Here is a 115343-nt window from a genome sequence, read left to right on the forward strand (position 1 = left end):
GTAAAATCTATGGATTATTTAGGGGCTGCCGCATCCCAGTCTGCTTGAGATTTCTGCGCAAGCTCCAAAGGCGTTTTTAACGGACCGGCAGGCGCCAAAAATTCCGCATGTACACTGGCTTCCTTAATGTACTGTCCAACATTCTTACGATTGATAAACAGCTGATCCCAAGAGAGCTTGAAGTTTTCCAGTGAAGGCTGGATTTCATTAACGAAATCGCTGCTTATCTTCACATCAGACTGTGTTGGCAAAAATCCAGCAGCGTTCACAAAATCCGTGTAGTTCTGCTTTTCAGAGAGCATTTCAAGCCATTTGATCGCATACTCCTTGTTTGGTGACTTTTCTAGTACCATCCAGGTCATATCATACTTGCCTGCCAGGTTTTTATTTTTGGCGGGGTCGTTACTGCCCGGAATCGGGAAATAACCAAATTTCAGCTCTGGATTGGCTGTCTGAATCGTAGTTGCATCCCACGTACCATCCGCAATCATCGCTACACGCCCGGAAGCAAATAAGCTTGGCAAGGTTCCATAGTCAATTCCCATAAATCCACCAATGGCGTTGTTCATCAAAATTTGTGTTTTTTCCAGCACCTCAAGCTGGACAGGATCAGTCAGTTTGGTCTTGCCTGTCCACAGCCCTTTGATATATTCCAGCTGATCATCATGGATAGAGGCTTGAAGTCCTTGGACTGCAAGATTAATAGGCCATACATCCTTACCGCCGAAACCAATCGGTTCTACACCGTTATCCTTGAGCACCTTCATAACATTCACCAGTTCGTCCCATGTCGTGGGCACAGCAAGATTATATTTTTCAAAAATCTCTTTGTTGTAAAACAGACCTGTCAGTGCTACCTTACCCATGTTTACACCGTATACCTTGTCGTTATAGGTCATGGCATTTTTGACATCTGTAGGATTATAGTTTTTGATAAAAGCTTGATCTGACAGATCTGCAATGAGTCCTCCCTCGATCCACTGCTTCCACATCGGATCAGCAGCTCCCTTAGACCATTCCTGCGGTGCGCCTACGAAGCTGAATTTCAGAGGAATAATGTCTGCATCACCGGTTGAACCCGCATTCATACGCGTTTGCATCAGTTGATCATAAGTGGAATCAGCAGGAACCGTCGTATACTCCACCTGAACATCAGGATACTTCTCTTCAAACTTTTTATTAAATCCCTTTATATAGTTATTAATATTCTCCTGCTGCCAATGAATAATTTTTAACGTGACCTTTTTATTCCCGTTCTGCCCAGCTTCGTTACCTTTACCGCAAGCGGCTAATACCACGATTAAAGCGGTTACAACAAGTAAAGAAAAACACTTTTTCAGCATTGCAAAATTCCCCCTGTAATCTTAGAATAAATGCACTCACTCTTACGAAATCGGTTTAGTTAATTACAGCTACTATTATGTATCGAATAGCCTGTATTTGTAAATAGCAATTTGTAAATTATCAAAAAATCATTAACTATCGTTAAATCGAACTTAATTCTCCATAATATATTAAGATTTATCCTTTAATAGCACGGTTGACTCTCTTCTATGAGGTAGCATAGAATACGAGTAATCATTAATTTTAGAATGCAAGGTCAAATGAACTAAATCAGTTTAGTTGCGGAGGATTCCATGAATATAAAAACAATAGCTAGCATGGCAGGCGTTTCAGTAGCAACGGTTTCGAAGATCATAAACAATTACACAGATATCAGTGAGGAAACCCGGCAGCGAGTACTCAAAATTATGGAGGAAACAGGCTATAGACCTTCCTCCTCGGCTAAAACGCTTGCTACCAAAAAATCTAATCTGGTAGGCGTTATATTCGCTGGCAAGCTGAATGTCGATTTTAGTCATCCTTTTTTTGTAGACATTATTAATGTTTTCAAAAAGCAGATTGGCTTGCTCGGTTACGACCTGCTGTTTTTTTCGAATGAGAAATTTCTGGATAATGGAGAGGACTATTTGGCTCGCTCAAAATATTTCTCAGTGGACGGGTGCATTATTATTGCCGGAGACGAAGTGGAGAAGAGTGTTTTTGATCTCGATGCCAGCCCTATCCCCTGCATCGGTGTTGATATCGAATTAACCGGAGCCAGTTCCTGCTACATCATGTCCGACAATCAGAAGATTTCAATGAAAGTTGTTGAGCACTTTTACATGAATGGATACCGTGAAATGGGTTTTATAGGCATAGAACGCCCCTCCTTGGTTATTAAAGAGAGAGAGGATGCGTTTATCGCCTCACTAAAGCGGTTTAGCCTTGACGTCAGACCGGAATGGATCGTGTATGGCAAGGACTATGCAGCAGAGGATGGATACCAGATCGCAAAGGCGTGGATACAGCAAGGAGATTTACCAAGAGCTATTTTTGCCGCTACCGACCTGCTTGCCTTTGGTGCCATCCGTGCTTTCAAGGAGAGCGGCTTGAGGGTACCCGAGGATATTGCCGTAGTAGGATGTGATGATATTGAAGCCTGTCGTTATACCGATCCTCCACTGACGACTGTGAAACAAGATAAACAAAAAATAGGCCGTCTAGCCGCGATGGTACTGTTTGACCTGATGAATAAACAAATGGATACAAAATGTATTAAAGTAGAGCCCGAACTAGTTATTCGTACCTCCTGCGGAGCCCGGCAACATTGGAACCATACGAGGGTGGAGGGATAGCACATATTTAAAAAAGGTGACTCCTGTCGAATCAGAAGTCACCTTTTTGCAGTTATATAACAAGAGCCCTTTCGTTTAAGCCATTATTTGTAGGCCATCGTCGCATTCACAGCCTTTTTCCAGCCTTCATACAGGCTGTCACGTGTTGTCTCATCCATCGTAGGGGTAAAAGAAGTTTCCACCCTCACCCGCTTACGAAGATCATCCATACTCTTCCAATACCCAACAGCCAAACCTGCTAGGCATGCAGCACCCAATGCCGTTGTCTCATGGATAACCGGCCGTTCCACCGTCGCATCCAGAATATCACTCTGGAATTGCATCAGGAAATTGTTCAACACGGCTCCCCCATCTACCCGCAACGTCTTCACCGCGATACCTGAATCAATCTCCATGGCTGTGAGCACATCCTTGGTCTGATAAGCGAGGGACTCCAAGGTGGCACGAATAAAATGCTCCTTCGTGGTCCCACGTGTCAGACCGAACATTGCTCCGCGCACCTCGCTATCCCAGTAGGGGCTGCCCAGGCCGACAAAAGCAGGTACAAGATACACGCCTTCTGTGGAGGAAACACGGGCGGCATAAGGCTCACTGTCCTTCGCTTCACGGAACATGCGCAGCCCATCTCGCAGCCACTGGATCGCAGACCCTGCAACAAACACACTCCCCTCAAGCGCATATTGCACTTTGCCTTTCTCTAGTCCCCAAGCGATGGTCGTAATCAGGCCATGCTTGGATTCAACCGGCTGATCCCCCGTATTCATCAGCATGAAGCAGCCTGTGCCGTAAGTGTTTTTGATCATTCCCTTTTCGTAACAAGCCTGACCGAACAAGGCTGCCTGCTGGTCACCCGCTGCACCAGCGATCGGTACATTCTGACCAAAGAAATGATAATCCACGGTGTGCGCATATACCTCGGAAGAGGGCCTTACCTCAGGCAGCATGATTTTCGGTACTCCCAGAATATCCAGCAGCTCTTCATCCCACTTTAGCTCATAAATATTGTACATCAGCGTTCTGGCCGCATTGGAGTAGTCTGTTACATGGGCCTTTCCGCCGGATAGTTTCCAGATTAGCCACGAGTCAATCGTACCAAATAATAAGTCACCTCGTTCCGCTTTTTCCCGCGCTCCTTCTACATGATCCAGTACCCACTTTACTTTAGTGCCTGAAAAATATGGATCGATCAATAGCCCTGTTTTGCTGTGAAACAACTCCTCATGTCCTTGCCGCTTCAATTCTTCGCAAATATCCGAGGTTTGACGTGATTGCCATACGAGAACGTTATACACGGGTAACCCTGTATTTTTGTCCCACACGACCACCGATTCTCGCTGATTGGTAATGCCGATAGCAGCAATTTGTTTTGCTTTTACACCGGATTCAGAAAGACAGGAGGCAATAACACCCAGAATAGAACTCCAGATTTCATTCGCATTTTGCTCTACCCAGCCGGGGTGAGGAAAATATTGCGGAAATTCCCGCTGGGCCGAGTACACCACATTTCCTTCGCTATTGAACAAAATCGCTCTTGAACTTGTCGTTCCCTGGTCTAGTGACAAAATATATTTTCCCATGTTCATCTCTCCCTGTGTAAATCCATCGTTTTTACGCTGTAAGCTTGTGATCCATTTTATGATTTTTATAAGTACGACTGATACGGAAGGTAATCAAGAGTACAACCACGATGATCCCTAATAAAATCCAGAAGGCCTGAGTCACACTCCCCTTAAAAACGGCCTGATAAAATGGACCTGCGAAAGATCCCCCCAATAGCGGTCCTACAATGGGCACCCATGCATATTTCCAGTTGGATGCTCCCTTACCGGGAATCGGTAGTAAATAATGCATCAGACGCGGTCCAAAATCCCTCGCTGGATTGATGGCATAGCCCGTTGTGCCTCCAAGGGATAAACCGATACTGACAACCAAAAAACCAACAATCAGCGGTTTCAGACCGTCTGTAAATGAATTGGCACCGAACGACAGTAAAGCAAGAACAAAGATAAAAGTACCTATCATTTCACTAAGCACGTTACCAAACGGATGATCAATAGCTGGTCCTGTCGCAAATACACTGAGTTTGGCTGCTGTGTCCTCCGTCTCTTTCCAGTGAGGCCAATAATGCAAAATGACAATCACTGCACCCGCCATGGCTCCAAGAAGCTGAGCCACAATATAACCGGGAACATCCTGCCATGGAAAACTACCCTGAAATGCCAACGCGAGTGTAACTGCGGGATTCAAATGCGCTCCGCTGATTTGGCCCACCGCATACACCCCAATAGCTACCGCGAGCCCCCACCCCATTCCGACCACAATCCAGCCAGAAGCGTGGGCAAAAGACTTTTTCAGGGACACCCCTGCGCACACTCCGCCACCTAGGGCAATAAGAATCATTGTCCCTATGAATTCGGCTGCGTATGGCGACATACAACCAACCTCCTCAATAGATCATCCGATTTTGATCGTTTTCATCGCGCAAAAAAAAGAAAAGCCATCACAAACCAACCCTGTGCTGTAACATGGGATGTCTGCGTGGCTCTCTTGTCTCCGTCACGATTATTAACTTAAATTTGATATTATATAAGCATGTAAGCGATGTCAACTGCGGATTTACGTCTTCTGATATCCTAAAATAATCGTTGACCATGTTAGATTGCCCGATTTATGATGTAAAAAAATGGCTGAATGTAAGGGTTTCAGGATGAATACGACACTCCCCAACTTGATGATGAAGGGAAGAATGTTATGCTGAAATTTCTACAAAAAATCGGCAAGTCGTTAATGCTTCCAGTAGCTACTTTACCCGCCGCAGGGATTTTGCAAGGGCTAGCTCTCATTAATTATGAAACGGACATTCCGCTTGGTCCTGGAGTTGGTGGATTTCTGAATCATTATGTAACTCCTTTTTTGAACGAAGGGGCGGGTGCCATCTTCGGCAACCTGGCGCTCATTTTCTCCATCGGTGTTGCTATTGGTCTGGCAGGCGACGCGGTAGCCGCACTTTCGGCAGTCATTGCCTATTTGGTGCTGACCCGTATTTTGGCGGCCGTACCGGGTATATTTGCGTATATTCCAGACGACGTTAAGCTGGACATGGGCGTATTGGGCGGTATTTTTATCGGTGGATGGTCTGCTTATCTGTTCAAGAAATATCACAATATTCAGCTTCCAGATTGGCTCGGCTTTTTTTCGGGCAAACGTTTTGTCCCCATGATTACAGCCTTCACGACCATGATTTTAGCCATTCTGCTCGGCATGATCTGGAGTCCGATACAAGATGGCATTGCAGCCTTCGGCAACTGGATTGTTGGCTTTGGCGGAATCGGCTCAATGGTGTTCATGATTGCCAATCGACTGCTGATCCCGCTCGGTTTGCATCATGTGTTGAACTCGATCGCATGGTTTCAAATTGGGGACTATACCAATGCTGCAGGCGAAGTTGTTCATGGTGACCTGACGCGTTTTTTCGCAGGCGATACATCGGCGGGGATGTTCATGTCCGGCTTCTTCCCCATTATGATGTTCGCTCTGCCGGCGGCGGCTCTTGCATTCATCCATACGGCCAAGCCGGAAAAACGTAAAGCTATCGCTTCCATCTTTATCGGCTCTGCACTAGCGTCGTTCCTGACCGGAATTACCGAACCCCTCGAATTTTCTTTTATGTTCATTGCACCTCTGCTTTACGGCGTTCATGCTCTGCTAACAGGTCTGAGCGGCCTAGTCGTATACCTACTGGATGTCAAACTCGGCTTTTCCTTTTCAGCAGGACTCATTGACTATCTGGTCAATATGAAGCTCTCCACCCATCCATTGCGAATGATCCCGATTGGGCTTGTCTTCGCCCTCATCTATTATTTTCTGTTCCGCTTCATCATCCTCAGATTCAATCTGAAGACTCCCGGGCGCGAAGATGATATAGATGACAATCTTCTGTCTGAGGCGAATGAATCCGTACCCGTTGGAAAGGCAAGCGCCTCATCTGGCACTCAGCCCAGTCAGGCAAGCAAAGTCCTAAGCTATCTCGGCGGTTCAGACAATATTCAAAGCATTGATGCCTGCATCACTCGGCTGCGTCTTGTTGTCAAGGACGACAAAGCGGTTAACGATCAAGCTCTTAAGCAGCTCGGAGCGTCGGGAATCATCAGGCTTGGGAACGGTACCCTGCAGGTTATTTTCGGAACTCGGTCCGAAACTCTGAAAGATGAGATACAACGATTAATGTTATGAGCTAAACCCCTGACTTAAACACGTGCGATCTTCCTATAACAGACGCACGTGCTTTTTTTTATGGATAAATGTTTCAAATTTTTTGTTTTTGGTTAAGGCAATGCACATAAATGGGTAATAGCTTCATATGATGGAGCTAAACCATTTACAACTTGTTTAGCAGGCAGATTATTCAGACAGCAAGGAGGGAAATGATGTGAAGACAGTACGATGGCTGGTATTATGTCTTGCTTTTCTCACTATGATTAGTGGTTGTAGTGGGTCCCTGTCCTCTAAAGGTCAATCATCTGAAGCTAATTTGTCAAACAACAAAAAGATAACGCTTACATTATGGTACTGGAACCGTTCTATTGACGATGAGTTGCTCGCCCAGGCCGAAAAACAGTTTCCCAACATTGAATTAAAAACTCAAAAAATAGGCGGTGACTTTAAAGCCAAACTGAAGACAACGCTCGCAGCTCGTTCCGGTGAACCGGATATCGTAGCTCTGAACGACTGGATGGTGGAGCTGTTCCCCAGTGCAGATCGTTTTTATGATTTAAGGGAACTCGGAGCAGACCGCCTGAAAGATCAATATTTGGAATGGAAATGGAATCAGGGCATCACCCCTGAAGGTAAAATGATTGCATTTCCCATGGATACTGGGCCTACCGCCCTCTTCTATCGTAGCGACCTGTTTGAACAGGCAGGCTTGCCTAGTGATCCTGAGCGAGTCAGTGCCTCGATCCGCACATGGGATGATTACATGGCAGCCGGAGAACAACTTCAGCAGAAATTCGGAACCCGTTCGTTTTTAGCCGATAATATTGTAAACGTTTACAATCAAGTGCTCGCTCAACATACAAACCTGTACTTCAAGCCGGATGGAAGTTATATCGGCAATCAATCTCCTGACATCCGCCTAGGCTGGAAAACCGCGGTGGATTTCCACAGGAAGCATCTGCTCGCCAATGCGGATGGCTGGACTCCTGAATGGAACGCTTCGGTCAATAACGGTAAAATCGCCTCGTTCGTAGGGGCAATCTGGATGAAGCAAGTTCTCACAGAAGCCGCACCGGATACAGCGGGCAAATGGAGAGTCGCCCGGGCTCCTGGAGGAGACGGCAATCTGGGAGGGTCTTTCATCTCTATCCTCAAATCCAGCCAACACCCCAAAGAAGCCTTTAAAGTTCTGACCTGGCTGCAAAACCCGGAACACCAACTGGAAGCCTACCATAAAATCGGGCTGTTCCCATCCACTCCCGGCGTCTATGACGATCCCGTGATGAAGACACCCGAATCCTTCTTTGGTGGTCAGGCCACTGGCCTCATTTTTGCCGCCTCCGCACGTCATGTGAAAAATAGCTATTTCGGCGAGCGCTATCCTGTCATCCACGGCATTGTGACCCGTCGTCTTGCCAATGTGGCCAAACAAAATGCCGATCCCGACTCATTATGGACGGAAACAATGCAACGAATTGAACGGGAATTACAGCGGTAAAAAACAAAACTTCAAAAAAGGCGTGTGGACAATATGCTGAGAGAAATCTGGAAGCACCGGGCCGTTTATGCTGCGATCTCTCCATTTTATTTGCTGTTTGGCATCTTTGGCTTGTTTCCGATTGGCTTTTCATTGTACCTGGCGTTTCACAAATGGGACGGGATCGGAGACATGACCTACAACGGCTGGGGCAACTTTCGTTACCTTGTGACAGACAACGAATTTTGGCAGGCTGTAGGTAATACGTTTGTGATCTGGGTGTACGCCACGATTCCAATGCTATTTCTAGCACTCATTGTTGCCTTTCTGCTTTATGCCCCTTTTGTGAAAATGCGCACCTTATGGCGAGTTGGATTCTTCCTGCCCAATGTGACATCTATTGTTGCTGTGGCCATCATCTTTGGCGCCTTATTTGCCAACAATTTTGGCTTTCTCAACTACCTTTTGCAGCTCTTGGGACTACCTATGATCCAATGGCTGAATGTGCCATGGGGTATCCAAATCGCCATTTCTTCCATGGTCGTCTGGAGATGGATGGGCTACAACGCCATTATCTATCTGGCTGGGCTCCAGAGTATCCCACATGTGCTGTATGAGGCCGCCAAAATAGACGGGGCAACCGGAGCGCAAGCTTTTTTCCGCATCACCATTCCCATGCTGCGCCCAGTCATTTTGTTTACGGTCATTACGTCCACCATCGGTGGCATGCAGCTGTTCACCGAGCCACAGGTCCTGGTCGGTAATGACGGCGGTGCCGGGGCAAGTGGCATGACCATCGTTTTATACCTGTACCGCGAGTCGTTCATTAACAACTATTTTGGATATGGCGCTGCTGTCGGATGGGGCATGTTTCTCATTATTGCTCTATTCTCCATCATCAATTGGAAACTCGTTCAAGGTAAAAAATAACGATGGAAGGAGCTTTACCACATGATGCAGACACGTGCAAGATCCATTGTTTTATATGCCGGGCTGTTGGTAGGTATCATCCTGTCGATGTTTCCATTTTACTGGCTGATTGTTATGGCAACCCGTACGACCTCAGACATCTATCATTTTCCGCCACAATTGTGGTTCGGCAGCCACTTCCTGGATAACATCACGAGAGTACTGCAGCAGATTGATTTTACCGGCGCCTTTTTTAATACCCTTTTTGTAGCCACTTCTGTTACCATATTGGTGCTGTTTTTTGATTCACTGGCCGGTTTTGCATTCGCAAAGTTTGATTTTCCGGGCAAAAAGGTGCTATTCGTCATTCTGCTAGGAACAATGATGGTCCCTTCACAACTTTCGCTCGTTCCCTCCTTTGTCATGATGGCTTCCTTTGGATGGGTAGGTACGTTCAAAGCGCTCATCATCCCGGGTATGGTAAATGCCTTCGGCATTTTCTGGATTCGCCAGTATGCAGAAGAATCCATTCCCAAGGAGCTGCTGGATGCGGGACGTATGGACGGGTGCAGCTTTTTTCGGCTGTACTGGAATGTAGCACTGCCAATTTTACGCCCTGCGTTCGCTTTTCTCGGCGCATTTACCTTTATAGGAACTTGGAATGATTACTTATGGCCGTTAATCGTTTTAACGGATGAGCGCAAATTCACACTCCAGATTGCATTGTCTCAATTGAACGGGATTTACAATACGGACTATGCGATGGTCATTGCTGGCACCCTGCTGGCTGTACTCCCGCTTATTATTTTGTTTCTTTTCATCAGCCGCCAATTTATTTCCGATCTTGCCGCTGGAGCGATCAAAGATTAGCTTCACTTGATTCCCCTTATTCTTTTCTTGTATAATGGTTAATCGTCATTTCAAATAGCTTACATGGCCAAGTCAGATATTTAATGGGCTAGTCAAGATAAGAGATTACCATGTGATTGAAACGGCACCTAAGCTGCTGGAGGATTTGCACAACTATGAGCATCGCGAAACGATATTATATGCTGGGACGATTGCCCTGAACGGTACGCTGCAAATGGGCTACTTCGGGGATTGGGCTTCGCATACCATTGAACATGCACTATCTGCTGTATATGATATTCCTCATGCTGGCGGTCTAGCGATTCTGTTTCCCAACTGGATGAGACATACAGTGGATCAGGATGCTGCACGCATGAAGCGGCTGATGCTCAGTATGTTCGACTTGGACACTGTAGGTAAAACTGACAGAGAAATTGCCTTGGAAGGTATTGACCGTCTAAGTGCGTTCTGGACAAGTCTTGGTGCCCCTTCTACCCTGGCCGATTACAACATTAATGATGAACAATTGGAAAACATCGCAAGCATTGCGGCCCGTGAAATGGAGCACGGAGGTTTCGGTAATTATCAAAAGCTGAAACAGGAAGATATTTTAGCTATTTTGCGTGCATCGTTATAACAATTAAAAGGGAGTGTCCTCAAGCCTGTGATGGCTGAGAACACTCCCTTTTAGTATTTATGAATTCACCGTTTGTCCTTTTTCTTCTACTTGGATAGCCGCCCCTACATTGGCACCTGCAAGAATACCCTTGTCCTTATTAGGATACAAAGAATTCATATAGGTTCGGGTTTCTGCAACGACAATTCCCGACAAGCCGAGCAGTGCAATTAGGTTTGGAAAAGCCATCATTGCGTTAAAAATATCCGCCAGCAGCCAAATCGCATCCAGTTTAATGAACGCGCCCCCGCCAACCAGTACAATGAACAAATAACGATAAGGCTTGATCCACTTAACCCCAAGCAAGTATTCAACACAGCGTTCCCCGTAATAGTTCCAGCCGAGCATGGTGGTGAATGCGAACATAATCAGGATGATGGTGAGCAGCTCTGCTCCCAGCGGAAATGCACTGGAAAAGGCTTGCTGAGTCATCAAGCCTGCATCGGTAGGCCCGCTCCACACCCCGCTAACCAGTAACGTCAACCCGGTCATCACACAAATAACCATCGTATCAATAAATACGCCTGTCATGGAAATCAGCCCTTGTTCTGCAGGCCATTTGGTTTTGGCAGCCGCGGCTGCAATCGGTGCGCTGCCCAATCCAGCCTCATTGGCAAAAATACCTCTGGCTACCCCGCTGCGCATCGCCAGCATAATCGTAGCTCCTGCAAATCCACCCGTTGCCGATGTAGTTGAAAATGCCGAATGAAGCACAAGCGCGATGGCAGCAGGAAGCTGGTCAGCAAACCGAATCAGTACAATAATACAAATCAGTACATATAGTCCTGTTTTAAAAGGAACAACCTTCGTCGATACCTTGGCAATGCTTTTGAGTCCTCCAATGGTCACAAGAGCTGTAAGGACAGCAATAGTCAATGCTGTTACAATCGGCGGAACGCCAAAACTATTTTCAGTCGAAGATACAATCGCCTTGACCTGAGGAAATGTTCCAATTCCGAACAACGCTACCAGCATTCCCGAAAAAGCAAACAACATTGCCAATGGTTTAAAACGGCGTCCAAGGCCTTTTTCAATATAATACATCGGACCGCCGGAGAATTGTCCATTCCGATCCTTCACCCGGTATTTTACCGCAAGTACACCTTCTGCGTATTTCGTCGCCATCCCAAAAAAGGCTGCAACGACCATCCAGAACAAGGCCCCTGGCCCGCCCAGCTTAATGGCTGTTGCTACACCGACAATACTTCCTGTACCGACGGTAGCCGCCAGAGCCGTACTCAAAGCCGCAAAGCTGCTTACATCCCCGCTACCTTCGTTCGGTGCCTTACCGATGAGCTTGATCGCCAGGGGCAGGCGGAATACCTGCAACATTTTTAGACGTATGGTCAGCCATAACCCCGTTCCCATCACAAGGATGATGAGAGGCGCCCCCCATATCCAACTGCTAATCGTTTCTAACACATGTACCAAATTCATTTCAACCCGCTCCTCCAGCATATTAGAAAACAAAAAAGAGTCAAATCTGTTGATTCGACTCCTGGAGAGGTTAAAGGCACGAAAAATACAACCATCTTGTGCAGGATTCACCTCTAAAAGCTCATAAAAAGCCTAGGGCACTCCCTGTCACAGGTTATTCGCGTCTCTGTCCTTTTGCCTGAGAGTTTAAGCAGATGTGATCTGCGGTGCACCTTCGGCGCCCAATTAAGGGTCTCTCCAGAGTTCTGTCCGTTTACGGTCCCTGCTCGTTGCTGTAAATCAGCCTAAGCACCTGAGAGTTTTGCCCCTTCGGTTGGAACTTTCATTCCATCTCCCGCAAACATCAACCAGACATATGAAATTTTTATTCATTATACAGAAAAATTTCAGTTTATTACAAGTGAAAAATTTGTGAAGCCCTCTGAAAGAATCGATAGGGTATCTATACAAAAAGCGGGTACAGCAGATTGCATCCTGAGGATTTTCTCTGCTGTACCCGTCAAAACGATATGGAATTACAATTCTTCACCGTTGGTTGCTATCACATTTTTATACCAGTTAAATGAGTCCTTTTTGGAGCGTTGAAGCGTTCCGTTACCGTCATCATCCAGATCAACGTAAATAAATCCGTAGCGCTTGGACATTTCGGACGTAGACATGCTCACAAGGTCGATAGGACCCCAGCTGGTGTAACCAATTAGATCAACACCGTCAGCAATCGCTTCCTTCATTTGGGCAATATGCTGACGCAAGTAATCAATGCGATATGTGTCATGCACAGAGCCGTCTTCTTCTACCTTATCATACGCACCCAGGCCATTTTCTACGATGAACAGCGGCTTTTGATACCGATCATAAAACGTATTTAGTGTAACACGCAGGCCGATCGGATCGATCTGCCATCCCCAGTCGGAAGACTGCAAATATGGATTTTTCACACCGCCAATCAGGTTCCCCGCTGCCTTCTCTCCTTCTGGACCTGCCGATACGGTCAAGGTCATGTAGTAGCTAAATGAGATAAAATCGACCGTGTTATTTTTCAAAATTTCGGCATCGCCGGATTCTGTTTGGATCACAATATTATTCTCTTCAAAATAACGGTTCATATAGTTGGGATATTCCCCACGTGCATGCACATCCGTAAAGAACAGGTTCATTTGATTTTCATGCTGTGCTTTCAGGATATCCTCTGGGTTACACGTATGTGGGTAGCTTTCAATGCGTGCCAGCATACAGCCGATCTGAGCGCCCGGAATGATTTCATGTCCCCGTTTGGTGGCCAATGCACTTGCTACAAATTGATGGTGCAATGCTTGATATATCGCTTGTTGCTTGTTTTCTACACGGTCAATAACCACACCGCCGCCTGTAAACGGGCTCATGGTCATGACATTGATTTCGTTAAAGGTCAGCCAGTATTTTACTTTGTCTTTATAACGTGTAAATACCGTTTCGGCATATTTTACATAATGATCTACGACTTCGCGTCCCAACCAGCCATTATACTTCTGTGTCAGACCTAGCGGTGTTTCATAATGTGACAATGTTACCAAGGGCTCAATACCATGTTTGCGCAGCTCATCGAATACATTGTCGTAAAATTGCAATCCTGCTTCATTCGGCTCGTCATCATAGCCATTCGGGAAAATCCGCGACCAGTGGATGGACATCCGGAATACTTTAAAGCCCATTTCTGCAAACAAGGCAATATCCTCTTTGTAGCGGTGGTAAAAGTCCACACCTTCACGCTTTGGAAAACGGGCGTTTACCTTCCCTGCCAAGATGTCCTCCAATCGTTCGGACGAAATTTCTATAGCATGATCGTTCTTACGTTCTGATTTAGGTACATAGGCTATCATGTCTGCGCTGGACAGGCCTTTTCCATCTACGTCAAAAGCACCTTCCAATTGGTTGGCTGCAGTTGCCCCACCCCAGAGGAAGTTTTTTGGGAATCCTTTTAGTGTCTTTGTCATGGTATGAAAACCTCTTTTCTTAATTAATGTTTTCACTTTAGTCAATAACCCATCAGGTGCTGCAATGCGAATCCATAACTAACGGTAACCGTTCTCCTTTGAAATGCATCAATAGATGCTTTAAAATAGACGTAATGCCCTCATAAGCATCCTAATTGTTGTAACGCGTTTCATGTCAAGTATTTTTTCTTAGGTGAGGAGAAGCATCATGTCGAATCTGGATCAAATTGCAAAACTGGCGGGCTTTTCCAAAGCTACGGTATCCAGAGTGCTAAATCAGTCCCCCCATGTAAGCCAAGAAACCAGAGCTAAAATTTTAAAAATCATGCAGGAATTGGATTATGTTCCTAATCGGAATGCGATTTCTTTATCCAAGGGCCAAACGCTTCAGATTGGTATCATCACATCAACTATTAATGAAATTGTTCTGGCATTTCTGGACAGTTTTGTAGAAATCGCAGGACAATATGAATTTCAAACCATTATTTATACTTCGGGAGAAGACAAAAAGAAAGAGCTTCAAGCTTTCGAGGATTTAAAAAGAAAAAGAGTCGATGCGCTGGTCATCATTTCCTGCGTGAATGACACTGATTTTTTAAGTACTTATTGCAAATATGGACCGATCGTGGCATGGCAACGTATGGAGCATACCGATATTCGCTCCGTCGCTATGGATCAATATGAAGGATACATGTTAGCGCTCAAACATTTGATACAAAAAGGCTATACACGTATAGCCAATGCTTTTGGTCGTCCAAGCAGCATCAATACTCACAGCAGACAACGAGCCTATGAGCAGATCATGAGTGAACACAATCTGCCGGTGCTACCGCACTGGAACTATTCTTCTATTTATAACATTCGTGATGGCGAACAGGTCGTGCGCAATTTGTTACAGCATCGTGAGGAATTTCCGGAGGCTATCTTGTGTGCTAACGATTATGTAGCAGTAGGCATTCTCTGCGAAGCGCGCAGACAATTGCTGAAGGTACCGGAAGATCTGGCGATTGTTGGGTTTGATAACACGGAGCTGGCGCACACCATGGGGATTACAACGGTTCAAAATCCCATTATGGCTCAGGCGGAGAATGCTTTTTTCATGCTTTCCCCTCAGCTGATTGGACGCCAAATGGAGCTTCATCCGCTAGAATACAGACTCATTGAGCGTACGACCACTTAAGGGTACAGTTGACTTGCAAATTAGGCAAATGGGCCTTGATATGAAATATTTTTTTGTCGAAAGAGAATAAAATATGTTGAAATCGCTTTTTTTTGTGCTACAATAGCACTATATCGAAGGATTGTGACCGGTGATGCGGGCAATGCCTGAGTTCAATTGAGTGCTATTGCTAACAATAGTATTGAATTGTGCTTGGGCATTTTTTATTGGTAAAGGATGGGAGGGGGAACTTCAATGATTATTGAGAAGGTGCTCAATAACAACGTCCTGTTGACTAAAAACGATAAAGGCAAAGAGGTCATTGTCATGGGAAGAGGTATTTCCTTCAAAAAGGTGGCTGGCGACCAAGTCGATGATCATAAAATAGATAAGATTTTCATGTTAAATGAAAACGAGTTCACGGCCAGATTAACTGAGCTGCTAAACGATATTCCTGTATCTCATCTGGAGGTCGTGAATGAAATCGTGACCCATGCAGCAGAAGTGCTGGATACGGAGTTAAGTGATAACATTTATTTAACATTGACCGACCATATTCATTTTGCCATACAGCGGGAAGAAAAAGGGTTGGCACTCAAAAACGCGATGCTGTATGAAATTAAACGCTTTTATAAAAAAGAATTTGCAGTTGGACTGGATGCTCTGCAAAAAATTGAAAATACGCTCGGTGTAAAATTGGGCGAAGACGAAGCGGGATTTATTGCACTGCATATGGTGAATGCACGGATCGATGGTAACGAGATGAAGGCTACACTGAAAATGACCGAGATTGTCCAACACATATTGAACATTATTACGTATCATTACGGGATTGTGCTGGATGAGTCTTCTTTTAGCTATTCGAGATTTTTGACACATTTGCAATATTTTGCAATGCGAGTGATTCGCAAAGAGGTTATTCACAGTGGTGAAGAATTTTTGTACAACCAGGTAAAGCAAACATATACCGAAGCTTTTGCTTGTGCCCAAAAAATTAATGAGTATCTGGAAAAAACATATGATCAATATTTAAGCAAAGATGAATATGTATATCTAACGATTCACATTCATCGGGTAACTGAGCGTAATAACATATCAGGCTAAAAACTTCATATCCTCATCGTTCATGGATTGTGACTGGTAAGGCAGGCAAAACCTAAACTGATGGTGAAATCGACGTTCCCTCATAGGAGGAGTGCGCAGTTTTCACCACGAGTTTAGGTTTTTCTTGTTTACAAGGTTAAAAAGATGCACGCCGGCGCATCTCAGCAACAAATGTAAACGGTAAATCCTATCAGTAGCAAGAATAACACTTAAGGAGTTCTGAACATGAGTGATAAAGAGCTATCCAAAAAAATAGTGACTCTCGTTGGCGGCGAAGAGAATGTCAATTCGGTATTCCATTGCGCTACACGCTTGAGATTTAAATTAAAAGATCGCACAAAAGCAGACAAAGCTGCACTGGAAGCAACACCTGGTGTCATTACAGTGGTGGAAAGCAGCGGCCAGTTCCAAGTGGTCATTGGTAACAATGTAGGTCAGGTCTTTGAGCATATGATGGCAGAAACAAATCTGCAGGATGCAGATAATCCAAATGCGAAAAAAGAAGAATCTTCCGAAAAAACAAATGTTCTCGGCAAAGCGGTCGATATTATTTCCAGCATTTTCTCACCTCTCTTGGGTGCTCTTGCCGGAGCTGGTTTGCTCAAAGGGATTATGGCCTTAATTGCGTCGCTCCATTGGATTGATACTGCAAGCGGTACGTATCTCATTCTGAACGCTGCTTCGGACAGCGTGTTTTATTTCTTGCCTATATTCCTGGCTATTACATCGTCCCGTAAATTTAAGACAAATGCTTTTGTATCGGTCGCAGTTGCTGGAGCACTCGTCTACCCGGATGTTATTGCAGCGGTGGACCATCCAGCAAAACTGGCTTTTCTCGGCATTCCAATCATTCTGATAAAATATAGTTCCAGCGTAATCCCAATTATTCTCGCGGTATGGGTACAGTCCTATGTGGAACGTTGGTTTAATTCCTTTGTTCATCAATCGGTTAAAAACATTATCGTCCCTATGCTATCACTGCTAGTTGTTGTTCCGTTGACGTTTCTGGCCTTTGGTCCAGTCGGTAACCTGATCAGTCAAGGCTTGGCGAACGGTTTTACATGGGTGTACAATTTAAGCCCATTGATTGCCGGAGCTGTTGCCGGGGCGTTTTGGCAAGTATTTGTTATTTTCGGCGTACATTGGGGCTTTGTTCCAATCATGCTGTCCAACATTGCAACATTGGGTTATGATACGATGCTTCCAATGCTTACAGCAGCCGTACTTTCTCAAGCGGGTGCAACACTGGGGGTATTCCTGAAATCACGAAATACTCAAATGAAAGCTTTGGCTGGTTCTTCTACACTGGCAGCTGTATTCGGGATTACCGAGCCTACAATTTATGGTGTAACTTTGAAATTGAAAAAGCCTTTCATTTACGCTTGTATTTCTGGTGGTATCGGGGGCGCGATTATCGCTTCCGGCGGAGCAACTGCAAAAGCCTTCTCCCTGCCTAGTTTACTGGCGTTGCCAACTTATTTTGGAGCTGGGTTCTTGTGGGTTGTTATCGGCTTACTGGTTGCCTTTGTACTCGCAGTTGTATTGGTTATGATTTTGGGCTTTGATGATCCAAAAGAAGAAGCTGCAAAAACAGAAACAGCATCCGTAAAAAAAGAAGCAACAATTGAAAAGGAAATTCTCGTAAGTCCGCTACAAGGTAAAGTGCTGCCATTGGAACAATCTTCTGATGTTGCTTTTGCTTCAGGCGCTATGGGAAAAGGGATCTTGATCGATCCTACAGAGGGTGTGCTAACATCTCCGGTTAACGGAACGATTACGACCGTATTCCCGACCGGACATGCCATCGGTATTACTTCCAATGATGGAGCAGAAATTCTGATTCACGTTGGTGTTAATACGGTGAAGCTGAAAGGACAATTCTTTGACAAGCGCGTCAAAGAGGGGGATGTGGTGAAGCAAGGGCAATTGTTGCTTGAATTTGATATCGAACAAATTAAGGCGGCAGGCTATACAACGACTACGCCGATCATCGTAACCAATTCCGCTCAATACCTGGATGTACTGAACACCATGGAAACTGAAGTGAAACGTGACGATTACTTGTTGACTGTTGTAGTCTAATGTTTAACTTTCAGACTAAAAGGAGCTTTCCAAATGGAAAGCTTCTTTTTTATACATTATGAGACAAGTGTTACAGCGAAAAATGGAAATATCATATATTGTAAGTTTGAGATTGTAAAAAAAGGAGGATTTCTGTGAAAAAAGGATATATCGCCGGGTTAAGTGTCATTGTGCTGCTTATCATTGGTATCGCTATTTCAGCTGTAGTTAAATTTCAAGACCTGGAGCAGGTAGTTCAGCAGAAAGATAAAGAGATCCAGGCGAGCAAAAGCAATTACCCCGAAATATATGACCACTTGAATGCGGTTACAATGGATGGTTTTAAACAATTGATTCAGCAGGATCAAAGTGTATTTGTCTATGTGGGCAGACCCAGTTGTGGCGACTGCAATCGGTTTGAGCCTAACTTTAACAAGATGATCGAACAGTATAATCTAGACTCCAAAATTACTTTTTTGAACGTCCACAAAATTCATAAGGACAAAGCCCAATGGAATAAGTTCAAAGCCGATTACAACGTAAAATATACCCCTACGATTGCAGAATTCAAAAACGGCAAGCTGGTGGATAAAATAGAATGGACGCCGAAAAGAGATCTCAGTACAGATGCCGTAAAAGAATGGCTGACCTCCAAAAAACTCATTTTATAAGCCTCTTTTCTATCCAATTCATTGAGAACAATACGAGTTGTTCATGCAAAAAAAGGTATTCAAGCGAGCAACGCATGAATACCTTTTATTAATAATGTCGAAATCATTAAACTTGATTAAAAAATAGTTCCTAGCGCTCTTCACTGGCTTCGGATGTACCTCGTTTTTCCCCGTTCATTCCTATATTCTGAGCCCCTTATACAATGCGAGCATCCATCGAATCAGGAAATTCATATCGGATAATATCTGTTTCGGATACGATATGTCCGATTTGTGACTCAATGAATTCCAAATCTCCCTCTACTGCACCTATAAAATGCTTGGTACCAGGTTCTACAACGATGACCATACCAGGGCTGACTGTCTGTGTCATCCCATTGATACAGACGCTTCCGGTTCCTGAAACGATGGTCCAAACTTCTTTTCGAAACTGATGCTCATGATAGCTGATAAATCTCCCGTTCGAAATGACAACACGTTTGGTGATTGTTTGTAACCCGCTTCCCGTTTGTTGATGGGATAAGACCGTTTGCTTCCCCCAAAAGCGCTCCTCAAAACGCGGGCCAATTTCAATTTCTGCCACCATATCCTTAATCCCCGTTGACGATTGTCGATCCGTAACCAGCACGCCATCCGGCCCAGCAACAACAATAATGTTTGGGACATTCCAGATGCTAACCGGAATCTCCAGTTCATTGATGATATGCGAGTCGTGTGATGCTTCCGAAATATACCCGGGGCCACTCAGTTTTGAACTTACTTCCCGCACCAACGAATCCCACGTCCCCAAGTCCCTCCACTCACCATGATATGGAAGCACGGAGAGCTTACGAGTGTGCTCTACTACTGCGATATCAAAGCTGGTTTTAGGCAAGTCTGCGTAATTTGTCGAAAGTGATTCATAATCGGCTGGTAACCCCATTTGCGCCAACACATCTAATAAAAAGCCGAGGCTAAAGGCAAACACCCCACAATTCCATAGGGCTCCTTCACGGATTAAGGCTTCGGATCGGATCAGATCAGGCTTTTCTACAAATGAACTCACTCTATAATATTCCTGGTCAAGTAAAGGAGCTGAAGGCACAATATATCCATACTTATCCGAGGGCTCAGTTGGAACAGCCCCCATCAATGCGATATGGCTTCCTGATTGCTCTAATATCGAAGGCAGCCTGCTCAGATGCTCGAAAAATTCATCCCCCGTATAGCCATCCACTGGCATGACCCCCACGATCTCGTCACGTGATGCACCTGCAATGTCATGCAAGTAAGCTGTAGCCAGGGAAATGGCCGGGAAGGTATCCCGCTGAGTCGGCTCCTCAATCACTACAGCGTCTCCGCCAATTTGCCCCTGAATCAGCTCAACCTGAGTTCCACTCGTAGAGAAATAGGCTTGATCTGCCAAATTCGCCTCATCTAACTGCCTCCATATCCGTTGCAGCATGCTTTCCGGCCGCTCGTCATGACGTAGGATGGAGAGAAACTGCTTGGGGCGGTTGACATTGGATAAGGGCCATAGACGTTTACCCGAACCTCCGGATAATAAAATCATTCGCAAAGATGCAACCTTCTTCCTTTAAATTCATATTTTTCTTACATAATTGGACTGTTTGCTTTTCGTGCTTTTGCCGAATACTTAAGTATGTATCATCGTAGAAAATACATAGTTATGCCATGTTAATGGTATCTTTGTCCGTACAGGAGATGTCAGTCATGCCTATAAAAATACTCATCATCGAAGATCAAAAAAGTTTGGCTGATATGATTGCTCTTCATCTTCAGGAGGAAGGCTATCATACTGAACTAATTTATGATTGTAAAATCGCAATTCCTACATTAATGCACTTTAAGCCGGACATTATTGTGACCGCGCTAATGTTTTCCGGTAAAGTCGAATCTGAGCTGATCAGTCACATCCGTCAATTTACCACGGTTCCTGTGCTCGTCATCTCTAATAACACCCTGCTGAATATAAGAATAAAGGCTCTGGACGATGGAGCAGATGACTTTTTATGCAAGCCCTTCAGTCTGAGGGAGCTAAATGCCCGGATCAAAGCCTTGCTGCGCCGCAGTGGCAGCAACATGCTCACTGAATCACAAACGATAACCCAAAAACTTAAAAAGGTAAGAGTATGGGTCAATGATTACCGTCATAGCCTGTTGGTTGATGACCAGGAAATCGAAGTTACTCACATCGAATTTTCTATTATAAAAGAAATGTCCTGCAATCCAGGGAAAGTTTTTACCCGTAGCGAGCTGATGGATCGGGTCAAAGGCGGAGATGGTGCTTATCTGGACCGTACCATCGACGTACATATCTCCAGCCTCCGCAAAAAAATTGAACGTGATCCTAAAAACCCTCAGCATATCCGCACCGTTTGGGGCAGAGGCTACAAATACGAGATGTAGTCATATAGTGGCGCCTGTTTCCCTCCGGGCAGCTTGCTTCTTATGGAATTTTCCGCTTATTCCATCGCCGATAAGGAAGAAAGCAAGCTGCTCCACCCCCTATCCCTATGACAAACAATACCCAGCCAAAACGGTAGGCTGTAGCCAGAATAATGACAACCTTACCGTTTCCGCTGCCATTCGTTATGAATCCGGTAGTTACCCCATTCACAGACAGACGCGCTCGCTGATTTTCGCTACCCAGCCTGAACTCCCATAGTGGATTGGGTGATTCTGTCTCCCGAATCAGCACCTGCTGATGCATTGGATTATATAGCGTAAAACTACGTTCCATGGAATTTTCACGAGTAGCCTGAATGCTTTCCGCAACGTGTGGTGCCATAAAAAAGGTATCCATATCCGTTCCCTCAAACAGCGTAAATTGATCCACTGTAATCATCGCTTGATAAGGGATGATAGAATATTGCTTCATTTGAAAAAAGCCCGGCTGCTTCTTGTGCGCATGCGCCAAAATCTGAAACTGCATCATGGCAGTTCCTGCCGGAGCCTTCACAATCTGATCATAATGACTCCATTGCTCCTTATCTCTCTCCTCCACCTCATCAATATAGGAGGTTTGAAGAACCTGGGACGCTTTATTTAAGAAAATGACCTTCATGTGCCGACTTCCAATTTGTTCTGACCGTGCATCCAACTGCACAGCATACTCTTGTAGGGGTTCCGCCTTCATTTTTTGGGACGCATAAATATTCCAGTCACAGGAATAGCTAGGCGCGTAATGAATAGATAGTTCTTTGTCCTTGATGGACAAATCCGTCTGGCCAGGTCGAATATCTGCTACACATCCGACATCCGTGCTCAATGATTCCTTCGTGTCCTGCTCAGGTATTACGGTCACTTCCTGCCCGCCCATTCGATGAATATCTGCAAAACGGCTCAATGACGGCACCTGACTGTCCAGTACAAGGGTTAAGCGATATTTTCCCTTGGTTAAGAACAGATTCCTAAATTCGACCCGGCCATAGTCGTTCAGCAGACCGGGAATTTGTATGATTTTCTTGGCAAAACCATCCTGATTAGGCACCGTTTCAATAACCTGATTTTCGGATAATGAGGTAGCGGGTAACTGCTTATACGACTCACCCGTACGAATCGTTCTGTTCAGTACTTTTCCAGTTTCTTCATTCGTCCATTTCATGGTTAATGATCCTTTGTAGCCGGCAGGTAGATTAGCCAAAATTGCTGTGCTAAAGGTTCCTGTTTTGGCGATTTCCACCTCTCTGCTTAACGTCCCTTTTTGATAGCTGATTCCCCGCCCCATACTAAGTCTCGGTAATGCACGTTCCGTCTGCACATTCCCTTGGGCGTTAAAATCGTTCTCTGCCTCCAAGGTGAAAAAGAGCTTGCCCCTCTTCAATGCCTGCTCCACCGGAAAAGATAACCGATCCAGTTGATCCACAGGAACAATCGCAAATTGATTAACCGCATTAAAGCCTTGCAGGTTATTAACCGTGACGGGGTTATCTCCTTTTGCAAAAACATGTTCTCCCAAATCAACCCATTGAAATTGGTTTAATCCCTCATCACGGGTCTTGATGTTAGCCACTCCATCCGGCAATGTGACTTGTAATTTCCCGCCTGCCTTATTCATGAACACTCTAGCATATACATGCGAGGTTTGAAGCTGATCCATCTTTTTATGCATCGTAAACGTGTTGGGCTTGCTGTATTTCCCCAAATCACGCAGCTGAATATCGTGAATCCACCAGTAATTTTTTTGCTGCGGACGCTGGAGGGTTAACAAATCCATTCGCATCCAATAGCTGCCAGGCGGCGAGACGTATTCCCCGTAAAATTTTACACTGTCAAAATTATATCCCTCTGAAGGCGCCACGACATAGCTAACCCCCAGCTCACGCATTTGCTTATCATAAAACCTCATTTTTACATGCATTTTGTTCGTCCCACGACCAGAAACGGTGATATGGAACTGATATGGATTATTTTCCTTGGCTTCTAGCAATCCCGATCTAGCAACCTGCCATATATTACTCGGATCTCCCTTCATAATCTCACCATGCAGAGTCGGCACGTCGTTCGATTCCTCTCGGGGGTTAGCCTGCACACTGAACAACTGTGGATTATCAGGCTTGAAAAAGGTTTCCGTTCTCAGCATAGAGTCAAAATCAAGCACCGTTTTGCCTTCAATACTGCTCATCTGATAGGGTGCCACATCCAGCTTCTTACTGGCAAAGGTGACCGCAATCCCTGCATCCATTTCCATATCAAACGGAAAGTTCCGTATATTTTGGGAGGATAAATACCACAGCCAATCGTTGGTTGAAGCAAAGGTTTTGGACCATTTTAAGAATGCATTACCATCCTCAATGGCATCAAAAGGACGCAAGTAATCCTCTGCCGGGAGCTGTGACAACAGCAAGTCATTAAAGGAGGCAGCCTCCACATAATCCCCTTTGTTGACCGTTTGAATGGTGTTTAACTCAGGCTTCAGCGCGCTGAACAGCACGCCAAAACGGCTGAAATCAAAACCAGGCAGATGACTGTAGCTCTCCAGTCGGCTAAATCCGTAAGGTGTCACAATTTTACTTGCAAGGATATTCATATAGGGCGGTGCCTGATCAAGATTGAATATGGAAAACAAGTCGTTCTTGTACGTGCGTTTCAGCCCGGTCTGACCTTCCAATTGAGACAGGTGAAAATCCTGTCGTTTCTCCTGTCCCTCATATTCGTCATGGTAAACCAACTGGTTGACCCCAAAAGTAGAGAACAACCAGCCTAATCGCGAGCTTAATCCGTTGTCCATGACATACTGCAGAAAATTCATATAGTATGTGATACCGGGATCATTGCCTTCATGATGAAAGATCGTATTTTTAGGAGAAGAGTATACCTGAAAATCTCCAGTTGCCTTCTCGGTGGCCGTCTTGCCTTTATTCCATTTGGGCGTCGCTACTCCGTTATAGCTTTGAATCATATTATCGGCAATTGGAAAATACAGTGCCTTGCTGTCAAAACGATCTGGGTCAGTCAGCTTTTCAGCCATTTGACTATAAGCCTCCGGCACTTGTACCGGCTTGTAGTACCCCTCAATGAACTGGGTACGCAAGGAAGCAAAATATACGCCCAGGCACAAAACGACGATAACAACCGCCAGCTTTTTATACACACGCTGTAGCGGCGATGATCCAAACCATTCCATACATTGAATGACGCCAAAGGTCAGCAACACACCGAAATTAAGGGAAAGCAGACCAATAAATTTGTTAGGATCACGGAAAACCGAACCAATCACAGGGGTTTTCGTAACCAGAATAACAAACCACTTGGCAATGGACGGAAACGTCGTTCCAGTCGCTGCAACCATAAATAACAGCGTAAGGAGCGAGAAGATCAGAATGATCGGATTTTTATGTGAACGTGTCACCATCGCGTACCCGATCAATAGCAATAAGAATCCCCCACCTACATAAAACATCGCAGGCAGTGAGGAAAAGGAGAACATGGGCCACCAATAGCTCAGTAAATAACCCACATTATATAAACTGCTGTTACGGCTGAACAGAGACAACGTATCCACAACGTTGATATTATGCTGAGACGCTTGGGCGTCCATCAACATGCTGCCTACATACAGGGACAACCAATAAAAACTAAGCAGTCCGAAAAACACGCCAAAAATCATGCCTTTACGCAAAAAATTACTGTATAAGGGCTGTAAATAGGCGCGCCCGGCCTTACGATGGGTCCAGGTCAGTTTGAGCAGGAGCAACATGGTGAACAATCCCAAATAAATCATCCCGAAGAAAAAATAATGAATGGCCGCAGCACTAACCGTGAATACCGCAGCCAGCAGGAACAGGTCAATCCAGTTCCGCTGATACAACTTATGGGGATGATAGTTTTTAATTTGTTGAATTTGAAACTTGGGGTCCACCGCACTGAAAAAGAATCGCAGCATTAACGGAAACAAACTATACCCACAGAGCAAATAAATATGCTGGATGCGAAAAATAACCCATGGATTCAGCGCATAAAACAACGAGCCAACCATGATGGCAAAAATACGGGTTTTCGTAAAGCTTGGTGAATAATACACGCTGACCAGTCGCTTGGCAAAGGCATACATCGAAAATGCCGAAACAAATAACAAGCCTGTGATAAACGACTTGAGCAAGACCGGGCCGCTTTCGTCAAATAATAGTGAAAGTCCATAGAAGGGCAAGATGTACAGGATACGTGGAGCATTGAACAAGGTCGAGGTAGACCATCGTTCGTTCCATACCCCGGTTATTTCCTCCAGATACCGATGAGAGGTGGCTCCAAAGGCAATGTCACTGAATACGATTTGTCCTAATCCATAGATGGGGGCAAGATATGCGACAATCGCAGCCAGCATCAATAGGATTGCCGCCATATCGTAACGGTAGCGAAATATCCACTTTTTCATGCTTTTCCCCCTCTCTTGAACCTCTTGTATCTGTTGGTTATCTCGGGCCTATCTATCTTCTCAAATGAACGATGGCCTGCAATCCCTGATCGGTGTTACGCAGCTTTAAGCGACCACCTATAGTCTTCAGATATGCATCCATGTGATACAGGCTGAACGTATGCTCCTGTGCGTTTTGGGAATAGTCTGGCTGGAAATAGCTCCAACGCATCTTGTCATCAATTCCGCCGCCTGTGTCTTCAATGATAATCACAATTTCAGCTTCTTCCAGCCGCGAGCTAACCTTAAGCATGTGAGATTGCCGCTTGGACCGCAGACCCGTTCGGCCCCGTTCCTGATCTCCCAGCTGCTCTCCATCTTGGTTCATGGCCTGCACGGCATTTTCCAGCAGCCCCTGAATTGTTTTGTACAGCATGGGTGCTTGTGCTACAATGGATGGAACTGGCTCTTGCCGCAAGATTACTTGAATGTGCTTCATATTTAGTGAACGGTTCGCCCATTTCAGCGATTCGGACAATACCTCATTCATATCGGTGAAGCTAATTCCGCTATTATCATGCATTTTCTCTTCCAGCTCATCACGCAAGCTACGAACGCCTGTCAGTAACTCTCCTAGTGAGGATTCTTGTCTGAGACGACCCTGGATGAAATTTTCATTCAGCTCGCGGAAATACTCCAATTCCTCATGAGATGCTCCTTTTCCCTGACTGGAAGACACTTCAAAGCGGTTGGCCAGATCTTGATAAAATCCCAACAGCTTTAAATCATCGCCGCCTGTGAGACGGATAGTCTGTTCTTGCAGCTCTTGCAACTGCTGCTCAATCGTCTGCATTAACGGCAAATAATACGTGTCCTGCTGCTGTCGCATATCTTCATCCCGCCGTTGGTCACGCACTTGATTGTTCACGATGGCATCTTTCACAATCCGTTTGCGGAACTGTAAGAGCATAGCCCACAGAATCATGAGTATTAGAGCCATCACCATCCACAACTGTTTGCGAAAGGCGCTAATACGCTGGGCAGTGTCCTGACTGATATCCTTAACCGATATGTAAAGGGCCTCTTCCCCAATGCGGCTGAATCCTATTCCGTATTTCTCTCCACGATCTTCAACGATACCCGTATTACCCTCCAGCAGCCTACGGGTTACACTCGTGATGTCCGTCCGGTTGATATCCCGAATATTTCGGGAAGCCACGATCTTGAATTGACCGTTATAAAATAAAGTCTCATGCTGATTCACCGGCTTACTTTTTACAATTCCACTAAGCATTTCAGCGTCAACTGTACGCACCATAAAACCGCCCGTCTTCGCCGCTTGAATCCTGCACGCTATGTACTGGACAGGCTGATGATCCTCAGTCACAAAAGAGCTTACTGCACAACCATTTTGCAGCCATTTAATCTGCTGGACTGCACTCTTCATCTCACGATTGTCACGTCCGACCATCACATGATACTGTTCATCCAGCACATAAAAAGACTCGCTCTCACGCTTAAACCCCTCAGCATACTGGCGTGTTCCCTGATTCAGCATCTCTCTGCCCAAACTGGACGACAGCTCTTTCAGCTCGGCCTGCCATGCGGCATAACGCTCCGTTATGCTGCCAGACAGTTCCTGCACCTCATACTGGAGCTGCTCGTTCTGAATCTCCGCCAAGTGACCGCTGAATTGCCGCATGACAAACCATTGTAGTAAAGCGGCCAAGAACACTGTCACACACAAAACCATCAGGTACAGGATCAGCTTTTGCCAACTTGGTTTCAACAAAGCCCATTGCTTCATGCCCTGCCCCCTCCATTTTGTTCAAGACGGCTCAAAATCGCTTGCATCAGGCATTCCAGCTCGTAGCTGACCAGCGGTAGCCGTGCGCACAGTAGTCGGGGAGTGCGGCGCTGGAGTGCGGCAAACCTCACAGCGGTTTCCGTTGCCCCGTCCGTCAGCAAAATCAACTCGCATGTTTTTGCGATATATAGACGATCCAACTCTTCCTCGCTGTATGCTCTCAGATCAACAACGTAAATATCATGACGATCGTCCATATGCTGAAGTGCGCTGGAGACAGCCAGGGTCACCCCTGTATGCCGCACAGCATGATATTGGTGAAGAAGACGCATCCCTTTTTCCCAGAGCGCATGTTCAGCCGAATCAAATCGTTCACAAAAAAGACGTAACGCCCGTTCTGTACTGACATCTTTTAAAAATGCCAAAACGCTGATATTATACATGTAGTTCCTCATTTCTTACTTCCTGATTGGAGTTGCGCAGTTCTTATGACACCCCAAAACATTCTATTTGTTGACGACAGTCCTATGGTTCTGTCCCTGCTTGAACGGACATTGACGCAAGAAACATTCACCTTACATACCGCTCACACGCCTAAAGAAGCTCTGCAAGTGCTGGAAAAGTACCCGATTGATGTAGTCGTTTCCGATCTGCTTATGCCTGGTTTGGACGGAATTACGTTCCTTCGTATGATTAAGAAGGATTATCCGCACATTGTACGCATCATTTTGTCTGGTCACCTGCATACACAGTCTATTTTATCGGCAATTAATCAAGTCGGCGTGTTCCGTTTTTTGACGAAACCGCTTGAGCTGGATGATGATACGCTAAAAAAGATACTGTATGAGGCGCTTGATCAGGCCCGACTCAATCGAAACAGCCTGTATGCAGACCAGAACGTCGCGTCCGACCTATCGGAATTTATAAACAGCATTTTGAATGCTCCGTACCGACCGTATGTACTGCTGAATGAACAAGATGTCGTAACCGCCGTACACATTGCACTTGCTGAGCTGTATCCTGTCGGCTGCTCACTGCGTCATCCTGATGGTGAAGGTATTCAGTTAACTCCGCATTCATTATATATACCGTATGAGGAGCCGGAATCTTCCGATCCCGACCTGTACTCGTTGGATACACTAACCCTCGGACATTCATCGTTACGCCTTATCCGCCTTAGCGAGATCGCCTGAGTGGCGGGTGCCGCCCTTTAACACGGCGGCTACCCCAATCACAGTCAGGCAGGTATACATCCACAACATCCCCGCCGTCAGCAGCGGATGGCGGATGTAATTTTTCACATTCCCCCATGTATACAACACCGGTCGGAAGAAGTACCAACGTTCCAGCGCCTTTCGCAATCCACCCTCTTCAGATGACATCGTACGATCCATCACCGAGAAATAGTAAGCTTTTTTACGTAATACATCCTGCAGATATACCTGCTTTTCATCATGATATACCCGTGTAAATACCGCCCGGCGAATGACTCCGCCAGACTCTATATAGCGCAAGGTCGGCTGTATTTCCTCAAAAGCAATCTGCTCCGCATTAAATCCGCCTGTTGATTCGTAAGCGCTCATTCGCCAGAAGCGTGCAGCTTCAATGGAGCGTTTTCCCAAGGTTTCTCCCGCGTTGTTGATTACATTACGCTCGAAAACCTTCACTTTGGAGAAAAAATTATTTGCTTCCGAATATGCCTCCTCCGGAACAACCAAGGCGCCAATATCCTGATGATCGTCAAAAAAGTCTATACTCTGCTGAATCAGATGTTCGGCTAAAATCATATCGGAATCCAATACAAATATGTATTCGGCCCCCAAGTGTTTCGCTTCCTCGACTGCCCTGACTCTCGCAACTCCCCGCTCTCCATGAGGAAGCTCTAGCACTGTTACGGGGACCGAACTTCCTGCTGACAGCATATGAATCGTCTCAACCGTCCGGTCATTGGAGCCATCATCGGCAATTACAATATGCAGATCCTTGTAATTTTGCCCTATACAGCTTCGCAAACAAGGCTCTATCGTACGTTCATTGTTGTACGTGGAGAAGAGAATGACCACTTTGTCCACTCTGTTCCGCCTCCTCTGTCCAATTCTCCATCAACTGCCCAAACGCGGCAGCTGTATGATCAAAATGGAATCCAAGCGCATATTGATACGCTCGTTCACGGATAGCCATATAATCTTCGCCACCCTTTGCTGCTCTTTCCATTTGTTCGGATAATCCCCGAATATCGCCGTGAAAGCATAAATATCCGCTTTTTCCGAAATCCGTCGCATCCACCAGACCGGGAGAATTGCTGACAATGCTGGGTGTTCCAACGGCTGCCGCTTCGGTAATTGTCAACCCCCAGCCTTCACGCAGGGAAGGAAATACGAGTGCATGGGCACGGCTCATCAGCTCCAGCTTATACTCTGCTGAAACAAATCCGTAAAAGGTAATATCGACTTGCGATTGTCCCTGTTCATCCGGTTCTCCGTATGTCAATCCATACCGTTCTATAATCGGCAATAATTGTTCTGTCACATAGGTTTTATCGGTTTTTCCGGCAATCCATAGCATAGCCTGAGGGAACTTTTCCTTGAGCCGCCCAAAGGCTTCAACGACCAGATCAATGCCCTTATATTTAACAAAGCGTCCGGCATACATAAAGGTCGGGTTAGACTCCTTCGTCAAAAATTGTTCACGCGGCCAATGATCAAACTCAATGCCTTCCGGTAAAAGATGAACACGATCCGGATGAAATCCCAGCTTAAGCAGATCATACCGGGTAGACGGGGATACGGTGAGCGTCCGATCCTTCCGTGCCAGCTTAAGCATGAGGGGCTCCATATGAAATCCAATCATATTTAGCGGAAACCTGGCATTTTCATACCATATTTCTCTTGTTAGCTGATGTATGAAAAAAATTCGCTTGGATGCCTCCACCCAAAATCGGGTAAAAAACTGATGCGTATTCGCTTGATTAATTACATAGGCAATCTGCTGCCGATGACGACGGTAATAGCGCATCGCATAATAAATAACACTGTATATGTTTCCTTTTCGAATATACGTAATACCGTCAATGACTTCATGCTCAGGCATCCCCTCAAATTGGGGTGAGAAATGAATGAACTGAAAACGGCCTTGCTGTGAGCGTTTAAGCATTTCATGGGTGAAAATTTCTGCTCCCCCGCTTTTCGGAGAACGAATGTCACGCCAGGAAAGCAATAGAACTACGATTTTATCGTCCTGTTCAAGTATGGTATTCATGGGGTGATTCCTCCCCTTATCTTTATTTTGAACAAATACATATAGGCATCTACCACAAAGTAGAGAGACATAGCACCGTACACAATGAACTCCGATAGCAAAAAATCGATCGGGTCTGTGTGAGCCATATGAAAGGCTACTAATAAAGCTGCGGCTCCCGCCATCAGACTGAACATAAAGGTGCGTCTGCCCACCAATACGTGCACATGCACAAAAAACAGCACGATGGAAAAAAGCCAATACACCCAGCCTCCCCATGGAATATAGGCCTCAGCCGCCTGGTAAGAGACCCCAAATAATGCGGGAATAGAGGGTGGGAATATATAGGTCGTGCCCACATATACACACAGCGCGGCTACAGCCATTAACCCAGCATAGATTGCAATTAACTTGCCCAGAGCCTGGCGGTCATGTCCCTGCGCACCGATTTTGGGAATAAAGGCAGCAATCAGGCTGTACGAAACGTAATAGACTAATTGGCTGTACTTCAGTGCAATGGCATAGCTGCTGGCCTGCTTAGGAAAGTAATGCTGCACATACAACATGTCGATGGAAATACAAAACAGAATGAATAAATTCGTCATAAGGCTATCGGTGAAATCCTGACCGAGTGACTTCCATAGCCCAGCAGGGATACGTTCTCCACCGTATGTGAAAAAGGACAAGCCTCGGACGGAAACGATCCAGCCATGAAGCAATGACAGCAGCATTCCCCCACAGCTCGCTAATAGTAGGGCTTCCAGCTTTAACCCTAGTGCAGCCAGGACAAAAAACAGGCTTAGCTTCCCTAATACCTCAATGTAATAATTCACATTGAGCGCCAGCATGCGTTCCCTCCCCTGTAAATCTCCACGGCACGAACTCACCAGAATATGCAATCCGATCAAGGCATACAGCATGAACAGCGGACCGGACTCAACGCCCAATAGCGAGCGCAGCAACGGATGAAAGCAAAGTAAAATGATCATGGCAAGCAAAGTTAGCACTAGAGGTGCTTTTAGTAATAGGGAACCGAGCGGTAGGCTGCGTAGCGGAAGCTTCTGGTCACCCTTGGATACCAGCTTGGCGGTTAATAGTTGGATGGATAAGCCCAATACGGACAACAGTGCAAAGAGCGCCAACAGCGCGTTCGCTTGACCATAGGCTTGTCCGGTAAGATACCAGCTCGCTGCAATGTGGAAGAAAAAATTAAATCCGTTAAGCAGCACATTAAAGAGGGGAAACATCAACGAACGCAATCGGTTGTTCACGTGGTTATCTCACCCGCCGATCCAGTCGCCAAATCTCAATGATAGAGCGCAAAAAACGAATGGAATCCTTCCAGACATGAATGTGCGAGCCATCTCGGTCAATGCATTTGACTGGTAATTGCAGCACACGAAGCTGAAGTCGCTTGGCAATAAACATCATCTCCAGATCCAGCGCTAGTCCGAGTTGCTCCTTCAAATGTGGAAACATCCGCTTCACGGCAACCGAGCTCATCACTTTAAGACCCGTCTGGGAATCTACCACACCTGTTGGTAAAAAGGGGCGAGAAACGATCCGTTTGCCAAAGCTGACGATAGATCGCAATAAAGAACGATTCTCGGCGGTCATATCTTTGGTTCCGATCACAACATCATAGTAGCCCTGCTGAACAACATTAATCATTCTGGCAATGTCCTCAATAAAAAAGGAATCGTCCGCATCCACAAATACGTAGTAATCCGCACCGATGGTCCGCATTCCTTCCAGATACGTCCCTGCCTTGCGCGTATTGCGTCCCAATTCCCTTGTTTGAAGCAGTGGACTCAGGTTCTGGTTAATCCGGTTTACGGACAAGTCCGTTGCTGACTCCAGCGCTTTAATCAAGGCATTCGTGCCATCATGGCTGCCATCATCAATGAGATAAATCGAACCCTCTATAATATGGCTGCGGATAAAGACTTGCAGTCGCTCAGCAAAGGTTTTGACATGAACAAAACGTTTCTCTTCGTTGTATACAGACAAGATGAATGCAACATGTTGGCTTTTGGTCGAATACTCGGGATAGAGCAAGCTTTGTATTTCAGAAAGTATTTCTTCGGTATCATTAGCTTGCCAAAATAGCAGACGCAATCGGCCTACTCCGATAATTTGCACCATATGCTGATCACTGAACGGAAAGGTTACATCCGTCACTAATAGCAATGGCATTTGCGGAAATTGGCTACGGATCTGATTAGCTTTCCGCACGGCTTGTCCCGGCTCCCTATAATCTATCAGGCAGCAACTTGCGCCCTCGTAGACTGAAGCTGCCTCCGTGTCTTCACACTGTATATACTGGTAAAAACAAATCACATTGGGATAATCAATAGCCCTGTTGTTATCGCTAAAAATGGCTATAGGTCCCTGCACACAAACCTCTCCTTTTCCTCCGAATAATTCTATTTTGTTGAAAAAGAATTAAAAATGTTTGCTTAGTAAGATTAAATTAATGTCCAAATACTTCATATTTTCTTAACAAAATAGCTCACATCCCTTGATATCTAAGCATTCAAGAGAGGAAAAACTAATTTTCATATTTGATAAAAACAGAGTATTTAGACCTGATTCATTAAGACTATAACTGTGCGAATTACGAGGTTAATTCGAAACCAAAATTAGTTCTATAGGATTAATAAAAAGATACACATATGGTCATTTTGTCATAGATTGAAAGACGAATAAAACCAATTTGTACGTCCATACTATGGTCAACATGTCATCTTTCATCATGAATAATCATTAAAAACATAGAGAAAGAAGGTCTTTTTATGGAAGCATTTCATGTCAATCGTGATGGGTCATTATCTACTCCCTTACGAGGAAAGGACGTGCTAGCAAACCCTCTATTGAACAAAGGTGTGGCATTTACAGAAGAAGAACGCAGAGAACTGGGCTTGGAAGGAATTCTTCCTCCCACCGTCCTTTCATTGGAGAAACAGAGCGTTCGGGCATATCAGCAATTCCTGGCACAGCCCACCATGCTGCGTAAAAATGCTTCACTTAACGACCTTCACAATCGAAATGTCGTACTCTACTATCGACTGCTAACCGACCATCTGAGTGAAATGCTGCCTGTAGTCTACACACCGACTGTAGGAACCGCCATTCAAGAATACAGCCATGAGTACAACCGCCCTGGGGGCGTATATTTATCAATAGATAATCCGAACGGAATTGGACAGGCGTTCTATAATTCCGGCTTGCGTAGTGAGGATGTTGACCTGATCGTCGTGACGGATTCAGAAAGTATTTTGGGAATTGGTGACTGGGGTGTCGGGGGAATTAACATTGCTATTGGCAAACTTGCTGTATATACAGCTGCGGCAGGCATTCATCCCGGGCGGGTGCTGCCCATTGTACTGGATGTCGGCACGAATAACGAGAAGCTGCTGAATGATCCGCTATACATCGGAAACCGCCATAAACGAGTTCGCGGAGAAGCCTATCATCAATTTATTGATACCTTTATTAGTAAAACGTTAACCCAATTCCCGAAGGCGCTTTTGCATTGGGAGGATGTGGGCAGCGTGAACGCACGACACATTATAGGGAAATACGGTCAGAACATTCTCACCTTCAATGATGACATCCAAGGCACAGGAGCAGTGACATTGGCTGCGATTGTTTCGGCGGTAGGTGTCACCAAAACTCCGCTGCGTGAACAAAAAATACTTGTCTTTGGTCCAGGGGCAGCAGGAATCGGTAACGCCGACCAAATACGGAGCGCTATGATCGAGGACGGGCTTCCTGAAGAAGATTCATTCAGGTCGTTTTGGGCCTTTGATTATCGTGGGCTATTAACGGACGATATGGAAGATGTACTGGATTATCAGAAACCATATGTGCGTAGAAAGGAAGAAATCAGCTCATGGTCCCGTTCGGAAGACGATAAAATACCGTTGCTGGAGGTCATCCGTCAGGTAAAACCTACAATTTTGATTGGGACTTCCGGTGTAGCGGGTGCCTTTTCTGAAGAGATTATCAAGGAAATGGCAAAGCATGTGGAACGCCCGATCATTATGCCCATGTCCAATCCTACCAACCTTGCTGAAGCGGTACCCGAGGATTTGATACGATGGACTGATGGCAAAGCATTGATTGCTACGGGAAGTCCCTTTGAGCCCGTTACCTATAACGGTACGAAATTTGAAATTGGACAGGCGAACAATGCCTTTATTTTCCCGGGACTGGGTCTGGGTGCGATTGTGGTCAAGGCTAAAAGAATCACTCCTTCCATGTTTACCGCAGCTGCTGATGCCGTTGCCAATGCCGTAGATTCAAATGAACTTGGCGGTGCACTGCTGCCCCATATCCGAAAATTACGTGATGTCTCGTTCGCGGTTGCGGTTGCGGTAGCAAAGGCCGCAATTCAGGATCAGGTAGCTCAGGCACACCTTCCAAATATTGAACAAGCCATTCGGGATGCGATGTGGAAACCGGAATATGTGAAGGTCAAAGCCGTGGAAAGTATAGTCCATCACCCTCACTAATTCTTCACCCGAATCAAAAGCGGTTTGACATAACATAGGGAACGAATGTACAGTATTAGTCAAAAGAATAGGAAAGTCCACTAGGGGAGCCACTATGGCTGAGACAAGAATGAATCTTGGACCCTTTGAACCTGATCTAGTTCGTACTAGCGTAGGAAAGTGGAGCCTTCGTATATAAGGTTTCAAGCGTTTTTGCGCATTGAACCTATATTGAAGCCGCTCCAGTTTTCGGGGCGGCTTTTTGGCGTTGTTCCGAGAATTGTATCTTACGGGACTTCTTGTTCTCCATTTTTGTTGGAGGTGGGGAAATGAGCTTTTCGCAAGAGCTCCGTCGGCAGGCGGATGGCATTTTTCAAGCCATTTATGAGCATCCCTTTGTGAGAGGTATTGCTGAAGGAAATTTAACAAGGGAACAGCTGATTCACTATGTAAAACAAGACTTTGAATATTTGAACGCCTACATGCGGATTTACGGCATCGCGATCTCCAAAAGCACGAGCCGGGAGGATATGGCTGTATTTAACGAACAGATCTCTTTTATTCTCCACAGCGAGGTCCATCCGCATCAAAATTTTTGTGCTATCGCAGGTGTCACTTATGAAGAGATGCAGGGATATCCACTTGCCCCGTCCGCTCATCATTATATCCGCCATATGCTGACAGTCGCACATGAGGGTAGTCTTGGGGAAATCATGGCCGTGCTGCTGCCATGTCCATGGACATATCTTGAAATTGGACGCAGGCTAATGGATGAGGTAAGGCCAGACGAGTCTCATCCGTTCTATGAGTGGATTCGCTTCTATGGTAACCAGATTGAAGACGTAACTTCCAAATATCGAGAGCGTGTGGACGCTTGGGCGAAAGTCGCCACGGCTGCCGAGCGAGAGCGGATGATTGAGCATTTTATGCTAAGCTGCCAGCTGGAATATATGTTCTGGGATATGGCTTATAAGCAGGAACAATGGCCCGTCCAAATGCACGCTACGGTCTTGGAATAATCAGTATAGATGAGAGAGGATAAACATAATGAATATATGGGAACAAAGTTATTCGGAGCTCCTGACAAAGGTACAAAACAGCAACCCCCTCGTTCATAATATAACCAACGTGGTAGTCACCAACTTTACAGCCAACGGCCTGTATGCGCTGGGCGCTTCCCCGGTGATGGCTTATGCGCCCGAGGAAGTAGCAGATATGGCAAAAATAGCGGGCGCCGTCGTGTTAAATATCGGTACGCTAAACCGTGAGCTGGTGGATGCCATGATCATGGCTGGACAATCGGCGAATGCTCATGGTGTTCCAGTTCTGCTCGATCCGGTCGGTGCGGGAGCGACTAGCTTTAGAACCGAGTCAGCACTGCGGATCCTAAAAGAAGTTAAAATCTCACTAGTCCGGGGCAATGCAGCCGAAGTCGCCCATCTAATCGGAGAAGCCCGTGAGATTAAGGGGGTAGATGCAGGCGGCAGTGCTGACAGCAGTAATGTCGATCTGGCAGTTCGGGCTGCGCAAACGCTCCATACCATGGTTGCCATCACTGGAAAAGAGGACGTCATCACCGATGGGGTTGAAGTACGATTGATTAGTGGCGGAGACGCGCTGCTTACGAAGGTAACCGGAACAGGCTGCCTGCTGACCTCTGTGTTGGGCGCCTTTGCAGCAGTTGAACCCAACCTGCTGCTCGCAGGTACAGCAGGTTTGGCATTTTACGGTGCAGCGGCTTCCCGAGCCGCAGAGCATACCGCAAAGCTAGGGCCGGGCAGCTTCCAGATTGCCTTTCTCGACGAGCTTGCCAAACTACATACTGGTTCGCTGGAGGGGCATGTCACGATCCGTAAAGCCGGAACGACTACAGCAGGTGGTGCGCGATGAAAGACGTGCATGTACCGAGAGCGCTGACGATTGCCGGTTCAGACAGCGGCGGCGGGGCTGGAATTCAAGCCGATCTCAAAACCTTTCAGGAGCTTGGCGTATACGGTATGTCGGCTATTACGGCCATAACGGTACAAAATACTTTGGGAGTTCACGGTGTATATCCGCTGCCACAGGAAGCAACAGCGCAACAGATCGAAGCTGTAGGGTCAGATCTTGGAGTCGACGCCCTAAAGACTGGCATGCTGTTTGATGCAGGCATCATCCGTCTTGTGGCCGAGCAGATTCGAAAGTTCGGCTGGGAAAAGGTTGTCGTCGATCCTGTAATGATTGCCAAAGGGGGCGCAAAGCTGCTGCAACCCGAGGCGGTGCAGGCTTTGAACGACGACCTGCTCCCCTTGGCTCTGGTCGTCACACCAAATATCCCGGAAGCGGAGGCCTTAACCGGGATAAGCGTACGTACGATGGAGGATCGCCGCGAAGCTGCGAGACATATTAGCAGCCTGGGCCCCAAGTTCGTTGTGATCAAGGGCGGCCACGATGAGGAGAGCGAGAATAGCGGTCAGGTCATTGATCTCCTCTTTGACGGAACAGCCTTTACAGAGCTGGGCGGCAAGCGGGTGCGGACTGTCCATACACACGGAACAGGATGCACGTTTTCAGCAGCGATTACCGCTGAATTAGGGAAAGGCATATCTGTACCGGAAGCTATTTTGAATGGAAGAGCCTTTATTCAGGCAGCGATTGAGGATACGTTGTATTTGGGACAGGGACACGGTCCAACCAATCATTGGGCCTACCGCCGTCGTCAGGAGATCCTTCAATGAGCGGCCGGATATTACCTGAGATGATGCGGCGACATTTACAGATGTATCTGGTTCTCGGAAGCATGAACTGCCTTACGGAACCAAGTCGGGTCGTGCAGGAGGCTCTATCTGGTGGCACAACCATGATCCAGTTCCGGGAAAAGGGCCGCGGCGCGTTAACAGGGAGTCCTATGTTCAAACTTGCGCGTCAGCTACAAGATCTGTGCCGCCACGCTGGTATCCCCTTTATCGTCAATGACGATGTGGAGCTGGCTCTTGAGCTCAATGCCGACGGCGTCCACATCGGTCAGGACGATGAATCGGCTGATTCTGTACGCGCGCGAATTGGAAACCGAATTCTGGGCGTCTCCGCGCATACGATTGAGGAAGCACGTCGAGCCATTCTGCAAGGTGCGGACTATCTCGGCGTCGGGCCCATCTATCCCACCATCTCAAAGGACGATGCTCACGCCGTGCGGGGTCCAGCCATTTTGCATGAGATACGCAAAGCGGGAATTGACCTTCCGATCGTCGGGATCGGTGGCATTACGGTAGACCGTGTGGAGGAAGTGGTAGGTGCGGGTGCCGATGGTGTAGCGGTGATTTCGGCTGTGACGCAGGCAAAACAGATTCGAGCTGCTGCAGAGGAATTAAAACAAAAGGTATTGCTAAGCATCAACCATCCGGGGATGTCCCCAAAACTATAGAAATGCTATATACCTTCCTTCACCCTTGTCACTTCTATAATTCACGCAAGAGCCTCATTTCCACTAATAAAGTAGGAATGAGGCTCTGTGTTGTAACAAATTAATCTTTAACAACTTGAATTCTTGTGTTCTTTTTCTCAGCAATAAGTAATCCTAGCAAAATGTACCCCCTATACAATATCCCCATGAACAGAACAATACCAACGATTGAAACAAGAATAAGTAGAATATTCGCTATAAATAAAATAATCGCCATAGTCAAAAATATCCCCCCCAAAAGATACTGATTTTTAAGCTTTCTATCCCCAGTACACTTGAGCTTGTTGAATACCTGATTAACTATAAATATATGTCAATCGTCTTTTCTAATATTCGTATAGCATTCGAGAACAATTAGAAAACGATATTTAATTATATTGGTTTTGGGTTCCCCACTCACATAACCCTTCCAAAACAGGCAATAGTGTTTCCGCTTTTTCTGTGAGGCTGTACTCGACTTTAGGGGGAACTTGCGGATACTCTTTCCGATTCACCAATCCATCCGCTTCCAATTCCTTTAGCTGTGAACTCAGCGTTTTATATGTAATAGCTCCGATTTGTCTTTTTAGATCATTAAAGCGAACCACTTGGTTTTCGGCCAGAAGATAAATAATAACCATTTTCCATTTACCACCAATAACAGACAATGTATAACCAAAAGGTGTATCTTGAATATTTTTAACTTTACCTTTAAATTCAGCCATACTCATATTCACACTATCCTTTCGGGTAGTACCTATCAAATTAGTGCGTACTACGTTTTTATTTGCGTTCAGTTTATACTAACCGTAATTTGAAGTAAAGGAGAGAAAATATGACTAAAACAATACGCCTGTTAATGCCGCAATGGCAAGGAGGAAACAATCCTAACTACTCTTTTGGAGCTGAACTGCTGGCTTGGCTAGCCCCAGACAATGCTCAACCCCTTATTCATGTTCCAGTTCAAGCTTATGATGGAACTCCGCTTGCCAACGAGAACGGTATGTATGGGAGAAAACAGCTACTTGAACAATTAGAGGCTGCTCAACATATCATTGACGCTCATAAGCCAGATCGCATAGTAATGTTTGGTGGTGACTGCTTAGTCGAGCAAGCCCCATTTGCCTATTTAAACGAACGATACGGCGGAGAATTAGGATTAATTTGGATTGATGCTCACAGTGATTTAGTTAGATATGTGGGCTATGATAACGGACATACATTACCGCTTGGGAACCTTTTGGGAGAAGGAGATGAGGAGTTCGCAAAACATGTGAAAATTCCTCTTAAACCTGAAAATGTCTTTATCGCTGGATTAGCAGCTCCTACAGAAGAAGAAACAAAAGAATTTTCAGAGACATTTCAAAAGCTAGGTGTTACCACTACAGAAACAGATACTGAAGTAATTCAAAGATTAGGGATTCGAACTGCTGGGACCCAAGAGTTAACGACCAGTACCGCATCTATAAAAGAATGGATTAAAGAAAGCGGCATCAAGCACCTGGCGATTCACCTTGATTTAGATGTACTTGATCCAAAAGTATTTCGTTCTTTAATATTCGCCAACCCTGAAGCTCCCTATAATCTTTCTCCTGCGGGAACAATGCAAATACCTCAACTACTTCATCTGATTAAAGAACTATCTGAAGAAACCGATGTAGTTGGGTTAGGTATAACCGAACATATGCCGTGGGATTCCATTAACTTGAAGAATCTGCTTGGGGAAATACCTATTTTAAATAATTAATTTTACTCATAATCTGTACATGTAATTTGACTTAATTTTCGTAATGGAATTATTAGAAATTCGTTTGAATTAGAGTATTGTGTAAAGAAAGGACTCCTGGGGATTTATGCTGTTATGGAGTCCTTTTTTATTTTTTATTTTCATTTATTAATTTTAGTACTGGATTAAGGAACTCTTCAAAAAAGAAGTTGGACGTGCAAAGCAAAGAATCTACATAAAATAACACCTCAATTATGTGACTTGAATAGCTCAGTACCGAATAAAAAGGAATAATCAGGAGGTCAAGTAGTCGCTCGCTCTACTAATTTGAATTCCAAAGGATGTAATTCTTCATGAAGCCCCTCTAGGGCATTTCGAATCATGATGAATCCATTTTCCGCTTGCTTGTCAATCGGGTAATGGATGGTGGTTAAATCAAGCAAATGTGAAATTTCGGTGTTATCAAAGCCCACCACTGCAACCTCACTCGGTACAGAAACACCGAGCCTGCGTACTTCGGTCAACAGCCCTGCAGCCAAATAGTCGGTAGAACATGCGAAGGCATCAGGCTTGTTGGGCTGTTCACCCCACCAGTGGGCAATTTGTTCACCCGCTTCGATTGAATTTAAACCATAAAAATGAGTGAAGGCATCGGCGTCCAAATCATATTTTTGGCAAAAATCATGATAAGCTCGTATGCGCTCCTTCGTATTCAGCCCCCTCATATTCCCATATACATTCACAATGTTGCGATAGCCTTTGGCATACAGATGCTCCAGCGCAAGCATGTACCCCTGATACTGATCCATAAATACAGACGGAATTGCCTCAATCTTCACACGCTGCCACGTCACAATTGGACCATATTTGGTGTAGTGTTCAATCACACTCCACTCATTGACGCGAATCATACAGACCAAGGCGTCCAGTTGCTTTCTCCGCAACATTTCCAGTGCTTCAAGCTCCCGTTCCTTTTCCCCATTCGTAATAAACAACGTTATATTAAAACCATGCTCCTGAGCATAGGTTGTAAATCCACGCACAAATAAACCCAAAGAATCATTAAAAGAAATCGAAATAATTCCTATGAGCTTGGTCATGCCCTTTTTTAATGAAACCGCATTCAAATTAGGAACATAATCCAGTTGGTCTATGACCTCCTGCACACGCTGCCTTGTCGGTTCACTTACGTATGGATGGTTATTAATGACACGGGACACCGTTGCCGAGGATACGCCCGCCAGCTTTGCAATTTCATGAATATTCGCCACATATCTCACCTCGTTCTTTCTATTTTAGCATGTTCGGGTTAAGCGTGTTCATGGTCACGTCCTATAGTTGTCACCCTCCGAAAATAGGTTTTTTAAAAGCGCTTGACCTGTAATGCATTACAGGGATTACAGTGAACTTGTGCTTAAGAAAACGGTTTAAAAAACATACTTAGGAGGCACTAACTATGAAAAAAGGCATAAAAATTGCAACCATTGGTGGAGGCTCCAGCTATACACCAGAATTAGTAGAAGGCTTTATCAAACGCTATGCAGAGCTTCCCATTCGGGAATTATGGCTGGTAGATATTGAGGCAGGACGTGAAAAGCTGGAGATCGTGGGAGCCATGGCTCAACGGATGGTGAAGGCCGCTGGCATTGATTGTGAGGTACACTTGACGCTGGATCGCCGGGAAGCCTTGAAAGATGCCGATTTTGTCACGACTCAATTTCGGGTAGGCTTGCTGGAAGCCCGGATTAAAGATGAAAGCATTCCTTTAAAACACGGCATGATCGGTCAGGAAACCAATGGGGCCGGGGGCATGTTCAAAGCTTTTCGCACCATCCCCGTTATCCTCAGCATCGTTGAAGATATGAAAGAACTGTGTCCCAATGCATGGTTGATTAATTTCACCAACCCTGCGGGTATGGTTACTGAAGCGGTGCTTCGTTATGGTCAGTGGGATAAAGTTATCGGATTATGCAATGTTCCCATCGGCGCGATCAAGAGTGCATCAGCGGTGCTGGACAAACCGGAAGAAGAACTGTTCTTTAAGTTTGCAGGGATTAACCACCTGCATTGGCACAAAGTTTATGACAAAACCGGAGCCGAATTAACAGAGCAGGTCATAGAAGGACTGTATGCGCCTGGCGCAAAACCGGAGAAGGTCGTTGAGAATATTAAGAACATGTACTTCCTGTATGATCAGGTTCGTCACTTGAAAATGCTGCCTTGTCCTTACCATCGGTATTACTACATGACCGATAACATGCTTAAGGAAGAATTAGAGGAAGCCAAAAACGAAGGAACTCGGGGACAAGTGGTCAAACGTCTGGAAGAAAGTCTGTTTGAATTGTACAAAGATCCAAATCTGGATTACAAACCAGAGGAATTATCCAAACGCGGCGGTGCGCATTACAGCGATGCTGCCTGTGAAATCATTAATTCCATTTATAACAACAAAGGCACATTGATGGTAGTTAGTACGCGTAACAATGGTGCGATTGATGATGTCCCTTATGATAGCGCCATCGAAGTAACTAGTGTCATTCGCGCCCATGGTGCGGAGCCCGTTAACTTCGGCAAATTCCCTCCAGCACAACGAGGCCTGCTGCAAGTTATGAAGGCAATGGAAGAACTGACAATTGAAGCGGCGGTCACCGGTGACTATGCAACAGCACTGCAAGCCTTCACCCTGAATCCGCTCGTACCAAGCGGGGACATTGCTCAAACCGTGCTGGATGAATTGCTGGAAGCACACAAAGAGCATTTGCCTCAATTCTTTGCTCATAAGGAGAAGGAGAAGGCGACGGCGACGGTATAAAGCTAGCAGCAATCATCCTGCTGGAACACAAAAAAGCTTCCTACATGCATGTAGGAAGCTTTTTGCTATACGTCCCAGGAGTACTTGCTAGGACGTTGGTGTTATTGGGTTTGTCAAATTTATATGTAGAGGATGTGTAGATTACCTTAATTTTATAATTCCACATTTAAAGCCACCTAGTGTTACTAATATCATAAAACCTTATTATTTCAACATTAATAGGCTTTTTGACTGTTAAAGATGCTCTTATAAATAAAGGTTCAATCTTTATTGGGAACAGTAGCTTCAAACCCTGCTACGATTTGCCAAGAGCTCCGCCGGAATAATGGGTCAGGGGGGTCTTACCGTGCTGAGACATCTCAGAAGAGTTATGTCCAGCGACGTCGGACTTCAATTCCTGTAGGCAAATGGACGCCAGAGCTTGCTGGCATCATCGAAGACAAGCTTCAAGCGACCTGGTCTCCTGAGCAAATCACAGAACGACACCGTCAAGAAGGACAGGAGTTCGTGTGCTTTAAAACGATCTATCGCTGGCTGTTCTCAGGCACAAAGGCAAGCGTCAGAAGCCCTCTGAGACACGGGGGAAGTATGGTGTGGGCAAGTCGATTTTCCAGCATCCGAAAGAAGTACGTTCACGTAAGTGTCTGGGCTGGAGAACCGCTCACGAATCCTTTTCAGAGGAACTGTCGCACTTGGCTTGACAATCCGTCATTAAGCTTATTGATAAATTTGTTAGACTTTTTAAAGTATGATCTCCGTTGAAAAAGCAATAACCGCTTTCCCCGTAATTTGAACTAATACGGGTTTTCCCTGTTCCTTTTTCACATGAACATGCATTGTTCCCTCTCTTTTGATTGCCTCACCTTGTAAAATATCAAAATCAAAAGACTGCTCATTCTCATTTTGCAAAATGTTATAGTGTACCAAATAGGCTCCAAGCGGTCCATTTGCATTTCCTGTCACCGGGTCTTCAGCTATTCCAATTGCAGGAGCAAACATTCTTCCGTGAACCAATATATCCTCTTGTGGATTTAATGTAAAAACATAATATCCATTACATCCAATATGCTTGCTGATTTCTGTAAGCTTCTGCAAATCAGGTTTTAAACTATGTAGTATTTCATTGGAGTAAATCGGAACCATTACCTTAGAATGACCTGTTGAAGATATCGCAACTGGATATTCCATGCAAATATCTTTACAAGAAATACCTAACGCATTTGCAATCTGACTTCTTATTTCATCATTTAAAGGCTCTGATACAGAAGGTTCTCCCTGTGTCATTACAATAGAATAGTCATCTTCATGCTTTATAACATCAACAGGCAATATACCTGCTTTTGTTTTCTGAATAATTCTTCCAGTTTCAGCTTTTCTCTCAATTGCATAAATGTAATGTGCTGCTACTGTTGCATGACCACAAATTGGAACCTCTGTTGTTGGAGTAAAAAATCTTACTTCAACATTATAATTTGAAGAATCTGTTTTAAAAATAAATGCAGTTTCCGAATTATTTAATTCTCTTGCAATTCTCTGCATCTGATCATCTGTAAGTCCATTTGCATTTGGAACAACCCCAGCAGGGTTACCATGAAATCTACTTTTTGTAAATGAGTCTACTTGATATATTCTATATTTTTTCATAATTTCGCCTCTATAAATACTAGTTTGTCTGTCTATTAAATCTGATATTAACATACTTTTTAGGCAGTTTCACTTAAATTAAAAGATGTAATATGGCCCTTTAATGAAAACGAACTGATCCTTATTATAGAATCGCGCTCTTTTATGGAAGATTGTTATTAAACTAAAGCCGCAGTTAGCTGAAATGGTCTTCTCAATCCTTATCTAAAAATGGAAAAAATCTTTTATGATTATAGATACTTTTAGATTCTGCCACGCCTGTTGAGTAACTCAATTCATTAAACAAGAGGTGCACTGAAGAAGAACGTGCTGAATCTGAATCAGCCATTCAACAGGTGGCGAACCCATTGGGATGAGTTCGCTACCTTTTTTAAATACCCACTAGAGATTCGCAGACTCATCTACACCACCAATAGGATTGAGAGCTACCATCGCCAACTTCTTAAGGTGACGAAAGGAAGAAGCATCCTTCCTACCGATGAAGCCTTACTTAATCTGCTCTATCTGGCTACCATCGACGTCACTCGAAAATGGACAGGTCGTGTCCAAAACTGAGGCCAAATGTTGCTCCAGATGTCGGTCTTTTTCCCCGATCGGGTCGGTCAACACTTGCGATAAATCGCTACTTCCCCCTCGGGGGAATCTGTGCCTGAAAGAGTTTTCATAAAACTTTTGACAGACCCTCCTTTTCAGAGGAACTGTCCCACTTAGCTTGACAATCCGTAATATAAAAAAAAGGGATTCTGCATCAGTGACCGAAGCCCTGACCGAAGCCCTAATTTCTCACAAATCCATTTATATCAACGGTATGTGACTGATTTAATTACGTCCCAGGAGGGATTCGAACCCCCGACCGACGGCTTAGAAGGCCGTTGCTCTATCCAGCTGAGCTACTGGGACAAAATGATAATCCATAAAACCTTATGTATTCAGTGCATTAATGATTATATCACATTTTGTGCAACTGTCAAAAGCATTTTTTTCATTATACAGGAAAGCAGGCTGCAAAAGGAATCATTTGGACGCTAACGGGGTATTATGTACAAAGAACGATGCCAAAAAGGAGGGGTTAATCCGTGAGGGGCCTGTTGTCTTCACTTTGTTATTTTAGCATTTTTTTCGCACCTTTTCTGGTGCCGGTCATTGTGTGGATTGCAGTCCGGGACGAATATGTTCAGGGACACGCGAAAAAAGCCATTTTATCGCACATTTTCCCCATTATTGCGGCGATTCCGCTAGTTTATTTTATTATCACTGCCAATCATGCAGGTTCGGTTATCGGGTATGTACTGCTATTCGTAGTGGTCTATCTCGGCGTTTTTGTCTATAACATCTACAAAGGGATCATGACGCTACGTGAAGCGGCCTAATGCAAAAGAAGCCTCCTGCATTCGCAAATTTGCCGAATATGGAGGCTTCTTTGGGATCATTTTTGATGAGTTGCTTTAGTTCACTGGTAACTTATTTATTCCCAAAGCGTTTAGGACTTCTTCGTACCTCATGTCTTACGTTTTTCTCCAGCACTTCTTCCGCGAACTCATTGTTATGAATATAACTGCTGCCTTTGTTTTTCTTATACTTCGCTTTGCCGTCTATGATTTCCCCCTCCTTTCACGCTGATCTGGCGATGGCGTCGGTGTCCAAATTAACAAAATCCGAGGTATAGCACACCATATCCTCATGCCCCGAACTCCTTGGCAAACTCTGTACTAAGCTGCCCATAGGAGAGTAATTCTCTTTTGAACTTTTCCCGTTCTTCACCAGCGGTAATGTGCGTAGAATCCGTAAAAGCCTTGTCGGTCACTTCTTCAAATGCCGAATGCAGATTATTGTCATACCAATCCAGCTCCAGGTCGGCATCATTGCGGATGATCCGTACCATGTCATAGTCAGGCTGACCATCCTTCTGATTCGTGGCTGTAATATAAACCAGCAGCTCGGGGTCATCTGCGGCACCGGGACGCACTTCTACCTCAGCACAGCGCACTCCGTCAAGTTCAGTGAAGCGGCGGATTTTGGCATCCTTGATGTAGTACATGGTCTCCCTCCTTCCTCACGAGTGGCGGGTTGCCCCATCTGTAGTTTTCGGAACGGACAGACATTTTATGCTTCATTTCGGCATATATACTGATGAACTGGGGATTTAGTTTTTGATTCATTCCAACACTGGATGAACACGACAAAGAGAGGATGAATATACATGTGCGGAATTACAGGTTTCATACAGTGGAACGGAGATTTAATGCATCAATCTGAGCTGCTGCTGAATATGACGCAAACGCTCTCCGATCGCGGACCGGATGCTGCGGGTACCTGGATATCCAATCCGTGTGCCTTCGGACACCGAAGACTAAGCGTAATGGACCCGGAAAACGGCGCTCAGCCCATGATCCGGCAGCTTGAGGATATCACTTATACGATTGTATATAACGGGGAAATATATAACGCGCCTGAGCTGAAAAAAGAGCTGCAACAACGCGGGCATTTTTTCCGTACACAATGTGACACAGAGGTACTGCTCGAATCTTATATCGAATGGGGCCCGGATTGTGTAGATCGGTTGAACGGCATTTTTGCCTTTGCGGTCTGGGATAGTGAACGAGAGCAAGTATTTCTCGCACGAGATCGACTGGGAGTGAAGCCCCTATTTTATAGCCAAACTGAAGATATATTCGTATTTGGCTCTGAACCGAAAGCCCTGCTCCAGCATCCAGCGGTAGAGGCAGCAGTGGATGCCGAGGGATTGGCAGAAATTTTTATCATTGGGCCTGCACGCACCCCCGGACACGGCGTCTATTCGTCGATGAAGGAGCTGCGTCCCGGACATACCCTCACCTACAGCCGCGACGGCGTACGCATTCAAGCCTATTGGAAGCTGGAAAGCATTGCGCATGAGGATAACACCGAAGAAACGGCACTCAAGGTACGAGAACTGTTAATGGATACCGTTGAGCGGCAGCTTATTTCGGATGTACCGGTATGTACCTTATTGTCTGGCGGACTGGATTCAAGTGCTCTGTCCGCATTAGCAGTTGATTATTACAAACGTACCGGGCAGGGACAAGTTCATACGTATTCGGTCGATTATGTGGACAACGACAAGCATTTTAAAGCCCATGCGTTCCAGCCCGGAGCCGATGCTCCCTGGATACAGCGGATGGTTGATGAACTAGGGACAAATCATCACTGGATTGAATTCGATACACCAGAAGTTGTTGCAGCTCTGAACAACTCCACGCTAACGCGGGATTTACCCGGAATGGCAGACGTGGATTCGTCACTGTATCTCTTTTGCCGGGAGATTAAAAAAGGGGCTACCGTTGCCATTTCTGGTGAAGCAGCGGATGAAGTGTTTGGCGGATATCCGTGGTTCCATCGGGAGGATATGCTGAACTCAGGCACATTCCCGTGGGCGGTTGCTCCCGATATGAGAGCGAGTCTGCTATCCCCCGAAGTGCGGGACTGGATCAAGCCGCTGGAGTATTTGAACGACCGTTACTCAGAAGCAGTCGGAGAAGTACCGAAGCTACCGGGAGAAACAGGAAAAGCTGCACAAATGCGCGTCATGTCCTATTTGAACATCACCCGCTTTATGCCTACCCTGCTGGATCGCAAGGATCGGATGAGTATGGGGGTCGGACTCGAAGTACGGGTGCCGTATTGCGATCATCGGTTGGTGCAATATGTATGGAACATTCCGTGGAGCATTAAGATGACAGGCGGACGTGAAAAAGGTATTTTGCGCAAAGCGCTGGAGGGCGTATTGCCGGATGATGTGCTTTATCGTAAAAAAAGCCCGTATCCCAAAACGCATAATCCCTCCTATCTTGCTGCTGTGAAAAAGCAGACGCTGCAACTGCTGGATGATTCCTCTTCCCCACTGCTCAAGCTGATCGATACGAAAAAGATACGGGATATTGCCGCCTCACCGGAGGCATCCACCAATCTGCCTTGGTTTGGCCAGCTAATGTCGGGTCCTCAGTTGTTTGCTTACTTGACGCAAGTGGATAACTGGCTGCGCACTTACAAGGTGGCTATTCGATAAAATGTGCTAACTGCTTAAGCCGTAAATTATGAGGTGGTAACCGCCTGTTTTTCTCGATGCATACGATACGTGGAACAGAAAATACCAAAAAGGCTATCCGCAGCCTATGACTGACGGATAGCCTTTTTTTCGTATATGACAGGTATATTATTCGCCCTGCTACCAAACTATGCCTGTGGATTTCCCAGCTTTGTTGCCAAATTACGCAGGGCTATGCCTCGGTGACTGATAGCCTGCTTTTGTTCCAACGTCAGCTCCGCCATTGTCTTTTCAAACTCTGGCAAATAGAACAGCGGATCATACCCAAACCCACCGCTGCCCGCGGTTTCAGTCGTAATCCAGCCCTCCACGGAGCCCGTCGATTCCAACGTCTCCCCAGTCTGTGGATTATACAGAATCAAGGTACAGACGAATTGAGCCGGGCTTAGCAAAGGCTGTCCGGTATCATCACCAAGCTGCTTTGATTCCAGAACATCAAGCAGCTTGATATTGTTTTCGTGATCGCTGGCGCCTTCTCCCGCATAACGGGCCGAATATACGCCTGGCGCACCGTCCAGCAAATCCACGCACAGGCCGGAATCATCGGCCAGCACAGGCAATCCGAGCACATCTCCCACCGCTTTGGCTTTTTTCAGCGCATTTTCGGCAAAGGTTGTGCCATCCTCAACGACATCAGGAATGTCTGGATAATCGTACATACTTCTGACTTCCTTGCCAAACGGCGCAAAAGCATGTGCAAATTCCCGCACCTTCCCTTTATTCTTCGTAGCGACAATGACAACCGGACCATCCAGTCGCATTAGGCCCCAGCTCCTGTACGTCCAGCACCAATCTTATCAGCAATCGGTCCGAGCACTTCTTTTTGGCGCTCAATCATTTGCAGAATCCCTTGTTCGCCCAAGCTAAGCAGCTGATCCAATTCCTGACGGTCGAATGGGCTTTCTTCCCCTGTACCTTGCAGCTCAACGTACTTTCCACTGCCAGTCATGACGAGATTCATGTCCACCTTGGCCTTTGAATCCTCTTCATAATTCAGATCCAGCAGCGCCTTGTCACCAACAACCCCTACGCTGACAGAAGCCAGGAAATCCGTAATAGGGAAAACAGGCAACTTGTGCTGGATCGCAATTTTATTTACTGCAATCGCCAATGCTACGAAAGAACCGGTAATGGAGGTTGTACGTGTCCCGCCGTCCGCCTGAATGACGTCACAGTCCAACGTAATCGTCCGTTCACCAAGCGCCTGCAAATTGACAACCGAACGCAACGCTCTTCCGATCAGACGCTGAATTTCCATAGTACGGCCTGTCAACTTGCCGCGCGCAGCTTCACGCTGATTGCGGCTATGTGTCGCCCGCGGAAGCATGGAATATTCGGCGGTCACCCAGCCTTTTCCTTGGCCCTTCATAAAGGGGGGAACGCGTTCTTCCACTGTAGCCGTACAGATGACTTTCGTCTCGCCAACCTCTATAAAAACAGAGCCCTCCGCGTATTTATTTACTCCTGCTGTCAATTTCATCGGGCGCAGCTCATCACCGTTTCGTCCGTTAGATCTACTCATGCTTTTTCCTCCTACGTCGTATGCAACCTGTTCTTATATGTTTATTTTACCAAAGTGTGCAGGCAAAAGCACCCCAAGGACGATTCCCTGTCCTTAAAGAGGAATTTCGTTAATGTGCTGCGGCTTGGCTACAGGCTCTCCATAATTTTGATTATTTTGTCCAATCACGCTTTTCTCACCATTCAGTTCAATCCGAATCTTCGTTTTAACCGCATCATCCGAATTGTCCGCTGCTGTCAGTACGACCGATTCCAAAAATTCAGCAGGTACGGCCTCCCCTTTGGCAAACATATCATCCGAGAGTGATACCGTAATGACGTTATCTTTGGAGCGTTCTACCGATTTCAGCGCCGTCTCCCCTGTCATCACTTCCTGCAATCCATCCTTGGTCTGTGGCCCTTGAATTAATTGATGCAGAGCGGACTGGACACGATCTTTTTCCGGACTGACCAGTCGTGTTACAGGTACATAATATTGTACTCCAGCAGGCGAAGATGAAGAGAAATATACGGTGACCGGACTGGAATCCAGGGGAGTCACGCCATGACCGACCTCCAAATTAATCCCTACTGCGCGCGTCAGCGGATGGTCGAGCGGTGTGCCGCCAACAGGCATTTCGTTCAGCTTTTTACCATCCACCCAAATCTGCACGCTTTTAATATCGGGACGATCGGTCAAGGTCCAAGTCAAGCTTTCCATTAATTTGCGTTCTTCCTGTGGCTTATAGTTGGCGAAAGATTTGTTAAATTCGACAACAGCCAGCTTGTTATCCTTGTCCACTGTCACACTTTTCACTTCTGTACCCTGAGGCAGTACACCTTTAAATCCTTCTGGTAATAAGCCGGCATAAGGTCCGCCCTCAACCAGTGTTTCCAGCGCCGACTTGGCATCTGCCTGTACATCGCCTGAAGCAATCGGTAAAGATACAGGGGCCAGCAAGCCGTTATGATCTTGCAAAAAAACAGCCCTCAACTGCCCGGTAGTGGCAGGTGCTTTTCCGGTTACAGCCTTAATCATGGACTGCTCTGTCGTGGACGGCGGAGGGTCAATGGACGCGGCTTCGTTGCCGAAAAGGCTGCATCCGGACAACAACAGGGGCAGGGATAGCAGCCCGGCTACAGAGGTCATACGCCATGGGTGTTTTATGTTCATAAATGAAGTTCCTCCCTAACAATTTTGTACAGATTGTACTAATATGTATACGAGCCCCGCGTAAAAAATAACTATTTTTTTAGCAGACTGGACACACTGGTCATAATTGCAGTAGAACATTAGGATCTACACGAGGAGGGTAACTTCAACTTTATGGACAAGAAAAAAGTACCTTACAGCCTGAATAGTAAAAAGGTAGCCGATGCCACCCGTGAGTGGCTGCACAAGCGTGGTGTAAGTATGACTGAAATCGCAGAACTGGTTATGCTTCTACAGAAAAAATATTACCCGAACCTAACGATGGAAGAATGTATGGACAATGTGGACAAGGTGTTGATGAAGCGCGAGGTTCAAAATGCCGTGCTTACGGGCATCCAGCTAGATATTCTTGCGGAACAGGGTGCTCTTCTTCCCCCATTGCAGGATATGATTGAGCATGACGAGGGATTATACGGAGTGGATGAAATCCTAGCCTTCTCCATCGTTAATGTGTACGGCAGTATTGGATTTACCAATTACGGTTATGTCGATAAGCTCAAACCGGGTGTGCTGGAACGCCTGAACGATAAAAGCCTTGGACCGATTCATACGTTTCTGGACGATATTGTGGGTGCAATCGCAGCCTCGGCCAGCAGTCGTATCGCCCATCGCAAGCAGGCAGAGCGCGAGCAGGAGCTTGGAGAAGAAAGCGCACCGAATACAACACGGTAAACAATGACACGCTAATTGCAAACAATGCGTTGGCGTACAATAGATATATACAAGGCAAGAGGAGAACTAGAGACATGGCAAGCGTAACTGATGGATATACATTCCGTACAATGCAGGCTGACGATTATGACCAAGCTATTGCACTATGGAATGGCTTAGACGGGTTAGGATTGAGTGAGGCCGATTCACCGGAACGGATTGCACGCTTTTTACAGCGGAATGAAGGACTTAGCTTTGTCTGTGAGTACGCTGGAGACATCATAGGCACGATTTTGGCAGGCCATGATAGTCGCAGAGGGTTCCTGTATCATCTGGGTGTAGCCACAGAACATCGTGGTCATGGGATTGCGCCCAGACTGGTGGATAAAGCGTTATCTGCTTTGCTTAAAGAAGGTATTGATAAATGCCATCTGTTTGTGATGGAGCATAACATAGGAGGTCAACGCTTCTGGTCAGCTAACGGCTGGGAGAAGCGAGATGGGATTTTATTATATTCGCGAGGTCTGGCATAACACCATGAACGCTTGATCTATATAAAGAGGAACGCCGGGTCTGATTCAATTGAGCTAGAACCGACCAGACCCGGCATATAAGAGATCTCAGCTTATTGAGCGTAATCCTGACGATTAAAGTATAGGCTATCTTGATTCATAAATTGCAATCAATTTTGAGGTCGTAGCGTACGTTCTACAATGTTAAGTGTGGATTGACGAGAGAAAAATCGCGATACTTGAGCTACCCAATAGTTTTGTCGACCCGATATCATATGACTGCGCCCTTTTTCAAATGCTTTCAAGGCATTATGGACGACAGTCTGGGGTGTCTCTCTGGAACCCACAGAGGCTTCACTGGAGCCTACTACATCAAAAAATGAGGTTTCGGTTGCACCTGGACAGAGGGCGAGCACTTTGAGTCCCCGTTTACGATTTTCGGCCCACAGCGCTTCGCTAAAAGAAAGTACGAATGCTTTGGTTGCTCCATATACGGCCATATAGGGATCGGGCTGAAATGCAGCGGTGGATGAAACATTGATGAGTCCCCCATCCCGGTTACGCAATAAATCAGGCATAAATGCATGTGTGATATCGACTAAAGCAGCCACATTGAGCATCACTTCCTCATGCTGTCTTTCTCCTGAAACCTGCTCAAAGTACCCGTAGGTGGCAAAACCGGCGTTGTTGATCAGAAGATCTACCTTGAGTTGTTGATTTTGAACCTCCTGATGCAATGTTCGGGGAGCTCCTGACGAAGATAGATCCAGCGCAATCACCGTAGCTTTTACGTTATATTTAGCGGAGAGTTCTTTCGCCAGTGCTTTTAGTTTTTTTTCATTGCGCGCTACCAAAATGAGATTACATTGCTTAGCCGCGAGCGAATAGGCAAATGCCTCACCAATCCCGGATGAAGCCCCTGTGATGAGTGCTGTTTTGTTTGCATACCTAAACATGATGATGACCTCCATAGTATCGTTGTTTTATTTCAGAAACACTGTTACCACTATTCTATAATGAACTGAAGTCATCACGATGACGACCTCAGTACACTTCATATTTACGCTGGAGATGAAGAGGGTTTACATACATCGAGCGTATTCTTCAGTGTAAATGCATACACCTCTTGGGCCATGTCCACAGTCAAAAAATGACCTGCAAATTGTAGATGTATCACCCCGTGTAAAGCTGACCACAGCATTCGGACAACCAGCAGTGGGTCCTGCTCTTTCAGTGCTCCCTGCTCCATAGCAAGTATGACGGTTTGCAAGATTCGCGATAATGCCGTTGTGGTACCCTCCAAGCTCTGTTCATCCGGCTTAAAATCAGATAATGCCCCGCCAAACATCATTTTGTAATAGGCTGAATGAAGCCGCGCAAATTCCCAATATGCCCAGCATAAAGCTTCCAGATCAGCGAGTACGTTTTTCGTAACAGGTACTTGTTGAAAGGTTTCAGCCAACAGCCGGCATCCATCCAGATACATCTCATTGGCAAGACCATCCTTACTGCCAAAAATACTGTAAATGATCTTGGTGGAACAGCTTAATTTCTGTGCAACTCGCCGTACAGTCACAGCCTCAGGCCCTTCTTCTACAAGAAGGATGCATGCGGCATCAATCACATTTTTACGGAGCAATTGCTGTTGCTGTAACTTCACCTCAGAATAGGTTCTATAAGGTTGCGATGGCTCAGACATCATTCAATGCACTTCCTTTGCTCATCTTGGAAACATCGTTTCCTATGTGAACCATAGTATTCCATCCCTAAATGTTTGTCAAATAAAAAAGAGCGCAGCATAAGTAGATACACTTATTACGCTCTGGTTGGATGCTTATAAATGAAGCTATGTTTTGCGTTCCACGATCAATAGGCAATGCCCACCCTTGTGCGGATAAAATCGCAACTTGTCCATTGACGATAGGTAAAATCAGCTGTATCCGCAGTGGAAATTTGTGAGCCGTTTTCGGGTAGAAAGTCTTTTTCCACGCGATATACACCTGTACGTCCGCCATCTGGCAAATAGGTTGGACATACGATGGTCCAATCCAGTGCCGATTCACGCAGCAATTCGTACACTCGCCGGTGCTCCTCGGCCGCACGGGTGCTGCGTCGCCGGGTATCGGAGGACTCGTACCGATACAGGCTCGGTTCGGTCCGGCTTTGCAAAATCCCTGCCGTTCCTACCGTTATGAGCCGGTGAATGGACTGCTCCTGCAGCAGCCGGATCAACAGACCTATACTAACGGATAAGGTGGTGGTTCCATCTGTGTTCAGCGCACTGATCACAACTGCTGGCCCGCCCTTCAGCGCTTGTACTATATCCTCCGCGTTGGTGGCATCACCTTGTACAATTTGCAGCTGTGTCCCGTTTTGGGATGCAAAATCCTTCAACTTGTCCGGTGAACGAACTAGGGCAGTTACGGTATGACCATCCGTTAACGCATAATCTAATATAAAACGGCCCACACGTCCGGTAGCTCCCAGCAGCAGCAAATTCATAAAGGCCTCTTTCCCGGCATACATGCCGTTCATGTTGTTCTGTCATGTTGCATTGTCATATCACTATACTCGCTCGTTAACTCCAGGCCATTATTGATAGCAAAGAGGATAAAAGCGCGTGATGGGACTCGTCTCGCTCATAGAGGCTAGTTCACGGCGCACCAGCTCCACCAGGTGGGCCAGTGTCTCGGACATGGCAAACCTTAGCTGGTGAATACCCAGCTTGTCGCCGAACACGGCAATGCACAGCTCATAGGCTGTGCTGCCTTCTGGTGGAATCAGCTGCCAGAATTTCTCCAGCCGTTCTTCATGATGCGCCAGCAATGCTTGCGTCCGTTCGCGAAAATACCCAAACGGATTGCGGTGTCCGGGATATGCCCATGCGACCTCTAGCTCAGCTAGACGCTGCAAGCCGTCTATATAAGACTTCAGCGGCTGGGAGTCACTACCGGGCAGCAGACTGATATTAGGGGAAATCTGCGGCAACACTGCGTCACCGCACAGAATAACGCCGCTATTCGGCTCATATAAGGACACGTGTCCAGGCGCATGCCCTCCAGTCTCTACGGGCATCCAGCTGCGTCCGCCTAATTCCAGACGAGCGTCTATTCCGGTAGGAATGAAGGTAATCTCAGGCTGCGGATTCACTTGCAAATAAGCCTGCTGCATATGTAATTCCAAGGCTGATACCTGTTCCAAAGGAAAGCCATGCTGGACAAAAAAGCTGGGCAGCCTCTTCTCCATAGCGGTCGTCAATTCTGGAGATTCCCACATCATCATCGCTTCCTGATGGCTGCGAGCTGACATATGTACGCGAGCCTGACCTTGCTGCTGCATCCACCCCGCCAATCCGTAATGATCCGGGTGATGATGAGTCACCACAATGTCCGAGATATCCCCAAAGGACATGCCCAGCTGTTGGAACACATATGCCCATTCTGCCTCTGTATCCAGATTGCGCGGACCTGGGTCTACAATTGTAAAACCGTGCTGTCCCTTGAGCACATAGCTATTTACCCAGCGCAGCGGAAAAGACATGGATATTTTGACCTGAAAGCCTCCGTCTATTCGCTCACACGGCGTAAGCTCTGGCAATTTCATGGCTTCCCATCCGCCCTTCTGTTTCAAGCCCGCACACCGACAAAAATCATTCGGGGCGAAGCATCTTCTATATATTGATCTTCATCATAACTTCCGTGCACCTGTTCTACGGATAGCCCGGCTTGTTCTAGCAATTCACGGAACTTTTCATACGGATATAGCTTTACTCGCTCATAGTACACACGCGCGGGTTCTGCGTCAGCATGAGTGGCACCCAGCTCAGAGGCTGCTTCTGTGGTCGTCACAGATGCGGCTGACCGAATGGCAATTTGCTTTTTCACAAATCCATCTTCAATGACCCGATGCTCCTCAATCCAATTTCCCTCATCCTCCCGGGACGAATGCGGGACCAAATGTGCAGCTACGTAGGAAGGGTTCAAATAATCTATAATAAAACGGCCTCCCGGTTTCAATAGCCGATAAATTTCCTTTAATACCTTAAGCTGCTCCTCATCCTTCTCAAAATAACCAAAGGAGGTAAACAAATTGACCACCGCATCAAAGCTTTCATCCAGCGGCACCGCTCTCATATCCCCTTGATGCCAGCTTACCCGCCCTTCGGAATCCGCTGCATGCGCCTCTCTCAGCAGTACATTGGAAAGGTCCACACCCGTCACCTTATACCCTGCATCGGCGAGCGCAAGAGAATGACGTCCCATCCCACAGCATAAATCCAATACGCTGGAGCCTTGCGGTAATTTGAGCCAGGAGATCATTTTTTGCACTTCCTGATAGGCTCCCTGAAAGTCGCGATGCTTGTAAACCAATAAATAATCTTCCCCAAAGCTTTGCTCGTACCATTCTGCCATATCGTTTCTCCTCCATGAACTCATTTCGCTCTATTACATACTATATTAGCTTTTTCATACTGGAAACTCAAAAACATTACGAATAAGCATTTTGCAAAAGCACCAAGCTTCCTGTCATGAGAGCATGTTACAATAACCGTATTTGAGCTTAAATAATCATAGGAACCTCATACCAACTTCATGTGATTTACCCCATTTTATCATTAAAATGAATCATGGGAATGCCTTTAGAGAGGTTTCATGCAGGAAAGGAGCGGCAAAGTTATGATTCAAATTGGACTGACGGGTTGGGGCGATCACGATGACTTGTATCCTACGGGCACTAAAGCTAACCAAAAACTAAGGGTCTATGGAAGCCATTTTCCGGTAGTAGAGATGGATAGTTCTTTTTATGCGGTACAGCCTACGGATCGTATGGCACGCTGGGCGGCGGAAACTCCGGACTCCTTTTCATTTCTCGTCAAGGCCTATCAAGGCATGACTGGACATACTCGCGGCAAACAGCCTTACTTCCAAACAACCGATGCGATGTATGAAGCGTTGCATGCATCCATACTGCCTCTTCGCGAAGCGGGCAAGCTCAAAGCCGTGCTGTTTCAGTACCCGCCCTGGTTCGACTGTACACGTGAGAATGTCGCCATATTGCGAGACACGAAAAATAGGATGGGAGAGGTCCCATCCGTACTTGAATTCAGACATCAAAGCTGGTTCACACCTGATTTTCGGAAGCAGACGCTGGCATTTATGCATGAAGAAGGCTGGATACATAGCGTATGCGACGAGCCGCAGGCAGGTCCCGGGTCAGTTCCCATTGTGCCGCAGGCTACAGACAGCAACCTGACCATCGTACGTCTCCACGGACGGAACATATCAGGCTGGAATCAAAGCTCCGCGCCTAATTGGCGAGAGGTTCGTTATCTGTATCGGTACAATGAACAGGAATTGACCGAATGGAAAGACAGATTGCTGGAACTGGAGCAGCAAAGCCGTGAGGTATGCGTTATATTCAACAACAACTCAGGTGGAGACGCCGCTGCCAACGCCAAGCAACTCATGACCATGCTGGGCATGGAGCCTAAGCCTTTTCCACCTCGCAAGCCACCTGAAGCGGACCACGGACCCGAGCAGTTAGAGCTATTTTGACGGCCGGGCTGTGGGTGAAAGTTTGGACATAGCCTCTCTGAGCTTGCGATCGTTATCCAGCAAATGCGGATCATCAGGTAAACAGCGTAAAGCGGCTTGGTTGTGTTCATACGAAGCTTCCAGCTTACCTACATGGGCGTAGCAATGACTGAGTCGTACATGAGGTAACCAAGAGTAGCATGGCAGTGGGACAGGTCTCATACCAGGAAGATGATGCTGTTGCTCCAATGCTCTTTCATACCAGTATGCGGCAGTACTCCATTCATTTCTTGTGAAAAACCAGTCCCCGATCATGCAGCACAGGTCTGCTTGCGGTACCCCGTATCGAAAAGAGCGTAACAAACGATCCAGCTGTTGTTCGGGCTTCCCGAGATGGAGATAGCATTCAGCCGCTCGCGCACAAGCAGTAATGCGATCTTCCCGGTAGCCGCTCGGCTCCTCCAGCAGCTGGTCGAAGGCCTCAGCGGCCTCGGCATATGCCTTGCGGTCAAAGCATTCATTAGCGTGAAAATACAGCAGACGCCCTTCCAGCTTGCCGCTTTCGCTGATCCACCGGGCGAGAATACGTTGGTTACGGAGCGTATGGTCGTGCATTCGGCGATGTGTCACTGCTACATCCCAATGCACGATTTGCCCCTGAGGTATCACCAGATCCTCATGCAGACGCCCTTCCCAGCGGTATTGTTGCTCCCGTTTCACAAGTCGTATACGGCGTGAGGTGAACAACAGTTCGCCCCGCTCACCCTCTGCCAAGTGAAGTGGCATCACCACCGCGTCAATATGCTTAGATAATCGCTGCTTTAAGGAACGCAGACGTTCACGATCGGGTTCCAATAGCACATCGTCCGCATCCAGCCACATGATATAGGAACACGTAGCCTTGTCAAACGATTCATTACGAGCGGCGGCAAAATCGTCCTTCCATTCAAACGTATAGATCCTATCCGTATAGCGAGCTGCTATCGTCTTCGTCTGATCCGTCGATCCTGTGTCCACGATGATGATTTCATCCATCAGGTCTGCGACCGAATCCAGACACCGGGACAGAGTCTGCTCCTCATTTTTTACGATCATACACAAGCTGAGGGTCATTGGATGCTCAGTCATGACTTCACGTCATCCCCTTTACCGTTGGCTGATTCTTCCGTTGTTTTTCCGGTAGACTCGCCATCAGTATATGCACCTCTCCTTTCAGCCTGCGCCTTGTCTATCTGTTCGGTACGCGTAACCCTTTCCAACGGCAACAGTTGTTGCTCCAGTTGCCGGATTCGCTGTACCGCCTTGTCGAGTGCAGCTTTTCGCTGATTCATTTTGCGAACATGCTGCTGCTCTACCCGTTGAAACTGCTCCTCATCCAGCTTCATCCATTCATTCAGTTGCTCTGTCCCTGGCTTGGCCTCACGCAGCTCTTTCGGCTTCTTGCGACCTGCAAAGCATAAATATTTATGGTGTACCTCCAGCGCTTGTTCTGTAAAGTAAGGATACAGCACACGGGAGAGACTTCCGGCATAGTAAGTTCGTTTGTGATCGTGAAATGGATGGTATCCATAGGGTACAGACAGGACGAGCGTTCCCTTTTTATTCAACAACCGGTAAGCATGAGCCAGCAGAGTGTCGGGATGCGCAAAATGTTCCAAAATCTCTCCTAGAATAATAGTGTCAAATCCACCGGGAGGACGTTCAAATTGTGAGATGTCCTTTAACTGAAAGTGGACTCGTCCTCTGACTGGTGCAGATTCCTGACGAAGTTCTTTTTTTGCATAAGATATGCTGTCCTCTTCCAAATCAATGGCCGTTACCTCAAAGCCTTCCCGCGCGAGCAAAATGGACGTGATCCCCTGACTACACCCAACATCCAGCACGGTACGACCCTGTACATGGCGGCAAATCCAGTGAATTCTATTGCGCGTGGCTTCATGGGATTCCTCCGAATTGATCTGCCCGTAATAACGTTCGTTTACCTGATCACGGTTAGCCAACAGCGGCGCCCCCTCCGTCACCGGGTTGCCCCAAGATCACGACATGTCCACCTGTGCAATGTGCAGTCGCATTACGTGTGTCGAAGACCAGCGGAGCATGGTCAACCAACTGTTGGTAGTTCACCACAGAATGGTCTGTCGTGATGACTACGATATCTGCACTTTCCCACAGCTGGGCATTTGCCGTCCGCGATGGGATTTCTTCACCGTTCAGCTTAAAACTCGATACATATGGGTCGGTGAAGCTAACCGAGGCACCCAATTTTGTTAGATGCTCGAACAGGACAAGCGCTGGGGATTCCCGAACATCATCAATGTCCTTTTTGTAGGCTACACCTGCCAGAATGATGTTGGCTTTGTTTATGGCTTTCCCTTCCTGAGCGAGCATGGATTCGATTCGCTCCGCGATATACAGCGGCATACGTCGATTCATGCGGTCTGCCAGATCTACGAATTCCAATGGAAAACCGTGCTGCTCCGATTTCCACGACAAATATAGCGGATCAACCGGGATACAGTGTCCCCCAATACCTGGTCCTGGATAGAAAGGCATGTAGCCGAACGGCTTGGTTGCCGCTGCATCCAGTACCTCCCATATATTGATGCCAATTTTCTCACACGCCGCTGTCAGCTCATTAACCATTCCAATGTTGACACTGCGGAACGTATTCTCAAACAGCTTGGCGGCTTCAGCTACAGTTGTCGAGCTAACCGGAACAATCTGATCCAAAAAAGAACCATAAAAACCTGCTCCTGCTGCCAGACAATCCGGTGTGCAACCGCCAATCACCTTAGGAGTGTTGCGAATGTTAAAATGGACGCTGCCCGGATCGACACGTTCCGGTGAAAAGCACACATAAAAATCCTTACCCACTGTCCATCCCCTTCGCTGCTCTATCACTGGCCGAATCAGTTCTTCGGTCGTTCCCGGATAAGTGGTGCTTTCCAGAATCAACAGCGTTTGTCTACGCAAATGAGGTATAGCCTGATCAATGGCCGTCTCAATATAGGACGTATCCGGCTGATGTCCGTCCGTCAGCGGCGTAGGCACACAAATCACGACGATATCCGCATGCTCCAGCACCTTCATATCCGTAACTGGATGCAATTGCTGCCCGATCAGACCTTCCAATGCATCATCGCCAATATCTATGATGTACGACTTTCCTTGAAGCAACTTGGCTACTTTGACAGGATCGGAATCCACACCATATACATCATAACCGGCCTTTGCCATTTCCACTGCCATGGGCAGCCCTACATAACCGAGGCCGATCACAGCCACCTTTACCGTTCCTTTTGTGATTTTTTCCATAAGCTGCAAAATACCCACCTCTTTCATCGTTACTCCATACCTTGCAGTAACTCAGCAATTCCAGCGCGATCCATTAACTCATCGTCCGAGCGATATTGTTCGAAGCTCACCCGCTCCAATCCACCATATTGGCTCAGTAAGCGCTCGTCTGCTTGCTGGGGAAGAATAACAAAATAACGATCATCATAGCGATACGTGTGCGGCACCTCATAGGGTGAAATCAGCACCTCATGCAGCTTTTCCCCACCACGTATACCAATTTCCTTCACTTTTAACTTAGGCTGTCCCGCCTGTTCCTTCATCACTTCTGCCAAATCCGCAATATTGCAACCCTTCATTTTCATGACTATCGTCTCTCCACCAATCGCCGTAACAGAAGCCTTTAGCAGCAAGCCAATCGCCTCTCCGAGCGTGAGGAAGAAACGTGTCATATCTGGGCTCGTCAGCGTTAAATCCTGTCCTTCCGCGATCTGGCGTTTGAACAGAGGCACGACACTTCCACTCGTTCCGAGCACGTTGCCGCCACGAATACACACAAAGCGAGTACGCTCACTTAAGGCGTTGGCGCGGATCATCAATCTTTCCCCAATCGCCTTCGTCATGCCATATACATTCACCGGGTCTACCGCCTTGTCTGTTGAGACATCAATGACCTTGGCGACTCCCTGCTCTATGCTGGCCCGAATCACATTTTCCGTACCATGTACGTTCGTCTTGAAAGCCTCTTCCGGCTGTTTCTCACACACAGGGACATGTTTTAGTGCTGCCAAATGGAACACATAATCTACCCCGCGACAAGCCTCCCGTAATGCCTGAAGGTCCCGAATATCTCCAATCATGAAATTTAGCCGGGGATCAGACTGAAATTGCCGCTCCATGGCAATCTGTGCAAATTCACCGCGTGAGAAAATACGAATTTCTGTCGGCTCCTCCTTCAGCAATTCAGCCGTCAGGCGTTGCCCCCAAGATCCCGTTCCTCCGGTCACCAGCAGTTTTTTTCCTTTGAACAATATAATCTCCTCCTGACGGTTACGAATTGGCAATGCCTGTGCCCAAAAATTCAGCCAGCACCGCGTTCATTTCATTTTCTGAAAGTCGATCCTTCGCCGGTACCTTTTTCACCGAAGTATTGGCGGCATGAATGACATTCACATAGTTGCGAAGCGGGATCACCTCATGCGGCAGCTCCGTTACATATCCGTGCGTACCCTTCCCAGGAATAACGACACGGTAACCATTCAGAAATTCCTCTACTTGATAGCGGAACACATAGAAGGAAGGCGAGTGGTGAAACACAGGTGCCATCTGCCCCTCAACCGCATCCCACAAGTAACCCATTTGATTTACCAGCGCAACCGTATCCGGTTGAAACTTGTAATCATGTAATTGCTGTACAAAGGATTGGTGGTACAAATCATCGGAATCAATTCTAGCAATGAGCAGTTCGTCCGCGCCTTCGATATACGCATGGATACGACGCTTACTTTCAATGCTCGTACCAAAACGAATGTGCTCAGGAATGGGCTCCCGTTGGGCCAGTTCCTCTTCCACAATGTCGCTGCATCCACCCGCCAGCTTGACGACAGATAAAAAATCGGCATTCGTCTGATTGAGCAGACTACACAGCGTAAAGGTTCTGAATATATCCAATCGCTCGCTGATCCACTCACGTGTCAGGCGGTTGGGATTCATCCCATAGTTATTAAAATTAATTTCAATCACAATCTTGCGCTTCATTGATCTTCCTCCCTTTCATCCGTCTTCTCTCAAGTTATGAAGACGCTCCTGAAACGGCACGTACAGATGCAACAACTCTCGCAAAAATAGGTAGAATCGAAAAAGAATAGCCGTTCATACAAAAACCTTTTAACTTTCGACATATGATAGAATACGAAGTTTTTTGCTCTATTTGAAAAGTTGAACAAGCAGGACTGACAGGGAGGAAACAGGATATGACGGATCCAAAGTATCTGGAGATTGACGAGGTATTGAAACGTTTGAAGCTGGCACTCGATCAGCACCATCCCTTCTCACTCATACGTATTGGAGATGGCGAAAATTTGGTATTGGCTCAAGACACCGTCTGGCCGATGGAAAAGGTGTTACAGGAACGCTGGGCGGTCAAAGCCAATCTCGGCCAAAAGGGACTATTTCTGCCCAATACGGAACTACGAGACGCAGTGGCAGAGGCAGTGAACAAAGCCAGCGTCGCAGGCATTTTGCCATATGATGACGAGTCTATTAAGGCACCATCCTATATGAAGCGGGAGCTGACCGATCAGGTCTTTGCTCACTATGCTCTTTCCCCTGCGCTGACTTGCCATGCCTGCCTGAATCGATATTTGGCGGAGACACCCGCATTCTGGGACATCTTGAAAAATCGGCGCATTCTGCTGGTGACCCGGACGGCCGCTGAAGTAAAGCCTGTTCTTGAGGCCGAGCCGTACGGGCTGCATATCGCGCACACGCTCGCATTTCATCAATATGAACAGATGCCGGAAACACTCGGGTGGATCGCAACACATAAAGATGACTTTGATATTGCGCTGTTCTCTTGTGGTGTCAATGCAGTAGTATTGGCGCAAAAAACGGCAGAATTAACTGGCAAAGTAGGTATAGACTTCGGCAAGGCGATTAATATCGTCATGTTCGGCAAAGCGAATTAAAGAATAAAAGTAATAGTCTGAAAAAAATTAACTTCGTTATTGGGGCTCCGTATATCAAAAAAAGCATCAGCAAAATGAAAACTGCTGGTGCTTTTTGCTATCCATTACTGATCTAAACTTACTTAAAAATAGATTTGAGATTACCTGTCACTTCTTTTACAATATTACAGAAACTAGCATTCATTCGAGATTATGAGGAGGATGTTGAATATGTCGCATAACAAGGGATTGAAGACATTTCCACTCGCAAAAGCAAAGCATGTAAAGGTTCATGGCCGAACTACGCCAACACTTACACCTCTTACTCTATTTTGGACAGGCAGCGGCATTGAATTAAATATGAAAGGCTCAGAGCTATGGATTGAAATAGAAGCCGATTATCAGGTGTATGAGCCCTGGATCAGTATTGTCATCAATGGTGTCCCGATGAGTCGTCTGATGGTGACCGCTGGTCGGCATTGGATCTGCCTTTTGAGAGGATTGAACTCTGACACGGTCAAAAATGTCCGTCTCGTCAAGGATGTCCAGCCTATGAGCTCGGACCCGCGCTGCTTGTTGCAAATTCATGCCCTAAAGGTTGACGGAGAATTACTACCGGTCCCTGATAAGCCCCTCAAAATAGAGTTTATCGGGGACAGCATTACTTCGGGAGAAGGAACGATTGGAGCGAAGGAGGAGACCGACTGGGTTCCTATGCTGTTCACGGCCCTACGCAATTATACAGCCATAACAGCCGAGGCACTGAATGCGGATTACCGAGTATTCTCACAAAGCGGATGGGGTGTGCTAACAAGCTGGGATAACAATCCACATGGGAACATACCGGCATATTATGAGCAGGTATGCGGTGTGCTCACCGGAGAGAGAAATGAAGCATTAGGAGCATTTGCCGATCATGATTTTACCTCTTGGCAACCGGACGTGGTCGTAGTGAACTTGGGGACTAATGACGGTGGAGCCTTTTATTCTCCAGCATGGACAGACCCAATAAGTGGGAAAGTGTATAAGCAACGTTTGAATGAGGATGGCACATTTAATGAAGGAGACGTACAAGCTTTTGAAAACGCTACCGAACGCTTTCTTGTCAAGCTTCGGAATTGCAATCCTACTGCCCATATTGTGTGGGCCTATGGGATGCTTGGTACTCCGATGATGTCTGCGATCTATCGGGCGGTCGATGCGTACAAGAAAAAAACGAGGGATCGCAATGTGTCTGTATTCCAACTGCCGAACACGACAGAAGAAACGATAGGGTCTCGCAGCCATCCTGGACTCCTCGCCCATACCAAAGCGGCAGACGAGTTGACTCAGTATTTGCGAGAAATTTTAAAGAATTAGCAGCCCGTAAAAGCAAATCAACTCTGTTGTACACACCATGAAGTAATCACCACAACCAGATCATTTATGTTTTCGGTGCTGTTAAGGAGCACAGACAGCCACAAGCCTGCGGCAAATGTCTGCCCCAGGCTGTGGCTGCTAGGCTTAAAGCGCAGCCGCCTAATCATAGGAAGACCATGAACAGGCAGCGAGCTCTGAACCGGAGAATACTTGTCTGATATATTTTACAAAAACGGAGTTGAAGCGATACCCGTGAATACTTCCGGACCATTGCGGACAGTAGTCGAAACACCGGAAATATAAGAAGAATATACCGTTTGTATTGCCCAGGGAGCGGACAAATCCTGTGCATTAAAAGCTTGCGTTTCATTAGCTCCATTCACGCCCAATACCCCCTCAGCGCGGTAGACTACCTCGTTCGGATCATAGTTAGCTCCACGTACAATTTCAACCGCATACGTATCACCAAGCTCACCGATCAGACCAATCGAACCACTAAAAGTCACAATCGGACTCGGCACAAGATAGGTTCGCAGCGTAATCATACCGAATCGCTCTGGTACAGGCCCCAATTGAATATCGGGGCCCTCACCTGTTTTTGATGAATTGGTGGAGCTTCTCATATCCAGAAAAAAACCCATACCTTATCCCTCCAAATTGCAAGATACTCCATGCTATGCAAGCAATTCTTTGGCGTATTGGACAAATTAGCAATAAATCTATCAATTCAGCTCCAAAAAACCGATAGTAAATACATATGGTGTAAGCTTTTGAAATGAATATATAGATAGAAAGCAGGGGTTAGATGAAACAACTGAAACGACTGAAAACATTAACACTACGCAAGAAATTGACAGCAGCTTTCCTGCTGGTCATGCTTGTTCCTAGTATTATTGTGGGCTCTTTCTCATATCAGGCAGCGTATAACCAGACAGATCGCCAATTATTGGATAGTGCGACGTCTAGCGTGACTGCAGCTGATCGCGCAGTTACTCAAACGATTCAAGCCAAAATCGCTGATCTCGAATATTACTCTACAACGTTGACGGCTAGTGATAACAGCGCTGAAGCAGATGATGCCATTCTAAAAAGATTACAAGTGTATTTGAAAATGCATGCGGAAGTTGTTGATATGTTTGTAGGAACTCCCGAAGGTAAACTTATTATTGGCAAAGCCGTAGGCTCCACAAACGATCCTCGGGAACGTCCGTGGTATAAACAGGCCATGGAAAAACCAGGTCAAACCGTAATCAGCCCTGTCGGGCTCAATACGGCCAAGGTCCCCGTTGTGTATATTTCACGTACACTTCCCGACAACAGCGGTGTTCTCGGTCTATCTCTGAATTTGAACAATTTAAAAGAAATCACAAAGCTAAGAATCGGACAAAATGGCTATATTGTGATATTTGATAGTACCAAACGCATCGTTACCCACCCGACAGCAGTCAGCGGGAGTACCGAAATGGGAGAAAAAACGCCTGAATTGTTTACCTCCAAGGAGGGTAGCTTCGATTACAATGCTGCTGGTGTAGCTAAACATCTGATTTTCAAAACCAATGAGCTGACAGGCTGGAAAATTGCCGGAACGATGGACAAATCAGAAACCCGTGCCTCCGCCCAACCGATTCTTCTCACGACAATCGTAGTGTTGGTCATTGCAGCCATCATCATTGGTGTGCTCGCAATGTGGCTAATCAACAGTATTCTTAAACCCATCCATAGATTGCGTAATTCTATGGATGCTATCAGCCAAGGTAATCTATCGATTAACGTGGCTACGAACAGCACAGATGAAATTGGTGAGCTATCAAGATATTTCCAACAAATGGTGGATAACCTGCGTAACATAATTAGAGAAATTCAAGCAATGACAGGCAATTTATCGGCGTCCTCGCAAGAGCTTGCCGCAGGTGCAGAACAAACGACCCGTGCCATCGAGCATGTGACCATAGCCATTCAAGATGTGGCTGCCGGCAGCGAACGTCAGGTGGACAGTGCTAAAGATAATCAGAAACGAGTTAGCGGCATGTCTGCTGACATTACAGCTATGACCGACACCATGGCAGAAATGACCACTTATTCCGCCCAAGCTATTCAGGCGTCGGATGCAGGCAGTGAGCATATCGGCAATAGTGTCATCTCCATCGATGGAATTCGCACTACCGTGGAAGAGCTCGATACGATTGTCAGCGCTTTGAGTGACCGTTCCGGACGAATCGGGACGATTGTTACCGTCATTACGGAAATTGCTAGCCAGACTAATCTGCTTGCACTGAACGCTTCTATTGAAGCAGCACGAGCTGGGGAGCATGGCAAAGGTTTTGCTGTCGTAGCAACAGAGGTCCGCAAGCTGGCTGAAAACTCAGCTTATTCCGCACAGCAAATTCGCGAACAGATTCAAGGGATACAGAGCGGTGTATCTGAAGCCCTGGTCGCTATGGAATCTGCCAAGGAACGCGTAACGGAAGGTATCAATTCTATTGACCTATCCGGTCGCTCCTTCTCGCGCATCCGTAGAGCAGTAGCTAAATCAGCGAAGCAGCTCGATAACGTAGCTGCTTCTACTGCGGGGGTTGCCAATGGAACGAATGCAGTCGTCAGCAGCATGGAGGAAATCACACGCATCGCTGAAGAAGCAGCATCTCATACAGAGACCGTGTCCGCAGCCGCAGAGGAACAGCTCGCCTCCATGGAAGAGATCGGCTCGTCTGCCGCAGATTTGACCCGTCTGGCAGAGCAGCTACAAGATTTACTGACACAATTCCAATTGGATGAAACAAAATAACCATTCCTACCGATAAATACAGAGAAAGCGAATTATCAAAATGAAGGAGGATGGAACATGGATATTGCAGCATTATCCACAGGTATGAGTCAGGCCAGCTTGGCTCAAGCCGTAAGTGTGAAGGTATTGGGTATGGCTAAGGATCAGGCCAGTGAACAAGGACAGGCTTTGGTACAGATGATGGAAAAAAGCGTACAGCCACATCTTGGGGGTCAACTGGACATCCGGGCATAAGTACATCCTATTCATGATGAAAGGCGATTCTACTCAGGTCTGTACAGACCCGGGCAGAATCGCTTTTTTATCTCCCTATTTTTCGTTCAGCATAAAACGTAGTAAACTAGACATATGGTCCACGACCTCGGTTCGAAGATAGCACAATATAAACACGATTTACATTTAAAAGGAGGATACATAGTTTATGAGTTATACTGAATATTTTGAAAAAGCCAGAGAACAACAACTGGGCGAACTTCAGGAATGGCTATCCATTCCGAGCATCTCCGCATTATCGGAGCACAAAAAAGACATTAACCAAGCAGCCGAATGGCTGGCGGCCAAACTGACTGCTGCAGGCTTGGAAAACGTTGAAATTATTCCAACCAAAGGCCATCCGTTAGTGTACGCAGACCATTTGCATGCACCTGGCAAACCAACCATCCTTGTGTATGGACACTATGATGTGCAACCTGTAGACCCGCTTCACCTGTGGGAAACGCCACCGTTTGAGCCATCCATTCGCGATGGAAAATTGTATGCGCGCGGAGCGACAGACGATAAGGGGCAAGTTTTCTTGCACATTAAGGCGGTTGAGGCCATTTTGAAGCAGGAAGGCAAATTGCCGCTGAACATCAAGTTTTGCATTGAAGGCGAGGAAGAAGTGTCCAGTCCGAACCTGCTTGAGTTTTTGCACACCGGCGCTGAACGCCTAGCAGCAGATGCTGTACTGGTGTCTGACACCTCTCTGATCGAAAAAGGGAAGCCTGCGATTTGCACAGGTTTGCGCGGACTGTGCTCACTGGAAGTCGCCATTCACACGGCGAACACAGATCTTCATTCCGGTTCCTTCGGTGGCGGTGTGCCGAATGCCCTGCACGCTCTGGTGTCTCTGCTGGCAACCCTGCATGACGACAAAGGCCGCGTTAGCGTCGAAGGATTTTACGACGATGTTGCTCCATTATCGGCAGAGATGAGAGAAGAATTCGCGAAGCAAGGCTTCAATGAGAGCAAGCTGCAACAAGATCTTGCACTTGATTCGCTCTATGGCGAAGAAGGGTTTAGCTTCGTCGAGCGTGTTGGGGCTCGTCCTACACTGGAGCTGAACGGCGTATATGGCGGCTTCCAGGGTGAAGGTACGAAAACGGTCATTCCGAAGGAAGCTCACGCTAAAATCACATGCCGCTTGGTAGCTAATCAGAATCCGCAAGATATTCTGGACAAAATCGAGCGCCATTTACGCGCCCACGTTCAAGCAGGAGCTACCCTGGATATTCAACAAGGTGAGAAAGCGAACGCCTTTAACATCGATCCGTCACATGCGTTTTTACAAGCAGCAGCGGATGCCTTTGAGAAAGTATACGGTGTACGTGCTCTATTTACCAAGGATGGAGGCTCTATTCCGATCGTGGAAACCTTCTCCCGTGTGCTGAGTGCTCCAGTTGTATTGATGGGCTTCGGCTTGCCGGATGAAAACCTGCATGCACCAAACGAGCATTTTAATTTGGAGAATTTTGATAAGGGTCTGCTAACGATTGTGGAGTTTTTAAAATCTGTGTGAGCACATGACAACTTCTAATGGCTAAGTTACAATAGAGAGGGCGAAAGCCCTTTCTATTTTTTTAGAGGAGTGCTGCACAACATGATTATTCAGTTCATTCGTTTACGGTAATGTGAGGTACAGTTCATGAAAACTCAACCATTTTTTCGAAAAGTGGATTGGGTTTATTTGACTGTGCCTTTTTTCATTCACCCAATACGAATGAACGAGGTGCTTTTCTATGTCCAAATGGAATAAACACGAGATGAAGGCTAGCCTGATCAGGAAGCATCAACATCTTTTTAGTTGTCCTGTATGTTCTCAACCCATGCGTATGGTGGAAGGTAAAAGCCTCCTATGTACGAATCAGCATTGCTATGATCTTTCAAAACACGGGTATTTACATTTATCTGCCCGATCCCATAAGACCAAATACGATAAACAGCTATTTAACTCCAGAAGAATCATGTGCAATAGCGGATTTTTTGATCCTTTAAATGAAGTCATAAGCAGCACCATGATCAAGTTTATGAAGCCACAGTTCGATCAAAAATCACATCTGTACTTGCTGGATGCAGGTTGCGGGGAAGGCTCCCATTCGAGCCACATTCAGGATAAGCTAACCTGGAAGGGAATTACCAAGCTTACAAGCGTAGGTATGGATTTGTCTAAAGAAGGCATTGTAGCGGCAGCCAAAGCATATCCTCATGCCCTCTGGTGTGTTGCCGATCTGGCTCATTGCCCATTTGCAAATCAGCAATTTGACGGTGTACTCAATATTTTATCCCCTTCCAATTATGCTGAATTTAAAAGGATTCTTTCGGAGGATGGCTGCATTCTAAAGGTCATTCCCGAACCATATTATCTTCAGGAATTGAGATGCTTATATAGACAGAAAAAGTCAGCTTATTTAAATGACGATATATTAAGCCGATTTAAAGATCAATTTAATATTCTATCCGCCGAACGAGTAACCTATCGCTTTATGCTAAATGCCGATCTCGTGGAGCCTTTGCTCCATATGACTCCCTTATCGTGGGGAGCTACGGAAGCAGACTGGCAGCGAATGCAGGAAATAGATTTACCGTATGTCACAGTAGATTTGCTCATCTTATGTGGTAGAAAATAACATCCTAAAAAGCATTCACGGCATGTGATTACACATGCTTTGTGAATGCTTTTTTTACATTAATAATATCACTCAAGAAAAACGAGTATAGCGCAACAGATGCAGGAGTCGATTCAGCCGTTCTATCTCCCGATCCAACTCATGCAGCGGCTTCCCCGCCAAAGCAGCGTTCGCTCTCCGATCACGTAGCGGGTTTATTTTCCGACCAATGAGTTTCAGCACCGTGGCCTTCCCCATATTATTCACCACCACATATTGCGTTAGCGGATCAAGCTCAATCCACAATACATGATGCTCTTGAAAAAAAGACAGTAATTGCTTTTTTAACTCATCCAACTCATAAGGCTCACCTGCAATTTGCGGCTGATGATGAAAGGCAACATAGCCCATCACACGCAGGTCACTTATGATTTGTTCCAAATGAAGCGTTTCGTTTATGTACACATTGTTCGTGCTGATGCGGTTTCTTGCACCATTCGTACGATTTTCCCGGATGACGTTCACCACCTGACTATCGTTTATTTTAAGGTTTATCTTTCCCCTTTTTCACTGTATCGCAATCGGTTTTAAAAAAATCAGAACGTATACAAACCTTATGAACAAAAAAACAACCGGCTTATACGCCAGTTGTTTCCCGTTCCACAAAATACTTATTGGTCATATAATGAGCCTTGCCTCTAGAAGTATCAACCATTCCCTTTTTGTTGTCGAGAAAAACAATCTCCCGGCATTTGGTGCAGTACCACTTGGTCCGCTTGAAGGGGGATTCTGTTACATACGATGTGCCACATTTGCAATCTACTTTAATTAAGGTTTCTGTTGATTTGTAAGCTTGAGACAGCTCTCTTAAGCCAGTATCCGGCTGTTGAATCGGGATAATGACCTCCTGATAGCTTGAATACTGATTGTGCACTTTAAAGTCAGCCACCAGTTCCGCATGCAGTCCAAAGTACTCTTTGCCAATCTCGGTTACAAATTTCTTGCCGATTCTGTAACACTCAAGCCATTCCTGTATCTGTTGATTAGACAAAGGCACCGTGCCCTTGATACCACTATTTAATGTGTAAGTCATGATGTATAAAGTATCATCTTGTCTATGTCCGTACATGAGAAGCCTCCTTATAATACACTTGATAATGTACTACAAAGCGTAAAAAACATCAATTTTATTATTTGGCAAAAGATTTAGGTTCACTTCCAGGAGTGGGTTTAATATATGGTGAAAAGCATACAAAAACACGTGCGAGTCTGCTAGAAAAGCAACTGACAATCTGTCAGTTGCTCTGTCTTTCCACATAGTATTTGTTGGTCATGTACCAGGCCTTGCCTGTATTCGTATCCACCATGCCCTTTTTACGATCCAAGAACACAATATTGTTGCATTCCTTGCATGACCATTTGGTTCTCTTATGAGGTGATTCTTCTATATAGGAAGCACCACATTTACATTCTACCTGAATTAATGTTTTATACTGACTATACGCTTCTACCAAAGGGTCTAGATCTACAGCTTTACGTTCCATTACAGGCTGTATCATGGATATGTGTTCTCTCTGCTCCGAGTATTCATTATGTACCTTGAAATCTGCTACCAACTCAGGGTTTAAACCAAAATATTGTTTGCCCACAACCGTTACAAATTTGCTGCCAATTCGATATGCTTTAATCCATTCCTGCACCTGTTTACTGGATAGGTCGACCGTTCCCTTTATACCGCTGTTCAGCGTATAAGTCATTGAGTGTTGGTTGGGTGTCATATGTCTTATCGTTCACCTCCGATCAAGAATATACCACAGGTAGTCCTAGGCAAAAACCCGATTCATCTTCCATCCTCCGTCATGCTGATTTGTGTTTCATTCTTAGACTATCACCAGATGCATTTCTATCTAAGTACAACTTTGTGGTACAGCTTCTACCTTAATTATTCATATAACTTATCGGCAAACGCATGGTATTTTCTTCCTTATCTATATAGTACACCACTTACACGCAAATTCCCATATATTTCAGCGGTTTAATCGTTTTTTTCGTTATATACTCACCGTTGCTAGTTTAGATATTTGTGCGCTTAATCTTCTTGAGCATAATTACTAGTGGTTTTTCAATATTTTCTGGTAATAAAGACTTTATGGTATCATTGAATATATAATCTTTTCTACTTTTACCTTTTAAATAACTCCAAGCAGGTGATTTATGCCTAATCATATAAACCGGATTTCCATCACGCTCTGCCTGTAGAAGCTTTAACCCTTGGAATTTCTACGGGCTGAGCCTTATGCCCAAGGGAGCGTGATGGAAATGAAACCTAATCAAAAAAATCGGAATCAAGCTTATTTTAGACACCACAGAAAGCGGGTTATTCGCCGTAAAAAACGACTTTCATCTCACTGGGGATGGATTGTCAAATTCGATGGTACCTTCTCTAAAGGAAAGATCCATTGTTCTTGTTGGATGTGTAGTCAAAAAACAAAACGACTCGGCTATCCCAAATCAGAGCAAGCAAGAATTGCTGGCTGTCAGGAACAGCTTCAGAATTATCGTTTCTAAACTAAAAATGATCAAAGCAAGCGAATGTCTATGGTTAAGACACTCGCTTGTTTTTACGTTTACACTTCAATTTTTAACTACTCTCCTAATTTAAAGTAAGATCAATCCACATTTATCACAAAACAAAAGCCTTCCCGACCACCCTTCATTGTTGAAGGATCATCGAGAAGACTTTGTACCCCGCAAGGAACGAGAGGTCAGATTTTTAATTCGCCAAGCCTGATTAATTCTACGACCGCCTGTGAACGACCTTTTACGTTCAGTTTCTGCATTACGTTGGAAATATGGTTACGCACCGTCTTCTCACTAATAAATAGTTGTCCGGCGATGTCACGCGTCGTTTTGTCCTGCACGAGCAGTTCAAATACTTCACGTTCACGGTGAGTTAACAAAAACTTGTTTTTCTGGTCGTTACCCTTCGTCAATTTCACCCCTCCTTGCTCGGGTTTTGTGTGGTGTAACAAGGTTAAGGGATACAGTCAACACATTTTATGTCATGTGCTCAGGTATGGTTCAATGTGCGGATAAAAATGGGCATAGGCACCTTACTTGTAGCTTTAATGACGAGTTGAACTTTGTGTCTAAAATATGTATTGACAGGCATATAGGCCAGCCTTATGATAAGAAAAAATGCGACTGATAATCATTATCAAAAAATGATAATTCGTTATAGAGATCGCGCTACAGACTATGGTTTAGGGCCAGTTTGGCCAGAAAGGGTGTTCATTGATTATGAAACTACGTTATGCCGTACCGGCCGGAGTGCTGGTCTCTTCTATCCTGTTTGCAGGTTGCGGACAAGCCGGAACTGCGGATCAGCAGCCCGCTGCAACATCCAAAGATACAGGAGCAACAACACAGACCACGACTCCTGCGGCGACTGCTCCCAATTTTGATCAAGCGGTTGCGGCTTACCGTACCTATGCAACTGAGCAATGCGATACGTTTGTGAAAAAGACGGAAGAATTCACGAACGCAGTCAAAGCTGGCGAGCTGGATAAAGCCAAGGCTTTGTATGCTCCAGCACGTATGTACTATGAACGGATTGAACCGATTGCGGAAGCACTAGGCGATCTGGACCCGAATATTGACGCTCGTGACGGTGATGTGGATGCAGCGGATTGGCGCGGATTTCACCGTATTGAGAAAACATTATGGGAAGAAAACACCACCAAAGGATTGGACGAGTTTTCCGACCGCCTGCTGAGTGATGCCAAGCTGCTGCGTGCCAAAGTAGAAACAGTTAACATTGATGCCAGCTTGATGGTAACAGGTGCAGTCGAGTTGCTGAATGAAGTATCTACCTCGAAGGTAACGGGTGAAGAGGAACGTTATTCTCATACGGACTTGTACGACTTTGCGGCCAATGTAGAAGGTGCTCAAAAGATTTATGACATTTTGAAAACAGATCTGAACCAAAAAGACGCGGCGTTGGAAAAACAAATTGGTGAACGCTTTACAGCCTTACAGCAGGAGCTGGCTCCTTTCAAAGACGGCGAAGGCTATGTATCGTATACCAAACTGAAACCGGAAGAAATTAAAAAGCTAAGTCAGAACCTTGATGCTTTGGCAGAACCGTTGTCCCAAATGGGGAAATTGTTAGGAGTGTAATGATATGAAAGGCTTTAAGCGGCAAAAAGGACAAGAAAAGTCGCAGTATGCGGAATCCCGTAATGAACAGTCTGATCTGACAGAAAAGGATGCTCAGCCAGCGGATGATGAGCGATCAGGAAAAGGTAAATCCGTATCACGCCGTGATCTATTGAAGCTGGCCGGGGTAGGTGGATTAGGTCTGCTGCTTGGCGGCGGTGGCGTGGGCGCGGTGCTGTCAGCTAGTCAACGCCTCGAAAGCATGATGACGGAGGCAGATACCAAAGATGTAGTTCCTTTTTACGGCAAACATCAGGCGGGTATTGTGACTCCGGCACAAGATTTTATCTGTTTCGCCGCTTTTGATCTAACGACAAGCGACAAGGAACAGGTGCGGAATCTCTTCAAGGCCTGGACGGAAGCAAGTGCTACAATGACTTCTGGTGTGCTGCTTGGCACCGATAATGAAAATATCAACCTCCCTCCTTCCGATACGGGCGAGGCGGCGGGATTGTCTCCGTCCCGGACGACGATCACCTTTGGGGTGGGCCCCTCCTTTTTTGATGGACGGTACGGCCTGACAGGGCTCAAGCCTGCCGGGTTCCGTGAGCTGCCTCGTTTTCAAGGAGATGCCCTAGATGAGCAATGGTGCGGCGGTGATGTCGGAATACAGGTATGTGCCAATGACTTGCAGGTAGCTTTCCATGCCCTGCGTAATTTGGCGCGCATCGCCAGAGGAACGGCGGTACTCCGTTGGACGCAGGAAGGCTTCCAGCGGACGGCACAAGCTGATCCTGCAGGGAGCACACCACGCAATTTGCTTGGCTTCAAGGACGGCACGGGAAACCCGGACACGTCCAAGGCAGACGAGATGAATCGGCTGGTGTGGACACAGACCAATGACGGACCAGCATGGATGGGCAACGGCAGCTATATGGCTGTACGCCGTATTCGTATGCGAGTAGAGGTATGGGATCGTTCAACATTAGGTGACCAAGAGGATACCTTTGGACGCCATCGCAGCAGCGGTGCCCCACTAGGCAAAAGCAAAGAGTTTGACAAGCTGGATCTGGCGGCTACAAGCCCTGAAGGCAAGCCGCTTACGCCCCCTACCTCTCATGTGGCATTGGCTCATGGGGATGGAAGCATTAATATTTTGCGGAGATCTTATTCCTATTCAAGCGGATTAGACAAACAAACAGGACAGCTCGATGCCGGACTGCTGTTCATCAGCTACCAGCGTGATCTGTTCAAGCAGTTCGTCCACATTCAGGAGAAGCTTGCACGTAATGACAAGCTGAACGAATATATTGTACACAAAGGCAGCGCGGTGTTCGCCTGCTTCCCAGGTGTGTCGCAAGGCGGATACATCGGGGATACGTTATTTTAGTGGCAGGCAAGGAAGGGGATTTATATGAATCGGCGCAATAAAAGCTTGGGGTGGGTGTTTGTGCTGGTGGCGGCTCTGCTGCTGACAGTAACTCCCTTCATATCCGGCTATGGGTCCGCCGCTTTCGCACAATCAAATGCTAAAGCTGTCTCTAATGATCAGCTGATGCCTGTGGTCGGCGGAGCACTGGTGGAGGCGGGACAAGACCAATGGACGGAAGCCTCCAAGGACCTAAAGGAATTCCGTGGTTTATGGGAAGCCGCCAAAGCAAATGGCGGAGATTCGGCCCATATCGCGGCTGTAGATCAAGCTCTGACCGATGCAGAAGAGGCGCTTTCTCATGGTGGTGGGGATTCAGCGAAAGCTGCGTTATCCGTGCTGGCACGCTCGGTCAATGAGTTCGTGACTGCTGCCGAAGGAGATCAACCGGCTCCGGCCGGAGCCAAAGCAGCGGAAAAACTGCTTCCTATGGCGAAGGGCAGTCTGGCTGCCATGCAAAAAGGCGATTGGGCTGCTGCGCGGGTGGATTACGACCGAATCGTTAAAGCCTGGTATCAGGTGGAGACCCCGATTCGTCTGGACCATTTTTCGGTATACAGTTCGCTTGAAACGAAAATCAGCCTCATTCGCATCTCTATGCAAGCAGAGCCCATACGTCAAGCACAGGCTCTCAAGGAAATGCAGGAGTTAACGACGCTGCTGTCTGATTATAGTCAGGGCAAACTTGTGAATACAGGGCAAAGAGCAGATGCAGGCAATGCTGCCGGAGCGGCGAATGGTTCAACAGCTTCCCTGGGCGATGCAGTCACCCTGCTCGAATCCGCACGCCAGAATGTTGTAGCTAATCAGCCAGAGCAGGCCGCAGATAAGGTAGGACAGTTTATCGCTCTATGGCCTTCCGTCGAAGGACATGTACAAATTTCCGATCCGGCGTCTTACACTGCGATTGAAAATCAAATGACCGAGACTTCTGGATATCTGCTGTCTTCCCCACCGAATACGGATAAAGCCTTGCAGACTCTTGATCAGATGCTGGACAGGCTCCGTCCGTTGACTGAGGAACGTTCTTATACTGCATGGGACGCCGCACTGATTTTGCTGCGCGAGGGCCTGGAGGCCATTCTCGTGCTCGCAGCTCTGCTGGCGTATGCCAAAAAAAGCGGCGAAGCCGTGGCTGGGCGATGGATATGGGCAGGAGCTGGTACAGGGCTGGTGCTAAGCGGAATACTGGCGGTGCTGTTCACCTCGCTGGTGGCAGCTGCTGCATCGGGCAGCATGCGTGAGCTGCTGGAAGGTGTCACTGGGCTGGTGGCTGTTGTGCTGATGCTAACGGTCGGTAACTGGCTGCATAGCAAATCCAATGCTGCTGCGTGGAACCGCTTTGTGGAAAACAGCGTGGGCAATGCCCTGGCACGTGGCAGCCTGTGGTCGCTCTTTGCGGTTTCTGCGCTCGCGATTTTACGTGAAGGGGCCGAGACAGCTATTTTCTATATCGGTATGGCTCCAGCCATCGAAACCTCGCAATTGCTGATCGGCATTGGCTCGGCAACAGTTATACTGGTCATACTTGCATTTGCAATCATCAAGTTCAGCGTAAGGTTGCCAATTCGCGCCTTTTTCCTAACTGCGACTGTACTGATCTACTATCTCGTATTCCGATTTCTGGGCGAAAGTATTCATTCGCTTCAGGTGGCAGGCAAGCTTCCGGGACACACTGCGTCCTCGCTTCCATCCATTAGTTGGTTGGGAATGTATCCAACTTGGGAAACATTTATCCCACAAGCCCTTGTGCTGATCTTTATGGTATGGCAGCTTGTCCGTCAGGAAATACGCAGCTCCAAATCACGTTAAGTCGATACTACAATACTCAAAATGTAAAAAACGCCAAATCACAGCTCCGATGGATATCGGCTCCTATGATTTTGGCGTTTTTACATACTTACATCACATCCTCAGGCAACGCAATCATGCGCTGATGGTGCAGCAGGTCCGTACGATTACCGTGTTCACGAATGACATGCACCTCCCCACGATAATCGAGCAGTTCTGCCGGGGTAGCATGTCCCAAAAAATATAATGGGCTGTAGCTCAATCCATAGGCTCCTGCGTTCGGAAAAGCAATATAATCGCCTTCGCGAATCGGGGGCAGCTCCGCTTTTTTCACAATACAGTCCTCGGGTGTACAAAGTGGGCCGACAATGCTTACCATCTCAAGCTCCGTGGAAACCTCTTCTCCCGCTTGTCTGCGCATAATTCGCACCGGGTAATTGTCCCTTAAGCGGCGTCCCCGAAAGGTAGCTGCGACGTAGTGATTCATGCCGCCATCAGCCACGACAAACTTCTCTCCCTTGGATTCCTTGGTATACAACGCTCGGCAGACATACATGCCTGATTGAGCGACCAGATACCTGCCGCTTTCAATGATCAGCCTAACCCCTGGCAGACTGGATCGAGTCTGCTCCGCGAGTGCATTGAGTCCGTCAATGACGTGATCCATATCGAGCGGCTGTTCATGAGCAAAATAAGGTACACCAAACCCACCGCCCAAATTGACCGTATGCATCGCCACACCATACTGAGCCTGCACCCGTTCTGCCAACTGCAAGGTATTCGCAAATGAAGCTAAAATCTGATCCGCTTTCAGCATTTGCGTACCTGTATATACTTGAATGCCTTGAAAATATACGTGCGGGCAATCTTCCAGCACCTTGAAAAAGTCATCCAGCTGCCCTTCATCGACGCCAAAAGGGCGCGGAACACCGCCCATTTTAATCGTTGCACCCGACAGGTCATTATCGGGATTGATTCGAACCGCAGCCCTGACAAACACGCCCGTTTGGGCGGCAATCTCCTCCAGTAGACGCAGCTCTCTCACCGATTCAACATGAATGCAGCCGATCCCACAGGCTATCGCCTCACGCAGCTCGGCTACCGTTTTCCCCGGCCCAGCGTACAGCACGTCCTCCGCAGCATACCCGGCCTCCATGGCGACGAACATTTCTCCAGCCGAGGCAATCTCCACACCGCAGCCTAACGAGCGCAGCAAACCAGCCAAGGCTACGTTACCATTAGCCTTGAGCGCATAATGTACACGTACGGCCGGATGTAACCGGGCCAGCAACGAGCTGACGTGAGCATGCAGCGCGTCCCCATCATAATAATAAAAGGGTGTCGGATGCTCGCCAAATCGCTCCAGTAAGGCTTGATCCTTTTGATCCATCTGCCGAATCCCCTCCTCTCTTTGCTTGGATACTCCATATTTTGCATTAATCGAATCTCACCGATTGAAAACCACGATCATACTCATATTGCATAGATCGCCTCGCCTGAGCGTGCTGCTGTATGAATAGCTTCCAGCAGTCTGACGCGTTCAGCAGCCTCATGAAATGGAATGGGCTCCGTTTCACCCCGGATGATGCTGCAGAAGGCATCCAACTGATTGACATAATAGTTCATGGGCTCAAAAACCGTTTTGCTATGCGAGGATGTCTGTGACGACATGGACAGTGCCTTGGCATCCGTTAAATTCACGGCGATATCGTTCTTCATTTCCGTCTTGAGTGTCATCTTATAAAAGCCCAAATTCGCCCGAAAGCAATCCTTTAGGGTGACTACTGCCGAATCAAAGGTCAGTACATGAGCACAGCGATAAGGACGCTCAAATGAGAAGAGGGCAGATGCCTCTAGTTCACTTGGGTAACGGGCTTGCGCATGGAATGTCCAGTCACAGCCATAAGGACCAGCGAAATCCGATTGACTGTGAAATTCCGTCTGCTCCAATCCAACGACGGCCTGAAGAAATTGGAGCCAGTACACACCCAGATCCCAAAAGCAGCCCCCACCCTGCTCCGGTCGAGATCGGTAATTGTCCGCATGCCCTTCTTTTGCCGGAATACATAGACTCGTCTCTATGGAGCATAAGCGACCATAACGACCCGATTCTACAATTCTGCGCAGCTCACGCTGCCAAGGATGATGCTGTACCATGACTCCCTCCAGCAGGTAAGCGTTGCTCTGTTCGACGATAGCTGCCAAAGGAGCCAGATCAGCCGTATTCAGGCATAACGGTTTTTCCACCAGCACGTGCTTATGAGCTTGTAAGGCTCTGCCAATCCACTCAGCATGTAAATCGTTGCTGAGCGCAATATATACAGCGTCAATATCCGGGTCTTTAAGCATATCCTCAGCATGTTGATAAACGGCCTTAACTCCAAAACGCTCTGCCATTTGTTCCGCCTTGGCAACCGTACGGTTCGCAAGCGCGGTCACGCGTGCTCCTGCAACATGTCGGATCGGTTCCAGCAACGCACGAGGGGCTATAGCAGAACAGCCAATGATCCCAAAGCTAATATCTTGCATCGCAGGTTCTTGTGCAGCCGCGGCAGTGTTCATGATCCCTGCTCCAATCCCGGTGAGCCTGCTGATGCATGGATGCTATTCACATAAGACTCAATATAACGCGGCGTCCGACTACGCAACTCTACGATCCTCCGATGCATTTCCTCCAGAATCTGAGCACTGCCGCCATAGGTTTCAATCCACGTCTCGTAGCGCATGCCTAACCCCAGACGTTCCCAAAGATCCGCATTATGCTTCTCGTGCACACCAAACGGCTCCAGCATAATTAACGGAGTAGCTGTAGCGAACGAATCAGTCAGGCTACCGCCACCAGGCTTGCTGACAATGGACTGGGCATGACATGCTCGGTCCAGCATGCAATGGTAATCCGGTCCGACCCGATACTCCGTTTCCTCACCTATTTTCACCTCTCCGACAGGTGGAAATGTATGCTCCCCGGCTTCATTTCGCTGCCATGTTCTCCACTGCGGGTCCATCCGAAAATAGCGTATACTGTCCCGCTCTTCATCTGGTTGATCCTGATCATACAACAACAGATCCAGTTCCCAGCCCGCTTCTTCTAACCGTCCAACCTTCTCACGGTAGGTGCCCATCCCCCAACCACCGCCATGTACGAATAAACGGGCTTGCCGTGCTTCAAAAGGGATATGCTCCACTGCTGGGATATCAATATAGTGGCTGACTCTATTTTTATCATTTTCAAACAGGGTTGTTTCTCCACAGTCATCAGCAAAATGCGGGTTATGCTTGGCTAGATTTTTCCAGGAAGGAGAAGGTGTCGAATCCATATACACGATGTCCACATGCACCGTTTCCGGCTCTCTGCGCTTGCGATACTCCTCCAGTACATACATCCAATGACCGGATAAGCATATAAAATACCGCCGATCCTCCTCTATCCATTGGTTCAGCAGCACTTCCATCGCTGCGGGGTCCAGTGAATTGCGCATATCCTGCGGGACCTTCTGCGACATTAAGGCCACGGCAAAATTGTCATGGTAAGCTTTCCGGCTTTTGTCGACCTTGAGTCGGGCCGATTCCGGCAGTACATTTTCAAATACATGGATCGCCGTATCCATGCCCAGCCTGCGAAGACCCGCTTGCAGCAGCAAACCAGGGGTATAAAAGCCCAATCCGAAACCGGAACACAAAATCGTTACCTTCATAAGCTTCTCCGTACTCTTACGCATGCTTATACGCCTCCCGTTTAATTCAGCACTGTAAAATGTCGCTCTGCCAAAAAACGCTCCAGCTTGGTAGTCAATCGCATTTTTTCCTCATCGCTCGCAGCAACCAGTTCCAAATAAAGCCGGCCTTTTCCTCGTGCCCGTTCATTTCCGTCAGCTTCTTGTTTACCATTCAAATCAGGCTGACTCATGCCGTTCCCTTCTGATCCGCCATCGCTGGCTCCAATCCCACTTACGCGAACCTGCTTGGCAGATGATCTACCTCTGCGCCCGGTTGCATTTCTGCTTGGCGTGGTTGTATGACCTACAGTCTTGTTCTCACCGTCTCGTCCACCTGTGTTTACATATAACGTATTGGCCCCCAGAGGCATGACACCTTCCTCACGCTCACCTGTGAATAGCAATCCCTCGCCTTTCAGCCCTTCCAGCAGTTCTTCATAGGATAGACTCCCATCATGGGATAGCGAATAATTCGTCAACGTGCCACGCATATTTTTTTCGGCCAGATAAGTATCAAGCTGATGCTTGATCAAACTCATCGACTTTCTGGCATTAATTTCGATAATGGGCTCCAGCTTCCCGCCACGAAGTGTCATGGAGTCAATACAAACATCGCCGTAATATCCATCCCGATACAATTGCTGTCCCACATCCTGCATCAAGCTAAAATATCCGTCGCGCTCCAGGCGCTCCATAAAAGCCCTATCCGGCGATAGGGATTCCCGATAGGCGAATTGAGTATTAGCTAGCCATTGCACAGATACGATGTCGACACGTCCATCATCGCCAATCGTAAATTGGCATGAAAAATCCTGCTCTTTCTCCAGAAAAGGCTCCAGCAGGAACAATACCCGTTTGCCTTTGCGCTCCTGTCCACGTAAATATGCTACAACCCGGTCCAGCATTTGTGTCGAGGTAATGTGTAGATTGCCTTTGCCCGATACGCCAAAATCATCCTTGATTAAAAAGCTTCCATCCCGCAGCAGTTTGCGCCCCGCTTCAGCGACATCTGCAAACGAAGTCAAAATATGACCGGGGTTGCGCAGACCAAGACTGCGTTTCAGCTCAGAAGAATAGGTTTTGGCATTTACCTTGCGAATCGTTTCCAGCGGCGGCTGATGCAATGTAATTCCCCAAGCACGCGCGGCCTCTTCCACATGCGGCAACCCCGCAAACGGGCTAAGCACACAGCCTTCCAGTTGAGGAAAACCTTCTCCAGCATCTGTCTTGCGACTGCTCAGCAGTTCAAAAACGGAAGCGGCCGACACATTGCCCGTCTGTTCCATTCCGTCGGTCAAATCTCGTTCGTTTACAGCCGGATGAAAGCCCAACTGCGCGATATACTGACGATGTACAGGTGAAATGGCATAACGTGTCAATAAGGCGTCTCCTGGCTGGCAAAAGCTAAATAGCAATTCATCCATGGCCGCTACAATGGCAGAAGAAGCCCGGTCAGGCAGGGCGGGCAGGGAAGCTAGCTCGGTATCTCGCCAATAAGCCTCCGCTTCGAATGTTCCCATATATAAATGACGCTGGTTCGGTATCGCATTCATATGATTCGCTTCCTTTCCTGCTTCATTATGAACCTACTACACGGTAGCGCTACTGGCTCGCGCTCGTATAATCACGTAGAGCAAACTGCCATATCAAGCGGATAATCGCCAGCAGCCAGAGAGGTGCGAGAAAGGCCCATAGCATCAAACCGGGTTCCATTTTGCCGAGAATGAACATGGGCGGAAAATTACAGATGACAAACACCGGAAGCACAAATAAGCCAATACGCTGAATCAGGTTACTGTACACGGCCATCGGCACATAGTTTGTCTCGAAAATGCTGTTGGATAGCTCTGTAACACCGTTCGTGCGGATAATCCAAAAGGCCAGCAGTTGTGGCAGCAAAAACACGGAGTATGCCGTAAGCACTCCGCATCCGAGCAGCACAGCAAATCCTCCCACGGTCTCCACATTAAATGGAAGCCCTAGTTGGTACCAGCCAATGCCCGTCATGATTCCACCGCCCACCACATTCGGTACGGTATAACCCAGCTCGAATTGACGCAGTGTCACCATAAATTGCAGCGACACCGGCTTGGTGATGAGCACGTCCAGTGAGCCCGTACGAATTTTGTCAGGCAGGCTTGTAAAATTACTGTAAAATAATCCACTGTAAAATCCGCTCATCATCGTAAACACGCCGATATATAAGAGTATGGCGTCGGGAGACCAGCCATTAATGTCCGTCCCTGCCCGATATGGAACCGAAGCGTACAGCAGCTTGATAAGCAAATAAGCCGTTTCAACTAGAAAAGCAGTTATAAAATTAATGCGGTATTCCATCTGCGACATGACGGAAAACTGGACGAACTTCCAGTACAATCTGAGGTAACGTCCAACGTTTCGAAAAACATTTTTCATGTTAACCTCCCACCGAGACAAAGCGTTTGACTCCGGCTTGCCACACCCAGCGCGATACGGCCGCCAGCACTGCAATCCAGATCCATTGCACGCCAATGCCTTCAGCGGCTTCCAGCACAGTAAGCTTGCCCGTCAACGCATTCACCGGAAAAAATACGGTGTAGCTGAACGGCAGCAAACTGAACAGACGGGCCAAAACGTCTCCAAAAATCGTCAGCGGAAACACGGTACCGCTAGCTACATAAATGACCAGCGACAGCGTGTAAAAGAGTCCTGCCGATTCCGTCACCCAAAAGGCTATGCCGCTCAGCGCGTAATAGACCAAAAAATTAAGCACAAGCGCTCCCGGCAACGCCAATATGTAGAGCAGGATATGTGACAGACTAAAGCTGATTTGTCCTTCCAAGCTAAGACATAACAGCAAAATAGCAGCCGCCAGCAGCACGACTGCGGACTGTATGACTTTGCCTCCAATAAACCGGCAAAAACGGTAAGCAAAATAATGCACAGGCTGTACCATGAATTTTGCCAATCCGCCTTCCTTGATGTCTGTTGCAATTTCGTATTCAAAGCCTGTAGCAATCAATTTTCCTGTTACTCCCGCCATGACCACATACACCAGCATTTCCGGCAGAGAATAACCCAGCACTCTTGCTTGTCCCGAGGAACCGAATACCGCAAGCCAGAGAAAAATTTGCGTCATGATCGGCAGCATGAATCCCGCCATCTGTAGCCAATAATTGGCCCGATACTCCATTTCATTTTGCATGCCAAGCTGGAGTACCTTCACATATTTGTTATTTCGCATCGGCCAGCCTGCCCCCATCGTACAAATTGGCTATCCCCTCTTCCAGCGGGACGTCCTCAATCGTAAAATCAACGACAGGCAGTGCATCTAAAATCTTTTTGGACCAAGTCAACGTATCGTCTGCATCCAGCTCAAATACCGCCTCCAGCTCCGAGTTGGAGCGAAGCTTGCCGAGTCCCGCCAACGTCAGGTTGGATACAGGAGTCTCTAGTCGAACCTTGAGCAGCTTGCGAGCACCCATGACCTCATTCACCTTGTGCAAGTCTCCGTCATACACCAATCTGCCCCCACTGATAATGATGGACCTAGTGCATAAATCCTCAATGTCCTTCATGTAGTGGCTTGTCAGCAAAATGGTCGTCCGGTGTGTACGGTTATAAGCTTTGAAAAACTCTCGAATCCGCCGCTGAGAAACAAGGTCCAGTCCGATGGTCGGCTCATCCAGTAAAATGACGCGTGGGCGATGCAGCAGCGCGGCGATCAGTTCCATTTTCATACGCTCGCCGAGCGATAGCCGCCGAACCTGTACATGAAGCTGCTCCTCCACCCCAAGCAGAGTGACCAGCTCATCCAGCGCCTCTTTATAACGGTTATCATCGATTTCGTAGATAAGCTTATTCAGCTCGAACGACTCGCTTGCGGGCAAATCCCACCAAAGCTGATTTTTCTGTCCCATCACGATGGAAAACTGACGCTTAAACTCCTTTTGACGCTTCCACGGGGTAAAGCCGAGTACCGATGCCTCCCCGTCCGTGGGATGGAGAATGCCGGACAACATTTTGAGCGTCGTTGTTTTGCCCGCCCCGTTGGGACCAAGAAATCCGACAATTTCTCCTTCGTCAATGCTAAAGCTAACATTTTGCACGGCCTTCTTGGTCAGCTGTTCTCGCTTAAACAAATTTTGCAACGATTTGCGCACGCCCGGCTCTTTTTTGTAGTACGTAAACGTTTTCGACAATTGGTTTAATGTAATGGACGGCAATGGATTCCCCTCCTCTTTCCTCTGTGCATGATACCTGGGTGAACGTGCCTGATCTAGCAAAATGCTTGAACTACTCGGATGCTTGCTCTGCCAAAGTCATCAGTTCCTCCAGCATATGCTGCTGTCTTTCAATCAAATGCAGAGCCCGTTCTGTAATCTCTGGCATCCGATGCTTACGCAATTGAAGTCCTGTTTTGTAAATATGCAAATTAAGCTTGTGCCAGTCCGCGTATAACGCCTGTGCCAATTCAATGACATGCTGTGCTTGCGGCCCCAGCGTAGCTTGATGCAGCCGGCAATAATCAGCTGTATAATCCGTTAAATGAAGAGCGCTGCCCAATCGCAGATTGTAATAGATTTCATGACAGTACGTCCGAAACTCCTGATCCTCCATGTCTTCTAACAAATGGAAGTCACCGACAAATGCACGGTACCCCGCATCTCCCCGCTTGACCTGCTGATCTGTTGCAACTTTCTCACCCGTCACATACTGACGAATATGGTAAGCACACGCAGCATGCAGCTCCCTTGGCGAAAGCGGGACAGGCTGCTCCACTAGCCATGCATACTCAATAATGCCCTGCATGAGGTCGTCGAGCCGGGCTGAGCCCACATAAGTCATCGCATGTCCCGAGGAATCGAGCAGGAAGCTATCATTCACCTGTGCCGTCCGTTCTTGCAAGTCCAATCCGCACAACTCAATCACATGGCCCCTTGGGTAATTTTTCACATATACGTCGTGATAGGTTAAAGCGGTGCTCGACGTATGCAGCATCGTACCATAGCCAGATGTGAGCACCTGCAACAGGTCGGTTTCATTGCTGACTCCTTCGATCCACGGTTCTACCCGAATAACTGGTCCGCCACTGGCGGCCATTTCTTGAAGCTGCTCAGGATATTTCTCCGGCCCGAAGCGCTTCAAATCTCCACCATACTCTGCGCACATACTCCCACACAGCATGAACAGCTCAGCTTCCGCCATGTTCACCCCATACCTTTGCAATGAAGTACGCAGGGAGGAATATACACAATGTTTCCCAGGAAGGGCGTTTGCGATTTCGTCTGCACTATGGTCAACTATGGAACCATGACGAGTCCCCATATCGGATTGCAGCCTAGGTCTTGTCTGTTCAGCGCCCTTATGCATATTTGCCCAGCAGACGCTCAATGCCTTGCAGTGTAGATAGATGCTCCAGCACCAAATCGTCGTCCTCCATCGTAATATCAAGCTCATTTTCCAATTCAACAATTAATTCAACAGCGGATAAGGAATTCAGCCCCAAGGTTCGCAGGTCCTGATCTGGAGTCAACTGTTCCAGCTCGCCGGGAGCCAGCTTCAAAACCTTTTCCAGTAAAGGTACTACATGGTATACGTCTGTTTTCATTCTCAATTCCCTCCTATTTATGAGCATCCTAATCCAGCAATGATACCTTCCAATTTGTGCGCATAAGCATCAGCTTCCTGCCAGCTGTCTGCCAAAATAAGTGTAAAAATCCGGTTCACATAGCCCCGCTTCACAGGAATACCAGACAAAGTGCCCGCCGTATAAACAAACACCCCTTCAGGCCGCTCGGGTGTATATAGCAAGCCTTCCTCCGCCAGCAACCCGCACAAACGGCTGTAGGTGAGCGGTGTAGTAGTCACGTTGCGATAATAACGGGACAAGGTCTTATGCTGTTCTCCCAAGACAGAGGACAGGAACGAGATGTAAGTAGACAGGGTAAATCTGCCGTTAATCTCGATCACTGGAACCAGCAAACCATCTTCGTCAACAAAACCATCAATGGAGGCCATTCCCGTATACCCGATGGAATAGAGATACGTTCCCAACTGATAGGCGCAGCGTCTCACTTCTACCTCCAGCGTTTCGCCAATATCAGCGGGAACCTGGGATCCGATATAGACTGTGCCGTCTACGTTTTGCCTTTTTAGTGAAAACATCGTCACCCCACCGCCCTCGTCAATGCAGAGCTGGTAGTTCAGATCCATTTGCTTATTGTGCCAGCGCTCCACCAGCCAGCCGCCAGAAGACGATGACGAGCCGCCGAAACGTCTCATCACACTCAGCAGTGTATCCAGCTTGGACAGCTCGTCCAGCATATACATGCCTTGTCCCGAGGCACCGTGCGGCTGCTTAATAATCAGCTTCACGGGCTCATCCGATAAGCCAGCCAATCTCTCACATTCTCTGCGAATTGCCGCTTCATCTGCACACACAGCGCCTTCACTGACAGCAAAACCAAGCTTTTGTGCGGTCAGGCGGCTAAATATCTTATCATTCACCTGGGCGCACACCGCAGATGGAGCGCCGATCAGCTCCAGCCCGCAACGCTCCGCAATCGCTTCCTCCTGCGGTGTGACCGCATAGGGTACGAGCCATGCTTTGGTACCACCGCTGCTATGGCCTGCATCCGCAACCGCGCGTAATCGTGCCAAAAGCGCGTCATCCGCCAGTACCAGCTCTGAAATCGGCGTTAGCGGATCAGAGGGCTCTGGTACCTCAATACGCGGCAGGCTGAAGCCTAACCGCTGAAGCATGTCCAGAAATGCCTCATCCGGCTGTTCACGGAGTACAATGACATCCTGACTTCGGCATAGCAGGAGATTCATTTCCTCCATCCGGTTTACAACCTGCTGTTCATCCCGGTCTACCATGCCCCCCTTCCGGGGGGATGGATGCCACACTTGCTCTGCGCCGATATTAAACAGCCAAATCAGGACCCCATGATCCCGTTCATGAGCAAGTGCTTCCACAAGGTTAATCGTTTTAGTTGTCACGTCTTGTCATCATCCCTCTCTCTTCCATCTAGTAGCAAACAATATCCATAGGAGATCCATAGGAAACTAAATGTATTTCAGAGAGCCTGCCCCGTGCAGATATAGTACACTGCATTTGGAGCACACCGGCGTCAATCCTTCATGGTTAATCTTTTGACGGGTTTTTTCATACGCATCCGAATTCCATATTTCCTTCAGACTGTGCTCACGCAAACTTCCAATTGTGAACTCACTGAAAAATTTGCAAGGCATAACCTTTCCGTCTGGTAAAATATCTGTTCTGGAGGTGAGCGCCAAGCAATGATTGGAACAACGGCTGACCATTTCCTCGCCATGTATAAATTTATCAATTTCCTCATAATCCAAGCCGGGCTGATAGCGCACGCGAATGTTCCATACCCGCTCATTGATCCGCTGTAATTCCTGCATCAGAGGGTCAATGTTAGCCGGGTTGATTTTATATTTGAAAGCGTGCCAGCTACTAATATTTTTTTCTTCAAGTTGTCGGAGCCAGGAGAAATTACGTGTAAAATATTCATCCATTTTAAAGGAGGTTTCTTTGGAAATGTACCAGGGGAACGTCAGCAGCACCAGATCCAGCCTCTTGTCCTCCAGCATTTGCAGAAATTCGTACATCCGTCCGATCATGTTATCGTTAATGACCGCATGGACAGTTACCCGTCCCTTGTACAATCCCTGATCGCGAAGTTCAATCAGCTTATCCATCTGCCGCATTGTTTTTTGAAAGGTGCCTTTACCGCGTATTAAATCGTGTTCTCTTTCAAAACCTTCAATCGCTATTAACAATTCCAGATTTTCAGACAAGTCCAAAATCCGGTCCAAATATTTATCAATGAGTAGTCCATTTGTACAAAAGGTCATTTCACGCCGATCTTCCGCCAGCACGTCCAAAATTTCATCAAAGCGCCGGTGAAACATCGGTTCACCACCCCACATGTACAGTCGGGACTTATCCTCCATCGTTTCGCTCAAAATCTGCCGGAGCATGTCCGGGGCAAGATCCATATTCTGTTCTTCTTTATCCATCTGGTGATGATAGCCTTCCTCGTTCCATTCAAAGCAGTGCGTGCATCTTAAGTTGCAACGGTTGGTCAGCTTAATACCGATCGTCTGGGGCATGTCCGTTTTGAAAGCAGGGTCCTGTGTTGCGTTACGAAAAGACACGGAAGCATTTTTCAGGTTACGCTTGATGAGCTTGAAAGCCTTCTCATCAATCAGCACATTGCTTTTGGGCTGCATGCTAACACCTCGTTTAATGGATTTTCAGGCAAAGTCTACCCTACGTTCAGACTGTCTCCATACCTTCCGGGTGCGGCACTTGCTCCGCATCGCTCATTTCTTGAATGTAACTGCAAAACGCATCTACTGAACGGAGATGTTCCAACTCAAAGGAATCAAAATCAATCTCCACATCAAATGCATCCTCCACTTGCAGCATGAAATGAACCAATTGCAACGAATCTAGTCCTGCATCATGAATAATGTCCGAATGTCCATTCAGCTTAGCGACCAATTCAGGATCTTCCTTGACCGCGCTGATCATTTCAATCACTTGGCTTTGCATAGCAAACTCCTCCTTGTGAATGAGATACTACTCTTCCGTCCAACGATGCCGTCTAAAAAGCTCCTAGAAAATTTCCTTGCTTGGAACTATATTCAATTATACTCCTCCATTGAAGAGACAAGTCAATAGGTTGTTTTGTAAGTAAAAATCGTAATTTGTAAATTAATGTATGATTACTTCTACAAATTTTTCTGCATTCATTATTCACTATTCTGTTGAAGCTGAACTTGAAAATTAAATCTTGTTTCTCCCCTCTTGTATGAAGAGCGTAATTTTTTTACAATATACACGAAAATATTTTTCTTTATTTTATTGAATTAAACGATACTTTTTTTCATAAAAGCATTATATAGCTAAAGGAGCACAGCCCATGTCCCCCATTCTACATACATTATCCCAGCGACTGGAGCAGTTGCCCGTACAAGAGCGTAAGCTGGCGGAATCTATCCTGCAAGCCCCGGAGGATGTGCTGCATCTCGGTATTCGGGAACTGTCAGAGCGTTGTGGTGTGAGTGCCGCAACCGTTACACGGTTTTGTAAATCACTCCATTTTAAAGGGTATCCTGATCTCAAAATGAAGCTGGCCGCCGAATTGTCCCATTCCAACCTTACAGGTGAAGAATCCTATCAGGACATTGTGGCTGGAAATTCACTTTCCCGCATCGTGCAGGCTATTCAGGCAAACCATACGGCCTCCATCGCGGACACGACCCGGTTGCTGGATTTCGACAAGCTGGAGCAGGCCATTGCATGGCTGTCAGCCACAAGCCGTATTGATCTCTATGGGATGGCGACATCCTCGATTGTGGCGCAGGATTTTTACCAGAAGCTGATCCGTATTGGCAAAAACAGCACCGCCTTCGCGGATTCTCACATGCAGATCACCTCTGCCTCCTCGCTCGGAGCGGAGGATGTAGCCTTTGCCGTCTCTTATTCAGGAGAAACCCAGGAGACGATTGCGGCTCTACGCTGTGCAAAGGAACAGGGTGCCAAAACATTATCCCTGACCTCCTTCGGAAACAATACGCTGGCAAGCCTTGCGGATATTGCGCTATTTTCCTCTTCATTGGAGGAAGGAATGCGACGTGGAGACATGGCCTCCCGCATCGCCCAGCTTCATATTATAGATATCCTGTTTACAGGTATGGTGAGCGCTAATTTTGACAAATATATTCCGAGATTGGAAGGTTCATATCAACAAGTGAGTAAACTCAAAAAACAACCAGGGGGTCACTAAAGATGAACATTCGCATTTTGAACAGCCGTGAAGACCTGAACGCTACTGCTGCCACTGTGATTGCCAGCTTGCTGCTGTCCAAACCACAAGCTATGCTGGGCTTGGCCACTGGTAGTACGCCGATTGGCATTTACCGACATCTTGCAGATATGTACCGCAAGGGACAGGTGAGCTTTGCACGCGCCTATTCCGTGAATCTTGATGAATACGTTGGCCTTGCCCCAGAACATCCGCAGAGCTATCGAAGCTTTATGAATAAGCACTTGTTTGAGCATATCGACATTCCCATATCTCATACACGCGTCCCTAACGGGAATGCCCTAGATCTCACAGCAGAATGTGCAGCACACGAGCAGGCCATTTTGGATCACGGACCTGTGGATCTCCAATTGCTTGGCATTGGTCATAACGGCCATATTGGCTTTAACGAACCCGGTCACAGCTTGACTGGAGCTACACATGTTGTAGATTTGAAAGGAGGAACGCGCTCGGCGAACGCCCGATTTTTTGGCGATATAGATGCAGTGCCCAGACAAGCCGTTACGATGGGAGTTGGCACCATTCTGAAGGCGAAGCAAATTATACTGGTGGCCTTTGGTGCAGAGAAGGCCGACATTACAAGGCAGGCTTTAACTGGACCCGTCACAACGGAATGTCCGGCTTCCCTGCTGCAATGCCACCCCAACGTTCTTATTTTATTGGATCAGGAAGCAGGAGGATGGTTCAAATGAAGTCAGATGAAATGAGTGGTAACATAACGCAGCTATTATATGGCCAAGTCGTCGTTGGGAATGACATCATCGACAACGGAGTTGTCATCATTGAGGGGCAATCCATTGTATACGTTGGATCAGAGGAGGATTTGCCCTTGAATTGGACCTCAGTGGTCTTGGGCAATCCGGAAGAAGGTGCCACACAAGCGGCGAATATTGTTCGTCTGGAAGGGGGTTACCTGCTGCCAGGCTTTATCGATATTCATGTTCACGGCGGTAACGGCGAGGACTTTATGGACTCTGATTCGAGGGTACTGGATGCAATCACCTCCTTTCACAGTTCACAAGGAACGACTGCTATGCTGGCTACCACTATGACCGCGCCCAAGGAACGAATTGATCAGGTATTAAGAGAAGTTCACACATACATGGCACTTCCCATGCCCCATGCTCAGTTGGAGGGAGTGCATCTGGAAGGACCGTTCATTAGTCCGAACTGGGCAGGAGCACAGAACCCGGAACATATCGTGCCTCCGAACCTCGCTTGGGTGGCAGAATGGGAGCAGCGCTATCCAGGCCTTGTTCGCCAGGTCACACTTGCGCCTGAACAAAAAGGCGCCCTTGAGCTCATCACATGGCTGCGTAGTCACGGCATCACCGCGGCGCTCGGTCATACGAATGCTACTTATGAGGAGGTTGAACAGGCAGCATCGGCGGGCCTGAACCATGCAGTCCACACCTTTAATGCCATGACTCCGCTGCATCACCGCAAGCCGGGAGCTACGGGAGCTGTACTCGCTGATCCGCGGATTGAAGCAGAGATCATCGCAGATGGCATTCATGTGCATCCTGCCGCCATTTCCCTGCTTGCCAAATTAAAGCAGGACCATAATCTCATCCTCATCACCGACGCCATGTCTGCTACTGGACTGGAAGACGGTCATTATACACTCGGCGATTTGCCAGTGATTGTACAGGACGGTGTCGCACGATTGGAGGATGGCGTCACTTTGGCAGGAAGCACCCTGACGATGATTGAGGGCTTCCGCTATCTCGTTCAACATGTAGGCTTGAGTATTCCCGAGGCATCACAAATGGCCAGCCTGAATCCAGCTCGATCCCTGAACATAGCTGATCGGACAGGTTCACTTGAAGCAGGTAAACAAGCAGACGTCTTGTTGCTGGATGCCGACTTAAATCTGCAAGGGATATGGATTAAAGGAGTTCACAAATCGTTATAGTTATATAATCCCCGCAAAAGAAAGAGCTATTCCATCAGCGTAATTGCCGAGATGGGATAGCTCTTCTTTGGATATTCACAATTAAGGATTTGATTTAGCGATGATTCATCGGTGCGGGCGTATTATTTTGTGGACGTGTTGGTGTATTTTGCATTGGACGGTTTGTATCTGCCGCAGAAGTCGGGAATACACGTTCAATCACATCCACCATTTCATTGCTCAAGCCTCTGATCGGATGACCATTTTGTACACTGCGTGTAAAGTCAGAGGTTTGTCTAACAAAGTCCGGGTTAGCCGATACATGCACCTGTTCAATGGAAGGTGCGAATTGCTTAATCTTGTTAGCAATACGGCTCTTGACTGCATCACTTGGTTCATATGCAGTTCTTGCTCCCTCGATGGTGGTATTGCCGTTATCTGTGCGATTGTTGTTGTCCGTCAAGCCACGCAACATACCGTACGAGCCTGTACCCATTGTACCAAACAAACCGTCATCACGACGTGCAGGTGTTCCATTCCCGGTAAGTCCATTGTCTGTCATTCCAGGCGTTGTAGTACCCGTAGTTTGGTTCCCTCTGGTGCCATTAACGCCATTCACACTCGGTACATTCCCGTTACGCCCAATATTATTAGTACTCGGAGCACCGTCAATACTTGGAGTACCGACACCCGTTCCGTTGGCTTGGTCTTTCAAGGAAACGGCTACATAGGCATTTCGTTCACCGACCAGCACTGTCGCAGACTTTACATCCGGCATCTCGGATATACGTTTAGACAAGTTACGATCGACTTGCAGATTACGGATTGGATGTCCGGTTCTGCTGCCATTTTCATTTAATGACATCCCGTCCATACCATTGGACTTAACCCCATAACGATTCACACCATCCATACGGTTTACACCATCTAAACCATAACGATTCATACCATCCATATGCTGTGTGCTTTGCGCGTTATAGCGTGTACTGTTTGTACGAACGTTATGATCAGCATTTCCACACCCGGTTAAAGCAGCCATGCTGGCGAGTAAAGCAGCTGAAATCGTAAAACTGATGACTTTCTTAGTTCCTGGCATGAACTCATCCTCCATACATATAAAATGTGTGACGAGATTAGCATGCGCCATCAATCTTAGGGATATCCTGACTAAAAAATGACTGAAAAAATAAAATTTTAATGTAAATATGAAATACAATTGATGATTTACCACAAGATGGCTTGTATAATAAGTTTGAAATACTTAATTTTACAAAAAGGAGGATTTACAGTTTGAAGAAGCTCACCGTTTTGATGCTCATTTTTTTGTTATCCGTCACTCTTATCCCCGCTGGTGCTTTTGCAGGCTCCACCACACCTGAAGCACCGAAAGCTCCCGCCGGAAGCTGGACAGAAGGCCCACCACCTAATCGAGTTGATCCTGCCAAGCCCGCACTATTGTTTGTACATGGTTTGAACAGCAGCGCTGGAGTGTGGACCAATAATAATAACGATATGCTTCAGCGCGCACGTGACGCCGGATACCAGACGGCTACCATTAATCTGTACGACGCGAACGGCACATCCCAGGATATGTGGGAGAATGGCAAGCTTTTAGCCGACAAAATTAAAATCATTAGTAATCATTTTGGAAAAAAACTCATCATCATCGCCCACAGCAAAGGTGGAGTGGACACTCAAACCGCTCTCGTATACAACGGAGCAGCTCCCTATGTACAACGTGTCATCACCCTCAGCAGTCCGCATCATGGCTCACAACTTGCAGATCTCGCCTACAGCAGCTGGGCTGGATGGCTGGCAGATATCGTCGGCTCACAAAATCCCGGCACCTCTACGTTACAAACATCTTATATGAAGTATTTCCGAACTAAAACCGATGCGCTCAGCAATGCGACTACAATTCCGTTCTTCACGTTTGCTGGTGACAACTGGTCTGGCGGCACCGCTTCCTACATACTGGGTGGACTTTACCTCTCATCCTTTGGCAAAAATGACGGAGTGGTCACAGTTGACAATGCTAAGCTTCCCGGCGGACGTATAGTTCAAGTCGGTTCCTGGGATCACGCCAAGGTTCGTACCGGTTCTTATGTCTTCTCCCTGATCCTCCCCTACCTCCAAGCGAACACTCCAGCATTGAATCAGGAAACTGAGGCATTTTCAGCAGCATCTTCCCTGACTGCTTCTGCTGTACAATCCACCTATAACGAGATCGATAATTCATATTTTATCCGAGGCGGCGCTTATAATGGAAAGGCCTCCGAAACCCTCACGGTTGAAAATGGTGTCCAATCCATTGATTTGGACTGGATCAGCGATAAACGTGTAAGCCAACTTGAGCTGACCAAACCTGACGGTACTAGCGAATTGCTTCATGTGAAAGCAGGTCGTGATGAAGAAATCTTTGCTGGTGCCTGGCATCATAGTGCAGTAATTACCAATCCCCAACCGGGCATCTATAAGTTGAACGCCGTAATTCCTGATCATGGTGCATATCTCCTGATTGCACGTTATCATGCCGTTCAGGTCCCTGAGCTCAAATACAATTTAAATGCAGTGGGTCCGAGACTAAATCTGAAGTCCCAGGATTCCCCGACCAGCGTCACACAAGTCACTTACCAAGTTCAATACTATGGTGATCCGCAACAAGGAATCACTACAGCTTCCAAAGGTCTGACGTTGCAGCAAAAAACCGTTACCCCTACTGGGCAAATTGAGCTTTCCAAAGCGGACAAGCCGGGCATCTATTCCGTAACCTATGAAATTAACGGTACCACAGCAGCAGGATATCCTTACCGCCGTACAGCAGTTCAATCCATTTATATTGATGCTGACGGCAACAAGTATGTTGACTAAGTAATCTACAACCTAATAAGCCTGCAGACACCTATGATAGTATGGGCGTTCGCAGGCTTATTTATCATTCCAAATATCTTTAATAGAGAAAATACGGTGTAATCCAAGCATTGTGTTCAATCCGTTGTCTGATTCCTCAGTTTATTAAGCCAATAGTAGCGATACAGCTCCATAATAAAATGAAAAAGAACAAATGCAAGCATAGAATATACACACATCAATACTGTAGCAACGAATTGTTGTGTAGCAAATCCGAGAGAAAGATTGGCTATCAAATAACCAGCTCCAGTAAATGTGGTCATCGTTACTACAGCCTCTCGCTTGTGTTTTTTCTTAACTTTTGAGTCTTTCTTATCATTTGAAGGATCTTTGAATTTCGCCAGATGATAATTTATATAGCAATACAAGGCGATTCCATAAGCGGCAAAAGAACTTATAAAATACCATGGAGTATCCAGACCCAACATACCATAAGCAAACTTTTGTGTCATGATCATGAAGCCAATAGAGCATACTAAACCAAATACACCACGGAACAAAACATAATTCAACTGCAATTTGCGTGGCATGATGACCAGTACAAGAGCCCAAATATTAATCACAACAATCAGTGGCATCAGCACATAAACATAAACTGCAATGTAGGGGTCTCCCATTAAGGGAATAGTCAAAAACAGATCAAACAGTAATAAAACAAGAATGATAACATTGGAACGAATACGGTTAACTGGATACAACTTCATATTTTTTTCAAATAATGCTCTGCTATCACTCATAAACATATAAGCCCTCCGTCACATAAGTTAAACCTACCGATAAGGATAGACAAGGCTATATCCATTGTCCACTTTTTCTATATCTCTGTCTTCAGCTCTTGCCGCAGTTCTTCAATAAAATCAACCACGATACTTTGAACAGCATCTTCACGGGACATACGTATATATCGACTCGTCTTCTGAATATCTTCCTCGAACAAATAAAGTATCCTGCTCATGGCCTCCTGATCTCCACTTTGTGCTAATTTGAGCCATTGGATGAACTCAGCATCCGAAATAACTCTTTGAGCATTTTCTTTTTCCATTTATTCACCGCCTGTTGGGTTAGTTTTAACTCTTTTGCAATCTGTGCTTCGGTTTTGTCTAGTATGTAAAGGTCAAAGATGATCATTTTTCCGATCTCAGAAGATAGAGAGTTGATAAGCTGTAGTGTGTACATATTAGAGTTTACACATTCTGTAAAAGATGGAGCGCTGACAGTTTCATTATTTTCCATTACAAATTCATGATTGGTTTGTACCCGAGCGCGATACTGGATTCTCCAGGCAATGCGATACAACTTCTTACGGTATTGTTCGACCAATGTTAGCTGAGACTTTTCCAATATAAATCACCCTTTCTCTTTGGATTTGACTATTTCTAAATCCTCATATTATAGGGTAATTTGTGTTCCTATTTTACAACCAAAACAGAACATTTGTTCTTATTTATTATACTATTTTTACAATCAGTTGTATATGGTTCTTTTAATTTACCTTCCTTTATATATGGCTAAAAAGGAGGGAAATACATTGCAGATGGATGATGCTCTTTCTCTGGTTACCAACGTAGGCTTTCCGGCTGGACTTTGTTTTATTTTATTGCGGCACATCCTGCACACGATGGAAGAAAAGTTGGATAAGCTGGATCTCTCACTTCATGAGCTGATTCAGGTTATCCAAGATTTAAACGTCAATAACAGCCAATCTTCCAAAAGCAGCAAGCCTGATGAATAACGCACACAAAAAAGCTCCACGCGGCGATTATTCGCCGTTGGAGCCTCTTTGTTCAGCTATTATAAATGTAATGATTATTGGCTAGCCTTAGCCTGGTCATGACCATTCTGTTCAGCATGGTTCACGTCAGATGCTGACAGGCCATAAGCCCAGTTGCTTTGTGGCGGCACAACCCATACGGTTTCTGGATCATCGTTAAGTGTCCAGCCCTGATAGACCAGCTGGGAACCCTCCTTACCCAACGATATGCTCAGCGTAAAGCGGTGAACAGGCTTGCTCAGCTCGGAGGCTTTGCGCAACGCCTGATTGCTGGCTAGGTTTTTGATTTGCTGTGAGAGGGAAGTCGCCGTGTCACCCGTTACCGACTTTCCGTTTAGCGTCCAAGATGCGGAAGCACTGTCTCCAGTTCCACTGTTACCGGAGGATCGAAGCATCCATGAGGCATTCTGGCCTTCCCACTCTATTCCGCTCAACTTGGTATCATCCCAATCAAACGGCGTTGTGTCAGTAAAATCATCAGCATCCAGCAGCAAACCCGAAAGTGTATCTATAGGTACGGAAGCTATCTCTTTTTGGTCTGATAGTACATAGACAGCATCTCCGGAAGGCAGCGTTTCACCGAAGGCAAAGGTGCGAACGTCACCATTCTTGGTCTTAATCTCAATTTGGTCATGGGTAGCGCTGATTCCATATTTAGATACGTCTGTGGGAGATGATTCTACAACATCACCCAACTTTACATTCTGAATCGCAGCTAGCCAATTATCTATTGTATATTGATTTAACGGGTAAGATCGTGGCTTACTCATGCTCCATTTGCCATCACGTTGGTCAAGTTCCACCGACTTGCCGTCCTTAACAGTGATCGCAAAAGACGTAATATCTCTTTGCGTAAGCTGAACGAGCTGGCGAGCGGCCGGGGCTTGTTCACGAAAGAAGTTTTGGCTCTTGGCATAGATTATACCCGCTCCCAATACGACTAACAGCAGCACTGTGGGTATCCATTTTCTCATGCACTTCTTCGCCTCCACCATAATAAGATTCCGACAATCGCAAACAGCAGCGGCAATCCGACGACAGATATGGCTAATACCGTTTTCGCTTGTGCAGCAGTCAAATAAGCTACCTTAAAATCCTGCTCCTGACGAGGACGAATAGTGAGCCCATCAGAGTGCTCCTGCACATAATTAAGACTATTCAGCACAAAGTCTCGATTCCCTCCTGTGCTAATCTCCGTGTCGCTTAGGAGGGCTGACGTTCCGAGAATAACCGCTTTGGGCTTGCCGTCTTTTCCTTCTACCGCGTAACCGAGATTAAGCGGCCCCTGTGGGTCCTTGTCATCCTTCTGCGTTTCGTTGTTCAGCAGTCCCTGAATATTCGTTTCACCATAGCTAGCTGCAGAAGATTTTAACAATAGCGTCGTCTTCCAATCCTTCTGTTCTCCTGCGTGCAAAGCAATAGATAGCGAAAGAACAGGATACAGATTAGAGGCCGCCAATTTATCGGTGATCGCATGACTGCCAAAGGTGGGAACCGTCCACAGAGGACCAAGCGTATTCGTCTGTTCCTGATCCACCACGATAGCATGAGTATCTTTCACACCATAATCAGCCGCTAATGCGTCAAGGTTTTTCCAGCTAGCCCCCATGTTCGGGTGAAATCCTAACGCCATAAAAAGCTTTCCACCGTCATTCAGATACGTACGAATACTCTTTAGTTCCGTCACGCTAATATCCCGTTCGGGTCCGACAATAGCCAATACAGACGCATCTTTTGGCACACTACCCGCTTGATTAAGCTGAACTTCCTCTGCTTTCACATTATCTTGCGCCAGCGAGCTGCTTAATTCGGTCATTTGGGACAAAGGAATTTCCTCATGCCCTGTCAGAAAAACCACTTTCCCTTGGCGGGTAGACGATAATGCCAGCAGTCCACTGGTCAGCTTTTCCTCCCCGGTAAATTGGTATGCTCCTTCACTACTCCCCTGAGCCTGCGTAAATAGACTCCCAATATCTATAACCCGCTTCTTCTCTCCTTGCACCAACACAATGGATGCTGCAGTAATCCCATATTGCTTGGCCAGTATCGGTTCCTGATTCAAATCATATTGCTCGACCTTGAGCTTGTTGTTACGCTTGGCATACTCATTCAGCATATCCGTAACATCCCGGTTCAGCTTCTGATTCTGCGAAGTGGATACGGTAAAGGCAATCAATCGTACGTTTTCCTTTACACCCTGAATGGTCGTTAACGTCTGATCAGACAGCGTATACTGCTTGCCTGCCGTCAGATCCAGTTGAAAGCCTCCCAGCGAACGCAGAAATAGCGTCAATAAAATAAAAATCCCTACAGCAGCAATCGATAGTACCACACTATTGGTATGACCCAGCCATTTTTTCATCTTCATTACCTCCACCGTTTCCGTTCAACCACTTGGATGCTAAATAGCAAAAAGAGCGTCGCCACCGTCACGTAGTACATCACATCGGCTCCATTCAGCAATCCTTTGGTGAAACTGTCAAACCGCACAGTTAGTGAAAAAGGTTCCAGCCACTGCTGCAGCGCCGCAGATGCGCCCGTTTGTCCACCAAACGAATCCAGCATCCAGAACACGAGTAAGAGAATAAAACTGACGACCGCTGACATCATCTGATGCTGTGAAAGCGTCGATGCGAATAAACCGATCGCCATCATGGCAGCACCAAGCATAAACAGACCGATCACGGATGTAAATACGAGCGTCCAATCCAGCGCCCCATAAAAGGACATCACGACCGGATACGCCAGACTGCACAGTACCAATATGAGCAACATGCCTAGCGATGCCAAAAATTTACCAATCATGATTTCCGTTACACTTACAGGTGAGGTAAGCAGGAGCTCATCCGTACCCTGCCTGAATTCCTCTGCAACCAGCCGCATCGTGAGTAGTGGCACAACAAACACCAGCATGGACAATGTGTCCCCGAGTACCAGCCGATAGTCCAAAATACTAGGCTGATACATCACAAAGTTCGTGTAAAATAGTAACCCCGTCAGCAGCATGTACACCGCAAGCGCAAAATACGTCGTTGGGGTCCATAGATAGGCTTGCAGCTCCTTTTGACAGACTGCGAACAAACGCCTCATGACTGTTTACCTCCTGTATCCTTGTCTTCATCGACCTTGTTATCGCTGGCCAAGGCTTCTCCATGATCCACCGTGTTGACCGTTGCTTCATTCTTAGAGGTATGTAGAACATGAACCGCTGGATCGCTGCCCCCATCTTCTTCCGTCTCGCGGGTCGTTAACTGCTGGAAGATGTTTTCCAAGCTTATGTTTTCTTTTTTCATTTCCATAATCGGAAGCTTCGCATCCGACAGCACAAAAAACAGTTCTTCGCGAAAATCCTCATCAGAAGCTCCTGTAAGCAACAATCCAGTCAAATCCTGCTCTGTGACAGCCAGCTTCGTATTCGCTGAAGGCAGAGTAGGTGACAAAGGTTCAACTTGTACTTTTCCCCAAGCTCGTAGGACATCCATTACCTGCTCACGCTTGCCTTTGACCTCCACCTTCACCTTGAATCCGTCTTCCATCGAACCACCGAGCGCGTCAGGACGCCCGTCCATAACCAGTTTCCCTTCGTGGATGATCAGAACCCGATTGCACAAAGCATCCACCTCGGGCAAAATATGCGTGCTGAGCAATACCGTATGATTTTCACCAATCTCCTGAATGAGCTGACGAATCTCCAGAATCTGATTGGGGTCCAAACCCGAGGTCGGTTCATCCAGCACCAGTAAATCCGGGTTATGAATAATCGCACCTGCCAGTCCCAAGCGCTGTTTGTACCCTTTGGACAAGCTGCGGACCAATTGTTTTTCACGTCCATTCAGACCCAATCGGGATATCATCTCTGAAATACGAAGCTTCTGCTCTCGCGCAGGCACGTCCCGAATACTAGCTACAAACTTTAGATAGGATCTTACAGACATATCCCCATACAAAGGGGGCGTTTCCGGCAGATAACCGATTTTCGAACGAGCCTGTCTGCCTTTATCCTGAATCGGAATACCGTCAATCGTGATTACTCCCTCGTTTGGCTGAAGATACCCTGTAATCATGCGCATCGTCGTCGTTTTACCCGCACCATTTGGCCCCAAGAAACCAACAATTTCACCGCGCTGCATTTCAAAATCCAACTTATGTACGCCCCGGTTGCCCTCATACCACTTGCTCACCTGCTGTACTTTGAGCACATGTTTCACCCTTTCTTTGTTCGTGATCTTCTCCCTGCTACTTCTCTCCCACCTAAAATGTTGCATGGGAAACAGGTAGCAGCGAAGCGGTCTCCTCGCACTTCATGCTACACTTTTAAATTCTAATAATAATCCCCCACATATAGCTTCAGCTTAACGTCACTTAAATAGAAGCTTAAAATAATGTGTCTAAAATGTGAACACGAAAATACACATCTGCCCTCATAAACTTGTACGGTTCGCCACGGCGTGGATTCGCATCTACTATCATTACAACGTGTGAAGGGAGTGTATAAAAAGCGATGACCGTATTATTTACCAATCTAGTTAATAATGGCGACTTCGAGACTGGATCTACCCTTTTTTGGAACGCCGCAAATGTAACCGTCACTAGCTTATCCGTAAAAAAGACAAACTTTTATAGTGCGATCCTAGCAGGAGGAGCCGTAGATGCATCTCTTTCCCAGGTCGTTTTTGCCACACCAGGCGAAAGTTATACGTTGAGCCTGTCAGCTGCAAAAATAGGAAACTTGATTAATCCTCAAATCAACATTTTTCTGTACTACTATGACGCAACCTTTAGTTTCCTCGGTACTGGGCTAACTACCTATTTGAGCGCAGGCACATTACCTGATGCTGTTAATGGGACCTGGCAAACCTTGTATGAAGTAACAGCTCCTGTTCCAGCTAACGCAGCCTTTGCCTTTTTGGTTATTAGCAAAAATGCCTTGGCTAACACCGCTAATGTAGCCATTGATTCCGTTGCCCTTGTTAAAGCAAGTGCAACTGGAGCTGTGGGACCAACCGGACCTGCGGGGCCGACTGGTGCTACAGGCGCTAGTGGCGATACAGGTGCTACGGGGCCTGCGGGTGCTACAGGCGCCACGGGCGCTACTGGACCTGCTGGACCTACGGGTGCCACAGGCGACACGGGCGCTACTGGGCCTGCCGGACCTACGGGTGCCACAGGCGACATTGGCGCTACTGGACCTGCCGGACCTACGGGTGCCACAGGCGACATTGGCGCTACGGGGCCTGCCGGACCTACAGGTGCCACAGGCGACATTGGCGCTACGGGGCCTGCCGGACCTACAGGTGCTACGGGCGACATTGGCGCTACGGGGCCTGCCGGACCTACGGGTGCCACAGGCGCCACGGGCGCTACTGGACCTGCTGGACCTACGGGTGCCACAGGCGACACGGGCGCTACTGGACCTGCCGGACCTACGGGTGCCACAGGCGACACGGGCGCTACTGGACCTGCCGGACCTATCGGACCTATCGGGCCTATTGGCGACACGGGGCCGACTGGTCCTACTGGACCGACCGGGCCATTTGGTCTTGGCTTTACAGGTCCAATTGGACCGACTGGACCGACTGGACCTATTGGACCTACGGGGCCGACTGGACCGACCGGACCTACAGGACCTACAGGACTCTAATCTTCTATTATTACCACATCATGGACTTAAACGAAGTGTCATACCCTATCGACAAAGCCGTCCAGCAAGTTATGGCTTTGTCAATCCTTGCCCTGCCGCAATTGCGGCAGGGCTTCTATAACTCAGACCTCTTTTAATTCAACTTTAGGTTGGACCTGAATCCCTTACATGATCCCAAAAGGAGTGATACCTAATTGATCAGTATCAGCTTGTGTATGATCGTCAAAAATGACCAACATACCATTGGTCCTTGCCTTGAATCGGTCCATCATATTGTAGATGAAATCAATATCGTAGATACAGGTTCACAGGACCGAACCATTGACATATGCCGCAACTTTACAGACCGGATTTTTCCATTTGAATGGGTGGATCATTTTGCCCTTGCACGTAACTATTCTTTTGAGCAAGCTACACAGGAGTACATCCTCTGGCTGGATGCCGATGACATTTTGAAGGAACAGGATGCTATCAAGCTGCTTGAGCTCAAGCATACTCTTGATTCCTCAGACATACCAACCGTCGATGCAGTGTCGATGAAATATCATTACGCGTTCGATGATCATGGCAATGTCACCCTGCATTTTCGTCGCAATCGCTTGGTCAGACGGTCGGCCGGGTTCCGTTGGCACGGAGCCGTGCATGAGTATCTCGCCGTAGACGGTAATATTCAACATGCAGATATTGCCATAACTCACACCAGAACACATACCCACTCCCCGGGCCGAAATCTGCGAATTTATGAGAAGCTGCTCGCTCAAGGCCATGTCTTCTCTCCCCGCGATCTCTACTATTACGCTAATGAGCTTAGAGACAATGGAAGATATGAACAGGCCGTACAGGCTTACCGGGATTTTCTGAACACCGAACAAGGCTGGGTAGAGGACGCGATTAGTGCATGCGGCAAAATGGCTGACTGTCTGGAACAACTTGGCAAGCTGGAGGAAAGTGTTACTGCGGCTCTCCATAGCCTGACCTTCGATACGCCTAGAGCGGAGCTTTGTTGTCGGATGGGCCATTATTTTTTGCATAAAAATGAGATCCCCAAAGCCGTTTACTGGTACGACATGGCAACCACTCTGAATTCTCCTGACACGATCGGCCCGGTACAGGACGCATACCAAACATGGTTTCCTCATATCCAGCTATGCATTTGTCATTTTCGGCTAAAAGACTATACACGTGCGAACTGGCACAATGAGCAAGCAGCCACGTACGTTCCCAATGACCCGCATGTCCTGCATAATCGTCAATATTTCAGCTCAATCCTGAACCCTTCCCAATAAAGTACCTCCTATAGCACCCATCATTCTTGAAGTTAATTAAAGGAGGAGCAAGCCAATGCAACAACAGAATCGGTACAAAATAGCGGTCTATGCTATCAGCAAAAATGAAGCCCGATTCGCCAAGCGCTGGATGCACTCCATGCGGGAAGCCGATGTTGTCATTGTAGCCGACACTGGCTCTACAGACGACACCGTTGCTCTGCTGCGCGAAGCAGGTGCAGAGGTGCATCGTATTCAGGTAGTCCCTTGGCGTTTTGACAAGGCTCGCAATGAGTCCCTGCGGCTGGTCCCGGGCGATGTAGATATATGTGTCTGTACGGATCTGGATGAAGTCTGGGAAGAGGGATGGCGGTCGCGCCTGGAAAACAACTGGAAGGATGGAACGACTCGAATGTTGTATGCCTTTACCCATGGACAGCCCGGGAAGGATACCGCTTATACATGGTTCTGGAAAGAGAAAATTCACACTCGTCATGGCTACCGCTGGGTACGCCCGGTCCATGAGGTGCTTGAATATATTGGGGAAGGTGAAGAACACAGCATCCGATCGGATCAGCTCCGCCTGTATCATGATCCAGATCCGCACAAGTCACGCAGCCAATACCTTCCACTACTGGAGCAGTCTGTGCGTGAATTTCCCGAGGATGATCGCAATATGCATTACTTGGGGCGAGAATATATGTATCATGCCCGTTGGGACGAGTGCATCGCTACGCTGCAACAACATCTTGCCATGCCGCAGGCGCGCTGGGCTGATGAACGCAGCGCTTCGATGCGCTTTATCGCTAGAGCGTATAAGGCAACTGAACATTGGCATGAGGCCGCACGTTGGTTATACCGAGCTATTGCGGAAGCGCCATATTTGCGTGAACCTTACACGGAAATGGCTCAGCTTGCCTATCATACACGGAATTGGCCCGCCGTCTATCATATGGTCGAAGAAGCGCTGCGAATTTCAACACGACCGGATACGTACATGCAAGAGGATTTTTGCTGGGACGCTACACTGTATGATCTTGGAGCCCTCGCTTGCTACGAGTTGGGCCTAATGCACAAAGCCTGTGAATTTGCGAAAGAAGCAACAGAGCGTTCCCCGGAAGATTCTCGTCTGCGCCATAATTATGCGCTAATTCGATCCAGGCTTCCATAGAAACCCACACCCCGTCCTGTAGGTTGAATAACTTGGTATAGAGCTTGTGGTTGGCAAAGGAGGTTATTGAGATCAAAGTTCTATTTACTTTTTATATACCCAGCGGTGGCGTGGAAACCTTGAACCGCCAACGCTGTAAAGCGCTCATTCAGGACGGGATAGAATGTCATCTTCTCTATTATCAGCAGGGGACAGGAATGCAAAACCTGCAAGGCGATATTCCGGTGTTCATGACTTCCTCTGAAGAAGAAATTCGAAAACTGGTGGAGACTCATCGCTACGATGCAATTATCGTCTCTTCGGACTATCCTATGCTACCCAGACTGCGAATGTTGGGCTATCAAGGGATATTAATCTATGAGTCCCAGGGCTTTGGCACTCACGAAGAAGCTGCTTGGGTTGTTGCAGATGCCGTTCCGTATCTTCAAAACTATGCTGACGCAGTACTTTTACCGGAAACAACTCACCTCGTACAGCTATTTTCCAGCATGTGCCCCTGGCTTAATCGTTTTGTATTTCCAAACGTACTGGATACTAATGTATTTAATTATGTACCTAACACTCCCCCGGCTAATCCGGTCATTGCATGGGTTGGGCGCTTGGAGCCCAATAAGAATTGGCGGCATTTTATCGACATTTCTTACTGGATGCTGCAAAATCGTGCCGATCTTCGGATTTGGATGTTCTATGATGACACCTTGTCGCAGCCAGAGGATAAAATACAATTCGAGAAAATGCTTGCTCAGCTCGGTATGTCCACGATCATTGAGCGTTTTAAAAGTGTGCCTCATGCGAAAATGCCTTTGTATTATTCCATGATTGGCGACTCAGGTGGGTATCTGCTCTCGACTTCGCTGGTGGAAGGATTCGGCTATGCGGTAGCTGAGGCCATGGCCTGTCGTTGCCCGGTCTTAAGCTCTGATTCAGACGGAGTACGAGCATTCATTGACCATAACGAAACAGGCAAGTTTTATCAGCAGGGAGACATTTTACAGGCGGTACTGCAAGGACTAGACCTGATGAACAACGTATCTCATCGCGAATCTATCCGCCAGAAGGGGCGAACACGGATCGTTAACCTGTTGGCGCCGGATAAATATGTGCGCTCCTTCCGGCAGATGATGAACTCATTGGGTATACGGTAACCTGCTATTGTAGTACATCCGCAAAAGCCTGTTTCATGATCCAAAAAGAGCTGACGACAACCCTATTTTTACACACGGGCCATCGTCAGCTTGAAATGGATACATCCAAGTCATGGGAAATCATTTCTAAGATACTCAATGGCACACGATTCATTCTCACTTCTCCTCATTATCTTTAACTATCATGAGAACTTCTATTTCTCCTCATTCGTTAAAGTCTTCCTCTGTCAAATCCATATTTACGCTCGCAGCGGTTCGACTGCCGTCAGCAGCAGCAAAAATTAACTGAGAAGGCATGAAGTACGAAGAGTCCCCAGCAGCATATACACCAGGTATAGAGGTTCTTCCCGCTTCATCCGTCTTAATCCCACCCGACTCTGTCCTTTTACAGCCCAAACGTTCTCCAAACGGTGCACTTTGCACAAATTGGGGAGTCACAAAGCCGCCGACTCTCGGGACTTGAGTACCGTCCGTAAAGGACACATACTCCAGATGACCGTCGTGACCGATGAACGCCGCAACCGGCTGCTCCATTACCACGATTCCCTTGGATTGAAGCCTTTCTTTTTGCTCGTCCGACAAAAATGCCTGACCGTTCGTACAGACGATCAAATCCTTACTCCAGTTCAGAAGCAGTTTGGCTGTATGATATATAGCTGGCGACTCAGAGACGAGGACAAGCGGTTGATCCCGTAGCTCCCAGCCATCGCAATAAGGGCAATTAAACAAACTTTTCCCGTAGAACGTATAAAAACCTTCGATTTCAGGGAATATCTCCTTTACGCCGGTCGCTAGTATCAATTTTCGCGCTTGAACACGAAGGCCAGAAGAATCAAGTACCTCGAATCCAGATTCATTTTTCGTAACCGAAATAATCTCGGTTTGTAGATGGTGGACAGACGGATAACGCAGTACTTCCTCATAAGCTACGCGGCGGAACTCGGCCGGCGTTACGCCGTCTCTCGTAATGAAACCGTGCGACGCATGCGTAACCGCATTTCGGGGCCGGTTATTATCAATCAAAGCCACACTTCTTCTTGCCCTGCCAAGCACAAGGGCTGCATTCAACCCAGCGGGTCCTCCCCCAATAATAGCGCAATCGTACAGCATAATACCCAGCTCCTTTTTAAAAGATATTAAAGACTCTTTATGTCTTCGATAAAAACAAAAAAATTCACATGACTGGTAACCACTCTCTTTCTATATATAGCCACTACCTTTATACTTGCGCTTGCCTTTCGGCCAAATCGACCAATTTCGTATTTTTAAGATGGCCCTCCATTTTCTCCTCCGCTTCCCTCATGACGGCTTGAATCAGACATTCTGATCCATGGACAAAATCACATTCAAACAAAGAATTCGTCCCTTCAATCGCATGGATAATGTCCAAAAAGGTAATATCGTCTTTATTACGGGATAAGCGATAGCCTCCATTGGCTCCAGAGACCGATTCGATCATCCCCGCCTTCACAAGCCTCGTCAAAATTTTTGAAAGATACGTGGGTGAGACGTTTTGGGATTCGGCCAATTGCTGAACACCTACGGGCTTCACCGACGAATCCGTAACGAGCATGAGCATCGTGTGCAGAGCATAATTGGTTGCTTTGGTAAATTTCATAACTACACCTCAATCACAGACTTATTGCATCTATAATATCTCCGAATCTGCTGGAGTGTCAAGTTATGATGACTCAAGCTGTTGCCAGTCCTTCTTTTGGTTACGCTCTAAGCGTTGTATACTGTTCATCAGAACAGCTAAGGAAGGGGGCTCGTTTTGCGTATTTTTGATATTCTACGTATATTGGTTGCTGAACAGATGGTCAACGGAGAACATTTGGCGAATGCATTGAAGGTATCCTCTCGAACCATACGAACAGATGTAAAGGAATTGAGTGCACTGTTGTCACAGCATGGAGCAGCTGTCAAACCCCTTAAAGGAACAGGCTACAAGCTAGAGATTCAGGACGAACAATCATTTCATCATCTGCTGAGACAGTTAAAGGACTATGAAAACAATGTGCCCCATCTATTAGCAAGTTCTTCTGAAGCCAGACATCGTTTTTTAATAAAAAAACTGCTGCTTACTCATGCTTACGTCAAACTTGATGATTTAGCTGAGATGCTGTATGTTAGTCGATCCACTTTACAGAATGACCTCAAAGAAGTTCGCAAATTACTAGGAAATTATGGACTATCTCTGGAGAACAGACCGTATCATGGTATTCGAGTTAAGGGTAATGAGGCCAAGCTGCGTTATTGCATTTCCGACTATATATTCAATAGAACAGATGAAATAGGCAAGCAACAGATGCCCCACCCTTCTTTGATCTCTAACGAAGATATGGAATTCATAAAAGAAGTGATTTTGGAGCGTATGGAGTATCATGATATTCAGTTGTCAGACATTGCCCTGAACAATCTGGTCATCCATATCGCTATAGCATGTAAGCGCATTCGTGAAGAGAGATATGTATCGTATTATCCTCAAGAGATGAAAAAAATCGAAGCGCAAAAAGAGTTTAAAGTCGCGACTGAGATCGTATCTGCACTGGAACAGAACATGAAACACTCCTTTCCGATTGTTGAAGTGGCGTATATTGCTGTGCACTTGTTGGGTATGAGAACTGTCGTTAAGGCCCATATGGATGAAGTGGAGATTAAAAAAATCATTGATCAAGATATCTACGAACTGACTATTGAAATTTTGAAGCAAATTGATCAGCAGTTGAACATGAACATTCAAAACGATCAAGAATTACTAATTGCATTTTGCCTTCATCTCAAACCAGTCATGAATCGTTATCAATACGGAATGAATTTGCGTAATCCCATGTTGGATGATATCAAAGCCCATTATCCGCTTGCTTTTGAAGCAGGTATTATTGCTGCGGAGGTTATCAAACAACGACTTCATATACAGATCGAGGACAATGAAATCGGGTATTTAGCCATTCATATCGGAGTCGCGATGGAAAGAAAGAAAATGGAGGGCACACCCAAAAGGTGTATGATCGTATGTGCTTCTGGACTCGGCAGCGCAAAGCTGCTGTATTACAAGCTTCAATCCATTTTCGGTTCCAGGTTGGATATCGTAGGAACCACTGAATTTTATAAACTGAGGCAAATACCATTGGATACATTAGACTTTATCATTAGCACGATCCCCATGTCAGAACCGCTTTCTATACCCATGATCCATGTGAATACATTTTTGGGCAGTTCGGATATTACTAAAATTGAACAAGCCATCTCGGAGCCAAAACTTCCTGCTGTACAATATATACGAAAAAAACTGGTCTTTCTTCAGCGGAAGTTTGATAACAAGCTACAAGTACTTGAATTCATAGCTGAAAAAATACAAGAAACAGGTCTTGTAAAAGGGCCTTTGTTGCCATCTGTGATAGAGCGTGAAGCCGTTTCCCCCACTTCATTTGGCAACTTTGTCGCGATTCCGCATCCAATGGAACCTTTGGCTGATTCCACCTTTTGGGTCATCTGTACATTACAAAAAGCGATCGACTGGGATGGCAAGCCCGTACAGTTTATTTGTATGCTGTGCATACAGCGCACTAAATCAGAAGATTTACAAAGTATGTATCATATTTTGCTTAACATTTTAAATCATGAAAAGCTGGTCCAGCAGCTTATTCGCTGCAAAACGTACACGGAATTTGTAGAGGTACTGCATAAAAATAGTTGAGGATTAATAGGACGTAAACAAAGGAGAAATCTGATGCCTACATGGCTGGAGTTTCTCTCTTTTTATGTTTAGTGATAGAGATATTAGCTAGAACAAACGATGGATTTCCGTTAAGAAGAGGAAATAATATACGTTATGTTGAAAGCGATTCCAAATTATAATAGCGATACGAGGAAATGAATGAAAGGGGTCAAGAACATATGAATCATGATGAATCAGCAGAACACGATGTGAACATGGAAGACATGGACGATACAGAGATCGTATTCCAAATTATATTATACGCTGGGAATGCACGCAGCTCGGCGATGGAAGCGATTGAGCTTGCAAAGGCGGGCAAATTTCGGGAATCCAGAGAAGTATTATCCTCAGCTAAAAAAGAACTGGTGTCCTCCCACAAAATTCAAACCAAAATCATTCGTAAGGAAGCAGCCGGTGAAAAAACAGAGATGTCCGTCATGATGGTGCATGCACAGGATCATTTGATGAATGCCATCACCATTCACGATATGGCCTCGGAGTTTATAGACCTGTACGAACGCATTGATCAGCTCGGATTAAAATCGTAGAGGGAGGGCTATCCATGGCTTTTAAAGACAAACTGGTCGATGGTCTCACATCGGTGGCAAATGCAATCAACAATTTTAAATATATAATAGCGATCAAATCGGCTTTTATCACCTTAATGCCTGTTATTATTGTTGGTGCCTTTGCTGTACTGATTTCCAACATGGTCATGGACCCGGTCAATGGACTGGCCCATTTTAAGCCATTCTCATTCCTAGCAGAGTATAAACCGATTTTCTCAAGCATTAACTATGCCAGCTTGAATATCCTTACCATTCTAGCTATTTTTATGATTGGTCTGGAGCTAGGAAAAATTAATGGAGAGAAAAACCTTTTTCCCGGTTTACTTGCTCTCATCTGTTTTATCTCTGTGACACCAACTACGATCGAGCTGATGGTTAACGGAGACATGCAAAAAGTAACGGACGTCATTGCCCGTCAATTCACGGATACTAAAAGCTTGTTTTTGGGTATTTTCATAAGTATCCTATCCGTTGAGCTATACAACAAACTGGGCAAGTCCGATAAATTAAAGATCAGAATGCCTGAAAGTGTCCCCAGCAATGTAGCCGTTTCTTTCTCCGCACTCATCCCTACCATTATTACGGTAACTGTCTTCTCAATGCTTGGATTCTTTTTTCATAAGTTTACAGGACTCTACCTGTACGATGCTGTCTATAATGTGGTGCAACAACCTTTGGAGACTGTAGTCCAAGGACTGCCGGGTATACTGGTGCTGATGCTGGTTGCGCAAATCTTCTGGGTGATCGGTATTCACGGAAACCAAATGGTAAAACCCATTCGTGAACCTCTTCTACTTGGAGCAATTTCGGTCAACATGACTGCATATGACCAAGGACTCCCCATTCCGAACATTATTACGATGCCTTTTTGGGATGTATACATGAGTATTGGTGGATCAGGAGTTACGCTGGCCCTATTGATTAGTATTATGATCGCTTCCAAGCGCGAGGATATGAAGGAAATAACCAAGCTTTCGCTTGGGCCAGGTCTGTTTAATATTAATGAACCAGTCATTTTCGGACTTCCGATTATGCTGAATCCATTGATGGCGATTCCTTTCATTATAACTCCACTCATCACAGGAACAATTGGTTACTTCTCGACGTTGCTTGGATTCGCAGGTAAAACTGTCGTTATGGTTCCGTGGACTACACCGCCCATTATTAATGCCTACCTGTCTACAGGTGGAAGCATTGGCGCCGTTGTAACGCAGATTGTTTGTATTATGGTAGCCATTATCATCTATTTCCCGTTCGTCAAAATTGCAAATAAGCGAACGACTGAATAATGCGCTACTGTAGAGGTACACCCGCAGAGAATCGCCTTGGGGAATTTATAGAATGAAAAGGAGAGGCATATCATGGCTAAACACACTGTACACATTCCGCAGAATTTCATGATGGGGGCAGCGGCTTCCGCCTGGCAGACAGAGGGCTGGAGCGGTAAACAGGAAGGTCAAGACTCATATCTGGACGTATGGTACAAAAATGACCGCTATGTCTGGCACAATGGATATGGCCCCGCGGTTGCAACCGATTTTTATAATCGCTATGCCGAGGATATTGCGCTGATGCAGCAGATTGGGCTAACTCATTATCGCACCTCTATTAATTGGTCCCGCTTCTTGACGGATTATGAGAATATTGTGGTGGATGAAACCTATGCGGATTATATGGACCGGGTCATCAATGAGTTGATTGCAAGCGGAGTCGAGCCGATGATTTGTCTGGAACACTATGAATTACCCGCTTATTTGCTGAATAAATATGAAGGCTGGTCTTCCAAGCATGTGGTGGAGCTGTTTGTGAAATATGCGGAAAAGGTGTTCGAACGCTACGGAGATCGGGTCAAGCACTGGTTTACGTTTAATGAGCCCATTGTTGTACAGACTCGTGTCTATCTGGATGCTCTTCGCTATCCCTATGAACAAAATACGCGAAAGTGGATGCAATGGAACTATAATAAAACGCTGGCTACTGCGAAGTGCGTACTACTTTTCAAAGCCAAAAATTATAATGAGAACGGAGCTAAAATAGGGGTTATTCTGAATCCCGAAGTTACTTATGCGCGATCCAGTGCCCCTCATGACCAGTACGCGGCACATGTGTATGATTTATTTTACAATCGAGTATTTTTGGACCCGCTTATTAAAGGCGAATACCCGCAAGAATTGTTCGAGCTTATGAGCAAGCATGATATTGCCTTTGAAGCTACGACGGAAGAACTGGCCTTGATTAAGGAAAATACCGTTGACTACGTTGGGATCAATCTCTATTATCCCCACCGGGTCAAAGCGCAGAGTAAAGCGTGGAACGAAAACATTCCTTTTCACCCCTCTTACTACTATGAGCATTTCGAACTTCCGGGTAAAAAAATGAACAAGTCACGGGGTTGGGAAATTTATCCTAAAATCATTTATGATATGGGCATACGTATCAAGAACGAATATAACAATATCGAATGGTTTGTCGCGGAAAATGGCATGGGCATTGAAAATGAAGCTGCTTTCAAAAATGAGGAACACATCATTCAGGACGACTATCGTATTGACTTTATAACTGAGCATTTATACTACACGTTACAAGCTGTAGAGACAGGCTCCAACTGTACAGGTTATATGCTGTGGGCCTTCACAGACAACGTTTC

General features: G+C 46.6%; 103 protein-coding genes, 1 tRNA gene, 4 pseudogenes and 3 riboswitches (1 of these 111 only partly in view). Of the genes and pseudogenes, 50 read left to right on the forward strand and 58 right to left on the reverse strand.

Annotation, left to right across the window (positions count from 1 at the left end):
- Positions 1 to 14 precede the first annotated feature (14 nt).
- The gene (locus tag ACN6NF_RS19270; RefSeq protein ID WP_019688422.1) at positions 15 to 1343 is read right to left on the reverse strand and encodes an ABC transporter substrate-binding protein; all 1329 of its coding nucleotides are present in this window, start codon (positions 1341 to 1343) and stop codon (positions 15 to 17) included.
- 294 nt (positions 1344 to 1637) lie between these two features.
- Between ACN6NF_RS19270 and ACN6NF_RS19275 the strand changes: the two genes are divergently transcribed.
- Positions 1638 to 2678 carry a LacI family DNA-binding transcriptional regulator gene (locus ACN6NF_RS19275; RefSeq protein WP_474319116.1) on the forward strand — a complete coding sequence of 347 codons (1041 nt, stop codon included), beginning with the start codon at positions 1638 to 1640 and terminating at the stop codon, positions 2676 to 2678.
- A gap of 83 nt (positions 2679 to 2761) precedes the next feature.
- On the opposite strand, the gene glpK is transcribed toward ACN6NF_RS19275, so the two are convergent.
- Complete coding sequence (gene glpK, locus ACN6NF_RS19280) at positions 2762 to 4255, reverse strand: glycerol kinase GlpK (protein ID WP_474319117.1); 1494 nt, start codon at positions 4253 to 4255, stop codon at positions 2762 to 2764.
- Between the two features lie 31 nt (positions 4256 to 4286).
- Positions 4287 to 5111, reverse strand: a complete 825-nt coding sequence (locus tag ACN6NF_RS19285; RefSeq protein ID WP_474319118.1) for an MIP/aquaporin family protein — start codon at positions 5109 to 5111, stop codon at positions 4287 to 4289.
- A 318-nt stretch (positions 5112 to 5429) separates the two neighbouring features.
- On the opposite strand from ACN6NF_RS19285, the gene ACN6NF_RS19290 reads away from it, so the two are divergent.
- From ACN6NF_RS19290 to ACN6NF_RS19310, 5 genes and pseudogenes are all read left to right on the forward strand, one after another.
- Positions 5430 to 6911, forward strand: a complete 1482-nt coding sequence (locus ACN6NF_RS19290; protein WP_474319119.1) for a PTS transporter subunit EIIC — start codon at positions 5430 to 5432, stop codon at positions 6909 to 6911.
- A gap of 196 nt (positions 6912 to 7107) precedes the next feature.
- Complete coding sequence (locus ACN6NF_RS19295) at positions 7108 to 8391, forward strand: ABC transporter substrate-binding protein (RefSeq protein ID WP_474319120.1); 1284 nt, start codon at positions 7108 to 7110, stop codon at positions 8389 to 8391.
- A gap of 33 nt (positions 8392 to 8424) precedes the next feature.
- The gene (locus ACN6NF_RS19300; protein WP_016818618.1) at positions 8425 to 9300 is read left to right on the forward strand and encodes a carbohydrate ABC transporter permease; all 876 of its coding nucleotides are present in this window, start codon (positions 8425 to 8427) and stop codon (positions 9298 to 9300) included.
- 21 nt (positions 9301 to 9321) lie between these two features.
- A complete protein-coding gene (locus tag ACN6NF_RS19305) occupies positions 9322 to 10149 on the forward strand; it encodes a carbohydrate ABC transporter permease (protein WP_474319121.1) in 828 nt (275 codons plus the stop codon).
- A gap of 112 nt (positions 10150 to 10261) precedes the next feature.
- A pseudogene (locus tag ACN6NF_RS19310) lies at positions 10262 to 10765 on the forward strand (NADH-dependent alcohol dehydrogenase); the annotation flags it as partial.
- Between the two features lie 57 nt (positions 10766 to 10822).
- Here the strand turns inward: ACN6NF_RS19310 and ACN6NF_RS19315 are convergent.
- A complete protein-coding gene (locus ACN6NF_RS19315; RefSeq protein ID WP_474319122.1) occupies positions 10823 to 12241 on the reverse strand; it encodes an alanine/glycine:cation symporter family protein in 1419 nt (472 codons plus the stop codon).
- Positions 12242 to 12397: 156 nt separating this feature from the next.
- Positions 12398 to 12492: riboswitch (glycine riboswitch) on the reverse strand.
- An 11-nt stretch (positions 12493 to 12503) separates the two neighbouring features.
- Positions 12504 to 12588: riboswitch (glycine riboswitch) on the reverse strand.
- A gap of 168 nt (positions 12589 to 12756) precedes the next feature.
- Positions 12757 to 14214 (reverse strand): glycoside hydrolase family 1 protein, encoded by a 1458-nt coding sequence (locus tag ACN6NF_RS19320; RefSeq protein ID WP_474319123.1) that lies wholly within the window; start codon positions 14212 to 14214, stop codon positions 12757 to 12759.
- A gap of 208 nt (positions 14215 to 14422) precedes the next feature.
- On the opposite strand from ACN6NF_RS19320, the gene ACN6NF_RS19325 reads away from it, so the two are divergent.
- From ACN6NF_RS19325 to ACN6NF_RS19340, 4 genes are all read left to right on the forward strand, one after another.
- Positions 14423 to 15394: a LacI family DNA-binding transcriptional regulator gene (locus ACN6NF_RS19325; RefSeq protein WP_474319124.1), complete on the forward strand. Its 972-nt coding sequence runs from the start codon at positions 14423 to 14425 to the stop codon at positions 15392 to 15394.
- 234 nt (positions 15395 to 15628) lie between these two features.
- The gene (licT, locus tag ACN6NF_RS19330) at positions 15629 to 16477 is read left to right on the forward strand and encodes a BglG family transcription antiterminator LicT (RefSeq protein ID WP_016818607.1); all 849 of its coding nucleotides are present in this window, start codon (positions 15629 to 15631) and stop codon (positions 16475 to 16477) included.
- A 225-nt stretch (positions 16478 to 16702) separates the two neighbouring features.
- Positions 16703 to 18559 carry a beta-glucoside-specific PTS transporter subunit IIABC gene (locus tag ACN6NF_RS19335; protein WP_474319125.1) on the forward strand — a complete coding sequence of 619 codons (1857 nt, stop codon included), beginning with the start codon at positions 16703 to 16705 and terminating at the stop codon, positions 18557 to 18559.
- Between the two features lie 134 nt (positions 18560 to 18693).
- On the forward strand, positions 18694 to 19209 hold the full coding sequence (locus tag ACN6NF_RS19340) for a thioredoxin family protein (protein ID WP_474319126.1): 516 nt from the start codon (positions 18694 to 18696) through the stop codon (positions 19207 to 19209).
- A 196-nt stretch (positions 19210 to 19405) separates the two neighbouring features.
- Here ACN6NF_RS19340 and ACN6NF_RS19345 read toward each other — a convergent pair whose 3' ends face one another.
- Positions 19406 to 20761, reverse strand: coding sequence for a sugar phosphate nucleotidyltransferase (locus tag ACN6NF_RS19345; protein WP_474319127.1), 1356 nt, complete (start codon positions 20759 to 20761; stop codon positions 19406 to 19408).
- Positions 20762 to 20922: 161 nt separating this feature from the next.
- Between ACN6NF_RS19345 and ACN6NF_RS19350 the strand changes: the two genes are divergently transcribed.
- Positions 20923 to 21618, forward strand: coding sequence for a response regulator transcription factor (locus ACN6NF_RS19350; RefSeq protein ID WP_474319128.1), 696 nt, complete (start codon positions 20923 to 20925; stop codon positions 21616 to 21618).
- A 40-nt stretch (positions 21619 to 21658) separates the two neighbouring features.
- Here ACN6NF_RS19350 and ACN6NF_RS19355 read toward each other — a convergent pair whose 3' ends face one another.
- The 3 genes from ACN6NF_RS19355 to ACN6NF_RS19365 are packed head-to-tail and all read right to left on the reverse strand — an operon-like array spanning position 21659 to position 28315.
- A complete protein-coding gene (locus ACN6NF_RS19355) occupies positions 21659 to 26086 on the reverse strand; it encodes a hypothetical protein (protein ID WP_474319129.1) in 4428 nt (1475 codons plus the stop codon).
- Positions 26087 to 26138: 52 nt separating this feature from the next.
- Positions 26139 to 27872, reverse strand: a complete 1734-nt coding sequence (locus ACN6NF_RS19360; protein ID WP_474319130.1) for an ATP-binding protein — start codon at positions 27870 to 27872, stop codon at positions 26139 to 26141.
- A complete protein-coding gene (locus tag ACN6NF_RS19365; protein WP_474319131.1) occupies positions 27869 to 28315 on the reverse strand; it encodes a hypothetical protein in 447 nt (148 codons plus the stop codon). Before ACN6NF_RS19365 ends, ACN6NF_RS19360 begins: the two co-directional genes overlap by 4 nt.
- A 45-nt stretch (positions 28316 to 28360) precedes the next feature.
- Here ACN6NF_RS19365 and ACN6NF_RS19370 point away from each other — a divergent pair, with 45 nt between their 5' ends.
- Complete coding sequence (locus ACN6NF_RS19370) at positions 28361 to 29065, forward strand: response regulator (RefSeq protein WP_474319132.1); 705 nt, start codon at positions 28361 to 28363, stop codon at positions 29063 to 29065.
- Here ACN6NF_RS19370 and ACN6NF_RS19375 read toward each other — a convergent pair.
- From ACN6NF_RS19375 to ACN6NF_RS19390, 4 genes are read right to left on the reverse strand one after another with little or no spacing between them, the layout of a single operon-like run.
- Positions 29033 to 29944: a glycosyltransferase family A protein gene (locus ACN6NF_RS19375; RefSeq protein ID WP_474319133.1), complete on the reverse strand. Its 912-nt coding sequence runs from the start codon at positions 29942 to 29944 to the stop codon at positions 29033 to 29035. The genes ACN6NF_RS19370 and ACN6NF_RS19375 overlap by 33 nt on opposite strands.
- Positions 29904 to 31130 carry a glycosyltransferase family 4 protein gene (locus ACN6NF_RS19380; RefSeq protein ID WP_474319134.1) on the reverse strand — a complete coding sequence of 409 codons (1227 nt, stop codon included), beginning with the start codon at positions 31128 to 31130 and terminating at the stop codon, positions 29904 to 29906. The genes ACN6NF_RS19375 and ACN6NF_RS19380 overlap by 41 nt, the downstream gene beginning before the upstream one ends.
- On the reverse strand, positions 31127 to 32380 hold the full coding sequence (locus ACN6NF_RS19385; RefSeq protein WP_474319135.1) for a polysaccharide biosynthesis protein: 1254 nt from the start codon (positions 32378 to 32380) through the stop codon (positions 31127 to 31129). The genes ACN6NF_RS19380 and ACN6NF_RS19385 overlap by 4 nt, the downstream gene beginning before the upstream one ends.
- A gap of 4 nt (positions 32381 to 32384) precedes the next feature.
- The gene (locus ACN6NF_RS19390) at positions 32385 to 33506 is read right to left on the reverse strand and encodes a glycosyltransferase (RefSeq protein WP_474319136.1); all 1122 of its coding nucleotides are present in this window, start codon (positions 33504 to 33506) and stop codon (positions 32385 to 32387) included.
- A gap of 398 nt (positions 33507 to 33904) precedes the next feature.
- On the opposite strand from ACN6NF_RS19390, the gene ACN6NF_RS19395 reads away from it, so the two are divergent.
- The 5 genes from ACN6NF_RS19395 to thiE all read left to right on the forward strand — a co-directional run bounded on the left by ACN6NF_RS19395 (position 33905) and on the right by thiE (position 39008).
- Positions 33905 to 35626 (forward strand): NAD-dependent malic enzyme, encoded by a 1722-nt coding sequence (locus ACN6NF_RS19395; RefSeq protein ID WP_474319137.1) that lies wholly within the window; start codon positions 33905 to 33907, stop codon positions 35624 to 35626.
- 72 nt (positions 35627 to 35698) lie between these two features.
- Positions 35699 to 35801: riboswitch (TPP riboswitch) on the forward strand.
- A gap of 133 nt (positions 35802 to 35934) precedes the next feature.
- On the forward strand, positions 35935 to 36624 hold the full coding sequence (tenA, locus tag ACN6NF_RS19400) for a thiaminase II (protein ID WP_474319138.1): 690 nt from the start codon (positions 35935 to 35937) through the stop codon (positions 36622 to 36624).
- A 28-nt stretch (positions 36625 to 36652) separates the two neighbouring features.
- Positions 36653 to 37495, forward strand: a complete 843-nt coding sequence (gene thiM / locus ACN6NF_RS19405) for a hydroxyethylthiazole kinase (RefSeq protein ID WP_474319139.1) — start codon at positions 36653 to 36655, stop codon at positions 37493 to 37495.
- Positions 37492 to 38322, forward strand: coding sequence for a bifunctional hydroxymethylpyrimidine kinase/phosphomethylpyrimidine kinase (gene thiD / locus ACN6NF_RS19410; RefSeq protein ID WP_474319140.1), 831 nt, complete (start codon positions 37492 to 37494; stop codon positions 38320 to 38322). The genes thiM and thiD overlap by 4 nt, the downstream gene beginning before the upstream one ends.
- Positions 38319 to 39008 (forward strand): thiamine phosphate synthase, encoded by a 690-nt coding sequence (gene thiE / locus ACN6NF_RS19415; RefSeq protein ID WP_474319141.1) that lies wholly within the window; start codon positions 38319 to 38321, stop codon positions 39006 to 39008. Before thiD ends, thiE begins: the two co-directional genes overlap by 4 nt.
- 407 nt (positions 39009 to 39415) lie before the next feature.
- On the opposite strand, the gene ACN6NF_RS19420 is transcribed toward thiE, so the two are convergent.
- The gene (locus tag ACN6NF_RS19420) at positions 39416 to 39757 is read right to left on the reverse strand and encodes a winged helix-turn-helix transcriptional regulator (protein WP_474319142.1); all 342 of its coding nucleotides are present in this window, start codon (positions 39755 to 39757) and stop codon (positions 39416 to 39418) included.
- Between the two features lie 104 nt (positions 39758 to 39861).
- Here ACN6NF_RS19420 and ACN6NF_RS19425 point away from each other — a divergent pair, with 104 nt between their 5' ends.
- Positions 39862 to 40773 carry an arginase family protein gene (locus ACN6NF_RS19425; RefSeq protein WP_474319143.1) on the forward strand — a complete coding sequence of 304 codons (912 nt, stop codon included), beginning with the start codon at positions 39862 to 39864 and terminating at the stop codon, positions 40771 to 40773.
- Positions 40774 to 41054: 281 nt separating this feature from the next.
- Here the strand turns inward: ACN6NF_RS19425 and ACN6NF_RS19430 are convergent, their stop codons facing one another.
- A complete protein-coding gene (locus ACN6NF_RS19430) occupies positions 41055 to 42023 on the reverse strand; it encodes a LacI family DNA-binding transcriptional regulator (RefSeq protein ID WP_474319144.1) in 969 nt (322 codons plus the stop codon).
- A 185-nt stretch (positions 42024 to 42208) separates the two neighbouring features.
- Between ACN6NF_RS19430 and ACN6NF_RS19435 the strand changes: the two genes are divergently transcribed.
- Positions 42209 to 43564 (forward strand): 6-phospho-beta-glucosidase, encoded by a 1356-nt coding sequence (locus ACN6NF_RS19435; RefSeq protein ID WP_474319145.1) that lies wholly within the window; start codon positions 42209 to 42211, stop codon positions 43562 to 43564.
- A 294-nt stretch (positions 43565 to 43858) separates the two neighbouring features.
- Positions 43859 to 44214 (forward strand): annotated as a pseudogene (locus tag ACN6NF_RS19440) (transposase family protein); the annotation flags it as partial.
- Between the two features lie 91 nt (positions 44215 to 44305).
- Here ACN6NF_RS19440 and ACN6NF_RS19445 read toward each other — a convergent pair.
- Positions 44306 to 45208 carry a PhzF family isomerase gene (locus tag ACN6NF_RS19445; protein ID WP_474319146.1) on the reverse strand — a complete coding sequence of 301 codons (903 nt, stop codon included), beginning with the start codon at positions 45206 to 45208 and terminating at the stop codon, positions 44306 to 44308.
- 363 nt (positions 45209 to 45571) lie between these two features.
- Between ACN6NF_RS19445 and ACN6NF_RS19450 the strand changes: the two are divergent.
- Positions 45572 to 45826: pseudogene (locus ACN6NF_RS19450) on the forward strand (transposase); the annotation flags it as partial.
- 208 nt (positions 45827 to 46034) lie between these two features.
- Here the strand turns inward: ACN6NF_RS19450 and ACN6NF_RS19455 are convergent.
- Positions 46035 to 46108, reverse strand: a tRNA-Arg gene (locus ACN6NF_RS19455).
- 176 nt (positions 46109 to 46284) lie between these two features.
- Between ACN6NF_RS19455 and ACN6NF_RS19460 the strand changes: the two genes are divergently transcribed.
- Positions 46285 to 46578, forward strand: a complete 294-nt coding sequence (locus ACN6NF_RS19460) for a magnetosome magnetite crystal formation protein family (protein ID WP_474319147.1) — start codon at positions 46285 to 46287, stop codon at positions 46576 to 46578.
- A 308-nt stretch (positions 46579 to 46886) separates the two neighbouring features.
- Here the strand turns inward: ACN6NF_RS19460 and ACN6NF_RS19465 are convergent, their stop codons facing one another.
- Positions 46887 to 47246 carry a hypothetical protein gene (locus ACN6NF_RS19465; protein ID WP_031462108.1) on the reverse strand — a complete coding sequence of 120 codons (360 nt, stop codon included), beginning with the start codon at positions 47244 to 47246 and terminating at the stop codon, positions 46887 to 46889.
- A gap of 162 nt (positions 47247 to 47408) precedes the next feature.
- On the opposite strand from ACN6NF_RS19465, the gene asnB reads away from it, so the two are divergent.
- On the forward strand, positions 47409 to 49253 hold the full coding sequence (asnB, locus tag ACN6NF_RS19470) for an asparagine synthase (glutamine-hydrolyzing) (protein ID WP_474319148.1): 1845 nt from the start codon (positions 47409 to 47411) through the stop codon (positions 49251 to 49253).
- Between the two features lie 167 nt (positions 49254 to 49420).
- On the opposite strand, the gene ACN6NF_RS19475 is transcribed toward asnB, so the two are convergent.
- The 3 genes from ACN6NF_RS19475 to ACN6NF_RS19485 all read right to left on the reverse strand — a co-directional run bounded on the left by ACN6NF_RS19475 (position 49421) and on the right by ACN6NF_RS19485 (position 51966).
- Positions 49421 to 50053, reverse strand: coding sequence for an XTP/dITP diphosphatase (locus ACN6NF_RS19475; RefSeq protein ID WP_013372746.1), 633 nt, complete (start codon positions 50051 to 50053; stop codon positions 49421 to 49423).
- Positions 50053 to 50814, reverse strand: a complete 762-nt coding sequence (rph, locus tag ACN6NF_RS19480; RefSeq protein ID WP_013372747.1) for a ribonuclease PH — start codon at positions 50812 to 50814, stop codon at positions 50053 to 50055. Before rph ends, ACN6NF_RS19475 begins: the two co-directional genes overlap by 1 nt.
- Before the next feature lie 93 nt (positions 50815 to 50907).
- Positions 50908 to 51966, reverse strand: a complete 1059-nt coding sequence (locus tag ACN6NF_RS19485; RefSeq protein WP_016818532.1) for a GerMN domain-containing protein — start codon at positions 51964 to 51966, stop codon at positions 50908 to 50910.
- 153 nt (positions 51967 to 52119) lie between these two features.
- Here ACN6NF_RS19485 and ACN6NF_RS19490 point away from each other — a divergent pair, with 153 nt between their 5' ends.
- A complete protein-coding gene (locus tag ACN6NF_RS19490) occupies positions 52120 to 52677 on the forward strand; it encodes a phosphatidylglycerophosphatase A family protein (RefSeq protein ID WP_474319149.1) in 558 nt (185 codons plus the stop codon).
- A gap of 74 nt (positions 52678 to 52751) precedes the next feature.
- The gene (locus ACN6NF_RS19495) at positions 52752 to 53189 is read left to right on the forward strand and encodes a GNAT family N-acetyltransferase (RefSeq protein ID WP_474319150.1); all 438 of its coding nucleotides are present in this window, start codon (positions 52752 to 52754) and stop codon (positions 53187 to 53189) included.
- 149 nt (positions 53190 to 53338) lie between these two features.
- On the opposite strand, the gene ACN6NF_RS19500 is transcribed toward ACN6NF_RS19495, so the two are convergent.
- From ACN6NF_RS19500 to ACN6NF_RS19520, 5 genes are all read right to left on the reverse strand, one after another.
- Positions 53339 to 54124 (reverse strand): SDR family NAD(P)-dependent oxidoreductase, encoded by a 786-nt coding sequence (locus ACN6NF_RS19500; protein WP_474319151.1) that lies wholly within the window; start codon positions 54122 to 54124, stop codon positions 53339 to 53341.
- A 104-nt stretch (positions 54125 to 54228) separates the two neighbouring features.
- Positions 54229 to 54867, reverse strand: coding sequence for a TetR/AcrR family transcriptional regulator (locus tag ACN6NF_RS19505; protein ID WP_474319152.1), 639 nt, complete (start codon positions 54865 to 54867; stop codon positions 54229 to 54231).
- A 167-nt stretch (positions 54868 to 55034) separates the two neighbouring features.
- Positions 55035 to 55670, reverse strand: a complete 636-nt coding sequence (locus ACN6NF_RS19510) for an NAD(P)-dependent oxidoreductase (RefSeq protein ID WP_474319396.1) — start codon at positions 55668 to 55670, stop codon at positions 55035 to 55037.
- Positions 55671 to 55760: 90 nt separating this feature from the next.
- Complete coding sequence (locus tag ACN6NF_RS19515) at positions 55761 to 56771, reverse strand: MBL fold metallo-hydrolase (protein ID WP_474319153.1); 1011 nt, start codon at positions 56769 to 56771, stop codon at positions 55761 to 55763.
- Between the two features lie 23 nt (positions 56772 to 56794).
- Entirely contained in the window at positions 56795 to 57580 is a 786-nt protein-coding gene (locus ACN6NF_RS19520; protein WP_474319154.1) for a class I SAM-dependent methyltransferase, read from the reverse strand.
- A gap of 264 nt (positions 57581 to 57844) precedes the next feature.
- Between ACN6NF_RS19520 and ACN6NF_RS19525 the strand changes: the two genes are divergently transcribed.
- On the forward strand, positions 57845 to 58723 hold the full coding sequence (locus tag ACN6NF_RS19525) for a DUF72 domain-containing protein (protein ID WP_474319156.1): 879 nt from the start codon (positions 57845 to 57847) through the stop codon (positions 58721 to 58723).
- On the opposite strand, the gene ACN6NF_RS19530 is transcribed toward ACN6NF_RS19525, so the two are convergent.
- From ACN6NF_RS19530 to ACN6NF_RS19550, 5 genes are read right to left on the reverse strand one after another with little or no spacing between them, the layout of a single operon-like run.
- Positions 58715 to 59830, reverse strand: a complete 1116-nt coding sequence (locus ACN6NF_RS19530; protein WP_474319158.1) for a tetratricopeptide repeat-containing glycosyltransferase family 2 protein — start codon at positions 59828 to 59830, stop codon at positions 58715 to 58717. The two genes, ACN6NF_RS19525 and ACN6NF_RS19530, sit on opposite strands and share 9 nt — an antisense overlap.
- Positions 59827 to 60702 (reverse strand): class I SAM-dependent methyltransferase, encoded by an 876-nt coding sequence (locus ACN6NF_RS19535; RefSeq protein ID WP_474319160.1) that lies wholly within the window; start codon positions 60700 to 60702, stop codon positions 59827 to 59829. Before ACN6NF_RS19535 ends, ACN6NF_RS19530 begins: the two co-directional genes overlap by 4 nt.
- Entirely contained in the window at positions 60695 to 62044 is a 1350-nt protein-coding gene (locus ACN6NF_RS19540; RefSeq protein WP_474319162.1) for a nucleotide sugar dehydrogenase, read from the reverse strand. Before ACN6NF_RS19540 ends, ACN6NF_RS19535 begins: the two co-directional genes overlap by 8 nt.
- A gap of 2 nt (positions 62045 to 62046) precedes the next feature.
- The gene (locus ACN6NF_RS19545) at positions 62047 to 63027 is read right to left on the reverse strand and encodes a polysaccharide biosynthesis protein (RefSeq protein ID WP_474319163.1); all 981 of its coding nucleotides are present in this window, start codon (positions 63025 to 63027) and stop codon (positions 62047 to 62049) included.
- A gap of 19 nt (positions 63028 to 63046) precedes the next feature.
- Positions 63047 to 63754, reverse strand: coding sequence for a glycosyltransferase family A protein (locus ACN6NF_RS19550; RefSeq protein WP_474319164.1), 708 nt, complete (start codon positions 63752 to 63754; stop codon positions 63047 to 63049).
- Between the two features lie 215 nt (positions 63755 to 63969).
- Between ACN6NF_RS19550 and ACN6NF_RS19555 the strand changes: the two genes are divergently transcribed.
- The gene (locus tag ACN6NF_RS19555) at positions 63970 to 64683 is read left to right on the forward strand and encodes a GT-D fold domain-containing glycosyltransferase (RefSeq protein WP_474319166.1); all 714 of its coding nucleotides are present in this window, start codon (positions 63970 to 63972) and stop codon (positions 64681 to 64683) included.
- A 210-nt stretch (positions 64684 to 64893) separates the two neighbouring features.
- Positions 64894 to 66021: an SGNH/GDSL hydrolase family protein gene (locus ACN6NF_RS19560; protein WP_474319168.1), complete on the forward strand. Its 1128-nt coding sequence runs from the start codon at positions 64894 to 64896 to the stop codon at positions 66019 to 66021.
- 224 nt (positions 66022 to 66245) lie between these two features.
- Here ACN6NF_RS19560 and ACN6NF_RS19565 read toward each other — a convergent pair whose 3' ends face one another.
- Positions 66246 to 66662, reverse strand: coding sequence for a hypothetical protein (locus tag ACN6NF_RS19565; RefSeq protein ID WP_474319169.1), 417 nt, complete (start codon positions 66660 to 66662; stop codon positions 66246 to 66248).
- Between the two features lie 164 nt (positions 66663 to 66826).
- On the opposite strand from ACN6NF_RS19565, the gene ACN6NF_RS19570 reads away from it, so the two are divergent.
- The 5 genes and pseudogenes from ACN6NF_RS19570 (at position 66827) to ACN6NF_RS19590 (ending at position 71691) form a co-directional block, all read left to right on the forward strand.
- Positions 66827 to 68806 carry a methyl-accepting chemotaxis protein gene (locus ACN6NF_RS19570; protein ID WP_474319170.1) on the forward strand — a complete coding sequence of 660 codons (1980 nt, stop codon included), beginning with the start codon at positions 66827 to 66829 and terminating at the stop codon, positions 68804 to 68806.
- 57 nt (positions 68807 to 68863) lie between these two features.
- A complete protein-coding gene (locus ACN6NF_RS19575; RefSeq protein ID WP_013372767.1) occupies positions 68864 to 69040 on the forward strand; it encodes a YjfB family protein in 177 nt (58 codons plus the stop codon).
- 187 nt (positions 69041 to 69227) lie between these two features.
- Complete coding sequence (locus tag ACN6NF_RS19580; protein WP_474319172.1) at positions 69228 to 70583, forward strand: dipeptidase; 1356 nt, start codon at positions 69228 to 69230, stop codon at positions 70581 to 70583.
- Between the two features lie 244 nt (positions 70584 to 70827).
- Positions 70828 to 70959 (forward strand): annotated as a pseudogene (locus ACN6NF_RS19585) (putative RNA methyltransferase); the annotation flags it as partial.
- Between the two features lie 120 nt (positions 70960 to 71079).
- On the forward strand, positions 71080 to 71691 hold the full coding sequence (locus ACN6NF_RS19590) for a methyltransferase domain-containing protein (RefSeq protein WP_474319398.1): 612 nt from the start codon (positions 71080 to 71082) through the stop codon (positions 71689 to 71691).
- A gap of 72 nt (positions 71692 to 71763) precedes the next feature.
- Here ACN6NF_RS19590 and ACN6NF_RS19595 read toward each other — a convergent pair whose 3' ends face one another.
- The 3 genes from ACN6NF_RS19595 to ACN6NF_RS19605 all read right to left on the reverse strand — a co-directional run bounded on the left by ACN6NF_RS19595 (position 71764) and on the right by ACN6NF_RS19605 (position 73448).
- Entirely contained in the window at positions 71764 to 72198 is a 435-nt protein-coding gene (locus ACN6NF_RS19595) for a hypothetical protein (protein ID WP_474319174.1), read from the reverse strand.
- A 109-nt stretch (positions 72199 to 72307) separates the two neighbouring features.
- The gene (locus tag ACN6NF_RS19600) at positions 72308 to 72799 is read right to left on the reverse strand and encodes a hypothetical protein (RefSeq protein WP_013372771.1); all 492 of its coding nucleotides are present in this window, start codon (positions 72797 to 72799) and stop codon (positions 72308 to 72310) included.
- A 166-nt stretch (positions 72800 to 72965) separates the two neighbouring features.
- Positions 72966 to 73448, reverse strand: coding sequence for a hypothetical protein (locus tag ACN6NF_RS19605; RefSeq protein ID WP_016818510.1), 483 nt, complete (start codon positions 73446 to 73448; stop codon positions 72966 to 72968).
- 541 nt (positions 73449 to 73989) lie between these two features.
- Here ACN6NF_RS19605 and ACN6NF_RS19610 point away from each other — a divergent pair.
- Positions 73990 to 74238, forward strand: coding sequence for a hypothetical protein (locus ACN6NF_RS19610; RefSeq protein ID WP_474319176.1), 249 nt, complete (start codon positions 73990 to 73992; stop codon positions 74236 to 74238).
- Between the two features lie 197 nt (positions 74239 to 74435).
- On the opposite strand, the gene ACN6NF_RS19615 is transcribed toward ACN6NF_RS19610, so the two are convergent.
- Complete coding sequence (locus tag ACN6NF_RS19615) at positions 74436 to 74663, reverse strand: helix-turn-helix domain-containing protein (RefSeq protein WP_013372773.1); 228 nt, start codon at positions 74661 to 74663, stop codon at positions 74436 to 74438.
- Between the two features lie 307 nt (positions 74664 to 74970).
- Here ACN6NF_RS19615 and efeO point away from each other — a divergent pair, with 307 nt between their 5' ends.
- The 3 genes from efeO to ACN6NF_RS19630 are packed head-to-tail and all read left to right on the forward strand — an operon-like array spanning position 74971 to position 79069.
- Positions 74971 to 75849 (forward strand): iron uptake system protein EfeO, encoded by an 879-nt coding sequence (efeO, locus tag ACN6NF_RS19620; protein ID WP_016818509.1) that lies wholly within the window; start codon positions 74971 to 74973, stop codon positions 75847 to 75849.
- A 4-nt stretch (positions 75850 to 75853) separates the two neighbouring features.
- The gene (efeB, locus tag ACN6NF_RS19625; protein WP_474319178.1) at positions 75854 to 77218 is read left to right on the forward strand and encodes an iron uptake transporter deferrochelatase/peroxidase subunit; all 1365 of its coding nucleotides are present in this window, start codon (positions 75854 to 75856) and stop codon (positions 77216 to 77218) included.
- A gap of 24 nt (positions 77219 to 77242) precedes the next feature.
- Entirely contained in the window at positions 77243 to 79069 is a 1827-nt protein-coding gene (locus ACN6NF_RS19630; RefSeq protein WP_474319179.1) for an FTR1 family iron permease, read from the forward strand.
- A gap of 88 nt (positions 79070 to 79157) precedes the next feature.
- Here the strand turns inward: ACN6NF_RS19630 and ACN6NF_RS19635 are convergent, their stop codons facing one another.
- The 12 genes from ACN6NF_RS19635 to ACN6NF_RS19690 all read right to left on the reverse strand — a co-directional run bounded on the left by ACN6NF_RS19635 (position 79158) and on the right by ACN6NF_RS19690 (position 91333).
- Positions 79158 to 80438 carry a type III PLP-dependent enzyme gene (locus ACN6NF_RS19635; RefSeq protein WP_474319181.1) on the reverse strand — a complete coding sequence of 427 codons (1281 nt, stop codon included), beginning with the start codon at positions 80436 to 80438 and terminating at the stop codon, positions 79158 to 79160.
- Between the two features lie 83 nt (positions 80439 to 80521).
- Positions 80522 to 81610: a Gfo/Idh/MocA family protein gene (locus tag ACN6NF_RS19640; RefSeq protein ID WP_474319182.1), complete on the reverse strand. Its 1089-nt coding sequence runs from the start codon at positions 81608 to 81610 to the stop codon at positions 80522 to 80524.
- Positions 81607 to 82767: a UDP-glucuronosyltransferase gene (locus ACN6NF_RS19645; protein WP_474319183.1), complete on the reverse strand. Its 1161-nt coding sequence runs from the start codon at positions 82765 to 82767 to the stop codon at positions 81607 to 81609. The genes ACN6NF_RS19640 and ACN6NF_RS19645 overlap by 4 nt, the downstream gene beginning before the upstream one ends.
- 17 nt (positions 82768 to 82784) lie before the next feature.
- Positions 82785 to 84317, reverse strand: a complete 1533-nt coding sequence (locus ACN6NF_RS19650; protein ID WP_474319185.1) for a hypothetical protein — start codon at positions 84315 to 84317, stop codon at positions 82785 to 82787.
- A gap of 49 nt (positions 84318 to 84366) precedes the next feature.
- Positions 84367 to 85179: an ABC transporter permease gene (locus tag ACN6NF_RS19655; RefSeq protein ID WP_474319186.1), complete on the reverse strand. Its 813-nt coding sequence runs from the start codon at positions 85177 to 85179 to the stop codon at positions 84367 to 84369.
- Position 85180: 1 nt separating this feature from the next.
- A complete protein-coding gene (locus ACN6NF_RS19660; RefSeq protein WP_474319187.1) occupies positions 85181 to 85987 on the reverse strand; it encodes an ABC transporter permease in 807 nt (268 codons plus the stop codon).
- Positions 85977 to 86969, reverse strand: coding sequence for an ABC transporter ATP-binding protein (locus tag ACN6NF_RS19665; RefSeq protein WP_474319189.1), 993 nt, complete (start codon positions 86967 to 86969; stop codon positions 85977 to 85979). The genes ACN6NF_RS19660 and ACN6NF_RS19665 overlap by 11 nt, the downstream gene beginning before the upstream one ends.
- A gap of 70 nt (positions 86970 to 87039) precedes the next feature.
- Positions 87040 to 88116: a hypothetical protein gene (locus tag ACN6NF_RS19670; protein ID WP_474319191.1), complete on the reverse strand. Its 1077-nt coding sequence runs from the start codon at positions 88114 to 88116 to the stop codon at positions 87040 to 87042.
- The gene (locus ACN6NF_RS19675; protein ID WP_016818498.1) at positions 88109 to 88354 is read right to left on the reverse strand and encodes an acyl carrier protein; all 246 of its coding nucleotides are present in this window, start codon (positions 88352 to 88354) and stop codon (positions 88109 to 88111) included. Before ACN6NF_RS19675 ends, ACN6NF_RS19670 begins: the two co-directional genes overlap by 8 nt.
- A gap of 17 nt (positions 88355 to 88371) precedes the next feature.
- Complete coding sequence (locus ACN6NF_RS19680) at positions 88372 to 89748, reverse strand: preATP grasp domain-containing protein (RefSeq protein ID WP_474319193.1); 1377 nt, start codon at positions 89746 to 89748, stop codon at positions 88372 to 88374.
- 66 nt (positions 89749 to 89814) lie between these two features.
- Positions 89815 to 91008 (reverse strand): radical SAM protein, encoded by a 1194-nt coding sequence (locus ACN6NF_RS19685; RefSeq protein WP_474319195.1) that lies wholly within the window; start codon positions 91006 to 91008, stop codon positions 89815 to 89817.
- A gap of 46 nt (positions 91009 to 91054) precedes the next feature.
- Positions 91055 to 91333 (reverse strand): acyl carrier protein, encoded by a 279-nt coding sequence (locus ACN6NF_RS19690; RefSeq protein WP_474319197.1) that lies wholly within the window; start codon positions 91331 to 91333, stop codon positions 91055 to 91057.
- A gap of 370 nt (positions 91334 to 91703) precedes the next feature.
- On the opposite strand from ACN6NF_RS19690, the gene ACN6NF_RS19695 reads away from it, so the two are divergent.
- The 3 genes from ACN6NF_RS19695 to nagA are packed head-to-tail and all read left to right on the forward strand — an operon-like array spanning position 91704 to position 94524.
- Entirely contained in the window at positions 91704 to 92570 is an 867-nt protein-coding gene (locus ACN6NF_RS19695) for a MurR/RpiR family transcriptional regulator (RefSeq protein WP_474319198.1), read from the forward strand.
- 2 nt (positions 92571 to 92572) lie between these two features.
- Positions 92573 to 93301: a glucosamine-6-phosphate deaminase gene (gene nagB, locus ACN6NF_RS19700; RefSeq protein ID WP_474319199.1), complete on the forward strand. Its 729-nt coding sequence runs from the start codon at positions 92573 to 92575 to the stop codon at positions 93299 to 93301.
- Complete coding sequence (nagA, locus tag ACN6NF_RS19705; protein ID WP_474319200.1) at positions 93298 to 94524, forward strand: N-acetylglucosamine-6-phosphate deacetylase; 1227 nt, start codon at positions 93298 to 93300, stop codon at positions 94522 to 94524. The genes nagB and nagA overlap by 4 nt, the downstream gene beginning before the upstream one ends.
- A 94-nt stretch (positions 94525 to 94618) precedes the next feature.
- Here the strand turns inward: nagA and ACN6NF_RS19710 are convergent, their stop codons facing one another.
- Positions 94619 to 95599: a YhcN/YlaJ family sporulation lipoprotein gene (locus ACN6NF_RS19710; protein ID WP_474319201.1), complete on the reverse strand. Its 981-nt coding sequence runs from the start codon at positions 95597 to 95599 to the stop codon at positions 94619 to 94621.
- Between the two features lie 194 nt (positions 95600 to 95793).
- Between ACN6NF_RS19710 and ACN6NF_RS19715 the strand changes: the two genes are divergently transcribed.
- Positions 95794 to 97374 carry an esterase/lipase family protein gene (locus ACN6NF_RS19715; protein ID WP_474319202.1) on the forward strand — a complete coding sequence of 527 codons (1581 nt, stop codon included), beginning with the start codon at positions 95794 to 95796 and terminating at the stop codon, positions 97372 to 97374.
- A gap of 116 nt (positions 97375 to 97490) precedes the next feature.
- On the opposite strand, the gene ACN6NF_RS19720 is transcribed toward ACN6NF_RS19715, so the two are convergent.
- The 3 genes from ACN6NF_RS19720 to ACN6NF_RS19730 form a co-directional block, all read right to left on the reverse strand.
- A complete protein-coding gene (locus ACN6NF_RS19720) occupies positions 97491 to 98156 on the reverse strand; it encodes a hypothetical protein (RefSeq protein ID WP_474319204.1) in 666 nt (221 codons plus the stop codon).
- Positions 98157 to 98227: 71 nt separating this feature from the next.
- Complete coding sequence (locus ACN6NF_RS19725) at positions 98228 to 98455, reverse strand: helix-turn-helix domain-containing protein (RefSeq protein ID WP_474319205.1); 228 nt, start codon at positions 98453 to 98455, stop codon at positions 98228 to 98230.
- Positions 98392 to 98754, reverse strand: coding sequence for a sigma-70 family RNA polymerase sigma factor (locus ACN6NF_RS19730; protein ID WP_474319207.1), 363 nt, complete (start codon positions 98752 to 98754; stop codon positions 98392 to 98394). Before ACN6NF_RS19730 ends, ACN6NF_RS19725 begins: the two co-directional genes overlap by 64 nt.
- A gap of 193 nt (positions 98755 to 98947) precedes the next feature.
- Between ACN6NF_RS19730 and ACN6NF_RS19735 the strand changes: the two genes are divergently transcribed.
- A complete protein-coding gene (locus tag ACN6NF_RS19735) occupies positions 98948 to 99145 on the forward strand; it encodes a hypothetical protein (RefSeq protein ID WP_474319399.1) in 198 nt (65 codons plus the stop codon).
- 74 nt (positions 99146 to 99219) lie between these two features.
- On the opposite strand, the gene ACN6NF_RS19740 is transcribed toward ACN6NF_RS19735, so the two are convergent.
- The 4 genes from ACN6NF_RS19740 to ACN6NF_RS19755 are packed head-to-tail and all read right to left on the reverse strand — an operon-like array spanning position 99220 to position 103383.
- A complete protein-coding gene (locus tag ACN6NF_RS19740) occupies positions 99220 to 100158 on the reverse strand; it encodes a DUF4340 domain-containing protein (protein ID WP_474319208.1) in 939 nt (312 codons plus the stop codon).
- Positions 100155 to 101546, reverse strand: a complete 1392-nt coding sequence (locus tag ACN6NF_RS19745; protein ID WP_474319209.1) for a GldG family protein — start codon at positions 101544 to 101546, stop codon at positions 100155 to 100157. Before ACN6NF_RS19745 ends, ACN6NF_RS19740 begins: the two co-directional genes overlap by 4 nt.
- A gap of 5 nt (positions 101547 to 101551) precedes the next feature.
- Complete coding sequence (locus ACN6NF_RS19750) at positions 101552 to 102274, reverse strand: ABC transporter permease (protein WP_474319210.1); 723 nt, start codon at positions 102272 to 102274, stop codon at positions 101552 to 101554.
- Complete coding sequence (locus ACN6NF_RS19755) at positions 102271 to 103383, reverse strand: ABC transporter ATP-binding protein (RefSeq protein WP_474319400.1); 1113 nt, start codon at positions 103381 to 103383, stop codon at positions 102271 to 102273. Before ACN6NF_RS19755 ends, ACN6NF_RS19750 begins: the two co-directional genes overlap by 4 nt.
- A 302-nt stretch (positions 103384 to 103685) precedes the next feature.
- Here ACN6NF_RS19755 and ACN6NF_RS19760 point away from each other — a divergent pair, with 302 nt between their 5' ends.
- The 4 genes from ACN6NF_RS19760 to ACN6NF_RS19775 all read left to right on the forward strand — a co-directional run bounded on the left by ACN6NF_RS19760 (position 103686) and on the right by ACN6NF_RS19775 (position 108406).
- Positions 103686 to 104825 carry an NTTRR-F1 domain gene (locus ACN6NF_RS19760; RefSeq protein WP_474319211.1) on the forward strand — a complete coding sequence of 380 codons (1140 nt, stop codon included), beginning with the start codon at positions 103686 to 103688 and terminating at the stop codon, positions 104823 to 104825.
- 194 nt (positions 104826 to 105019) lie between these two features.
- Positions 105020 to 106111, forward strand: coding sequence for a glycosyltransferase family 2 protein (locus ACN6NF_RS19765; protein WP_474319213.1), 1092 nt, complete (start codon positions 105020 to 105022; stop codon positions 106109 to 106111).
- 55 nt (positions 106112 to 106166) lie between these two features.
- A complete protein-coding gene (locus tag ACN6NF_RS19770; protein ID WP_474319214.1) occupies positions 106167 to 107261 on the forward strand; it encodes a tetratricopeptide repeat-containing glycosyltransferase in 1095 nt (364 codons plus the stop codon).
- A gap of 50 nt (positions 107262 to 107311) precedes the next feature.
- Complete coding sequence (locus ACN6NF_RS19775) at positions 107312 to 108406, forward strand: glycosyltransferase family 4 protein (protein WP_474319216.1); 1095 nt, start codon at positions 107312 to 107314, stop codon at positions 108404 to 108406.
- A 204-nt stretch (positions 108407 to 108610) separates the two neighbouring features.
- On the opposite strand, the gene ACN6NF_RS19780 is transcribed toward ACN6NF_RS19775, so the two are convergent.
- Positions 108611 to 109516 (reverse strand): NAD(P)/FAD-dependent oxidoreductase, encoded by a 906-nt coding sequence (locus ACN6NF_RS19780; protein WP_474319217.1) that lies wholly within the window; start codon positions 109514 to 109516, stop codon positions 108611 to 108613.
- A gap of 109 nt (positions 109517 to 109625) precedes the next feature.
- The gene (locus ACN6NF_RS19785; RefSeq protein ID WP_474319218.1) at positions 109626 to 110024 is read right to left on the reverse strand and encodes an Rrf2 family transcriptional regulator; all 399 of its coding nucleotides are present in this window, start codon (positions 110022 to 110024) and stop codon (positions 109626 to 109628) included.
- Between the two features lie 156 nt (positions 110025 to 110180).
- On the opposite strand from ACN6NF_RS19785, the gene ACN6NF_RS19790 reads away from it, so the two are divergent.
- The 4 genes from ACN6NF_RS19790 to ACN6NF_RS19805 all read left to right on the forward strand — a co-directional run.
- The gene (locus ACN6NF_RS19790) at positions 110181 to 112106 is read left to right on the forward strand and encodes a BglG family transcription antiterminator (protein WP_474319220.1); all 1926 of its coding nucleotides are present in this window, start codon (positions 110181 to 110183) and stop codon (positions 112104 to 112106) included.
- Positions 112107 to 112306: 200 nt separating this feature from the next.
- Positions 112307 to 112675, forward strand: coding sequence for a PTS lactose/cellobiose transporter subunit IIA (locus ACN6NF_RS19795; RefSeq protein ID WP_474319221.1), 369 nt, complete (start codon positions 112307 to 112309; stop codon positions 112673 to 112675).
- Between the two features lie 14 nt (positions 112676 to 112689).
- The gene (locus tag ACN6NF_RS19800) at positions 112690 to 113985 is read left to right on the forward strand and encodes a PTS sugar transporter subunit IIC (RefSeq protein ID WP_474319223.1); all 1296 of its coding nucleotides are present in this window, start codon (positions 112690 to 112692) and stop codon (positions 113983 to 113985) included.
- Positions 113986 to 114057: 72 nt separating this feature from the next.
- Positions 114058 to 115343 carry the 5' portion of a glycoside hydrolase family 1 protein gene (locus tag ACN6NF_RS19805; protein ID WP_474319224.1) on the forward strand. Its footprint extends 151 nt past the window's final position, so 1286 of the gene's 1437 nt are visible here — the first part of the coding sequence; the start codon lies at positions 114058 to 114060; its stop codon lies off the right edge, out of view.

The organism is Paenibacillus sp. TSM33 (genome assembly GCF_056099025.1).

Coding starts and splice junctions, on each gene's coding strand:
- ACN6NF_RS19270 (WP_019688422.1), bottom strand. CDS start 1,343: ATGCTGAAAAAGTGTTTTTCTTTACTTGTTGTAACCGCTTTAATCGTG.
- ACN6NF_RS19275 (WP_474319116.1), top strand. CDS start 1,638: ATGAATATAAAAACAATAGCTAGCATGGCAGGCGTTTCAGTAGCAACG.
- glpK (WP_474319117.1), bottom strand. CDS start 4,255: ATGGGAAAATATATTTTGTCACTAGACCAGGGAACGACAAGTTCAAGA.
- ACN6NF_RS19285 (WP_474319118.1), bottom strand. CDS start 5,111: ATGTCGCCATACGCAGCCGAATTCATAGGGACAATGATTCTTATTGCC.
- ACN6NF_RS19290 (WP_474319119.1), top strand. CDS start 5,430: ATGCTGAAATTTCTACAAAAAATCGGCAAGTCGTTAATGCTTCCAGTA.
- ACN6NF_RS19300 (WP_016818618.1), top strand. CDS start 8,425: ATGCTGAGAGAAATCTGGAAGCACCGGGCCGTTTATGCTGCGATCTCT.
- ACN6NF_RS19305 (WP_474319121.1), top strand. CDS start 9,322: ATGATGCAGACACGTGCAAGATCCATTGTTTTATATGCCGGGCTGTTG.
- ACN6NF_RS19315 (WP_474319122.1), bottom strand. CDS start 12,241: ATGAATTTGGTACATGTGTTAGAAACGATTAGCAGTTGGATATGGGGG.
- ACN6NF_RS19320 (WP_474319123.1), bottom strand. CDS start 14,214: ATGACAAAGACACTAAAAGGATTCCCAAAAAACTTCCTCTGGGGTGGG.
- ACN6NF_RS19325 (WP_474319124.1), top strand. CDS start 14,423: ATGTCGAATCTGGATCAAATTGCAAAACTGGCGGGCTTTTCCAAAGCT.
- licT (WP_016818607.1), top strand. CDS start 15,629: ATGATTATTGAGAAGGTGCTCAATAACAACGTCCTGTTGACTAAAAAC.
- ACN6NF_RS19335 (WP_474319125.1), top strand. CDS start 16,703: ATGAGTGATAAAGAGCTATCCAAAAAAATAGTGACTCTCGTTGGCGGC.
- ACN6NF_RS19345 (WP_474319127.1), bottom strand. CDS start 20,761: ATGATTTTATTATCCGGAGGTTCGGGTAAACGTCTATGGCCCTTATCC.
- ACN6NF_RS19350 (WP_474319128.1), top strand. CDS start 20,923: ATGCCTATAAAAATACTCATCATCGAAGATCAAAAAAGTTTGGCTGAT.
- ACN6NF_RS19355 (WP_474319129.1), bottom strand. CDS start 26,086: ATGAAAAAGTGGATATTTCGCTACCGTTACGATATGGCGGCAATCCTA.
- ACN6NF_RS19360 (WP_474319130.1), bottom strand. CDS start 27,872: ATGAAGCAATGGGCTTTGTTGAAACCAAGTTGGCAAAAGCTGATCCTG.
- ACN6NF_RS19365 (WP_474319131.1), bottom strand. CDS start 28,315: ATGTATAATATCAGCGTTTTGGCATTTTTAAAAGATGTCAGTACAGAA.
- ACN6NF_RS19370 (WP_474319132.1), top strand. CDS start 28,361: ATGACACCCCAAAACATTCTATTTGTTGACGACAGTCCTATGGTTCTG.
- ACN6NF_RS19380 (WP_474319134.1), bottom strand. CDS start 31,130: ATGAATACCATACTTGAACAGGACGATAAAATCGTAGTTCTATTGCTT.
- ACN6NF_RS19395 (WP_474319137.1), top strand. CDS start 33,905: ATGGAAGCATTTCATGTCAATCGTGATGGGTCATTATCTACTCCCTTA.
- tenA (WP_474319138.1), top strand. CDS start 35,935: ATGAGCTTTTCGCAAGAGCTCCGTCGGCAGGCGGATGGCATTTTTCAA.
- thiM (WP_474319139.1), top strand. CDS start 36,653: ATGAATATATGGGAACAAAGTTATTCGGAGCTCCTGACAAAGGTACAA.
- thiD (WP_474319140.1), top strand. CDS start 37,492: ATGAAAGACGTGCATGTACCGAGAGCGCTGACGATTGCCGGTTCAGAC.
- thiE (WP_474319141.1), top strand. CDS start 38,319: ATGAGCGGCCGGATATTACCTGAGATGATGCGGCGACATTTACAGATG.
- ACN6NF_RS19420 (WP_474319142.1), bottom strand. CDS start 39,757: ATGAGTATGGCTGAATTTAAAGGTAAAGTTAAAAATATTCAAGATACA.
- ACN6NF_RS19425 (WP_474319143.1), top strand. CDS start 39,862: ATGACTAAAACAATACGCCTGTTAATGCCGCAATGGCAAGGAGGAAAC.
- ACN6NF_RS19435 (WP_474319145.1), top strand. CDS start 42,209: ATGAAAAAAGGCATAAAAATTGCAACCATTGGTGGAGGCTCCAGCTAT.
- ACN6NF_RS19445 (WP_474319146.1), bottom strand. CDS start 45,208: ATGAAAAAATATAGAATATATCAAGTAGACTCATTTACAAAAAGTAGA.
- ACN6NF_RS19465 (WP_031462108.1), bottom strand. CDS start 47,246: ATGTACTACATCAAGGATGCCAAAATCCGCCGCTTCACTGAACTTGAC.
- asnB (WP_474319148.1), top strand. CDS start 47,409: ATGTGCGGAATTACAGGTTTCATACAGTGGAACGGAGATTTAATGCAT.
- ACN6NF_RS19475 (WP_013372746.1), bottom strand. CDS start 50,053: ATGCGACTGGATGGTCCGGTTGTCATTGTCGCTACGAAGAATAAAGGG.
- rph (WP_013372747.1), bottom strand. CDS start 50,814: ATGAGTAGATCTAACGGACGAAACGGTGATGAGCTGCGCCCGATGAAA.
- ACN6NF_RS19485 (WP_016818532.1), bottom strand. CDS start 51,966: ATGAACATAAAACACCCATGGCGTATGACCTCTGTAGCCGGGCTGCTA.
- ACN6NF_RS19490 (WP_474319149.1), top strand. CDS start 52,120: ATGGACAAGAAAAAAGTACCTTACAGCCTGAATAGTAAAAAGGTAGCC.
- ACN6NF_RS19495 (WP_474319150.1), top strand. CDS start 52,752: ATGGCAAGCGTAACTGATGGATATACATTCCGTACAATGCAGGCTGAC.
- ACN6NF_RS19500 (WP_474319151.1), bottom strand. CDS start 54,124: ATGTTTAGGTATGCAAACAAAACAGCACTCATCACAGGGGCTTCATCC.
- ACN6NF_RS19505 (WP_474319152.1), bottom strand. CDS start 54,867: ATGTCTGAGCCATCGCAACCTTATAGAACCTATTCTGAGGTGAAGTTA.
- ACN6NF_RS19510 (WP_474319396.1), bottom strand. CDS start 55,670: ATGAATTTGCTGCTGCTGGGAGCTACCGGACGTGTGGGCCGTTTTATA.
- ACN6NF_RS19515 (WP_474319153.1), bottom strand. CDS start 56,771: ATGAAATTGCCAGAGCTTACGCCGTGTGAGCGAATAGACGGAGGCTTT.
- ACN6NF_RS19520 (WP_474319154.1), bottom strand. CDS start 57,580: ATGGCAGAATGGTACGAGCAAAGCTTTGGGGAAGATTATTTATTGGTT.
- ACN6NF_RS19525 (WP_474319156.1), top strand. CDS start 57,845: ATGATTCAAATTGGACTGACGGGTTGGGGCGATCACGATGACTTGTAT.
- ACN6NF_RS19530 (WP_474319158.1), bottom strand. CDS start 59,830: ATGACTGAGCATCCAATGACCCTCAGCTTGTGTATGATCGTAAAAAAT.
- ACN6NF_RS19540 (WP_474319162.1), bottom strand. CDS start 62,044: ATGAAAGAGGTGGGTATTTTGCAGCTTATGGAAAAAATCACAAAAGGA.
- ACN6NF_RS19550 (WP_474319164.1), bottom strand. CDS start 63,754: ATGAAGCGCAAGATTGTGATTGAAATTAATTTTAATAACTATGGGATG.
- ACN6NF_RS19555 (WP_474319166.1), top strand. CDS start 63,970: ATGACGGATCCAAAGTATCTGGAGATTGACGAGGTATTGAAACGTTTG.
- ACN6NF_RS19560 (WP_474319168.1), top strand. CDS start 64,894: ATGTCGCATAACAAGGGATTGAAGACATTTCCACTCGCAAAAGCAAAG.
- ACN6NF_RS19565 (WP_474319169.1), bottom strand. CDS start 66,662: ATGGGTTTTTTTCTGGATATGAGAAGCTCCACCAATTCATCAAAAACA.
- ACN6NF_RS19570 (WP_474319170.1), top strand. CDS start 66,827: ATGAAACAACTGAAACGACTGAAAACATTAACACTACGCAAGAAATTG.
- ACN6NF_RS19575 (WP_013372767.1), top strand. CDS start 68,864: ATGGATATTGCAGCATTATCCACAGGTATGAGTCAGGCCAGCTTGGCT.
- ACN6NF_RS19580 (WP_474319172.1), top strand. CDS start 69,228: ATGAGTTATACTGAATATTTTGAAAAAGCCAGAGAACAACAACTGGGC.
- ACN6NF_RS19590 (WP_474319398.1), top strand. CDS start 71,080: ATGATCAAGTTTATGAAGCCACAGTTCGATCAAAAATCACATCTGTAC.
- ACN6NF_RS19600 (WP_013372771.1), bottom strand. CDS start 72,799: ATGTACGGACATAGACAAGATGATACTTTATACATCATGACTTACACA.
- ACN6NF_RS19605 (WP_016818510.1), bottom strand. CDS start 73,448: ATGACACCCAACCAACACTCAATGACTTATACGCTGAACAGCGGTATA.
- ACN6NF_RS19610 (WP_474319176.1), top strand. CDS start 73,990: ATGAAACCTAATCAAAAAAATCGGAATCAAGCTTATTTTAGACACCAC.
- efeO (WP_016818509.1), top strand. CDS start 74,971: ATGAAACTACGTTATGCCGTACCGGCCGGAGTGCTGGTCTCTTCTATC.
- efeB (WP_474319178.1), top strand. CDS start 75,854: ATGAAAGGCTTTAAGCGGCAAAAAGGACAAGAAAAGTCGCAGTATGCG.
- ACN6NF_RS19630 (WP_474319179.1), top strand. CDS start 77,243: ATGAATCGGCGCAATAAAAGCTTGGGGTGGGTGTTTGTGCTGGTGGCG.
- ACN6NF_RS19635 (WP_474319181.1), bottom strand. CDS start 80,438: ATGGATCAAAAGGATCAAGCCTTACTGGAGCGATTTGGCGAGCATCCG.
- ACN6NF_RS19640 (WP_474319182.1), bottom strand. CDS start 81,610: ATGAACACTGCCGCGGCTGCACAAGAACCTGCGATGCAAGATATTAGC.
- ACN6NF_RS19645 (WP_474319183.1), bottom strand. CDS start 82,767: ATGCGTAAGAGTACGGAGAAGCTTATGAAGGTAACGATTTTGTGTTCC.
- ACN6NF_RS19650 (WP_474319185.1), bottom strand. CDS start 84,317: ATGAATGCGATACCGAACCAGCGTCATTTATATATGGGAACATTCGAA.
- ACN6NF_RS19655 (WP_474319186.1), bottom strand. CDS start 85,179: ATGAAAAATGTTTTTCGAAACGTTGGACGTTACCTCAGATTGTACTGG.
- ACN6NF_RS19660 (WP_474319187.1), bottom strand. CDS start 85,987: ATGCGAAATAACAAATATGTGAAGGTACTCCAGCTTGGCATGCAAAAT.
- ACN6NF_RS19670 (WP_474319191.1), bottom strand. CDS start 88,116: ATGCATAAGGGCGCTGAACAGACAAGACCTAGGCTGCAATCCGATATG.
- ACN6NF_RS19675 (WP_016818498.1), bottom strand. CDS start 88,354: ATGAAAACAGACGTATACCATGTAGTACCTTTACTGGAAAAGGTTTTG.
- ACN6NF_RS19685 (WP_474319195.1), bottom strand. CDS start 91,008: ATGCAGCCCAAAAGCAATGTGCTGATTGATGAGAAGGCTTTCAAGCTC.
- ACN6NF_RS19690 (WP_474319197.1), bottom strand. CDS start 91,333: ATGCAAAGCCAAGTGATTGAAATGATCAGCGCGGTCAAGGAAGATCCT.
- ACN6NF_RS19695 (WP_474319198.1), top strand. CDS start 91,704: ATGTCCCCCATTCTACATACATTATCCCAGCGACTGGAGCAGTTGCCC.
- nagB (WP_474319199.1), top strand. CDS start 92,573: ATGAACATTCGCATTTTGAACAGCCGTGAAGACCTGAACGCTACTGCT.
- nagA (WP_474319200.1), top strand. CDS start 93,298: ATGAAGTCAGATGAAATGAGTGGTAACATAACGCAGCTATTATATGGC.
- ACN6NF_RS19710 (WP_474319201.1), bottom strand. CDS start 95,599: ATGCCAGGAACTAAGAAAGTCATCAGTTTTACGATTTCAGCTGCTTTA.
- ACN6NF_RS19720 (WP_474319204.1), bottom strand. CDS start 98,156: ATGTTTATGAGTGATAGCAGAGCATTATTTGAAAAAAATATGAAGTTG.
- ACN6NF_RS19725 (WP_474319205.1), bottom strand. CDS start 98,455: ATGGAAAAAGAAAATGCTCAAAGAGTTATTTCGGATGCTGAGTTCATC.
- ACN6NF_RS19735 (WP_474319399.1), top strand. CDS start 98,948: ATGGATGATGCTCTTTCTCTGGTTACCAACGTAGGCTTTCCGGCTGGA.
- ACN6NF_RS19740 (WP_474319208.1), bottom strand. CDS start 100,158: ATGAGAAAATGGATACCCACAGTGCTGCTGTTAGTCGTATTGGGAGCG.
- ACN6NF_RS19745 (WP_474319209.1), bottom strand. CDS start 101,546: ATGAAAAAATGGCTGGGTCATACCAATAGTGTGGTACTATCGATTGCT.
- ACN6NF_RS19750 (WP_474319210.1), bottom strand. CDS start 102,274: ATGAGGCGTTTGTTCGCAGTCTGTCAAAAGGAGCTGCAAGCCTATCTA.
- ACN6NF_RS19760 (WP_474319211.1), top strand. CDS start 103,686: ATGACCGTATTATTTACCAATCTAGTTAATAATGGCGACTTCGAGACT.
- ACN6NF_RS19770 (WP_474319214.1), top strand. CDS start 106,167: ATGCAACAACAGAATCGGTACAAAATAGCGGTCTATGCTATCAGCAAA.
- ACN6NF_RS19780 (WP_474319217.1), bottom strand. CDS start 109,516: ATGCTGTACGATTGCGCTATTATTGGGGGAGGACCCGCTGGGTTGAAT.
- ACN6NF_RS19785 (WP_474319218.1), bottom strand. CDS start 110,024: ATGAAATTTACCAAAGCAACCAATTATGCTCTGCACACGATGCTCATG.
- ACN6NF_RS19795 (WP_474319221.1), top strand. CDS start 112,307: ATGAATCATGATGAATCAGCAGAACACGATGTGAACATGGAAGACATG.
- ACN6NF_RS19800 (WP_474319223.1), top strand. CDS start 112,690: ATGGCTTTTAAAGACAAACTGGTCGATGGTCTCACATCGGTGGCAAAT.